This window comes from Bradyrhizobium sp. USDA 4473, from assembly GCF_054063335.1.
Genome location: NZ_JBSSGE010000001.1, coordinates 4,168,809 through 4,283,090, shown reverse-complemented (window position 1 = coordinate 4,283,090; position 114,282 = coordinate 4,168,809). Strand labels below are relative to the sequence as shown.

The window sequence follows — 114,282 nt, the reverse complement described above, 5'->3', positions numbered from 1 at the left end:
ACGCTGCGCGCTGATGGACATCGTGGCAGCGGCGCGACAGATCATCGCAACAATCGTGACGAAATCTCGGCGACGTAATTACAAATGAGTAATGCACGCGGTTTCGCGCGACGACCTTCGTCTAACGACGTTAGTCTAAAGCCCCTTGATGATCCCCGCGTCGATCAACAGGCGGTTGAAGCGGCGCGCCTCTGCGCCGTCCTTGCAGGAGTAGAACGCGCCGTTGCAGCGGAGCATGATCGCCTTCTGCTCCTCGAATGACGGATCGAGCGGAATGCCGGCGGCTTCCTGGATCACCAGCGGCAGATAGGCGGCGTCGATCGTGTCCATCACCGCCGGGCTCTTCACCGGTTCGAAGTTGACGGCATCGATCGCGTAATAGGTCGCGTAGTAGCGCGGATCGTAATCCAACAGCTTCTTGCCGATTCCGGCCTCGTCCAGTTCGGGGTCGAGCAGTTGCGGCGAGAATTCCGGCTGATGATCGCCGTAGCGCACGATCAGGAACGGCTGCGCCGGAAACTTCTTCTTCAGCGCCGCGATGAAGCCGGCATAATCGTTGGCACTCATCGTCTGCCGGCGCAGATACTCGTCGATCGCCGGCGTATTGCCCGGCCGTTTCCACGCCGGCAGCAAATCGGGACGGAATTTCGTCTCCCACGGAAAATGGTTGGCGGCGAGATAGACGAAGGTGAACAGCGGCGTGCCCGATGTCTTCTGGTCCGCCATCAGCGTCAGCGCCTTGTCGTAGAAGAAGCTGTCGGGCTCGACATCCTTGGCATGCAGATCATGCGCATCGTAGAAATGCTGGATGCCGGCCGTGGTCTGGAAATTGCGCGCGCTCATGAAGGCGCCGAACGCCGGATAGAGCGACAGCGTATCGTAGCCGCAGCGGCGCAGCGCCAGCGGCAGGCCGCGTTCGACCCGACCGGATGCGATCCGGGTGACGAAATACGAAAATCGACCGAACGAGCGCGAGGACAGTCCCGCCAGCACGTTGTACTCTGTGAACCAGCTCGGCCCGCCATTGCTCTCGGCGAGGAATTTGCGCTCGATCCCGTCATAGGACTTGAACTGACTGCCATAGCCCGGCGGCACCTTGACGCCGGATGCGGCGCGGATGTCGAAGCTTGATTCATCATGGATCATGACGATGTTCGGCCGGCGTCCGGCGGGATGGCAGGCGTCGACCAGCGGCATCTTGAGCTGGTCGCTCGCTCTCGGATCCGACTCCATGAAACCATAGGCGACGAAGTCGGACACCGCGGTCACACCGGAGCGCGCGAATTTCGACAGATAGCCGTCGTCGTAATAGCCGCGCCAGGCTTCGTCAGGCCAGGCGAAGGCATAGCCCGAGAGCGCGGCGGTGCAGGCGAGGCAGGCGGCCGCGGCCGGCAGGCGGCGGATGCGGAACGGATCGAGCCACCACAGCGCGTACATCAGCGGCAGCGTGACGAGGCCGGCGCCGATGATCGACCAGCGCAGGTTCGGGAAGATCGTAAGCAGGAACGCCGCGGTGTCGCGATCGATCACCATCAGGTCGACGAAGTTCGCGGTCATCTGCACCACGTCGTGCTTGAAGCGCGACAGCAGCACCAGCACCACGACCAGCGTCAGCGACAGCGCGCCCGACAGCGCCGGCCGGCGCAGCAGCGCGATGAACAGGCAGTTGAGGATTCCCCAGGTCAGCAGGAAGCAAAGCCGCGAGCCGAAATCGGTCTCGGTCCGCAGCATCAGGATCAGCGCGCCGAGATGCGGTGCGGCGACCGCCATCAACCGCCAGATGCCGATCGCGGCGAGACCGCCGGCGAGCGCGGCAACGGACGAGTTTTGCTGAGGCGCGGGCGCCATGGGCGGGACGCAATACTAGCCGGCGCAATGCCACGGCCTTGACTGGCAACGGCCAGGAGGCACACGGCACAGCCGGTGTCTGCACCATGTCATAAAACCGTAATTGAATCGTCATGAATGCGCAATGAATTTGCCCGCGCGGTGCACGCCAGGCTGGCGCGGCCTGCCTCAGACCTTCACCGCAGGCTTTGCAATGCCCGCAATGAAGAGGTCGACGATGTCAGCGGCCATCCGCTCGACCTCCGCTTCGCGGACACCCCAGCGCGGCAGATGCCCATCGATATGCATCCGCGCAAAGCCGTAGACCAGCGCGCGGCCGGCGACCTGGACTTGCTTCAGGTCGCGCGCCACGAGCTGCCCCGCCGAAAAGGCCTCAGCCAACGTGCGTTCGGTCAGGCCGATCAACTCGGCATTGTCGCTCGACACCCCGGCCGAGCGGTCGTGGTCGAAGAAGCGGCGGCTGGAGATGACCTCGAAATGGGTCGGGTTGTTCATCGCCCAGCGCAGATAGGCGATCCCGAGGCAGCGGAAACGGCCGAGCGGATCCGCCGGCGCATCGGCCAGCGCGATCTCGATCTCGAAGCGGAAGCGGCGCTGCGCCTCCTCGGCTACCGCGTTCATCAGGGCATCGCGGCTCGGGAAATGCCGGAACGGGGCGCCGGGCGACACCCCGGCGCGGCGGGCGGCCTCGCGCACACTCACTGCCTCCGGCCCGCCCTCGCCGACCAGCTGCATGGTGGCGTCGATCAGGACCCGGCGAAGGTCGCCATGATGATAGGGCCTGGCCGCCGCCGCGCGCGCAGCGGCGCGACGCGGCTTGGCCGGACGGACGGACGGCGGTTTGGAGGGGCGGCGCATCGGCCCTCCTCTAGCATCACCCCCTTGTGAATGTAAGCGCCGATTACACGGATTGCCGCGCCGGCGACCGGCATGTAACTGGTGATTACATCTCGAGGGAGGCTGGATATGCGGATGCGTCATACCTGGTTCGAAGGCTGGCGGCTGTTCGCCCTGCTCACGCTGACCCTGATCGGGCTTTCGCTCTGGATCGCGGGGATGCGGCATTTCGAGGTCGAAGGCGTGCGGATGGTGATCCGGTTCACGGCACGGACCTCGCTGCTGTTGTTTTGCCTCGCCTTCTCCGCCGCGGCGCTGGCGCGGCTCTGGCCGAACGCCTGGACGCACTGGCAGCGGCGCAACCGCCGTTACCTCGGCGTCACCTTCGCAGCGTCACATGCCATCCATGCGGTCGCGATCGCCGCATTCGCAATGCTCGATCCGCCGGGTTTCGCGGCCGCGACCTCGATCGTGTCCTACATCTTCGGCGGCATCGGCTATCTCGTGATCGTCGCGCTCACCGCGACCTCGTTCCGGCCCAGCGCAGCGTTGCTCGGCCAGCACGCCTGGCGCAGGCTGCATCTCGTCGGCGGCTATTATCTGCTGGCGCAGTTCATGATCTCGTTCGGCAAGCGGATTCCCGAGATGCCGTCCTATGCGCTGTTCCTGCTGCCGCTCGCTGCCGTGTTCGCGCTCAGGATGATCAGCATGGCCGCGCGGCCCGCGCCACGTCAGGCACAGGCGAGCTAAGGATCAGGCCACCTTAAACGAGGTGAAACTTGCGGCCGAGCCGGCGATGAACCGACAGCACCGCGCGGTCGACATCGCTGATCAGGCTGTCGCCGAGCACCACATTCGGAATCTCCCAGTTGCGCCCGATCTGCGCATCGGGCAGCGCGGCGACCGCCGGCACCCGCGCGGTCTCGCAGCCGGGTTGGGCGCGCAGCGCCTCATCCGCAAGCTGGGTCAGTTCGTCCTGGCTCTTTCCGTCAGACATGACGTGGGTCCTGACTCCGGAAGATGGCTCACTGATGGCCAAGTTATCGGTCTCATGATGGTCTCGCCTTTCATCTTGCCTGTCCTCGACGGCGCCTCGGGGCGACGCAATAGCGCGAACGCGCCGCCTCGATCGATATTTTCGCCGGTGCGCTGCGCGCATCGTCCTAAATAATCTCTTAAATGTATCGGCCACAGCGGCGGCGTCCAAACCGCGAATTGAATCATGTCCGGTCGCGGCTCGTTAAGGATGCGATGCACCCGTATTTGCACCGGGTTCCACCTTAACGCAGGTGTAACACCGCGCCCTGCATGGTGTGCAGGCAGGTGTCATTCAACAAAAACAAGGTTGCCCATCGATGGCGCAACAGGCGTCACAATCGATTATTGCCGAACTCGAGGATGCGGTCCGGGACGGGACGTCGGCCAAGCGCGTGCAGACGCTGCGGCAGGTCACCGATCTGTTCCTGAACGACGGCGACCGCCTCAACGATGAACAGGTCAAGGTGTTCGACGACGTGTTGTGCCTCTTGGTCGCGCGCGTCGAGACGCGTGCGCGCGCCGAGCTCAGCAAGCGGCTCGCGCCGCTCGACTATGCGCCGTTTGAGGTGATTCAGCATCTGGCCTGGGACGACGACATCGGCGTCGCAGGCGAGGTCCTGACCCACTCCAGCCGCCTCTCCAACGCCGCGCTGCGCGAGATCGCCAGCAGCAAGGGCCAGGACCATCTGTACGCGATCTCGGCGCGGGAAAACCTGCCCTCTTCGGTCACCGACGTGATCATCGATCGCGGCGAGGACAAGGTGATCCGCCGCCTCGCCAAGAATGCCGGCGCCGAGTTCTCCGAGAACGGTTACTCCAGCATCGTCGCGCGCGCCGAAGGCGACGACGAGCTGGTCGAGATCCTCGGGCTGCGCATCGACATTCCGGCCAAGCTGCTGCGCGACCTGCTGCAACGTGCCAAGGATACCGTGCGCGCCCGCCTGCTCGCGATCGCCTCGCCCCGGGCGCGCGAGGAGATCAGCCAGGTGCTGAACGACATCGCGCAGGAGGAGGCCGCGGCCCCGCGCCGTAACTACGGCATCGCCGAAGAGCTGGTCAAGCTGATGAAGCAGCTCAACGAGCTCGACGATGCGGCAGTCTACAAATTCGCCGAACAGGGCAAGTTCGACGAGGTCACGGTTTCGCTCGCCGTGCTCAACGACATGCCGATCGCGATGATCGAACGCCTGATGCTCGGGCTGCGCTCCGACCTGCTGCTGATCCCGTGCCGCTCGGCGCGGCTCAACTGGCCGACGGTCGAAACCATCCTGCGCAAGCGGCCGCTGCCGCACACCATCGACCATGCGACGCTGGAGATCGCGCACCGCGATTACCGGCGGCTGTCGCTGGAAACCGCGCAGCGCACGGTGCGGTTCTGGCAGCTGCACAACAGGATCGAGAAGCAGCCGATGGCGGCCGGTTAGCCGCCGCTCGCGTTTCATGACAAAGAAAAAGGGTGGGCAACGCGCCCACCCTTTTTCATTTGATGCGTCCGCGAGATTCCGGGTTCGGTCCTGCGGACCGCCCCGGAATGACAGGCTTCGCCTGTCAGTTCTTGCTCTTGTCGACCAGGGCGCCCTTCTTGATCCAGGGCATCATGTCGCGCAGCTTGGCGCCGACTTCCTCGATCGGATGGGCGGCGAGCTTGGCGCGGGTCGCCTTGAACGAGGTCTGGTTGACCTTGTTCTCCAGCATCCAGTCGCGGGCGAACTTGCCGCCCTGGATGTCGGCCAGCACGCGCTTCATCTCCGCCTTGGTCTCGGCCGTGACGATACGCGGACCGGTGACGTACTCGCCGTATTCGGCGGTGTTGGAGATCGAGTAGTTCATGTTGGCGATGCCGCCTTCATAGATCAGGTCGACGATCAGCTTCACTTCGTGCAGGCACTCGAAATAGGCCATCTCGGGCGCGTAGCCGGCCTCGACCAGCGTCTCGTAGCCGCCCTTGATCAGCTCGACCAGGCCGCCGCAGAGCACCACCTGCTCGCCGAACAGGTCGGTCTCGCACTCCTCCTTGAAGGTGGTCTCGATGATGCCGGCGCGGCCGCCGCCGATCGCCGAGGCGTAGCTGAGGCCGAGGTCATGGGCGTTGCCCGACGAATCCTTGGCGATCGCGATCAGGCAGGGCACGCCGCCGCCGCGCTGATATTCGGAGCGCACGGTGTGGCCCGGGCCCTTCGGCGCGATCATCAGCACGTCGAGGTCGGCGCGCGGATCGAGCAGGTTGAAGTGCACGTTGAGGCCGTGGGCGAACACCAGCGCCGCGCCTTTCTTCATGTTGTCGTGCAGGTGCTCGCGATAGATGTCGCCCTGCAATTCGTCCGGGGTCAGCATCATGACGAGGTCGGCCCACTTGGCGGCTTCGGCGACTTCCATCACCTTGAAGCCGGCGTTCTCGGCCTTCTTGGCCGAGGCCGAACCCTTGCGCAGCGCGATCGCCACGTCCTTGACGCCCGAATCCTTCAGGTTGAGCGCGTGGGCGTGGCCCTGGCTGCCGTAGCCGACGATGGCGACCTTTTTGCCCTTGATCAGGTTCAGGTCGGCATCGCGATCGTAGTAAACTCGCATCGTGGTTTCCTCGTTTGAAGGGGGCCAAAATCGGCCGATGAATCAGGCTTTCGGAAGGTCAGAACCGCCGGACGCCCGCGAATTTCCGGCGTTGTCTAGAGCATTTTCCCCCTCAGGGGAAACCCTCATCTCGCATGGCGCGGTGCGGCATCATGCGTCCATGAAGACCGGGTAGAGCGAGGCCAAGAGCAGGATGGCCATGACGACGTTGAAGGCACGGATCGCCCGGGTCGAGGTCAGGACCGGCCGCAGGGCGGTGCCGAACAGGGCCCAGACGATGCAGGAGACCGTTCCCAGGATCAGGCTCAGGCCGACCTGGATCGCGATGTTCCAGGGAAAGGCGGCAATCGCGGCATAGGCCGTGATGGTGCCGATCACCATCACCCAGCCCTTGGCATTGATCCACTGGAACATGGCCGCGCCCCAGAAAGTCATCGGGCCGCGGCCGGACTCGTCATCGCCGTCCGCCGAGGGCGGCGCGGCCATGGCGATGACGGCGGCGAGATAGACCAGATAGGCCACGCCGCCATATTTGAGGATCGTCTGCAGCACCGGATAGGCGATGAAGACCGCGCCGAGCCCGACGCCCACCGCGCCGACCATGAAGGCGAAACCCACCGTGATGCCGGCAATGTGCGGCACCGTGCGGCGGAAGCCGTAAGTCAGCCCCGACGACAGCAGCATGATGTTGTTGGGGCCCGGCGTGAAGAACATCACGACGGCGAACACGATAAAGGCGAGCAGCAGCGAATTCGACATGGTGCCCTCACGCGACCTTCGGCAGCGCTTTTGGCCGCTTCGACAGCAGCATCACGGCAATGCCGGCGATCACCGTGACCATGCCGGCGAGCCGCAGCGGCCCGAACCTCTCACCGAACACGATGCTGGAGGCGGCGGAGCCGACGAACGGCACCAATAGCGCGAACGGCACCACCTGCGCCGCCGGATAATCCCGCAGCAAGCGGCCCCACAGCCAATAGGCGATGCTGGTCGAGATGCCGCCGAGGCAGAGCACGCAGGTCAGCCCGGTCAGCGACATGTGGCTCAGCGCCTGCCAGGTCGGCTGCGGGCCGTTGCTGATCAGGGTCAGCACCGCGAGCGGCACGGCGGCCGACAGGCACAGCCAGGCAAACAGGTCGAACATCGGCGCGGCGTGCGCCTGCCGCAGCAACAGATTTCCGATCGCGAAGCTGATCGGACAGACCATCAGAATGACAAAGGCCGAGACGCTGAAATCGTAACCGACCGTGCCGCAGATCATCAGCAAGCCGAACGCGGCGATCGCCACCCCGATCGCCTGCGTCCGCGTCGGCATCTCGCCGAACGCGATCGCAGCGAACGCAATGGTGAACAGCGCCTGGCTCTGCACGACCACGCTGGAGAGGCCAACCGGCACGCCATGCGCGATCGCGAAGGCCTGCGCGAGGAACTGGCCGAGGAACAGCGTGAAGCTGATTGCGATCAGCAGCGGCCAGGACACGCCGGGTTTGCGCAGGAACAGGCACGGCAGCGCGGCGACGGCGAAGCGCAGCGTCGTCATCAGCTCCGGCGAGAACTCGTCGAGCGCGATCCGGCTCGCGACGAACGCAAGTCCCCAGATCACCGCGACCATGACGGCGATGCCAACATCGGCCGGCTTCATTGTTGTTCTTCTTTTGCTTCCGTTTCGCTACGTCGGTCGGGATCAGATCTGTTCATCCGGCTTCGGCTTGCGCAGCAGATAGGTGCCGTGCAGCGGCGCGTGATAGTCGGCGGCGACCAGCGTGAAGCCGGTCTCGGTCAGCATGCGCTCCATCACCCAGCCGAAGGTCGAGTACTCGTCGCGCATGTGGGTCATCACGCTTTCGCGCTCGAAATCGTGGTTCTTGATCGAGAAATCGGCCCAGCCCTCGACGTCGCGATCGACGCCGTCGGGCATGCTGACGAACACCATGTCGCGCAGATAGAAGTTCGCGCCGGGCTTCAGCGCGTTGAATATCCGCGACAGCGCCACGGCCTTCCAGAAATCCGGCAGATGATGCAGCGTGAACTCGCTGACGATCAGATCGTAGGAGTTCGGCTGATAGGCAAAGGACAACAAGCCGGCCGGCTGGGTCCGGATCTTCGCCTTGCGGTCGCGCGCGTAGATTTCGGCCAGCCCGATCATCGCCGGCGAGATGTCGATGGCGTCGACCTCGGCGCCCATCAGCGCCGCCTCGGTCGCCAGCACGCCGTTGCCGCAGCCGATATCGGCGATCCGCCAGCCCGGCTTGACGCCGAGCATAATCAGCGCCTGACGGGCGCGGACGTCGCTGTCCTCGCTGACGTCATAGATCGAGGCCACCGCGGTATCGAGACCGACCTGCCGCCGTTGCGTGTAGTACCAGTCGCGCGCCAACATTGTTCACATCCCTTCCGGCCCACGCGTGATCGCGGCCACCCCGGTTCGTGACACCTCGACCAGCCCCAGCGGGCGCATCAGGTCGATGAACTGACTGATCTTGGACGAATTGCCCGTGATCTCGAACACGAAGCTCTCGGTCGTGGCGTCGATCACCCGGGCGCGGAACGCATCCGCCAGCCGCAGCGCTTCGACGCGGTGATCGCCGCCGCCCCGCACCTTGACCATCGCGAGCTCGCGCTCGATCGAGCTGCCGGTCAGCGTCATGTCGACGACGCGGTAGACCGGGATCATGCGGTCGAGCTGATGCTTGATCTGCTGGATCACCATCGGCGTGCCGGTCGTGACGATGGTGATCCGCGAGAGATGTTTCTGGCTCTCGGTCTCCGAGACGGTGAGGCTTTCGATGTTGTAGCCGCGGCCGGAGAACAGCCCGATCACGCGCGCGAGCACGCCGGGCTCGTTCTGCACCAGGACGGACAGCGTGTGGGTCTCGTTCGGATCGTGACGCTCTTCGAGGAAGTAGGCGGATGCGGGCTGGTTCATGGTCGTCCCCTTACATTCTGTTCACGCCACCGCCCGCTGGGCGGCCGGCGCAGCATCCGTCCCGATCCAGGTCCGGAACAGATCGAAATCGATATTGCCGCCGCTCAGGATCAGGCCGACCCGCTTGCCGGCGAGCCTGGCCTTTTCCTGCAGCGCGGCTGCAAGCGCCGCGGCACCCGCGCCCTCGGCGAGATTGTGGGTGTCGGTCCAGTAGGCGCGGATCGCCTGGCCGACCTCGTCGTCGGTAACCTGCACGATGCGCGAGGCGCCCTTCTGGATCAGCGCGAACGCTTCCGCGTCCGGAATCCGCGTCGCCATGCCGTCGGCCAACGTGTTGCTGGTCGCGGTGCTCACGATCTTGCCGGCCGCAAACGACAGCGCGTAGGACGGCGCCTCGGTCGACTGCACGCCGACGATCTCGGCCTTCAATCCGAGCAGGTCGCGCGCCATGATGCAGCCTGAGATGCCGGAGCCCTGCCCGATCGGCACGTAGAGAATGTCGAGGTCGGGCGCCGATCGGAACAGTTCGAGCGCGTAGGTCGCAACACCCAGCACCAGGTCGGTGTGGAACGACGGCACCATGTGCAGGCCGGCGAACTGGGCGCGGCGCTCGGCCTCCTCGCGCGCGGCCTGGAAGTCCTCGCCATGCTCGACGAGCTCGGCGCCGAACGCGTGCATGGCACGGTTCTTCTCGACCGAGTTGCCGCGCGGCACGTAGATGGTCGCCGGCACGCCGTGACGGCCCGCGGCAAACGCCAGGCTCTGGCCGTGATTGCCGCGTGTCGCCGAGATGATGCCGGGCACGTCTGGCCGCTCGCGCTTCAGCCGCTCGAGATAGACCAGGCCGCCGCGCACCTTGAAGGCGCCGGTCGGCGTGTGATTCTCATGCTTGACCACGACCTCGGTGCCGAGCCGCTCGGCCAGCAACGGCCACGCATATGCCGGCGTCGCCGGCACCGCGGCGCCGACGATCCTGTGCGCGCGCTCGAGCTCGTTGAGGTCAAACATCTTGGCTTCCGGTCGTTCCGCTCTTTCTATCGTCATCCCCGCGAAAGCGGGGATGCAGTATTCCAGAAACGCCCGAGAGCAATCGAGCTGCCGCGGCGTACTGGATCGCCCGGTCAAGCCGGGCGATGACGCTAGAGTTTGTGTCGTACATCATCACACCAGCGCCTTGCCGCCGGAGAACGCCTTCGCGGTCGCCTCGTCGGTGGCTTCTTCCGGCAGCAGCATCTCGTTGTGCGCCTTGCCCGACGGGATCATCGGGAAGCAGTTCTCGAGCGCCGCGACGCGGCAGTCGAACAGCACCGGACGCTTGATCGAGATCATCTCCTTGATCGCGCCGTCGAGATCGGACGGCTTGGTCGCCTGCAGCCCGACGCAGCCATAGGCGTCGGCGAGCTTGACGAAGTCCGGCAGCGCCTCCGAATACGAGTGCGACAGGCGGTTGCCGTGCAGCAGCTGCTGCCACTGCCGCACCATGCCCATGTACTGGTTGTTCAGGATGAATATCTTGATCGGCAGCTCGAACTGCACCGCCGTCGACATCTCCTGGATCGTCATCTGCACCGAGGCGTCGCCGGCGATGTCGATCACCAGACTGTCCGGATGCGCCACCTGGACGCCGACCGCGGCCGGCAGGCCGTAGCCCATGGTGCCGAGCCCGCCCGAGGTCATCCAGCGGTGCGGCTCCTCGAAGCCGAAGAACTGCGCCGCCCACATCTGGTGCTGGCCGACCTCGGTCGTGATGTAGGTGTCCTTGCCGCGGGTCAGCTCGAACAGGCGCTGGATCGCGTATTGCGGCAGGATGATATCGTTGTTCTTGCGGTACGACAGCGAGTTGCGCGCACGCCATTGCGCGATCTGCTGCCACCACGCCTTGATGTCCGGCTTCCTGGCTTCCGCCTTGAACACCTGCAACAGGTCGCCGAGCACATTGCCGCAGTCACCGATGATCGGCACGTCGACGCGGATGTTCTTGTTGATCGAGGACGGATCGATGTCGATGTGGATCTTCTTGGAACCGGGCGAGAACGCGTCGGTGCGACCGGTGATGCGGTCGTCGAAGCGCGCGCCGACGCACAGCATGACGTCGCAATCATGCATGGTCATGTTGGCCTCGTAGGTGCCGTGCATGCCCAGCATGCCGAGCCAGTTCGGCCCCGATGCCGGATAGGCGCCGAGCCCCATCAGGGTCGAGGTGATCGGAAAGCCGGTCGCCTCCACCAGCTGGCGCAGCAGCTGCGAGGCCTCGGGACCGGAATTGATCACGCCGCCGCCGGAATAGATCACGGGGCGCCTGGCGCTGGCGAGCATCGCCACCGCCTTGCGGATCTGGGTCGCATCGCCCTTGACGCGCGGCGTGTAGGAGATGTGCACGTCGGATTTGCGCGGCGGATGATAGGTGCCGGTGGCGAACTGCACGTCCTTCGGCACGTCGACCACGACCGGGCCGGGCCGGCCGGTGGTGGCGACATAGAAGGCCTCGTGCAGCACCCTGGCGAGGTCGTTGACGTCGCGCACCAGCCAGTTGTGCTTGGTGGCGGGCCGCGTGATGCCGACGGTGTCGCACTCCTGGAAGGCGTCGTTGCCGATCAGATGGGTCGGCACCTGGCCGGTGATGCAGACCAGCGGGATCGAATCCATCAGCGCGTCGGTCAGCGGCGTCACCATGTTGGTGGCGCCGGGCCCCGACGTCACCAGCACCACGCCCGGTTTGCCGGTCGAACGCGCATAGCCTTCGGCGGCGTGGCCGGCGCCCTGCTCGTGGCGGACCAGGATGTGCTCGACCTCGCTCTGCTGGAAGATCTCGTCGTAGATCGGAAGCACCGCACCGCCGGGATAGCCGAAGACATGCTGCACGCCGTGATCGATGAGCGCGCGCACGATCATCGCGGCGCCGGTCATCTGATTGGGATCGTGGCTCTTGTCGGTCATGGTTCGCTCCGGATGCGCTTGTTTTTGCGCGGCTTTTGTCAGTTCTCGTCAGTTCGGCTTCAGGCAATAAAAAGGGGCCCCAGAGGCCCCATGCACACCGCCCGAATTTGGATGGCCGCTAGCCATCCCCGGCGGTGTGCCTGGGTACGACGGCGATAAGCAGTTTGGTAATAATGTTGCGCACGAGACGACCCAGTCTTCCCAAAGGTTGCGCGAACATAGCGGCCAAAGCCCGAATGTCAAGGCAAGGCAAGCACTTTCGCGATTTTTGAAGTGTAACGGGGTTCCGGCCCTTCGGCGAGTGTTTTTGCGCTGGCGAACGCGCATGGCTGACGGGCGTGTGGCGGCGTGAGGCCTCTTGTAGCCCGGATGGAGCGCAGCGAAATCCGGGGCGAGCGCTTCCTGGGGTAAGATTCCCCGGATTGCGCTTCGCTCCATCCGGGCTACCGGATCCGTCCTTGCAGCCACGCCGTCGCCGCCTCCGGCGCCACCCATTCGAATTCCGGCAGCTGGTGGCGAAACCAGGTGAACTGGCGCTTGGCGTAATGGCGGGTATCGGCCCGTCCGATCTCGGCGGCCTCCTCCCGGCTGATCTCCCCCCTGAGGTGCCGGATCAGCGCCGGCACGCCATGGGCCTTCATCGCCGGCAGCAGCGGATCGAGCCCGCGCTCGGCCAGCGCCGCGACCTCGTTAAGCGCCCCCGCATCGAGCATCGTGCCGAACCGGGCGTCGATCCGGGCATAGAGCTGCGCGCGGTCCGGCGCGAGGAACAGCGCATGGAATTCACCAGGCGGCAGCAGCGGCGGCAGACCCTCACGATGCCAGTCCGGCAAAGGCCGGCCGGTGGCCTCGACGACCTCGAGCGCCCGGGCGATGCGGGTGCGGTCGCGCGGCTTCAGCCGTTCGGCCGACACCGGATCGCGCGCGGCGAGCTCGGCATGCAGCGCCTCGACGCCGTGCTGCTCCAGCCTTGCGCGGACATCGTCGCGCACAGTGGAGGGAATCGGCGGCACCGCCGACAGGCCGCGCGTCAGCGCCTTGAAATACAGGCCGGAGCCGCCGATGAATATCGGCAGGCGCTTGTCCGCACGCGCCTCGCCGAGCGCCTTGGTCGCATCCGCCACCCAGGCGCCGGCGGAGAAATTCACGCCGGCGTCGACTTGGCCGTAGAGCCGGTGCGGAACCAGCGCCTCTTCGCTCACGGTCGGCCGCGCCGTGATGATGCGGAGGTCGCGATAGACCTGCATCGAGTCGGTGTTGATCACAACCCCGCCGGTCCGCTGCGCGAGCGCTAGCGCCAGCGCCGACTTGCCGCTGGCGGTCGGCCCTGCGATAAGCACTGCCTTGTCCAACAATCCCGAATCCGCCTGCATGTCCCTCGTTGCCACGCTGATCTGCAATCCTGCAAGCCCCGCGCTCGACTCCACCATCGTCGACGGCGCGCGGGCCGCGCTGCCCTCACCCGGCCCGGCGCAGTGGCTGTTCAACGAGGTCGCCGTCGACATCCCGTTCGAGAGCCCGAATTCCGACGGCGAGGCCAGCCGGGACGACATCAAGGCCGTCGAAGCGCGGCTGCGCCAGGCCCGTGGCGACCTGCCGATCGACATTGTCGTGCAGCCTCGGATCGGCCGGCGCAAGAAGCTTTTTCTGGCCGACATGGATTCCACCATGATCGGCCAGGAGTGCATCGACGAACTCGCCGACTTCGCCGGGCTGAAGGCCCATGTCGCCGCCATCACCGAGCGGGCGATGCGCGGCGAGATCGAGTTCGAGCCGGCGCTGCGCGAGCGCGTGGCGCTGCTCAAGGGCTTGCCGGTCAGCGTCGTCGACGAGGTGCTCGACAAACGCATCACGCTGACGCCGGGCGGCCGCGAGCTGGCCATGACCATGCGCGCGCACGGCGCCTATACCTGCCTCATCTCGGGCGGCTTCACCCTGTTCACCCAGGTGGTCGCGGCCAAGGTCGGCTTCCAGGAAAACCGCGCCAACCGGTTGCAGGTCGAGAACGGCGAGCTGACCGGCGAAGTGGTCGAGCCGATCCTCGGCCGCGCCACCAAGCTCGCCACCCTGATCGAGCTCACCGAATCCTTCGACCTCGACGATATCGACACGCTGGTGGTGGGCGACGGCGCCAACGATCTCGGCATGATCCAGGCCGCGGGCCTCGGCGTCGCCTATCACGCCAAGCCGGCAGTCGCGGCCGCCGCCGCAGTCCGGATCGACCACGGCGATCTCACCGCGCTGCTGTATGCGCAGGGCTATCGGCGGGATGAGTTCGTGGCGTGATAAGGCTCATGCAGCCTGTCGTCCCCCGCGAAAGCGGGGGACCGAGCATTCCAGAGACGTCGATGGAAGATGGCGAGGCCGCGGCGTACTGGATCCCCCGCTTTCGCGGGGGATGACACTCTATGACTGAGGCGCCGCTCTGCCTTACTGCACACCCAACGCGACGAAGCGCAGTTCGCCGTCGCCGTTGGAGACCAGCAGCAGCACGGACTTCTTGCCGTCCTTTTTTAGCTGGTCGACGCGCTTCTTGATGTCGGCGGCACTGGCCACCGCCTCCTGCGCCACCTCGACGATGACGTCGCCGGCCGACAGCCGCTTCTCGGCAGCATCGGAGGCATTGTCGACGCCGGTGACGACAACGCCCTTCACGCTGTCCTTGATCTTGTATTTGGTGCGCAGGTCCTTGCTCAGCGCCGCCAGGTCGAGACCGAGCGCCTTCTGGGTCACCGGCTTCTCGGCAGTGTCGTCCTTCGGCTTGGCGTTGGCCTGCTGGACCTTGTCGGTGTCCTCGAGCCGGCCGAGCGTGACTTTGCGGGTCTCCTCATTGCCCTTGCGGATGATGACGACGTCGACTTCCTTGCCGACCGCGGTGTCGGCGACGATGCGCGACAGATCCTTCGGGTCCTTGACGTCCTTGCCGTCGAACTTGACGACGACGTCGCCGGGCTCGATGCCGGCCGGCTTGGCCGGGCCCTTGTCGTCGATGCCGGCCACCAGCGCGCCGCGCGCCGGCTTGATGTTGAGGCTGTCGGCGATCTCGTCGGTGACCTGCTGGATGCGCACACCGAGCCAGCCGCGGCGCAGCTCGCCGAACTTCTGCAACTGGTCGACGACGCCGGCCACCGTCTTCGACGGCACCGCAAAGCCGAGGCCGATCGAGCCGCCGGTCGGAGAGATGATCAGCGTGTTGACGCCGATCACCTCGCCGTCGAGGTTGAACAGCGGACCGCCGGAATTGCCGCGATTGATCGCGGCGTCGGTCTGGATGTAGCTGTCATACGGGCCCTGGCTGATGTCGCGGTTCTTGGCCGAGACGATGCCCGCGGTCACCGTGCCGCCGAGGCTGAACGGGTTGCCGATCGCGACCACCCAGTCGCCGAGGCGGATCTTGTCGCTGTCACCGAACTTGACCGCAGTCAGCGGCTTCGGCGGCTTGAACTTCAGCACCGCAAGGTCGGTCTTCTTGTCGACGCCGACCAGCTCGGCCTTGATCTTGGTGCCGTCGTTGAGGATGACGTTGATCTCGTCGGCGTCGGCGATGACGTGATTGTTGGTGACGACGATCCCCGCGGTGTCGACGATGAAGCCGGAGCCGAGCGAGTTGGTCTTGCGCGGCTGGAACTCGCCGCCCTTCTCGCCGCCCTTGCCGGGCGGCCCGCGGCGGTTCTTGAAGAAATCGTCGAAGAATTCCTCGAACGGCGAGCCCGGCGGCAGCTGCGGCATCGCGCCGCCGCTCTTGGCCTCGATGGTCTGCGAGGTCGAGATATTGACGACGGCGTCGATCACCTTCTCGGCGATGTCGGCGATACCCTCGGGTCCGCGCGCGAACGCCGGCACGGAGCTCAGCATGCTCGCAGCACCGATCGAGATCGCGGCCCCCATCATGCGGAGGCGGCGGCTCAGGGCTGGTCTGGCAGCGATCATGTCGGAGTTTCTCCAGGCAAACGGGTTCAAACTAGCTCGTTAGAGAGTGCGCCCGAACGGGCATATGGCGCAAGCATCTCAGCCGGGCATTTCGGCGAAAAACCGGCGGCGCGAGGCTCACGATTATGTTGATTCCGGCGCGATCTGCCCGGCGGAACAGGCAATGTTCAGCGCCGCACCACCCAGATCAGGATTAGCCCGGCGACCGCCGAGCCGATGCCGACGATCCGCAGGACGTTGTCGGGCGTGGCGAGCGCGCTCTTCATCGCCCGGCGCATCCAGGCAGGGCTTGCCGCGAACAGGATGCCTTCGAGCACGAACAGGATTCCCAACCCGATGAGGAAGTCGCCGAACGCTATTGACCTCATCGGATGGCAACCTCCCCGCACGATGTTGTTATTCTTGAAACGGCAGCGACGCGTTGTCCGCGTCGCTGCCAAGCCGTGATGTTCAAGGCGCTACGTTCAAGTCGTGACGTTACTGTTTCGCCGCGGCGGCCGCCTCAGGCGGCTTGCCGCTGGCACTGCCGAAGTATTTGAAGAATTCCGAGTCCGGCCGCAACAGGAAACGCGTGTCGTTGGGCTTGAGGCCGTTCTCATAGGCCGTCATCGAGCGGTAGAACGCGAAGAAGTCCTTGTCCTTGCCGTAGGCTTCGGCGAACAGGCGGTTGCGCTCGGCATCGCCCGCACCGCGGGTCTGATCCGCCGCCGAGTTCGCCTCGGCGACGATCACGGTCGCTTCGCGGTCGGCCTTGGAACGGATTTCCTGCGCCTTCTGGTCGCCCTGGGCACGGAACTCGGCCGCCTCGCGCTGACGCTCGGTCTTCATCCGGTCATAGACCGCCTGGCTGTTCTGCTCCGGCAGGTCGGCGCGGCGGATCCGGACGTCGACAACCTCGATGCCGTAGCCGTCGGCTTCCTTGTCGAGCTGCTCGCGGATCCGCGACATCAGCTTCTCGCGTTCGTCACGCACCACCGTGATGAAGTTGACCTCGCCGAGCACGCGGCGCAGCGCCGCGTTCAAGAGCGTGGTCAACTGCAAATTGGCGGCCTGGATCGACCCGACGCTGGTGTAGTAGCGCAGCGCATTCTTGATGCGATAGCGCGCAAAGGCGTCGACCACGAGTCGCTTCTGGTCGGAGGCGATCACTTCCTGCGACGGATTTTCGAGATCGAGGATGCGCTTGTCGACATTGATCACCGAATTCCACGGCGCCTTGAAGTGCAGGCCGGGATCGGTGACGACCTCAACCGGCTCGCCGAACCGCAGCACGATGGTCTGCTCGGTCTGCTGCACGGTGAACACCGAGCTGTAGCCGACGGCAAGAACGATGAAGAGAACGATCAGGGACAGGATGCCGGTGACGGGGGACCTCATCGGGTGGCTCCCTGCTGGCCGGTCGTGGTCGGCGGTGCCGGCGGACGCTTCGTCGTCAGCTCGCCGAGCGGAAGATAGGGCACGATGTTCTGGCCCTGGCCGCCGTCGTAAACCAGCTTCTCGGAGCCGCCGAGCACTTTTTCCATGGTCTCCAGATAGATGCGCTCGCGCGTCACGTCGGGTGCCTTCTTGTACTCGTCATAGACCTTGAGGAAGCGCGCGCTCTGGCCCTTGGCCTCGGCGACCGCCTGCTCCTTGTAGCCTTCGGCGGCCTGCTGGATCTGCGCGGCACGGCCGCGCGCTTCCGGCACGATCCGGTTGGCGTAGGTCTGCGCCTCGTTCTGCTTGCGCTCGAGGTCGGCGCGTGCCGCCTGCACGTCGCGGAACGCGTCGATCACCTGCGCCGGCGGATCGACCTTCTGCATCTGCACCTGCGTGATCTGGATGCCCGCATTGTAGGTATCGAGCGTCTTCTGCATCAGCTCCTGGACGTTCTGCTCGGTGACGTTGCGCGCCCCGGTCAGGATCGGCTGGATCTGCGAACGACCGATCACCTCGCGCATCGCGCTTTCGGCAACCGCCTTCACGGTGCCTTCCGGATTCTGGATGTTGAACAGATACGCGCCGGCCCCGCCCGGCTTGATGCGCCAGAGCACGGTGAAGTCGACGTCGACGATGTTTTCGTCGCCGGTCAGCATCAGGCTCTCTTCCGGCACGTCGCGCATGGTGCGGCCGCGCCGTGCGGGATCGTCGATCAGGGTCATGCCGATCGAGATCGTGTTGACGCGCAGCGCCTTCGGCAGCAGCACCGTCTCGATCGGATATGGCAGGTGATAGCGCAGGCCCGGCTGCGCATCGCGGTCATACTTGCCGAAGCGCATGACGACGCCGAGCTCCTCGGACTGGACGCGGAAGATGCCGGTCGCAAACCAGATCGCGAGCGCAGCAACCAGCACCAGCGCGATGCCCATGCCGCTGAAATGGCCGCCGGGCAGCCACTGCTGGAGGCGGTCCTGGCCGCGCCGCAGCAGATCCTCAAGATCCGGCGGCCTCGGCCCGGCTGACTGCGGACCCGTGCCCCACGGCCCTTTCGGACCCGAGCCCCATGGCCCCCCGCCTTGATTTTTCCACGGCATCAAACATCTCCTCGGCAAGCCCGGACGGGACGCCCCGGCTCGAATGTCCGGCCCGGTTATAGGGGACCGTCAGGGCCCTTACAACGCAAGCTTCCTGGCCGGACGAGCTATGCGCCGGGGCATAATTGTCAATGCAAACATTGGTTAACGTTGGCCGCGCCGACGATATGTCACATAGGAGAAGTCGACGCTGTCGTCCGGGCCTGCCGGATTCCGCACGCGCGCGACCTCCTCCCACACCTTGGTGTCGATCTTGTCGAACCGTGTATCGCCGTCAGGCCGGGCGTGGACCTCGGTGATCTCCAGGCGATCGGCCGTGCCCATCCATTGCGCATAGATCTCCGCGCCCCCGATGATCGCGATTTCAGTGGCGAAACGCCGCAGCGCGTCACCAAGCGCAATTGCACGCGCGTTCTCGAACGAGTTCGTGACGAGGGCGCCGCGGCGCGCGATAATTCGGATCGCGCGTCACCACGATGTTGGTGCGCCCCGGCAGCGGCCTGGGCAGGGATTCGAACGTCTTGCGTCCCATCACGATCGGCTTGTTCAGCGTGATCGCCTTCAAGCGCCGCAGGTCCGATTTCAGCCGCCACGGAATTGCGTTATTGTTTCCGATCACGCCGTTCTCGGCGACCGCGACGACGAGCACGACTTCCATCAGCGCGGCCCTTCCGCAAGCGCCGACAGCGCCGCGCCGGAGACGCGGCAAATCGTCCACTCGTCCATCATCTCGGCACCGAGCGACTTGTAGAACGCGATCGACGGCGCGTTCCAGTCGAGCACCGCCCATTGCAGGCGCGACCAGCCATTGGCGAGACATTGCTTGGCCAGATGCACCAGCAGCGCCTTGCCGATGCCCTTGCCGCGCAGTGCCGGACGCACGAACAGGTCTTCGAGATAGATGCCGTGGCGGCCGGCGAAGGTCGAGAAATTGACGAACCAGACGGCGAAGCCGGCCGGCTCGCCGTTCCATTCCGCGATGTCGCAATAAAGCCGCGGGCTGGCGCCGAACAGCGCCTCGGCGATATCGGCCTCGCTGGCATGGACCTCGTGCAGAAGCTTTTCGTAGTCGGCGAGCTCGCGGACCAGCGAGAGCACCAGTCCGGCCTCATCGGGGCGCGCGCGGCGGATGGTCAGCGACATCAGACCGCGACTTCGGCCTTGATGTGCGGATGCGGGTCGTAGCCTTCGAGTTTGAAGTCCTCGTAGCGGAACGCGAAGATATCCTTCACGTCAGGGTTGATCGCCATCGTCGGCAGCGGCCGCGTCGGCCGCGTCAATTGCAGGCGCGCCTGCTCGAGATGGTTCGAGTAGAGATGCGCATCACCGAGCGAGTGAACGAAATCGCCGGGCTTCAGTCCGGTCACCTGCGCGACCATCATGGTCAGGAGCGCATAGGAGGCGATGTTGAAGGGCACGCCGAGGAAGACGTCGGCCGAGCGCTGATAGAGCTGGCAGGAGAGCTTGCCGTTGGCCACATAGAACTGGAACAGGCAGTGGCACGGCGGCAGCGCCATCTTGTCCACCTCGGCCGGATTCCAGGCGCTGACGATCAGCCGCCGCGAATCCGGGTTGCGCTTGATCATCTCGATCACGTTCGAAATCTGGTCGATGCTGCGGCCATCGGGCGCGGGCCAGGAGCGCCATTGCGACCCGTAGACCGGGCCGAGATCGCCATTGGCGTCGGCCCATTCGTCCCAGATCGTGACGCCGTTGTCGTTGAGATATTTGATGTTGGTGTCGCCGGCGAGGAACCAGAGCAGCTCGTGCACGATCGCCTTCAGCGGCAGCCGCTTGGTGGTCAGCATCGGGAAGCCGGCCGACAGGTTGAAGCGCATCTGGTGGCCGAAGATCGACAGCGTGCCGGTGCCGGTGCGGTCGTGCTTCTCCGCACCATCGGCGAGGATGCGTTCGAGCAGGTCGTGATACTGGTTCATGACAGGTTCTTGGCGGTCTTTTCGGAGCTTCGAGAGAACGGCGAATGTAGCGGCGAGGGCCGCCGGTCGACACGCTGATTCGGCTGAACGCACCGATTATACCCTGAAAAATGAACACTCCCCCGGCAAACGACAAGGGGCGGAACTCGCGTTCCGCCCCTCGCCTATCCACTTGTTTGCGCTGGATTAAGTTGCCGGTTTCAGCACCGGGGTCCACTTCGCGATCTCGTCCTTGACCAGGGCAGCGAGCGCCTCCGGCGTGCGGCTGGTGGGCGCCGGGATCACGCTGCCGAGCTCGAGCAGGCGCTTGCGGACATTGTCGTCGTCGAGCGCCTTGATGGCCGCGCCATTCAGCGTGGCGATGATGGCGGGCGAAGTTCCCTTCGGCGCGAAAATCGCGTTCCAGGCCTGGGCCTGGAACGTCGGCAGGCCGGCTTCCCTCGTGGTCGGCACGTCAGGCAGCGACGGATTGCGCTCGGGGGTCGCAACCGCATAAGCCTTGATGGTGCCGGCGTTGATCTGCGGGACCGCATTGACGATCTGGTCGCACATGTAATCGACCTGGCCGGCGACCAGCGCGTTCATCGCAGGTCCCGTTCCGTTGAAGGGCACGCCGACCGGCTTGATGTCGAGGATCGAGTTCAACAGCTCGCAGGAGGCGTGCGACACCGAGCCGATGCCGGCATGCGCGGCGTTGACCTTCTCGGCATTGGCCTTCACGTAGGCGACGAACTCCTTGAGATCCTTCGGCGGGAAATCCTTGCGGGCAAGGATCAGGATCGGCGTGCCGGCGAGCAGCGCGACCGGCTCGAAATCCTTTTCCGGGTGATAGGCAAGCTTCGGATAGAGCGGCACGGACGCGGCGTGCGTGCCCATATGTCCGGTGACCAGCGTGTAGCCGTCATTGCCGGCGCGTGCGGCGCGCGTCGTCGCCGTGGTGCCGCCGGCGCCGACCACATTCTCGATGACGATGCTCTGGCCGAGCGTCTGCGCCATATGCGCGGTGACGATGCGCGAGATGACGTCGGTCGGACCGCCGGCTGCGAACGGCACGATCATGGTGATGGTGCGGGTCGGATAATTCTGCGCGGATGCCGGCACGGCGAATGCACCGAGCGCGGCAAATGCCGACAGGCATGCGCCCGCAAGCGAGCGAATGGACATCATCTCGATTCCTCCCGGGAACGTTTGACCAATAAAAATGCCGGCCAAATCGGCCGGCATTTTCATTTCATGAGACGACATCGAGTGTCGATTCGACTTCCGCCTGCGGCGCGCCGACGCAGGGCCGGAGCTTCCTGTTTGAGCATGATCTATCCGGAAAACCGCTTTACACTTTTCCGGATCATGCTCTAGCCCTCGGACTCCACGAACACTTCGTCGCGCTTCGCACGCAAGGTCGGCAACACGGCAAGCACCAGGAGACCTGCCGCGATCGCCAGCAGCACCGCCGACAGCGGCCGCGAGACGAACACGCTCCAGTCGCCGCGCGAGATCAGTAGCGCGCGACGCAGATTCTCCTCCATCAGCGGGCCCAGCACCATGCCGAGCAGCAGCGGCGCCGGCTCGAAATCGTGCTTGATCAGCCAGTAGCCGATGAGACCGAACGCGCCGGCGAGAACGACGTCGACCGGCGCGTTGTTCACCGAGTAGATGCCGATCGCGCAGAACACCACGATCGAAGGGAACATCAGCCGGTACGGCACGCGCAGCAGGCGGACCCAGATGCCGACCAGCGGCAGGTTGATGATGATCAGCATCAAATTGCCGATCCACATCGAGGCGATCATGCCCCAGACCAGGTCGGGCTGCTTCTGCATCACCTGCGGGCCCGGCACGATGCCATGAATGGTCATCGCGCCGACCATCAGCGCCATCACCGCGTTCGGCGGGATGCCCAGCGTGAGCAGCGGGATGAACGAGGTCTGCGCCGCGGCATTGTTGGCGCTTTCCGGCGCCGCCACGCCCTCGATCGCGCCGCGGCCGAACCGCGATGGATTCTTCGCCAGCTTCTTCTCCAGCGTGTAGGCCGCGAACGACGCGATCACGGCGCCGCCGCCCGGCAGGATGCCGAGGATCGAGCCGAGCACGGTGCCGCGCAGGATCGCTGGCGTGGAGTCCGCCAGATCCTTCCTGGTCGGCATCAGGCCGGTGATCTTCTGCTGCACCAGATTGCGGTCCATCTCCGCGCCATGGTCGAGGTTGCGGATGATCTCCGCGAAGCCGAACACACCCATCGCCACGGTGGCGAAGCCGAGGCCGTCGGCAAGTTCCGGGATGTTGAAGGCCATGCGCGAGGCGCCGGTCTCGATGTCGGAGCCGACCATCGACAGCAGCAGGCCGAACACGATCATCGCGATCGCCTTCAGCACCGAGCCCTTGGCGAGCACCACGGCAAAGATCAGGCCGAGCACCATCAGCGAGAAATATTCGGCCGGACCGAACGCCAGCGCGAGCTTGGTCAGCGGCGCGCCGAGCACGGCGATCAGCACGGTCGCGACGCAGCCGGCGAAGAACGAGCCGATCGCTGCGATCGCGAGTGCCGGACCGGCGCGGCCCTGCCTGGCCATCTGGTGGCCGTCGAGCGCGGTCACCACCGAGGTCGCCTCGCCGGGAATATTGACCAGGATCGAGGTGGTCGACCCGCCATATTGCGCACCGTAATAGATGCCGGCGAGCATGATCAGCGCGCCAACCGGCGGCAGGCCGAAGGTGATCGGCAGCAGCATGGCGACGGTGGCGATGGTGCCGATGCCCGGCAGCACGCCGACCAGCGTGCCGACCAGCGCACCGATCAGACACATCAGAAGGTTGATCGGCGAGAAGGCGACCGCGAAACCATGGGCGAGATTGGCAAACAGTTCCATCACGCCCTCACTGGATCAGGAAACGCGGGAACATCGGCATCGGAAGTCCCAGTACATAAGGAAACAGCAGCGCGCAGCCGATCGTCAGGCAGGCACCGACAATGATGGCTTCGATCCATTTGGTCTCGTGCGAGCCGAGCGCCGCGATCAGGAAGGCGGCAAAGGCGGAGACCACGAGCCCGAGCGGCCGGATCGCGACTGCGAAGAACACGATGGCTGCGGACACGAACAACGGGCCGCGCCAGGAATAGGCCGCGATGTCAGGGCCGTCCTTGAGAATGCCCATCAGCGCGACGGCGCCGCCGAGCAGCAGCAGCAGCACGGCAAACATCCGCGGCGCAGTCCCGGCACCGAACGAAAATCCGTGCATGCCCTGCAGATCGCTCGAGGCCCACAACGCAAACAGCGCAACCGCGACCATGGCGAGCCCGCCGATGAAGTCCTGCGGGCCGCGTATCCATTCCGGCAAGATCGATTTGACCGGCGCCTCGCTCGGCGTATCGCTCATGACTTCGCTTCCCCCGTCAGGGCTGTCCCGCCCGTTTTGATTGAATGGCTTGGCTTGTGATGCGTTGACCGCAAGCCTTGCTAGCGATTTTCATCAGACAACGCCAGCGAAACCCAGGAGACCTCCGGCAAGCAACATCCACAAAGGATTGATCCGCGTGGCAAATGCAAGCGCGGCTGCGACAATGGTGATCAGGACCGCGATCCAACTTTGGTCTGATGTCCGCGCCACGATCAGGCCGGAGGCAGCCATCAGGCCGATCGACAGCGAAGACCGCTGATGGAATGACGAGGCCTGCGACATCACGCCGCTTCAGCAGCGGCTTCATCATCTTGAGGACGACGGCAAACAGCAGCCCGACCGCGGCACAGGCGACGCCTGCAAGCGTTCGGCGCAACATGACGCCATCGCCGTAGCGGGCGTAGAGCGCGGCCAGCATGGGTCGCGATCACCATCGATGGCCCGACCAGCCCGTCGAAACACGACCGACAGGTTGACGATGTTCGGACCCGGCAGGAAATGGCACAGCGCGAGGGTCTCGTTGAACTCCTCCGCCGTCATCCAGCGGCGCTGCTCGACGATCGACCGCCGGGCCCAGACCAGCACCCCGCCGAAGCCGGCCAGCGACATCTTGGCGAACGCCAGGAACAACTCGAACAGGCCGGGCTGGTTGGGCGGCGATGGGTCGGAAGGCATCCGGCGCCGGGGCGGCAACCGGCGGGAATTCCGGAGGCATGGACGGATGCTAGAACGCCACCCGGAGGCGGACCACCCCAATTTGGTGTGTTTTCACAGCCGAAAGGGCCTGAATCGGCTCTGTTTTTCTACGACTTTGCCGCTATATTGGGGGTGCCGGTTCGCCGGCTATGGAAATAAATGGCCGTCGCAATAAACCATTCGGACCCGGGGGCGGTACCCGGCGCCTCCACCAAAACCCATCCCAAACCCTTGTTTCGGTGGCTTTTGGCGGGGGCGAAATAGGATCGACGAGGGCGTAAAGGGCGTGTTTTTTCTCGGTATGGTTCCGCCGTTATCGGGCTAATGCAATAGTTGCCAACGACAACTTTGCTCCGGTTGCTCAGGCTGCGTAACGCAGTTTGAAAGACCATCTTAAAGTCCTAGCGGGTTAAGCTCCGCTAGGCGGGGTTCGGAGGCACCTGGCAACAGAAGCCTCCACTTTATTTCCAATCGGGCGTCCGCCCGCATTTCAGCCACCAGCCCTGCTGATTTCCGGCTCCCGGCGGGGTAGCATATCGCCAAAAGGGCGAGTCGGATCGACCGGCGCGGCCTTGCCGACCATTTTTCGAAGCGACAGGATCACCATGGCGACCGATCACATCCGATATGACGTGCTGGCGCGCGATGCGCTGCGCGGGGTGCTGCGCCGGGTGCTGTCCGACGCCGCCGAGCATGGCCTGCCGGGTGAGCACCATTTCTACATCACCTTCCTGTCGCATGGCGACGGCGTGAAGCTGTCGCCCCGGCTGCTCGCCCAATATCCGGAAGAGATGACCATCATCCTCCAGCACCAGTTCTGGGATCTGGTGGTGACCGAGGATCGCTTCGAGGTCGGCCTGTCGTTCGGCGGGATTCCGGAGCGGCTGACCGTGCCGTTCGCCGCGGTGACCCGCTTCCTCGATCCGTCCGCGCCGTTCGATCTGCGCTTCGACGTCTCGGACGCGCTGTCCGAGGAGGCCGCTCCCGCTGCGGCGCCGGCCGCTCCCCTGCCCGCACCTGCTGCCCGCGTCGAGGCCGAGACGGCCGAGACCGAGCAGGAGCCCGACAAGCCCAGCGAAGGCGCCGAGGTGGTGCGGCTCGACCGTTTCCGCAAGAAGTAATCTAAGCGCAGTTCACTCCGCGACCTTGTAGGATGTTGGTGAGGACCGGGATGACAGATCGTCATCGCGGACTATCTCTGCATGAATGAACGTGCCTTCGCGCGGCCGCCGTCGCGTTGCCGGGCCGGAAAACCCGGCGGCCTGCCGGGCCACGTTCTGATGACGCAACGGAGAGCATCCATGGCTCAATCGACCACAGCATCCAACGCCGCCACCCGCAGCGAGACCGACAGCTTCGGCCCGATCGACGTTCCCGCCGACCGCTACTGGGGCGCGCAGACCGAACGCTCGCGGCAGAATTTCAAGATCGGCCACGATCGGATGCCGATCGCGATCGTCCACGCGCTTGCCATGGTGAAGCTCGCGGCCGCCGAGACCAATCGCGAACTCGGCCAGCTCGATGCGCGCCGCGCCGACGCCATTGCCGGCGCAGCGAAGGAAGTGATCGACGGCAAGCTCGACGATCATTTTCCGCTGGTCGTCTGGCAGACCGGCTCCGGCACGCAGACCAACATGAACGTCAACGAGGTGATCGCCAACCGCGCCAACCAGATGCTCGGCGGCGAGCTCGGCGCCAAGCAGCCGATCCATCCGAACGATCATGTCAACATGAGCCAGTCCTCGAACGACTCGTTCCCGACCGCGATGCATATCGCGGCCGCAAGCCGCATCATCGCCGACCTGATCCCCGCGCTCACCGAGCTGCATCAGGCGCTGCACCGGAAGCAGGAGGCGTTCGCCAAGATCGTGAAGATCGGACGCACGCATACCCAGGACGCGACACCGCTGACGCTCGGCCAGGAATTCTCCGGCTACGCCGCGCAGGTCGAGAGCGGCATCGCGCGCTTGCACACCGCCGTGAAGGAGCTGTTTCCGCTGGCGCAGGGCGGCACCGCCGTCGGCACCGGCCTCAACTCGAAGCCGGAATTCGCCAACGCCTTCGCGAAGCATGTCGCCGAGATCACCAGGCTGCCGTTCACCAGCGCGGCGAACAAGTTCGAGGCGCTGGCCTCCAACGACGCCTATGTGCTGGTGCACGGCGCGATCAACTCGGTGGCGACCGGGCTGTTCAAGATCGCCAACGACATCCGCTTCCTCGGCTCCGGCCCGCGCTCCGGTCTCGGCGAGCTGATCCTGCCGGAGAACGAGCCGGGCTCGTCGATCATGCCGGGCAAGGTCAACCCGACCCAGTGCGAAGCCATGACGATGGTCTGCTGCCAGGTGTTCGGCAATCAGACCACGATCACCGTTGCCGGCAGCCAGGGCCATTTCGAGCTCAACGTGTACAAGCCAGTTTTGGCATATTGTATGATAAATTCCATTCAGTTGCTGTCTGACGTTGTCCGCTCATTTACTGAGCATTGCGTTGACGGCATACGCGCCGACGAAAAGCGCATCAACGAACTGATGCAGCGCTCGCTGATGCTGGTGACCGCGCTCGCACCGAAGATCGGTTACGACAACGCAGCCAAGGTCGCCAAGTCGGCGCATACGCACGGAACGACGCTGAAGGAAGAGGCTTTGCGGCTTGGATTTGTGTCTGCCGATGAATTTGATCGCCTCGTGCAGCCGGACAAAATGACACACCCCGGCTGAACGGGCGACGCGCAATGTCCGGATAATTACGGTCAGCGCGCGTGATATAATTATGGACCATAACGCCTAAAGACTAAGGCCCGTTACCTATCAGCTCTGCGCTGGCGCGTGGTACAGACGTCTAGTTTTCGCAGAGCGAAACGGATTCTTTGATGCTATCAGAAGCATCAAATGGGGATTCGGGATGAATATCGAGCCGGGCGCGCAGTGCAGTCGCTCTTGCTTTCGTCACGATGCATCACCAATTCCGCTTTGGGGACGATTGAGGACGACGAGCATGGGCGACGTGGTCAACCTGAAACGATTCAAGAAGCGCAGTGAGCGCGAACAAGCAGCCAAGCAGGCCGAAGCCAATCGTGCGCTATTCGGTCGCACCAAATCCGAGCGCGCGCGTGACGAATTTCTCGACGAGCGCAATGCGCGTGTGCTCGATCAGCACCTTCTCAATCAGCACCTTCTCAATCAGCAGCGTATCGAAAGTGGAGACGCATCATGAAGTCTCCCGTCGTTAAGCGTTCGATCGTGGTTGCCGGCCACAAGACCAGCGTCAGCCTCGAAGAGGCCTTCTGGAACGGCATGAAGGAGATTTCCGGACTGCGGAACATGACGCTGTCGGAATTGGTCGGCGAGATCGACAGCAACCGTCAGCAGGGCAATCTGTCCTCCGCGATCCGGCTTTTCGTGCTCGACTACTTCCGCTCGCGCGCCACGCCGGCCGTGCCGACGGATGTCAGGCCGCAGCAGGTCGATACGCGCCAGCAGGCCTGACCGCCTCTCCGACCGTCGCCATCGCGCAGACGGTCGCTCCACCGCGCAGACTTCCGCATGAAGGTCAATCGCATCGTCGCGAGCGTTGCCACAGCAGACATTGCGGCAGCGACGTCGTTCTATCGCGACATCCTCGGCCTCGCGTCGCTGATGGATTTCGGTTGGGTTGCGACTTACGGCTCATCCGAAACGATGCAGGTTCAAATCAGCTTCGCATCCGAAGGTGGCTCCGGCACGCCGGTGCCCGATCTCTCGATCGAAGTCGACGATCTCGACGAGGCCCTGCGCCGGATGACAGCTGCCCGCATCGCGATCGAATATGGACCGGCGGACGAGCCGTGGGGCGTGCGGCGGTTCTACGTCCGCGATCCCTTCGGCCGACTGATCAATATTCTCCAGCACCAGTCGTGAACCGCCTCGGCTCGACGCGGTTTCTTCACGCGAACCGGTAGCCGCGATGCCTTGAGGCGCGCTTCAGTTTTGCATGGCCGGCCGCGGCGGCGGATTGGCGACCTGCGGCGTCAGCGACAGCGGCGGGCGCAACGGCCGCAGCCTGGCCGCACCGGGTGCCGGCTTGACTTCGATCGGCGGCGGCAACGGCGCCACCTGGGGCTGGCCAGCAATCGGCGCGGGCGGCACGACGGCAGGTGCGGTGGCAACCGGCGGGACGATCGGCGGCCGCGGTGCCACGATCTTCGGCTTCGCAGGGACGCGGCGCGGATCGGGGCCGGGCGCCGGCAGATTGGCCGAAGGCACTGCCGCCGAATTTGGGTTGGACGCATCAGGCGCCGGACCGATGGTAGGCGAAAGCGCCGCAGGGGCCGGCGGCGGCGCCGGTTCGCCGCGCTCGATCGCGTCAAGCCGCCTGGTCTCGCGGTCGATCGCGCGCACCGCAAGCCACGACGACAACGCGCCAATGTCGATGCTGCGCGACAGCCCGTCGGGCGTGCCCACGGCAAGCAGCTGGATTTCCGGGCGACTGTTGGCGTTGCCAACCTGCGTCGATGCCAGTGCGGCGCGGATGTCGGCCTGATCGGCCGGAATGTCGTAGCCGCCGGACACGATGGCGTTGGCGCCGTTGGCCGCAAGCGTGGTGGCCGCGACACGGATGCGGCCGTCGCGGATGTTGAAGGGAATTTGCGCCGAGGCGATCGACAGCCCGCCGGCGGCGAGCGCCGGTTCGACGATCTGCCTCAGCTTGACATCGTCGGTCGCCTGCCCGGAATCGCTGGCGCGGATCGCGACGTCGAACGCACGCGGATCGAGACCCGGAAGGTTCAGCCCCTCCAGCGTCACGATGCCGCTGCCGGACATCGCACCGGTCAACGCCGCGGCACTACGGCCCTGCGTCAATAACGTCATCTGCATCGAAGCACGTGCCTTGGGCATCGCGAGACTGCGATAGCGCAGCGCCGACGCGTCGACGCCCGACAGCTGCACATTGGCGTTCAATGCAAGTCCGTTGACGCCCTGTCGCGCATCGATCGAGGCGGTCGCCTCGCCGCCGCCGATCTTGCCCTTGATGCCGTCGAAGGTCAGCGCCTGCCCGTCCGACCTGATCGTGCCGCTGACCGGCTGCAGCTCGGCGCCGCCCGGCAGCAGGCCGTGCAGCGCCTCGAACGTGACCTTGCCGCGCCAGGCGCTGGTGAGCCCGGTGCCGAGCGGCTCCGCCGCATCGTGGCCGGCCGCACCGATCGCGGCTGCGAAAATCGGCGCCAGCGTGATCTGATCGAGGCCGATTTCGCCGTCGATGCTCTTCTGATCGGCGAGCGTCAGCGCCAGACGGCCGCGCATCCGCGAACCGGCGACGATGCTGTCGAGATCGTCGAAGGTCAGCCGGTCGCCCGCGAGCGTCAGCTTCGACGACAGACGGATGTTCGCTGCCGGATCCGATGATTTCAGATTGAGCAGCGGACTGATGTCGGCGCTGCGGACGCGGAGGCTGACGCTCGATTTGCTCTCGCTCGCCCCATCCCTTGCCCCATCCTTGCTTCGGTCTTTGGACCACGGCTCCGCGCTGCCTTCCGCATCCGCGTCGAGCCCGGCACCCCAGAGCCGTGCCTTCAGTCGCAACGGCGCCTGCCATGCGCCGCTCACAGTGCCCTCGAATTGGGTCGCGCCCGCACCGGCGGCAACCACGCGGTCAAGCCCGAGCAGCGCCAGCAAGGCACGGCCTTCGCTGGCCGAGACCCTCGCTTCCGCCGTCACCTCGTTGCGCCGAAGCACATCGACATCCAGCGCACGGATCGCAGCCACCTGCGGCGTTGCCGAGATCACCGTACTGCCCTTCAGCTGCGGCGTGTCGAGATCGAGCGTCGCGCGCGCGCTGACCCGATCGGCGGCCTTGCCCTTGCCAAGGTCAAGCGCGAGCCTGGCACGGACCGGGCCGGCATCGGCGCGGAGCACGCCAAGCCGCGCGGCCAGCGCCGGCGCGAACGGCTGAACGACCGCGACCAGCCGGCCAAGCGAGGCGGCGCTCGCGTCGACTGCGAGCTTGCCGGTCGAATTGGCGCGGTCGAAATTGCCGCTCCCGTCAAGGGTGACATTGTCGGGCTGACCGATCTTCACGCGCTCGAGCACGATGCTCTTTTGGCTATAGGCGATCTTCGCCAGCAGCGGCCGCAATTCCTGCCCCGAGGAGATGGCACGCCCGACGTCGAGCGAGAGCTGCGCCTCGTCGGGCCATTCGGCCTGCGGACCGGCCAGCGAATGGATCAAGGCAGCGGTCGCATCGAGATCGAGCCGCTCCGCCTTCAACTGGGCTTCGACCCTGGAGCCGTTCGCGGCATCGCGATGAGCGACCGCGACGCGGCCCTCGAGCGTGCCGCTCTCGATCTCCGCCTTCATCGCATCGATCGAAAAGCCTGACGGCGACACCGTGACATCGCCGCGCAGCCGCAGCGGCTTCTGGCTGCGATAGGTGACATCGCTCCGCCCCTGCAGCCAGCCCATCAACGCATCGGGATCGGACGATTCGACATTGAGCGCGGTCTTGAAGCTGTTCGAGACCCCGGCTTGCGCGCTGGCGCCGCTCATCGAGACCCGCGTCGATCCCGGCGCGCGAAACTCCAGCCGGCGCACGGTCCACGATTTGGCATCCGATTGCAGCTCGGCCGAGATGTCCTGCAACGGACGCCCGCCGAGCATGATCTGCTCGAATGTCAGCTCCATCTGTGCCGGAATCGGACTTTGCGGCAGGCCCGACAACACCGCGCGTAATGCCGGCAGCACGCGCACCGGCTCGACATTGCCGTTGTTGCCGTCCTTGGCGCCATCTTTGGCCGCGAACTTGTCGCCGTCGAGCTGCCGCGCCGTGAGCGAGGCGCGCAGTAGCGGCGACGCGCCGAACCGGAGATCGCCGTTGCCCGTGAGCTTCAGTGCGCCGTCCTCGGCGCCATAGCTCACCTCGATCTGGTCGAGACGTGCCGCCGAATAATCCGATTTCACCTTGGTCGCGATCCGCCAGGGCGGCAGGTCGCTGCCGCCGCGCTGGCCCGGTGTCCCCGCCAGCGTCATCGTCCCCTCGAAGCGCGGCGTGCGGGCCTCGAAGGTCAGGATGCCGTCGAGATCGGCCGACACCGGCCGCTGCCCGGGATCGATGTTGAAATGCAGGCGGGTACCGCTGCCATCGGCGCTTTGCCCCGTCGAGATCCGAAACGGATAGCGGTTGCCGTCGAACATGAAGTTGCCGTCGCCACGGATCGCGCCGGCCAGCGAGCGGACGTCGCCGCTGAAGGCGATGTCATTCAGCTCCAGCGTGCTGTGGCTCGCGGCGTCATGCAGCGCAACGCGGCCGGTCAGGTTGAGCCGGTCGATCGCCAGCGAGGCCAGATTGAAGCTGCCGCTCGACGGCGACCAGTCGATCCGCCCCTTCGGATCGAGCCCGAGATCGAGCGACACGCCGTTGACGGTGAGCTCGTTGGCGCGCACCTCGCCGCGCATCAGCGAGCTCAGGCTGAACTCGACATCGAGACTGGCGGCCCGGACCTTGCCGAGGTCGTTGGTGCCGCCGACGCTGACGGTTTTCAACCGCAGCGAGGGCGCCGGGAGCAAACGCGCGTCGAGATTGCCGGCGACGCGCACCGGCGCGCCGATGATCTTGGACGCTTCCTCCTCGAACTGCGGCCTGAACTGGTTCCAGTCAACGAAATACGGACCGACCAGCGCGGCCACCAATGCAAGAATGAACGCGATTGCCAGGCCGAGCAGCGTCGTCTGCACGGTGTCTCCCTTTGAGCCCGCTCCGCGGCAGCCTCCTTATGCTGAACCTTTGCCAACCCTTGGCCGGAGCAACCCAAATATAGAGACAAGTATGGCGAAGTCACAGCGGCTTTACCGCTACAACGTTAATCGGACGGTGGTTTTCCGCTCAAGCGTGCGTGCGCCAGCTTCACGGCAGGGCCGCCCCCTTCCGGGAACGTCACCAGCTCGCCGGCAGCCGCTTCAGCCCGCGCAGCACGAAGGTCGGCCGCCACTCCGGATTTTCCGCGTCATCGAGCCGCAGGCCGGGGATCCGGCGCAGCAGGGTCGAGATCGCGATTTCGGCCTCGATCCGCGCCAGCTGGGCACCGAGGCAGAAATGGATGCCGCCGCCAAACGACAGCGGCTTCACGTTCGGCCGCTGGATATCGAGCTTCTCGGGATGGTCGGGATAAACCGCCGGATCGTGATTGGCGGAGCCGAGCAGGCACAGCACGCTCTCGCCCTTCGGGATGCGCTTGCCGCCGAGATCCTCAATGTCTTCCAGCGCGACGCGGCCAGTCATCTGCACCGAGGAATCGTAGCGCAGGAACTCTTCGATCGCATTGGTGATCAGGCCGGGATTGGCTTTGAGCAGCGCGAGCTGGTCCGGGTTGCGGAACAGCGCGAGGAGCCCGTTGCCGATCAGGTTCACGGTGGTCTCGTGGCCGGCGCCGAACAGCAGGATGATGTTGCCGGTGAGCTCCTCGTTGGTGAGCTTCTGGCCGTCCTCCTCCGCCTGCACCAGCTGCGTGGTGAGGTCGTCGCCGGGCTGCTTGCGCCGCAGCTCGAACAGCTGATGGAAGTACATCGCCGCCATCGCATTGCCGGCGTTGCCCTGCTTGATCTCCTCGGGTGTCAGCGGCACCGGCTCCAGCAGCCGGCCGCCGTCACGCGAGCCGTTATAGAAGGCCTCGCGATGCTCCTCCGGGATGCCGAGCATGTCGCAGATGATCGTGACCGGGAGGCGGAACGCGAAATCCTCGATCAGGTCCATCCTTCCTTGCGGAATGATGCGGTCGAGCGTCTCGTCGACGACGTGCTGGATGCGCGGGCGCATGTCCTCGACGCGGCGCGCGGTGAACGCCTTGACGACAAGGCCGCGCAGCCGCGTGTGATCGGGCGGATCCTGCTGCAGCATCCAGTGGCTCATGCTGCGAATGACCGGCTCGTCCATGATCTTGGGGCCGTAGCGGCGGATCGTACGCTCGACATAGTCCTTGCCGAACCGCTTGTCGCGCAGCACGAGGCTCGCCTCGGCATGGCGGCTGGCGACGAAGGCGCCATGCGCGTTGACGTGCATCGGATCGAGACGGCGCAGCCGCTCGTAATACGGATAGGGATTGCGAATGAATTCGGGGGCCAGTGGATTGAAAAGCGGATCGCCGCTCGCCGGCTGAACTTGCTCGTTCATGGTGACCTCGTTCGCTCGTGCACCGGTGCCTAAAACCCTGGCGCGCCTTGGTGTCATCCTCAAGACCGCACCATCACGGATGCGGCCATTTTCGTTTCATCGAATGCAACTCGATACACTATTGTATTGAGTTGCATTGTGCCCTAAACTGCGCCGATGTCAAGGGTTCGAACCAGACCGACACGAGACGACACCTGCGAGAAGCTGTTCGAGGCGGCGGCGCGGGTGTTCGAGGAACAGGGCATCGGCGGCGCCAGCATCGAGGCGATCGCAGCCGCCGCGGGCTTCAGCCGCGGCGCCTTCTATTCGAACTTCAAGAGCAAGGACGAGTTGATCTTCGCGATGCTCGAGGATCACGTCGAGCAGTCGATCCGGCGCAATCTCGACCTGCTCGCCAAGCACAGCAACCTGCCTGACTTCCTGGAGGCGCTGCGCACTGTTGATCGCAGCCAGCAGGACCCGCTCGGCCGCTCGCCTCTCCTGCACATGGAGATGATCCTGTTCGTGGCGCGCGCCGAGAAGCGGCGGCCCGAGCTCGCCAAGCGGCTGCGTGCCCGGCGCAAGCTGATCGCCGACATCGTCGCGACCGCGCAGAAAAGCAGCGGCAGGAGTCCCAGGCTCAATCCGGATTGGACCGGCGCGATCGTGCTGGCACTGGAAGACGGCTTCCGCCTGCATCGCCTGATCGATCCGGACACCACGCCCGCCGACAGCTGCCTGCGTGCGATCACCGACCTGCAGCGCGCGATCGGCGTTTCATCCGCCTGATCTTCAGGCGGCGATCTTGTGCACCTGTCCGGCGACGGCGCGGACCTTGCGGGGCGAAGCCTGCCAGATCGCGAATGCCGACAGCAGGCTGACGGCGATCCCGACCAGGAACGCGCTGGTATAGCTGCCCGAGACATCATAGAGCTGGCCGGTGATCCAGGGGCCGGCCGCACCGCCGGCGAGCGCAGCCAGCATCACGGTGCCGAAAATGCTGCCGTAGTGCCTGCCCTGGAAGATCTCCAGCACCACCGGGCCCATCACGGATGTCAGGCCATAGCCGAGCGCGCCCTGGGTGAAGACCATCAGATAGATCAGCGCCATGCTCGGCCAGTATTTCAGCGCAGCCAGCGCGGCAAAGCAGATCACGAAGCCGAAGCAGGAGATCGCCCACACCCATTCGCGGCCGATGCGATCGGAAAGATGCCCGAGCCAGATCTGGCCGGGAATGCCGAGCAGGCTGACGACGCCAAGCGCCCAGACGCCGACATTGGAGCTGAAGCCGATGTCGAGCAGGAACTTGGTCTGATGCACCTGCACCGCATACCAGATGTACAGGCCGCAGAAATAGCCGATCGCGATCCACCAGAACCGTGCCGTGCGCAGTGCACGCGGCAGCGTCCAGTCGGTGCCGGCCCAGGCCGGATCGACGATGTTCGATGCCGGCTTGGCCGACGTCGCCGTCGGCGCGGCATCGCCGTCCGGTTGCAGGCCGATGTCCTCCGGCCGCTTGCGCAGCAACAGGTTGATCGGCGCGAGCACGACCAGCACCACGATCCCCATCGCGGTGCAGGCGGTGCGCCAGCCGGTGTGCTCGATCATGTGCTGGACCCATGGCAGCAGCGTCACCGAACCGATGCCGACGCCGGCGAATGCGAGCCCGATCGCAAGGCCACGGCGGCGGATGAACCAGTTCGGCACGAACAGCGACTGGCCGGAATAGCCGAGGCAGACGCTGCCGGAGCCGACCAGCACGCCGATGGTGAGATAGAGGTGCCAGGGTTGCGTGGTCAGCGGCGCCAGCAGCAGGCCCGAACCCATCAGCAGCACGCCGAGCTCCATCACCGCGCGCGGCCCGCGACGATCCATCAGCCGGCCGATCAGCGGGCTTGCGATTCCCGAGGCGATAAAGCCGAACGAGAAGGCCCCCGCCGTGACGCCGCGCTCCCAACCGAACTCGGAGATGATCGGGGGATAGAACAGCGAGAACGCCGTGCGCGCGTTGACGCCGATCGCCATGGTGACAAAGGTCACCGCGACGATGATCCAGCCGTAGAAGAAGGGGAGTCGCATGGAGGCACTGTCGAATGGGATGAACAAGAAGCCGACCGGACGGGACGGCTCACGAAGAGCGCAGGCTTTGCATCATGCACGGCCAACTCTGTGAAGCAATTCATAGACAGCCGCGCAAACCAGTGATTGTAAACCGTGAGCCATCCGCTCTCGTCTAGCCGGAAGCCGGGAAGCGGGTTATCATGGCCTTTTCAGGAGGAATACAATGGGTGGTTTGGTTGCCGACAGTTACGTCCCCAACGTTTTGCAGCAGATGAATTCCCGACTTATCGGCGAAGCGCTGAGCGAAATGGTTCAATTTCAGAAAGAGTTCAAGGTCTTCTCGCCGGACCGTTCGCTGGAGACGTCCTTCAAGCTGCTCAATATTGCGCCGGTCGGCGAAGCGGATCGCAGGGGGTTCTACAGATTTCTGGGCCTCTTGAAGAAGACGAGCGCCTCGGTCGACGGCAAGGCAACGAAGCTGACTGGACACGATCAGATCATCGCATCGCTGAAGGCCAATCTCGAGAGCAGCAAGCCGCTGGCGGTGCAGTTTACCTCGCACCCCGGGGAGTCTCCGAAGGGCGTCGTGAGGGTGACGGCCGGCGATCGCGCCTTGAACTATTCCGCTCTGGTTTTTCTCACGATCTCGATGCCGATGATCAGGGCCGACCGTCCCAAGGCCGCCGTCCGCAACAAGAAGTAACCTGACACCACGGCGATGCTCGACCCGCACGCCAAGGTCCGCGATTACTATTCCGGAACGCTGGAGCGCCATGGTCCGACCCCGCTCGGGGTCGATTGGCCGAACGTGCTCTCGCAAAACCTGCGCTTCGTGCAGCTCCTGAAGCTGTGCGATTTCAGGCGGCCGTTCAGCCTGAACGATTTCGGCTGCGGCTACGGCGCGCTGCTGGAATTCCTGGCGACGCGGCATGGCGATGCCGAAGTGACCTATCGCGGCATCGACATTTCGCCGGCGATGATCGCGGCCGCCCGCGCCCGCTGGGCCGGCAGCACGCAGGCCAGCTTTGCCGAGGGTTCGCAGTGCGGCGCGCTCGCCGACTATTCGCTGGCAAGCGGGATCTTCAACGTCCGGCTCGGTCATCCGGTCGCGGATTGGGAAGCCTATGTCGGGGCAATCCTTGCCGATCTCCGGGACAGCAGCCGGATCGGATTCGCCGTCAACTTCATGCTGCCGCGTGACGACGCCCGCACCGAGGCGGGGCTTTATCGGACTGCACCGGAGCGCTGGATCGGGTTTTGCAATCGATTGGGCCGCGTCGAGGTGGTCACCGACTACGGCATGCGTGAATTCACGCTTCTTGTCCGCAGGACGACGACTGCACGACCGGAAACAGGCGCTCATAGGGTGAGGCGCCGGTCTCCTTGATGAGATTCCGCGCGTGAGCGAGCAGCTCGTTCAACCGATACTGCGGGTAACGCAGGCGGTCCGCATTGACCACATGCGCCAGCACCAGCGTCAAGCGGCATTCGGCGAGCCGCGCCCGCCGCTCCCGCGCAACCACGATCCCCTGTTCGGCCGCGCTGAAGGCCGCGCCGTGGCTGCCGCTCTTCAGATGAATTTCGGCGAGCAGCGCCAGCATGTCGCTTTCATATTCGAGGCCGGCGAAAGCCTCGCGCGCGAGCCGGATCGCCGATTCTAGCTTCTGGATCGCCGCAGCGTGGTCTCCCGCCAGCGACAGCGCCAGTCCGCGGCAGACGCTCGCATACACCGCGACATAGGGCGTGTCGTTTCTCCTGGCGATCTCGTCGATCCGCAAGCTGTGAAAATCGGCAAGCTTTTCGTCCTGCGTCAGCCAGGCCATTTCGACGCCGGCATGATGCGGGATGAACAGGACCGCCGGATCAGGATGGCCGCTCTCGCTGGCGACCAGTCGGGCAATGCTCTCCCGCGCAACATCGAAGTTCCCCGTCCGCACCAGCAGCCGCGCGTGCAGGCCCTCAACCCATCGTTCCACATTGAAGCCAAGCGGCGCTTCGTGCGCCTTCTCGATCTTCGCGATGTGCTGGAGTGCGGTCTCGCCGGCCGCGAGCGCTTCGCGCATCTTGCCGGCATAGCCGTAGGCCTGGCACAGGAACACCTGCATCATGGTCCTGATGCTCGGGTCCTCGGAGACCTCGATCGCTTGCAGCAGTTGCCGCACATATTCGTCGGCCGAGCCCGTCCCGGCCGAGACCCGGCCAAAGGCGGCAAGCAGCAGGACCTCCCAGAGCGAGTCCTTGAGGTCCCGTGCAGCAGCCATGGCCTCGCGGAAGAACGGCGCAGCCTCCTCGGCGCTGATGCCTTCGCGCCAGCCAAGGATCAACACTTGACCGGACGCGTGCATCCGCAGCCGATCGGTTTCCGGCGAGCGCGGCAGCGACTGCAGCAGCAGCCGGACCTTGAGCCACGACTTCATCCCGAGCCGCGAATTGGTCGTACCGACCCAGCTCGCCGAGCGGGCCAGATAGTTGGCGGCTGATCCGAAATCCTTGGCCGATTCGAAATGATACGCGATCAGATTGGCATATTCGCCGAGCCGGTTTTGGTAGAATCGCTCCAGGGCACCCGCGACCGCCTGGTGCAGTTCGACGCGGCGGCCGCGCAGCTGCATCGCATAGGCGACCTCCTGGATCAGCGGATGGCGGAATGCGTATCGGTCGGGCTCGATCTCGCTCGCAACCGCCTGGATCAACTCGAGATGCGACAATCGGCCGAGAATGCCGGCGAGTTCGTCGTCGCTTGCGCGTGCCACTTCGGCCAGCACCGAAAACGGGAATTCCCGTCCGATCGTGGCGCCGACCTGAAGCACTTCCTTGTCCATCGGCGCGAGACGGTCGATGCGCGCGCCGATCACAGTCTGCACGGTCGTCGGCAGCGTCTCGGCGGACTCCTGCCCGGACATCTCGTAGTGGCCGGGGCGGCCGGCGAGATCGCCACTGTCGATTAGCGAACGGACCAGCTCCTCCGCGAAGAACGGATTCCCGCCGCTTCGTTCGACGATACGGCCGGAAATTGCGGCCGTGGACGGATGCTCGCCAATCAAGTCCGCGATCAGGGCGGAGATATCCTCGTTGCGGAGTTCGTCAAGCCGCAACTCCTGGAATTGCGGCCCCTCCTGCCACGGCGCCTGATAGGTCGGACGGTAGGTGAGGATGATCAGGGCGCGGCTGACATGCGCGACATTGACCAGCGCCGAGACGAACTCCATGCTCGCCTCGTCGAGCCAGTGGATGTCCTCGATGATGATCACCGACGGCGTGCGCGTGCCGTCGCGCACGAGGCTCGCGACGAGATTGACCAGCCGCGTGTGCCGCGTCTTCGGATCGAGCGCAGGCACCGGCGATTGCGGGTCGCGGATGCCGAGAAAGTCGGCGAGCAGCGCCACGTCTTCCATCAAATGCGGGACCGAGGACTCGATCCGTGCCGCGACCTTGGCACGCGCCGTCTCGGCGTCGTCGCTCGAGGCGATCCGGAAGAAGTTGCGGAAGAATTCCAGCAGCGGTTGCAGCGGACCGGAATGGTCGTAGGGCGACGCGCTTGCCTCCTGCACCGGCACCAGACGCTCCTTGGCGCCGCGCGCGAATTCGAAGCACAGGCGGCTCTTGCCGATGCCGGGCGGCGCCGAAATTCCGATCACCTTCCCGGCGCCCTGCTCGGCGCCCGCGAACGCTTGATGGAGGATGGCGAGCTCGGCATCGCGCCCTCGATAGGTGCCGACCACGGCATCCCGGAACGGCGCGCGCGACGGCTTCATTCCGACCAGCCGGTAGACGCCGATCTGCCGCGGGAATCCCTTGACGTCCTGATGGCCGAGGGCACGCGCATCGCAAGATGCCTGCACCAGCTTGAACGTCGATTCCGTGACGCAGATGTCGCCCGGCTGGGCCATATGCTCGAGCCGGCTCGCCAGATGCACGGCGGCGCCATAGACGCCCTGCTCCTTGGTGAACCTGTCCGGCACGCCCGCGACGATCTCGCCGGAATGGATGCCGACGCGCAGCACGATACCGTTGTCCCGAGACGACTGAACCATGGTGAGCGCCGCCTGGCAGGCACGGAGGGCGTGGTCCTCCTGGGCGTGCGGAACGCCGAAGATCACCATCAACCCGTCGCCCATGCTGCGCATGATGGTGCCGTCGAACTGCCGGACGGCATTACCCATCCGCGCCAAGGCGGGCGGCAGGCGATCCAGCGCAAGCTCGGGATCATTGTCCCCGATCAATTCGGTCGAGCCGACGATGTCGGCAAACATCACGGTGACGACCTTGCGTTCGCCCACCGGCTGGGGCTGGTCCAGGCGCTCGCCGCAGGCCCCGCAGAACCGTGCGCTCTCGAGATTTGGATGCTCGCAACTCAGACAGACGGAAGTAAAGCTGAGGCGGCACGACCGGCAGACGCCATCTTCTTCCAGGGTGTCTGTCTGACAGGCCGGGCACAGCATTCACACCACCTTCCCGATACCCCGTCCGTTGGCTGGCTCCGGCGCATCCTAGCACAATCGGCAGGCCTGCCGCATGAGGCCCCATGAAGCCAGAATCGGCGCCGAGCGCCAAGCCTTACCTTTAACCAAGCCTGACCTTTAAGCGGGGCGGGGATATGGCGGCCTCAGGCGCCCAGGGCGTGGCTCTCGTGGCCGAAATAGGCGCGTTCGAGCCGGTGCGGCAGGTCGTTTTCGCCGGTCGGCGCCTCCAGCGCGATCACCCCCTGCACCAGCGCGTAGACACGATCGGCCGATGCCAGCGCCTTTTCCAGCAATTGCTCAACCAGCAGTACGGACGTGCCCTGCTGGCGCAACCGACCGATCACATTAAGGACGCGATCGACCAGCACCGGGGAAAGCCCCGCCGAGGGCTCGTCGAGCATCAGGAGCCGCGGACGGCGGACTAGGCCCTGGGCCACCGTCAGCATCTGCTGCTGCCCGCCCGACAGCGCGCCGCCGCGCTCATGCCGCTTCTCGGCGATCTCGGGAAAGAACGACAACGCCTCCTCGATGCGCACGGCGCGTTCCGCGCGCGGCAGGTCGTAGCCGGCGAGCAGCAGATTGTCGGTGACCGAGATCTGCGTGAACACGCGATGTCCCTCGATCACGTGCACGAGCCCGGCGCGCGCGGCATCGCGCGGCGTGGCGTTGGTCATGTCGCGGCCGCCGAACCGGACCTGCCCGGCAGTGACCGGCAACAGGCCCGACATCGCACGGAGCAGCGTGGTCTTGCCGGCGCCGTTGGGACCGAGCAGCGCAACCACCTCGCCGGCGCCAATCGTCAGGTCGATGCCGTGCAGCACCCGGATCTTGCCGTAGCCGGATTCCAGCGCGGTCACTTTAAGGAGGGGGTCAGCCGCCGAGGTAAGCACTGACGACCTCCTTGTGAACGCGGATTTCCGCCGGCGTGCCCGCCGCCAGCGTGCGGCCGAGATTGAGCACGGTGACCTGGTGGCAGATGTCGAAGATCAAATCGGCATGGTGCTCGACCAGCAGCACGCCGGTGCCGCGGCCGCTGACCGCCTTGATCAAGGTGGCGAGCCGCTCGATCTCGTCATTGGAGAGGCCGGCCGCAGGCTCGTCGAGCAGCAGGAAATCCGGATCGAGCATCAGGGCGCGCGCGATCTCGATGAAGCGCAGCTCGCTGTGCTGCAGCCGGTCGGCGCGCACATCGGCGAGCGCCTCGAGGCCGACGACGCCGAGCAGCGCGCGGGCCTTGGCGGCGAGCATCCGCTCGTCGACGCCGTTGCGCGGCAGCGCGAGCATCGCCTCGACGAAATTGGCCCTGCCCTCGATCGAGCCGCCGATCATGACGTTCTCCAGCACCGAGGCTTCGCCGATCACCCGCGGCGTCTGGAAGGTGCGCGCGATGCCGCATGCGGCGCGCTTGACCGGCTGGCCCGCGGGCAACGTCGCGTCGCCAAGCGTCATGGTGCCGGCCTTCGCGGCGTAATAGCCCGAGATCACGTTCAGCGTCGTGGTCTTGCCGCTGCCGTTCGGGCCGATCAGGCCGTGGATCTGGCCGGGCGCGACGTCGAGATCGAGGCCGTCGATCGCCTTCACATTGCCGAAGCTGAGCGCGATGCCGCGCAGCTGCAACGCCTTGCCGCCGTCGCGGCGGCGCACGATGTCGGCGAGTGCGGCCGGGCGCGGCACGATGGCGCGGTTGCTGGCGAGCGGACGGCGGTTACGGAAATCGAGCAGCGCTGCGATCCCGCCGGGCATCACCAGCACGATCAGGAGCAACAGCACCGCGTAGAGGAAGGTCGACCAGGACGCTAGCGGCGCCGCGATCTCCGGCAGGATGGTCAGGATGATGGTGCCGAGCATCGGCCCGAGGATCGAGCCGCGGCCGCCAATCAGGATCGCGATGAAGAACAGCACCGAGAGATCGAAGGTGAAGGCGTCGGGCGTGATGTAGGTTTGCAGCGTCGCGAACAATCCGCCGGCGATTGCCGCCAGCGCGCCGGCGAACAGGAAGATCGCGATCAGCATGTTCGGCTTGGAGATGCCGCTGGCCTCGGCCGCGACCTCGGCGTCGCGCACCGCGATCAGGGCGCGGCCGAAGCGGCTGCGCGCGATATTGGCGCTCATCCAGGTCGTGAACGCGGCGAAGCCGATGCAGAGGCCGTAAAATCCCCACGGCGTATTGAACGGCGCCGGAAATTCGGGACCCGTGATGCCGATGCCGCCGCCGGTCACGCTCTGCCACGCCAGCGCGATCTGGGTCACGATGGTCGCAAAGCCCAGGGTCGACATCGCGAAATAGAAGGTGCGCAGGCGCAAGGCCGGCAGGCCGACGATCACGCCGAAGATCGCCCCGATCAGGCCTGCGATCGGCAGGGCGGCAAACACCGGAATGGCCGGCATCACATTGCCGGCGACCAGCACGCTGGTCGCATAAGCGCCGAGCGTCAGCAGCGCGACATAGCCGATCGCAAGATGGCCGGCGAAGCCGACCACCAGATTGAGGCCGGACACCAGCACCCAGTAGATCGCGGCGCGGGTGCCGATCAGCACCCAGTAATCATTGCTGACGAACGGCAGCAGCACCGCCGCCGCCAGAATGCCGAGGAACGGCAGGATATGCGGCAGCGCGGCGCGCCATGCGCCGATGTCGGTTCGAGGCGGCGTTGCAGCGACCGAGCTCATCACACCCTCCGCGCGGTCGAACTGCCGAACAGTCCCTGGGGAGCTGCGAGCAGCACCACGATGAACAGCGTGAACACCGCGACCGAGGAGAAGATGCCGCCGACCAGGAAGTTCGCCGCCTGCTGGAACAGGCCGAGCGCGAGCCCGCCGATGATCGCGCCGCGGTTGTTGCCGAGCCCGCCCAGCGCCACCGGCACGAAGCCGTAGAAGTTGAGCAGCGCGCCGTTGGCAAAGAAGGCGAGCAGCAACTGCCCGCCGGAAAATCCGGCGATGCCGCCGACCACGCCGGCGAGCGCGTAGCTCGCCACGCGCAGATTGCGCTCCGGCAGACCGAGCGCCCGCGCCGCGAAATTGTCCTCCGCGATGGCCAGGAACGCGCGGCCGACCAGGGTGCGGCGGTAGAGATATTCGAGGCCGATGATGGTGACGGCGCAGGCAACGACCGGCAGCCAGAATTTCTCGTCCAGCACGCCCTCGCCTAGCCCTACGACGCGCGGAAACGGCTGCGGTTCGGTGCCCCATTTGATCGCGGTGACCTGCTGGATCATCAGCGCGACCGCCAAGGTCGAGAGCACGTAAAGATGCTGGTCGAGGCTCTTGAGCACCGGCCGCACCGCGACGAATTCGGTGACGATACCGATTATCGCGCAACAGACCAGCGTCAGCACGAAGCCGACAGCGATCGGCAGGCCGAGCTTCAGCGTGAACATCGAACCGAACACGCCGCCCAGCATCGCCAGCTGGCCGGCGGTGAAGCTCATCACCCGCGAGGTCGAGAACATCGTGTTATAGGTGACGCCGACCAGCGCGTAGATCGCGCCCGCCGCGAGACCGGATGCAAGGATCGAGGCCAGCATCGGCTGCGTCCTCGCCCTTCTATATATACCCCGGCGCCAGCGCGAAGGTGCCGTTCTTCGCCGTGCTCGATTCCGACATCACGATCTCTTCGGTCAGGTAACCGTTATGCTCGGTTGGCGAGAACCGGTAGTTGCCGAAATAGCCCGGATAGGTCGACAGCGAATTCCAGTATTTGATGATCCCTGCGCTATCGGTCGAGCCGCTTTCCGCGACGGCCTTGGCGATCAATTCGATGCAGTCGATGCCGCCGGCGACCCACCACAACAGCGTATCGTTCAGCGCGATATTGGCCTTGGTCAGCCGCGCGACCAGGTCCTCGCTCTTCGGCGGCAGCTTACCGGCGCTGTCATAGCTGCAGCTCTTGTAGCCGATCGCATAGACCTTCTTCCAGTTCTCCGGTTTTGCAACCAGGCTCGCGAGCTCGCCCGACGCCATCGAGGGGTGGCCGACGAAGGGCACGTCCCAGTTCATCGCGGCGCGGGTGTTGAACATGCGCGCCTCCATGCCGGTCGAGACGCTCCACACCACGATCGCCTCGGCGCCGGTGTTCTTGGCGCGCAGCATGTCCGGCGTCATGTCGGGCTGGGTGGAATCGATGTTGGCCTGATACACGACTTCAGCGCCGTCCTTCTTGAACGCCGCGACCGAGGCACCGACCGCTGTGACGCCGTAGCCGGTGGTGTCGCCGATCACGGCGACCTTCTTCACCTTGAGGATCTTCAGGCAATAATTGCGCACCGCATCGTCCCATTGGCTGTTCGACGGCGCGATGCGGAACGCATTGGGGAACTTGACCGGATCGATCAGGGTCTCGACGACACAAGGATGCAAATCGGGCATCTTGGCGCGCGCCATGATCGGCGTCGTCGCCAGCGCCTCGCCCGAATTAAGCGGCCCCCAGATCGCGTGAACCTTGGCCTGGCTGATCAGCTCCTGCGTGGCGTTCACCGCCTTGGTCGGATCGCCCTGGGTGTCGCGCATCACGAGCTCGATCTTGCGGCCCTTCACGCCGCCGGCGCCATTGATAGCGTCGACCGCGAAGTTGACGCCGCGGTTGAAGCCGACCGTCGGCGCCGAGCTCGGCCCGGTGATCGCCGCGAGACAACCGATCTTGATCGGTTCCGATTGCGCGATGGCAGGAGCCGGGAAGGAGAATGATGCGGCACCGAGAGCACCGGCGCTGCCCAATAAAACGTCACGGCGTGAGATGGCCATGTGATGCACTCCCTGTTTCCCTCTCGGCGCCCGTCGTTTGCTGCGGGACGTCCGTTCATTGATTATCCGCGCGCTCTTGGGCCGCGGTTACGGGTTCAAGTTTGAGCTGGGTGCAAAGGTCTTGTCCAGCCCTTCCGATAGCATTAGGCATTGCCGAACTTTCATGGCCGCGGCCGCCGCGTCCAGTGCGCGGCATTGACCGCGCCGACGGGGATCTCACCGGCGACGATCTTCGCGACCTGGCGCACGGTCTCCGACGACTGATGCTCGATGGCTTGCGGCGTCAGGCCGCCGACATGCGGCGTTGCGATCACATTGCCGAGCTTGGCGAGCTCAGGCGTCGGCATCTGGTCGGGCGCGCGGCCGACATCCAATGCGGCACCGGCAATGCGACCGTCGCGCAGCGCGGCCGCAAGGGCCGCCTCGTCGATGAGGTTGCCGCGCGACAGATTGATGAAGAACGCGTGCGTCTGCATCTGCGCCAGTTCCGCCTGCCCGATCAGGTTCTCGGTCTCCGCATTGGCGATCGCCAGGCAGACGACAAAGTCCGCGCGCGCCAGCAGATCATCGAGCGGCAGGTGTGCGATCGCCGTATCTTCAACGGTCGCGAAGGGATCGGCGACCAGCACGTTCATGCCGAGGACTTTGGCGATTTCGGCCAGATGGCGCCCGATGCTGCCATAGCCGATGATGCCGATCGTGCTTCCCGCAAGCTGGCGCCCCATCACGACCTCGGGCGCCCTGCCCGCGTGATAATCCGCGGTCGCCCGCGAAACGCCGCGCGACAGATCGACCATGAAGCCGAGCGCGAGCTCGGCAACGGACTGAACGAAGCCGGCGCTCGCTTGCGTCACCAGCACGCCGGCAGCGGACGCGGCAGCCACATCGATATTGCGGATATCGACCGCGCAGCGCACGAAGGCGCGCAGCCTTGGCAGAAGCGGGAATATCTCGCCGGAGCCCTGCGTCGTGCGATCGGCGACGATGATGTCGACATCGGCGGCGGCTTCAATCAGCGCCGCCGCGTCGAGCGCCTCGTCACCTTCGTGCAGCCTGACATCGGCGATCGCGCGCAGGCCGTTCAGGCTGCGCTCGCCGTAATAGTCGCGGCGCATCTGCGGGGTGTGGGCGAGGAGTACCTTCACGGTTCTATTCCCTAATAGCCGAGCGCATGCGGCAACGCCGTGCTGATCGCGGGCACGAACGCGATCACCAGCAGGCACAGCAGCAGCAGCCCGAGATAGCCTGCGATCGGCTTGATGGTCTGCTCGATCGGCACATTGCCGATCAGGCACGCGCCGTAAAGCCCAAGGCCAAGCGGCGGCGCAAACAGCCCGAGCCCCATCGCGATCACAAGCACGACGCCGAAATGCAGAGGATCGATGCCGAGCTTGACCGCGACCGGCAGCAGCAGCGGGCCGAAGATGATCAGCGCCGCGGCGCCCTCGAGCACCGAGCCCATCACCACCAGCACCAGGATCGACAGCAGCATGAACAGCCAGACGCCGTGGCTGCCCGAGATCGCCAGCATGAGATCGCCGACCGCATGCGGCACCTGCTGCAAGGTCAGGATGAAGGCGAGCGACTGCGCCGCGGCGACGATGAACAGCACCAGCCCCGAACGAACCGCCGATTGCACGAAGCAGTGCGCGAGGCTCCTCGCGCCGAGCTCGCGGAACAGCAGGCTACCGACCGCGATGGCATAGACCGCCGCAAAGGCCGAGATCTCGGTCGCGGTGGCAAAGCCGCTCTTGAAGCCGAAGAAGATCATGAAGATCAGTCCGAACGAGGCGATCGCGCCGGTCCACAATCCAGACACCGCGGCGCGCGGCTCCGCTTCCGCGTTCGCGGCGGGACGCTTGCCGAAGATGATGGACACCGCGATCAGCGCCAGCGCCATCAGCGCGGCCGGCAGCATGCCGGCGACGAACAGCCCGCCGATCGAGAGGTTGGCGACGAAGCCGAGGATGATCAAATTAATGCAGGGCGGAATGGTCTCCGCCATCACGGCGGACGCCGCGAGCAGCGCCACCGCGCCGCCCGGGTTCTGCCGCGAGCGGCGCGCCGCCGGGATCAGCACCGAACCGACAGCGGCGACGTCGGCCATCTTCGAGCCTGAGATGCCCGAGAACAGCACCATCGACATCACCATCACGACGTTGAGGCCGCCGCGCATCCGACCGACCGCGCGCTGCAACAGCTCGATCAGCCGGACCGACATGCCGTTGGCTTCCATCAGATAGCCGACCAGGATGAAGAACGGGATCGCCAGCAGCACGAAATTGTCGATGCCGCGCGCCATCTGCTGGGCGAAGATCACGCCGGGCAGCGTGCCCTCGACCCAGATGAAGATCAGCGCGGCCAGCGCCAGCGCAAAGCCGATCGGCAATCCGCCGAACAGCGTGAGGAAGAAGCCGATCAGCATCAACGTCTGCGACGACGGCACCGACGACGGCGCGAATGCATCCCACGCGAGATAAAGACCGACAATGACGGCGGTCGCGACCATGCCTGCCGCCATGTCGCGCAGCGGCCGGCCGCAGAACGTCTCGAACGCGAACACCGTCATGAACGCCGCACCGATACCCATCGGATAAAACGTCCACTCCAGCGGCAGGCCGGAGCCGGAGGTCTGGCCGGTGGTCAGCCAGCCCATCTTGATGGCGTTGAACGCGACGGTGGCCGCAATGATGGTGACGAGCAGTGCGCCGACCGCGTCGACCACCCGCCGCACGCCCGGGGGCAACATGTCGATGAAGAAGGCGACGCCGAGATTCTCGCTGCGCGCCAGCGCGCTCGCAGCCCCGAAGAAGCTCGACCCGACCATCAGCCCGCGGGCGACGTCGTCCGACCACTCGACCGGCGCGTTGAACAGGAAGCGGGCCAGCACCGAGACACAGACCACCGCGAGATCGGCGGCGAGCAGGATCGCGGCGATCGCATCACTGAGCGCGAGCAGCGGCGCCGTGATCCGATCGGTGCTATTTCTCGTCGCGACTGCGGCGACTGACATGCGCCAACCTCAGGCCTGGGTGGAACGGATCAGATCGACGACGGCCTTCGTCTCGGGCCGCGCCTTGATGAAATTGTCGGTCTGCGGCAGCACGCGCTTGCGGAACGCCTCCTTGTCGCATTCGACCACCGTGACACCCTTCTCAGCCAACGACGCCAGCGCCTCCTTCTCCACCGCGAGGCCGTGGGTGCGGGTGTCGGCGGCGGCCTTCTTCGCCGCGTCGAGGAAACCCTCGCGCAGTTTGGGATCCATGCGGTTGAAGGTGGTGTCGCTGAAATAGACCGCGAGCGGCGAGAAGATGTGCTGGGTCAGGGCGTAGCTCTTCGAGGTCTCGTAGAACTTGCTGGCGAGGATGGTCGGCGGATCGTGCTCGAGACCGTCGAGCACGCCGGCCTGCAGCGCGGTATAGATCTCGCCGAACGCCAGCGGCGTCGCCGCCGCCCCCATCAGCCGCAGGCATTCGGTGATGATCGGATTGGGCAGCGTGCGGATCTTCAAGCCGGCGAGATCGTCCGGCGTCTTCACCGGCTTCTTCGACAGCACGCTGCGCGCGCCGAAATTATAGGCCCAGGCGATGATACGGATATTGCCGCCTTTGAGCAGCGCATCCTCGATCGGCTTGGCGGCGCCGGCGTCGAACGCCTTGGTCTGCTGCTGGAAGCTGGTGAAGAGGTAGCCGAGGTCGAAGGTGCCGACCAGCGGCACGAGGTTCGCCGAGATCGACGAGCCCGACACCATCAGGTCGATCACCCCGAGCTTCACCGAATTGATGACGTCGATTTCCTGGCCGAGCTGGTTGTCGGGGAAGAACGTGACCTCGATCTGCTCGCCGAGCCCGTTAGCCTTCAGGCTCTTGACCAGATTGTCGTAGTAGACGCGGCCATTGGCGTATTTGGGATCGTTGGGGAGCGACGACGAGCACCGCAGCTTCATGACCGCGGCCTCGGCACGGCCGATGATGGCGGGCGCGGCGGCAAGCCACGCTGCGGCAGTGACCGACGACCGCAACAGAATACGGCGACTTACCCGCGTCGATGTCATGGTGGTGCTCCTCCCCAGGAACGGACCTTGTTGGTCACGGATCTTGTTGGTCTTGGCGTTCTCTTGGCCGTCCGCCGGTCGGTGCCAGCTTGGCAGCGCTTTTGTCATAATGTATGACAAAAGCGCTGCGGTTGCGCAAGAGCACAGCGCGGCAGCGGCGCAGGCTTCAACCGCAGCGAGGCTTCCGATGTTCCAGACAACCAACGCGTTGCGCCGGAGTGTGCACAGCCAGGTCACCGACCGGGTCGGCAGCAGCATCGTGCGCGGCGAGATCGGGGTCGGCGAGACGCTGCCGCCGGAAATGCAGATCTGCGAGATGATGGACGTCAGCCGCACCGTGGTGCGCGAGGCCATGCGCACTTTGACCGGCAAGGGCCTGATCGAGTCGCGGCCGAAGAGCGGCACCAGGGTGCGGCCGCCCGAGCAGTGGAATCAACTCGACCCCGACGTGCTGCGCTGGCACCTCGAGAGCGCCGAGATCGATCGCTATCTGGCCAAGCTGTTCCAGCTGCGCTCCGCGGTCGAGCCCGCGGCAGCAGCGCTGGCCGCGACCCATGCCGGGGACGACGACATCGCCCGCATCCGCGCCGGATGCGACGGCATGGACGCGGCGAAGACCAACGAGGCCTTCGTCGCTGCCGATATCAAATTCCACCAGGCGATCTATTTCGCGACCCGCAACGAATTCTTCTGGCCGATCGCCCAGATGTTCGAGATCACGCTGCGCCAGAGTTTTACGATCGCAGCAACCGGCTCGCACCGTCCACGGGCGCTGATCGAGCACCGCGCGGTGCTGGACGCGATCGTGGCCGGCGATGCCGAGGCCGCGCGCGCGGCCACGGTGGTGCTGCTGGCGCATTCCGCCGACGATCTGGTGCGGATTCGCGGCCGCGAGTTCGAGACGCCGCCGCCACGGGACGCGCGCAAGCGGTAACGAGTGAGCAACTCTCTCCCGTGGTCGTCCCGGCGAAGCGGGGACGACGGCGAATGTGTGGTGCCCTTTGGGTCAAAAATCCGCATCGATGATTGGCGCATAAGCAAGCACCGGTTCCCTTCCCCTTGCGGGCCGCCGGGGGAGGGAGCCTCAGCGGCGTCCTCACCTCACCGTCGTTCCTCGCAACGCGTGAGCGCGCCCCCGCACACGACCCTGTGACCATAGTTGAATGCCTGGCGGCCGAAACTTCTGGATTGTTGGCGGCGTAGACGCCAAGACAGACCCGTTATTCCGCGAAGGTTTCATTGATGCACGACGTCTCGATTCCGGCAGCCTTGATTGCCGGCCTGGTCAGCTTCCTGTCGCCCTGCGTGCTGCCGCTGGTGCCGCCCTATCTGATCTATCTGACCGGGGCGACCATCGAGCAGGTCAACCAGGACGGCGCCACCGCCGCCTCCAAGCGCGCGGTGATGACGGCGGCGCTGATGTTCGTGCTCGGCTTCTCCACCGTGTTCGTCGCGCTCGGCGCCAGCGCGTCCATCGTCGGCGGGCTGGTGCGCGCCTGGTCGGCCGAGCTCTCGATCCTGGCCGGCATCGTCATCATCATCATGGGCCTGCACTTCCTCGGCATCACCCGGATCGGCCTCCTGATGCGCGAGGGGCGGCTGACCGCGCCCAAGCCGGTGGGGCTGTGGGGCGCCTATGTCATGGGCCTGGCATTCGCCTTCGGCTGGACCCCGTGCATCGGACCGATCCTGGCCGCGATCCTCTCGATTGCGGCGGCGGAGGCCACGGTGACCAAGGGCGCCGGCCTGCTTGCGATCTATTCCGCCGGGCTCGGCATCCCGTTCCTGCTCGCGGCCTTCATGGTCAAGCAGTTCTCCTCACTATTCGCGCGGATGAAACGTCATCTCGACACCGTCGAACGCGTGATGGGCGTGCTGATGGTGGTCACGGGCATCGGTTTCCTGACCGGCGCGGTCTCCAGCGTCAGCGTCTGGCTGCTGGAGACCTTCCCGGCGCTGCAAAACATCGGCTAGGCCCGTAACAAGCCGGCCATCGCCAGCGAAACTCCTGCCAGGACCCGGCCGTAACTTGGCTCGCGCCGTTCGTCCTGATCGCCGGCGCAACCGGCGCGTCGCGATATTCGGGAGGGTTTCGCATGAATTTCATCGTCAACCTGCTGATACTGCTGCCGGCGCGGATCGCTTCGTATTTTGCCTGGGCCGGTCCGCTGCTGATGCGGATCATCGTCGGCTACACCTTCATGATGGCCGGCTGGGGCAAGCTCAACAACCTCGCCCAGGTCACCGAGAACTTCGCCGGCTGGGGCATTCCGTTCCCGAACCTCCTCACCCCCTTCGTGTCCGGCGTCGAATATTTTGGCGGCCTGATGCTGATCTTCGGCCTGTTCACCCGCATCCCGGCCGCGATGCTCGCGGTGGTCATGATCGTCGCGATCAAGTCGGCGAAGTGGGGCGACGTCGATTCGCTGGAGACGCTGCTCGGGTTCGAGGAAGCGACCTATTTCGCGGCCTTCATGTGGCTTGCGATTGCGGGTCCCGGCGCCGCCTCGCTCGATCGCCTGCTGGTCAACCTGACGGCGGGCCAGAAGGAGCCGATCTGAGAGGCGCCCTCACAATCCCGTGACGTGGCGAGCCAGGGTGCTGCCCGATGCGTAGCTGGCACAAGCACACGCTGACCGAGGGCTCGCCATGTCGTTCGTTCGCCTTGCCGCCATTCTCACCCTGCTGATCGCATCGCCTGCGTCGGCGGCCGACGGCCCGGCATGGAGCGACTGGAGCGACGATCTGTTCGCGCGCGCGACGACCGAGAAGCGCTTCGTCATTCTCGATCTCGAAGCGGTGTGGTGTCACTGGTGCCACGTGATGGAGAAAACGACCTACGCCGATCGCAAGGTGCAGGACCTGCTGTCGGCAAAATATCTCCCCGTCCGCGTCGACCAGGACGCCAATCCGGGTCTTTCGAGCCGCTACGGCGATTGGGGCTGGCCCGCCACCATCGTGTTCGCACCCGATGGCACCGAGATCGCCAAGATCAGGGGCTACATCGAGCCCGAACGGATGCAGGCGCTGCTCAAGGCGATCATCGACGATCCCTCGCCGGGCCCATCGGTGGGGGAGGCCTTCGAGATCAAGCCCGGCGCGTCGGCCTTTCTCAGCAAGGCGCAACGCGCCAAACTGACCAAGACGTTCGACGACTCCTACGACGACGAGCTCGGCGGTTGGGGCGAGAACCAGAAATACATCGACGCCGACAGCCTCGACCTTGCGATCAGCCGCGCCGAGGCGGGCGACACCACGGCGACAAAGCGCGCCAGGCAGACGCTCAATGCCGCGATCGCGCTGATCGATCCGGTGTGGGGCGGCGTGTTCCAGTATTCCGAGGCCGGCTCCTGGAGCCATCCGCACTTCGAGAAGATCATCTCGTTCCAGTCGCAATATCTGCGGCAATACAGCCAGGCCTATGCGCAATGGAAGGATCCGAAATATCTCGCGTCCGCGCGCAATATCGCGCGTTACCTCACGGATTTCCTGCTGAGCCCGGATGGCGCCTTCTATGTCAGCCAGGACGCCGATCTCAATCATGATGTCGACGGCCACACATACTATGCTCTCGCGGATGCCGCGCGCCGCAAGCTTGGTCAGCCGCGCATCGACCAGAATCTCTACGCACGCGAGAACGGGTGGGCGATCTCCGGGTTCGCCGCTTACTACGACGCGAGCAACGATCCGAAGGCCCTGGAGATTGCCGAGCGCGCGGCACGATGGGTGCTCGCCAATCGCGCGCTGCCGGTTGGCGGCTTCCGCCATGGCGACAAGGATCGCGGCGGCCCCTTCCTCGGCGACACCATCGCGATGGGACAGGCCCTGCTCGATCTCTACACCGCGACCGGCAATCGCGACTGGCTGGCGTCGGCGGCAAAGGCCGGCGACTTTGTCGCGACCTTCCGCGACGAGGCCGGCGGCTTCTTCACCTCGAAGACGTCGGAGGGACAGACGGGCGTATTCGCCAAGCCCGCCAAGTTGATCGACGACCAGATCCAGGTCGCGCGCTTCATGAACATGCTCAATCGCTACACCGGCGACGAGCGCAGCCGCGAACAGGCCGCACATGCGATGCGCTATCTCGCTGCCGCGTCCGCCGAGATGCCGCGTCCATTGCCCGGCGTGCTGCTCGCCGATGACGAACTGGCAGTCGAGCCGACGCATGTGACGATCGTCGGACACAAGGACGACAGCCGTGCACAGGCCCTGCACGTCGTCGCGCGCGCCCTGCCCGCACGGTACAAGCGGCTCGAATGGCTCGACCTGCGTGAGGGCAGGCTGCCCAACGCAGACGTCGACTATCCCGACCTCGGTGAGCCCGCAGCCTTCGCCTGCAGCAACCGAATCTGTTCGTTTCCGGCCTTCAATGCCGCCGAACTGGAGGTCAATGTGCGGCAGATGGCCAAGCTGAAGCCGGCGCGGGCCGCCCAGAACTGACGACCACCCCGTTGTGCAACGCAACGAAATCGCCAGAGATCGCCGCCGCGCGACATGAATGCATCGCCCGGCTGGACGGTTCGAAAATTTTCTTCCGAAACCGTGTAACCAAATCGCCGGAGGCCCGTAGCTGTTTCCGGACGAGCATTCGGACCGCGGCAGCAAAGCCAAGCACCTCCTGCGATCCGACTGCTTTCCGAACACTCGTTGTGCGGTCTGGGGATCGATCGATCATCGGATGCTCACGGCGCCACGCTGACTGCATTCAAAACAACCACCGAGGAGATCGTCATGAAGTTGAATTCGAAGTCCGGCGCAACGCTCGCCGTCGCTGCGGCCACCATGTTCCTCGCCGGCTCCGTCGTTTCGACCACCTCGACGCCCGCGAACGCCGCCATGGGCAAGTGCATGGCCGGCAATGCCTGCAAGGGCCAGAGCGCCTGCAAGGGCGGAGCCAACGCCTGCAAGGGCCAGAATGCCTGCAAGGGCACCGGCTTCTCGATGAGCACCGAGAAGCAGTGCGCCAAGCTCGGCGGCTCCTACGTCAAGGGTTGATCGCCCGAGGCAAGCTCGCGTGATCGGCGGGGCACGGTGTAGGCCGGGCCCCGCTTTCGTGATAATTTCAGACGTCGGCGCCGCGATAGCGGGGCCAGTGATGTGGAGGCGCCATGAACGTCGCGAGCCGATTGCCCGACCGGCCGATCGCGTCGGCGGAGTGCCCGACGACTTCCGCCAGACCGCCCTTCCTCGGCTTCGGTCTCGGCCTGCGTGCGCGGCATTACGACGAGATCCTCAACAGCAATCCGCCGATCGACTGGTTCGAGGTGATCAGCGAAAATTACATGCTGCCCGGCGGCCAACCGCTGCGCATCCTCGACCGGATCTGCGAGCGCTATCCCGTGGTGATGCACGGCGTCTCGCTGTCGATCGCGTCCACCGCGCCACCGAACTTCGACTATTTGCAGGGCCTCAAGGACCTCGCAAAGCGGGTGCAGCCGAAATGGGTGTCCGACCATCTGTGCTGGACCGGCGTGCACGGCAAGAATCTGCACGATCTGCTCCCGATCCCCTACACGCAGGAGGCGCTCGACCATGTCGTCAGCCGCGTGCAACTGGTGCAGGACTTCCTCGGCCGTGCTATCGTGCTCGAGAACGTCTCCACTTACGTGCAGTTCAACAATTCCGAGATGACGGAGTGGGAATTCCTCTCCGAGCTGTCGCGCCGCTCCGGCTGCTGGCTGCTGTTCGACATCAACAATGTCTATGTCAGCGCCTTCAACCACGGCTATGATCCGATGGCCTTCCTCAACGGCATTCCGGCCGATCGCGTGGTGCAATTCCACATGGCCGGCCACAGCCATATGGGGACGCACATCATCGATACGCACGACCATCCGGTGTGCGAGGATGTCTGGGACCTCTACGTTGCGGCATTGCGACGGTTCGGACGCGTCTCGACCATGATCGAACGCGACGACAACATCCCGCCGCTCGACGAATTGCTGATCGAGGTCAGGCGGACCCGCGAGATCGCGGAGCAAAACCTGCCCGCGAGAGCGCCGACGCAATGAGCGACCTCGCGCGCCAGCAGAGCGAGTTTCAGCGCGCCATCCTCACCAGCGACGAGAGCATCCTGTCGGAAATCCTCGACAGCCCGCGGGAGACGCGCGAGACGCTGCTCGGGGTTTACCGCTACGCCTACGACTCGCGGCTGATCGAGGCGATGCGCAATGACCACGAGCTGCTGCACCGCTTTCTCGGCGACGAGATGTTCGACGACATGGGCCATGCCTACGTCAAGGCACGGCCGTCCGAGCATCCGAACCTGCGCTGGTTCTCGCAAGGCTTGCCGGACTTCCTGAAGTCCACCGAACCCTACTGCAGCCACCCCGTGCTCACCGAGCTTGCCGCGCTGGAGAAGGCGTTGAACGACGCTTTCGATGCTGGCGACGACGCCGTGCTCGCGCTGGAGAGCATGGCCTGTTTCGCGCCCGAGATCTGGAACGACCTCGTGTTCCGGCCGCATCCGAGCGCTACACGGATCGACCTGTCAACCAATGCGGCGGCGATCTGGATGGCACTGAAGAACGACGAGACGCCGCCCGAGGCGGAGACGCTCGCCGAGCCCGCCCGCCTCCTGATCTGGCGCCAGGATACCACGCCGATGTTCCGCGAGCTGCCGGCCGAGGAAGCGATGATGTGGGACGAAGCCTCCGGCGGCATTCCGTTCGGCGTGCTCTGCGAGATGCTTGCGACCTACGACGATCCCGACAATGCGGCGGCGCGTGGCGCCGGCTATCTGCATGGCTGGATCACCGCGGGACTGCTGACGGCGGCATCCATTCGCGAATAGGGACGCGGCAGGTCGCGATGAAAGGCATCTCGACATATCGCGTGATCGCCGCGGCGATGCTCGTCGCCGCCACCATCCTCGGCATCGCGTCCTGTCATGTCGAGGCGCAGTCGGAGTTCATGCGCGGCAATGGCATGCCCTACGAAGCCTTCGACCGGTTGCCGAAGACCGATCTCGACGTGCCCGGCGGCACCATCCATGTCGCCTTTGCCGCCGGCGAGATGACATTGCGCAAGGACAGGATATTCGACTGGATCAAGGCCTCCGCCCGCGCGGTCTCGATCTATTATGGCCGGTTTCCCATCAGTTCGCTGCGGCTGCTGCTGGTCGGCCGCGACGCCGGCGCCGACGATCTGAAGCGCGACTGGGTGATCGTCCACGAGATGGTGCACACCGCCCTGCCCGACCTCGACGACCGCTATGCCTGGCTGTCGGAGGGGCTCGCAGTCTATGTCGAGCCGGTCGCGCGGGTGCAGGCCGGCGATCTCATGGCGCAGGACATCTGGCAGGCGATGATGCGCGACATGCCCAAGGGCTTGCCGCAGGCCGGCGACCAGGGTCTCGACAATACCGACACCTGGGGCCGCAAATACTGGGGCGGCGCGATGTTCTGCCTGTTCGCGGATGTCGAGATCCGCAAGCGCACCGGCAACAGATTCGGGTTGCAGGCTGCCATGCGCGGCGTGCTCGCCGCCGGCGGCAACCACGAAAAGGACTGGCCGATCGCACGGGTGCTCGCGACCGCCGACAAGGCCGTCGGCGTCGATGTGCTGGAGCGGCTGCACGACGAATGGGGGTCGATGCCGGTGACACCCGACCTCGCGGCATTGTGGCGCGACCTCGGCATCACGCTGCAAGGCGACGGCGTCGCCTTCGACGACGGCGCGCCGCTGGCGGCGATCCGAAAGGCGATCACGGCAGCGCCTCCGCACTAGCCGAGCCCCTCCGCACCACACTGCCAACTCCGCTGGCTTTTGGCCGCGCGATGTCGGACTATCGGGGAATCGCCGCAGTCCACGTGGGAGACCGATGGCCGACGCTCGTCCGACACGCGCCAACTGGCCGATCTTTCGCTCGCTCAGGGCGTTCAAGCCGAGCGACCTGCCGGGTGACTTGATCGCTGGATTGACGCTGGCGGCGATCGCGATCCCGGAGCAGATGGCGACCGCCCGGCTCGGCGGCTTCTCGCCGCAGATCGGCTTCTTCGCCTTCATGGCCGGCTCGCTCGGCTTTGCGATGTTTGGCGCCAACCGTTTCCTGTCCTGCGGCGCCGACTCCACCATCACGCCGATCTTCGCCGGCGGGCTGGCGCTGATGGCGACGGCCGGCTCGCCCGACTATCAGGCGTTTGCGGTGGCGCTGGCGCTGATGGTCGGCGTCATCATGATCGCCGGCGGCCTGTTCAAGCTCGGCTGGATCGCCAATCTGCTGTCGACGCCGGTGACGGTCGGCTTCCTCGCCGGCATTTCAGTCCACATCCTGGTCTCACAGCTGCCTGGCGTGCTCGGCCTGACCACGCCGGACGGCCCGACGCTCTACAAGCTCGGGGTGCTCACCGAGACAATCGGCCAGACCAATCCCTATACGCTGATGATCGGCCTCGGGGTACTGGCGCTGGTCGCCGGATCGGAGAAGATCAGCGCGCGGATTCCGGGTGCGCTGATCGGCCTTGTCGCGGCCACCATCGCTGTGGTCGCCGGCCATCTCGAGACCAAGGGCGTCAAGGTGGTCGGCACCGTGCCCGGCACGCTGCCGACGCCCTCCTTTCCCGACATCGCGCCGGAGCGATGGATCAAGCTGCTGTCGCTGGCGATCCTGATCGCGGTCGTCGTCATGGTGCAGACCGCGGCGACGACGCGCTCGTTCCTGTCCGATCCAAACAAGCCGGCCGACGTCGATCGCGACTTCCTCGGCGCCGGTGCCGGCAGCGTGTTGTCCGGGCTGTTCGGCGCCTTCCCCGTCAACGCCAGTCCGCCGCGCACCGGCATCGTGTCGGAGACCGGCGGACGCACCCAGGTCGCAGGGCTGTTTGCCGCGGCCATCGTGCTCATGCTGCTGGCATTCGGCGCGACGCTGCTGCGGCACGTACCCGATGCGGCGCTCGGCGGCGTGCTGCTGTTCGTGGCGCTGCGGATCATCCGCGTGAGGCAGATCGTCGCGATCTTCCGCCAGTCGTTCTATGAATTCCTGCTGGTGGTGGCGACCGCGGCCGCGATCATCGTGCTGCCGATCGAGCAAGGCGTCGCAGTCGGCATCGCGCTGTCGCTGCTGCACGGCATCTGGACCACGACACGCGGCCAACTGGTCGAATTCGTCCACGTACCCGGCACCACGATCTGGTGGCCGACGGGCCCGCACGTCACGGGCGAGCGCAAGCCCGGCATTGCCGTGGTCGGCTTGCAGGCGCCGCTGTCGTTCCTCAATGCGGAAGGCTTCCACAGCGGTGTGCTCAAAACCATCGCCGCGACGCCGAAGCTGCGGCTGCTGGTGATCGAGGCCAGCGGCATGGTGGAGATCGATTTCACCGCGGCGCAGGGGCTACGCGATTTGTTTCGCGAATGCCGCGATGACGGCGTGACGGTGGCCGTGGCGCGGCTGGAATCCACCCGCGCGCAGGAGGCATTCGAGCGCTTCGACCTCTACGATGTCTTGCGGCGGGACCACGTCTTCCACAGCGTCGACGAGGCGGTGCGCACGTTGGGTGGGCAGGTATAGATTTGATGAAGCCGTAGCCCGGATGAAGCGCAGCGTAATCCGGGATCTCCCGCGCGGCACGATCTCCCGGATTTCGCTTCCGCTCCATCCGGGCTACAGGCTACTGCTCCTCCTCCAGCATCGGATGCTCCTTCAGCACCTCCGCCTTGATCGAGCCCGCGTGGATGGCGCGGAACAGCGCACGACCGGTCTTGATGTTGTTGGCCTTCATGCACAGACCGATGATCTCGCGCACCGCGGAATCCCGCACCAGCTCGTCGGAGATCTTCATCGCGGTCTCCATCGCGGCCTTGGCGGCACGCTCGTAGCGATCGCGCTCGACCTGCTGCTGCTTCGGCGAACGTTTGCCGGGCGAGCCGATCGCCTCGGCGCAGCCGGCCGCATCGCGGCAAATCGCACGGATCCTGTGCGCAGCCTCGATGTCGCCGAGCGGCTGCGCGACCGGATCGTCCCAGATGTCCTTGCGCCTGGTCTTGGTGAACAACCACATCGCCGTACCTCGAAGCGCGGCAATCATAGCTGGCCCTGGTGCAACCTGTGAACGACAGAGTCGGCCCGCCGCCGAGCAACCGGCAAACTATGGCGCTGAGGTTACACCGGGCCGGCCGCTCCGTGCGCAATGCGCGCCTGGAGCGGGAAGCCGTGATCACACTGCGTCACACATAGCAGGCAAGAACGTTCCGCGCTCGCCCGCTGACGACTCCTCCGTGACGTGACGACGCCTCAGGCGGCTGGAACAATCTTTCCGGGATTGAAAATGTTGTGCGGATCGAGCGCGAGCTTGAGCGCCCGCATCGCGTCGAGCGCCTCGGGGCCGAGCTCGGCCTTCAGATATTTCTGCTTGCCCTGGCCGATGCCGTGCTCGCCGGTGCAGGTGCCATCCATCGATTGCGCGCGCTCGACCAGCCGGTGCATGAACTCCTCGCCCCGCGCCATCTCGTCCTTGTCGTTGACGTCGCAGAGCAGCGAGCAGTGGAAATTGCCGTCGCCGACATGGCCGACGATCGGCGACAGCAGGTTGAGCCGCTTCAGATCGTCCTCGGTCTCGGTCACGCAGTCGGCAAGCCGCGAGATCGGCACGCAGACGTCGGTTGCGACGACGCCGATGCTGTCGCCGGGACGCAGCGCCTTGACGGACCAGTAGGCGTCATGCCGGGCCTGCCACAGCTTGGTGCGATCTTCCGGCTTGGTGGTCCAGGTGAAGTCGCCGCCGCCGCATTCGGCAGCGATGTCGCGGAAATTCTTCGACTGCTCGGCGACCTCGACCTCGCTGCCGTGGAATTCCAGCAGCAGCAACGGCGTCTCCGGCAGCGACAGCTTCGAATAATTGTTGCAGGCCTTCACCTGCGCCGCATTGAGCAGCTCGATACGGGCGACCGGAATGCCGGTCTGGATCGCGAGGATCGTGGCCTGGCAGGCGTCGGCCACCGTCTCGAACGAACATGCGGCAGCCGCGATCGTGTCGGGAATGCCGCGCAGGCGAATGGTCAGCTCGGAGATGATGCCGAGCGTGCCCTCGGCGCCGACGAACAGATGCGTCAGGTCGTAACCGGCCGACGACTTCTTGGCGCGGGTGCCGGTCGTGATTATTTCGCCGTCGCCGCGCACCACCTTCAGCGCCAGCACGTTCTCGCGCATGGTGCCGTAGCGCACCGCGTTGGTGCCGGATGCGCGGGTCGAGGTCATGCCGCCGAGCGAGGCGTCGGCGCCGGGATCGATCGGGAAGAACAGGCCCTGGTCGCGCAGATGCTCGTTGAGCGCCTTCCGCGTCACGCCGGGCTGGATCACGCAGTCGAGGTCCTCGGCATGCACCGCGAGCACCTTGTTCATGTCGCGCAGATCGATGCAGACGCCGCCCGCGGGCGCGTTGACCTGCCCTTCCAAGGACGTTCCGGTGCCGAAGGCGATGACGGGCACGCGGTTGGCCGCGCAGATCCGCACCACGTCCTGGATGTCGGCGGTTTCCTGCGCCGTGACGACCGCGTCCGGCGGCTGGTTCGGCAGCCACGTGGTGGTATGGGCGTGCTGTTCGCGCACCGCCTGCGACGTCACGAGCCGGTTGCCGAACCGCGCCGCCAGCGCGTCGATCGCGCGCTTCAGGGCCGCCGGCTCAGGTCGCGTCAAATTGCTCGAAATCGTTGTCGCCACGTCAAAATTCCTCCCGGCTTTAGCCGACCGTGGCAAAGCTTGTATAAGGGGTCAAGAGAGCCTGACTTGAAAAAGTTCATGCTCGAACGCCAGCGAACCGGGAATGGGAGATGACCATAGTGACTGCCGCCAGCGAGATGCCGCTTCCATCAGCCCCGTTCAAATCGTCCGTGATGCAGATCGACCCGCAATGGATCGATTACAACGGCCATCTCAACATGGCCTATTACAACGTGATGTTCGACCGCGCCATCGACGAGATGTGGCTGCAACTCGGCATCGGGCCGGCCTACATGAAGGCGCGGCATTGCTCGACCTTCACCGCCGAATGCCACGTCCGGTACCTGCGGGAAATCCATCTCGGCGATCCCGTGCAGGTCTCGGTCTTCCTGCTCGGCGCCGACGAGAAGCGGCTGCACACGTTCGAGGAGCTGCGCCACGCCACCGAGGGCTGGCTGTCGGCGACCTCGGAAAACCTCACGCTGCATATCGACATGGAGGCGCGCAAGGTGGCACCGTTTCCCCCGGATATCCGCGCCCGGGCGCAAGCGATTGTGGATAGCTATGCGGGCGTGCCGCGCCCCGAGGGCATCGGCCGCAACGTGGCGATGCCTGCGAAGAAGTGAGTTCGTGTCTTGCTACACCCTTGTACGGCCACGCACCAATCCAAGCACAGCCGTTACCAGGAACAGGATAACGGCGATGAAGAAGATCGCCTTGGCGATTTCGATCGAGGCGCCGGCGATGCCGCCGAAGCCCAAAATGCCCGCGATCAACGCGATGACCAGGAATGTGACGACCCAGCTCAACATGATCAAACCTCTGCTTTGTTGCCTCGCGCCGGCTCGTGCTGGCGACATGACTGAAGAAACAATCCGGCGGAGACATGCTGGTTCCTGATCGCGAAACCGCGAAATTTCGGCCGCGTTTTGGAACCTGGTCGAGTGTGGACTGCTGCCAAAACCGTTCCTGTCGGCCGCGATAAAACCTGTCAAAACGGCCGAACAGGCCCTATATGCCCCTCAATCCCCTGTTAAGAAGGCTCCCCTTCACCGTCCCGCGGTGCCATCGTGGGGCCGAGACGATTCGCCAATGACCGAGCCGAGCAAATTGCCCCATCACGGCGTTCCCGAGCACCAGCCGGTGGCTGGCGGCATCGCCGCGCGTGCGCGGGCGGCGGCGGGTCCGCAATATCTACAGGGCCTCAATCCGGAGCAGCGCGACGCAGTCGAGACGCTCGACGGTCCTGTGTTGGTGCTGGCCGGTGCCGGCACCGGCAAGACGCGGGTCTTGACCACGCGCATCGCGCATATCCTGAGCCAGGGCCGCGCCCGGCCGCAGGAAATCCTGTCGGTGACCTTCACCAACAAGGCGGCGCGCGAGATGAAGCTGCGGCTCGGCCAGATGCTGGGCCAGGCGGTCGAGGGCATGCCGTGGCTCGGCACCTTCCACTCGATCGGCGGCCGCATCCTGCGCATCCACGCCGAGCTGGTGCAGCTCAAATCCAACTTCACGGTGCTCGATGTCGACGACCAGGTGCGGCTGTTGAAGCAGTTGCTGCAGGCCGAGAACATCGACGACAAGCGCTGGCCGGCGCGGATGCTGGCCGGCCTGATCGACAGCTGGAAGAATCGCGGGCTGTCGCCGTCGCAGGTGCCCGCGGGCGAAGCCGCCTCGTTCGGCAACGGCAAGGGCGGCAAGATCTACGCGACCTATCAGGAGCGGCTGAAGATCCTCAATGCCGCCGATTTCGGCGACCTGCTGCTTGAGAACATCCGGCTGTTCCGCGAGAACCCCGATGTGCTGCGGCAGTACCAGAACCGCTTCAAGTTCATCCTGGTCGACGAATATCAGGACACCAACGTCGCGCAGTATCTGTGGCTGCGCCTGCTGTCGCAGGCGCCGTCGCGACCGGGGCGATCGCTCTCCGATATTATTCCGGGAGCAACCAACTCTCCCGTCATTCCGGGGCGCATCGAAGATGCGAACCCGGAATCTAGAGGTGAAGAGGACTCATCTCGAGATTCCGGGTCTGCGCCTGCGGCGCATCCCGGAATGACGGAGAATGCCCCCCTCAAGAACATCTGCTGCGTCGGCGACGACGACCAGTCGATCTACGGCTGGCGCGGCGCCGAGGTCGACAACATCCTGCGCTTCGAGCACGACTTCCCCGGCGCGAAAGTCATCCGCCTCGAGCGCAATTACCGCTCCACCGGCCACATCCTGGCCGCAGCTTCGCATCTGATCGCGCACAATGAAGGCCGGCTTGGCAAGACGCTGCGCACCGAGGATGTCGACGGCGAAAAGGTCACCGTCACCGGCTCCTGGGATTCGGAAGAGGAAGCGCGCGCGATCGGCGAGGAGCTCGAGGAGCTGCAGCGGTCCGGCGAGAATCTCAACGACGTCGCCATCCTGGTCCGCGCCTCGTTCCAGATGCGCGAGTTCGAAGACCGCTTCGTCACACTCGGCCTGCCCTACCGCGTGATCGGCGGTCCCCGCTTCTACGAGCGCGCCGAAATCCGCGACGCGCTGGCCTATTTGCGCACCATCAATTCACCGGCCGACGATCTCGCCTTCGAGCGCATCGTCAACGTGCCGAAGCGTGGCCTTGGCGATGCCACCGTGCAGCTGCTGCACGACCATGCCCGCAAGCGCCGCATTCCGCTGTTCGAGGCGGCGCGCGCCGTGGTCGAGACCGACGAATTGAAGCCGAAGGCGCGCGGCTCCCTGCGCGACCTCGTGATGCAGTTCGACCGCTGGCGCGCCCAGCGCGAGGTGACCTCGCACACCGAGCTAGCCGAGATCGTGCTCGACGAGAGCGGCTACACCGAGATGTGGCAGAAGGACCGCTCGGCCGATGCCGCGGGCCGGCTCGACAACCTCAAGGAACTGGTCCGTTCGATGGAGGAATTCGAGAACCTGCAAGGGTTTCTCGAACATATCTCGCTGGTGATGGACCGCGACGGCGAGGCCGGCGACGAGGCGGTGTCGCTGATGACGCTGCATTCGGCCAAGGGGCTGGAATTCGACAACGTGTTCCTGCCGGGCTGGGAGGAAGGCCTGTTCCCGAGCCAGCGCACGCTGGACGAACAGGGCCGCGCCGGGCTCGAGGAGGAGCGCCGCCTCGCCCATGTCGGGCTCACGCGGGCACGCCGCCGCGCGAAAATCTATTTCGCCACCAACCGCCGCATCCATGGCACCTGGTCGACCACGATCCCGTCGCGCTTCCTTGACGAGCTGCCGGCGCACAATGTCGAGATCACCGAATCCAAGGGCGGATCGGGCTGGGGCGGCAGCGGCGGCTACGGCGCCTCGCGCTTCGACAACCTCGAATCATTCGGCTCGAGCTACTCGACGCCGGGCTGGCAGCGTGCCCAGGCCAACCGCACCCGTGGCGGCGGCGGCCGTAGCGGCGGCTTCGAGGAGCGGCAGTCGTCGTTTTCATCGGACAGCTTCAGCCGCACCAAGCGCGGCCCCATGGTGATCGAGGGCGAGCTGGTGGCGAAGTCCACCGGCACGACGTCGGAATTTTCGCTGGACGATCGGGTGTTTCACCAGAAATTCGGCTACGGCCATGTGGTGAAGATCGACGGCAACAAGCTGACCATCGCCTTCGAAAAAGCCGGCGAGAAGAAGGTGGTCGACAGCTTTGTGGAACGGGTGTGACAGAGACGGCTTCGCTGTTCGTAGCTCTTGACCCCAGTTGAATTCACGGGTTGAGATGGCCGCATGGTCCGGGGTGGGTTTTTCCTTTTCGTCATCGCGCTCACCGCGCCGTCGCTGGCGGTCGCGGAGACGATGAGCTTTGGCGATTCCGCAGCGCAGCTGGCCAAGGCCTGCGGCGCCGATATCACCGCGAACTGCCGCGGCGTCAATCTCGACTCCACCCGCCTCAAGGAATGCCTGTCGCGCAACCGCGACGTGATCTCGCCGCAGTGCAAGGAGAGCTACTTCTCAACCCTCGATGCGATCCAGAAGCGGATTGCGGCGCGCGTCACCGTTGCCAACGCCTGCACCCGCGAGATCGTCAAGGTCTGCGGCGGCTCGACCAAGGAGACCAGCAAGTCGGTCCCCTGCCTGGTCGGCGCCAAGGGCCTCAGCCGCAATTGCACCCAGGCGATCAATGACGCGGGGTATCAATGATGCGGCTGCCGACGCAAGGCCTGCGCAGCGCTGGCCTTTCGGGCCTGTTGAGTGCGCTCGTCTTGCTGGCGATGGCGCCCGCGCAGGCGCAGACCGCCATCACGCGCGACGACGTCATCGCCAAGCTGAATCATTACGAGAGCGACGCCGAGATCGATGTCCCCGCGCTGCGCCAGCAGGCGGCCGAACGATCGAAGTCGCGCTCCAAGAACGAGCCGCCGCCCTCGAAGCGCCCGCCGATCGCGCCTGATCTGACCAAGCTGCCGACGTTCAATGCCGACATCGCGTTCGACGTCGACACGCCGATCGTGCTGCCGGATTCCTACCAGACCGTCGGACGCATCGCCGATGCGCTGACGCAGTCCTCGCTGCTGCCCTACACCTTCCTGATCGTCGGCCACATCGAGTCGACCGGACGGCGCGAGAACAACGTGGTGCTGAGCCAGCGGCGCGCCGACGCGATCCGCGACATCCTGGTCAATACCTTCAAGATCACACCGAAGCGCCTGCAGTCGGTCGGGCTCGGCGAAGAGCAATTGCTCGATCCCGCACGCCCCAACGCGCCCGTCAACAACCAGGTGCAGATCATGCTGGTCGGCAAGCTCGCCGACACCGCACCGCCCGCACATCCCACTCCCGCGGCGGCCGCCAAGAAGCCGGCGAAACCCGCGAAGAGGCATTAGAGCGGCTTATCCGCCACACCGCAGAATGATTTTTCTGCCCTGCCGGGTGATTGCAGAACGGATTATGCGTCCCTATCTGCGGTTGACCCCGCATCGCGCGCCGCCCGGACTCCAATCCGCGCGCATCGCTCCTCTCTCACGCTTCCGATCCTCCATGTCGCCGATCATTTCCGTATCCAATCTTTCGAAGACCTATGGCTCCGGCTTCAAGGCGCTGAAGGGCATCAATCTGGACATCAATCGCGGCGAGATCTTCGCGCTGCTCGGGCCGAACGGCGCCGGCAAGACCACGCTGATCAGCATCATCTGCGGCATCGCCAATCCGAGCGAGGGCCGCATAGCGATCGGTGGCCACGACATCATCAGGGACTATCGCGCGGCGCGGTCGATGATCGGGCTGGTTCCACAGGAGTTGCACACCGACGCCTTCGAATCGGTGTGGGCGACCGTCAGCTTCAGCCGCGGCCTGTTCGGCAAGCCGAAGAACCCCGCCCACATCGAGAAGGTGCTGAAGGATCTTTCGCTGTGGGACAAGAAGGACAACAAGATCATCACGCTGTCCGGCGGCATGAAACGCCGCGTGATGATCGCCAAGGCGCTGTCGCACGAGCCGCAGATCCTGTTCCTCGACGAGCCCACCGCCGGCGTCGACGTCGAACTGCGCAAGGGCATGTGGGAAGTGGTCCGCACGCTGCAAGCGGCCGGCGTCACCATCATCCTGACCACGCACTACATCGAGGAAGCCGAGGAGATGGCCGACCGCATCGGCGTCATCAACAAGGGCGAAATCATCCTGATCGAGGACAAGGCGACCTTGATGCAGAAGCTCGGCAAGAAGCAGCTGACGCTGCAACTGCAGGGCAAGCTTGACGCCGTTCCGCCCGCACTCGCCGCCTACAATCTCGAACTCTCCGACGACGGCCACGCGGTGACCTACGATTACGACACCAAGGGCGACCGCACCGGCATCACTAGCCTGCTCAACGATCTGCGCAACGCCGGCATCCGCATTTCCGATCTCGACACGAAGCAGAGCTCCCTCGAAGACATCTTCGTCAGCCTCGTGAGGGCGCCATGAACTACCGCGCAATCCGGGCCATCTATCTGTTCGAAATGGCGCGCACCTGGCGCACGCTGCTGCAGAGCATCGTCTCGCCGGTGGTCTCGACCTCGCTCTATTTCGTGGTGTTCGGCGCCGCGATCGGCTCGCGCATCACCCAGGTCGAGGGCGTCAGCTACGGCACGTTCATCGTGCCGGGGCTGGTGATGCTGTCGGTGCTGACCCAGAGCATTACGAACGCCTCGTTCGGCATCTACTTCCCGAAATTCGTCGGCACGATCTACGAGATCCTGTCGGCGCCGATCTCCTATTTCGAGATCGTGATCGGCTATGTGGGCGCCGCCGCCACCAAGTCGATCATCCTCGGCCTGATCATCCTGGCGACGGCGGGACTTTTCGTGCCTTTGCACATCGCCCACCCGGTGTGGATGCTGACCTTCCTGGTGCTGACCGCCGTCACCTTCAGCCTGTTCGGCTTCATCATCGGCATCTGGGCCGACGGCTTCGAGAAGCTGCAGATGATCCCGATGCTGGTGGTGACGCCGTTGACCTTCCTCGGCGGCAGCTTCTACTCGGTGAACATGCTGCCGTCGGGCTGGCGCACCATCACGCTGTTCAACCCGGTGGTCTACCTGATATCGGGCTTCCGCTGGAGCTTTTACGAGATCGCCGATGTCAGCGTCGGGCTCAGCCTCGGCATGACCGCGGGATTTCTGGTGGCCTGCATGGCGATCGTGGCCTGGATCTTCAGGACCGGCTACCGGCTGAAGAATTGACGCTTTGTAGCCCAGCCTGTAGCCCGGATGAAGCGCAGCGTAATCCGGGACAATTTGAGCGACTGGCAAGACCGGTCCCGGATTTCGCTGCGCTCCATCCGGGCTACGGGTTCTTTGCCACTCAATAGCAATGGAAATGACCGTGGCGGTAATAGCCGCGGCAGCGGTGGCCGCGGCGATAGCCGCGATCCGGGATGCCGAACACGCCCTTGACCGCGCCCATGGCGCCGCCGACACTGGCGCCGACGGCACCGCCAACCACGCCGCCCACCGGCCCGCCGATCCGATTGCCCTCATAGGCGCCCTCGTGCGCTCCGCGGACGATGCCCTGGGCATGGCCGGCATGAGGAGCTGCCGCCAGCGCCAAAGCGAAGGCAGCGGCCGCAAGCAACAGCCGCGCGGAGAGGCCGGCTGGGATAGCGGCCGCGGTCTTAACCTTGGTGGTGTTCATCTGGGTTCCTTGATGCGCGACGCGATTGCGCCGCCGGGCGGGAATATGAAACGCCCATGCGGCCAAATGGTTGCGCGGCGGCGGCCAAATCGGCGGGCGACGTCGCGGTCTGCTCGCGAAAATGTCAGCCCGCTGCGGCCGGCCGGCCCGGCTTCGGCCTTGTTTGCGCCGCGCGCCGGATTAACGATGGCGCGGGTCCGCCACTGGAACCAAGTTCGGATTCCATGCATATTGGTTGCCGGGGACGGAGAGCCGCGGCTTTGCGATCAGGCCTGGAGGCCAAAGGTAAATGCGTTCGTTCCTCATTGCGTTCACGTCCGTGATGCTTCTTGCGGCCGGCGCCGCGCAGGCCAAGGTCGATATCACCATCGACAAGGACAATCAGCAGATGACCGTCGCGGTCGACGGCGTGGCGCGTTATCACTGGCCGGTGTCGACCGGCATCCCGTCGCGCGAAACGCCGAACGGCAGCTTCCGCGCCTTCCGCATGGAAGAGGATCACTACTCCAAGGAATTCGACGACGCGCCGATGCCGCATTCGATCTTCTTCACCAAGATCGGGCACGCGATCCACGGCACCGACTCGGTGAACCGCTTGGGTACTCCGGCCTCGCATGGCTGCGTGCGGCTGTCGCGCGACAACGCATCGACGCTTTACGCGCTGGTCCAGAAGGAAGGCGTGCTCAACACCACGGTGACGCTGACCGGTTCGTCCCAGGTCGCGCTGGCGCGCAATCCGCGCGGGCGTAATGGCACCGCCGTCGCTCGCTCCGCGCCGCAGCAAGTTGACGGACAGTACGGCACCGCCGCCGCCGGCGACCCTGTCGTCCTGACACCGCAGCCGCGCGAATATCCGGCGCAGGCCCGTGTCGACGACGGCTACATCTATCCAGCCGACGGCAGCTCGACTGACCGGCGCTATCCGGCGCCGCCGTCGAGCCGCCGCGTCTACGGCGCGCAGGCCTATGGTCAGCAGCAATACTACGGCAATCAGGGCTATGCGCCGGCGCCGCAGGGCTATTACCAGCCGCGGCCGTATTACGAGCGCGGCCCCTACGGCAACAACTATCAGGACTGAGACACTGGCCCGCTGGCGGCGCCAGGCCGTGCGCCGTCAGTTCACACGCCCCTCACCCGCTTGTGACCGTTGCAAAGCGCCCGCGCCCGCGCGCGCCGTGGCTGGTCGTCGCGCCGTCATCTGATTGTAAAATTGGCCCGATATTCGGCGGCAAAAGCGCCCGCCTGGCCTCTGAAGGCCGATTCACGCGGAATGCCCGGACGAGATGGCCGGAAGCGCGGGTCAGTTAGGGCAAGATCAGAGGTCGAGATGAAACGGGGCATCATTGTCCTTTGCCTGTGCATCATGGCGATGGCCGGCTACTTCACCACGGACAGATGGGCCATCAGTCACACCACGCTGACGTTCCACGACGTGCTGCGCGACGACCGCAACGTCACGGTCGAGGTCGCGGTCCGGCGCGACCGGCAAATGCAGGCGATGGCCGAGATGATCGAGCTGCCGGTCGCGATCCTGAGCCACGGCAACACCGTGAAGAACACCGAGTACTCCTTCCTCACCAATGTGTTCGCATCGCGCGGCTACCTCGTGGTGAGCATTCAGCACGATCTCGATACCGATGCGCCGATGGTCACCAAGGTCGGCGAGGAATATGTCGGCCGCCGCATGCAGTACAATCGCGGCGTCTTCAACATCATGTATGCGATCGACGAGCTCAGGAAGCTCTACCCGAATGCCAACTATCGCCAGCTGACCTTGATCGGCCACTCCAACGGCGGCGACATCTCGATGTTCTTCGCCAAGCAGCATCCCGACCTCGTCAAGAAAGTCGTGACGCTGGACAATCTGCGCGTCCCCTTCATCACCGACGGCAGGATCAAGATCCTCTCGTTCCGCTCCCGCGATCCGGTGTTCAAGGCCGATCCCGGCGTCGTGCCCGACGACGAAACCTGCGCACGGCTCGGCATCAAGGTGGTCCGGACCGAATTCCATCACAACGACCTCAGCGATCGCGGCCCCGACAGCGCGAAGTCGTCGATCCAGGCCGGGGTCGGGCAATTCCTCGACGAGGATGCCGGCGAGACCACGCCGACGATGCCGCTCATTGCAGCGGCGGCGCCCACCTCAGCGAATGCAGCGCCGCCGGAGAAGAAATAGCTATCGCACAATTATGCACGCGCGCTGCGACGAGCCGTGGCGACGAGCCAGATTGCCGACACCAGGAAATAGAACGCGCCGAATCCGGCATAGGGAGCGACGTCGAGGATCGTCGGCGCCACCGTGCCGACCGATCGGCTGATCATGTAGCCGCCGGCCAGGGCCGACTGCGCACCGCTCAGGACCATCGCCCATTGCGCGCCGAACTCGCGCCAGCGCCTGACGCCGGTGGCCAATTGCAGCACACCCGCCAGGATCGCCCAAACCCCGAACACCGCCAACACGGCATAGCTATCGCGACCGATCGCCGCGATCACGGCGAGCGCCGTGATTGCACTGACCACGACATTCAACGCTTGAGATGGATTGGCGATCAAGCCGCCATTGACCCGCGCATCAGCCAGATTGGCTGTTGCGTCCCATGCCGGATAGATCACCAGCAGGAACGCGGCCGGGCCCGCTTGCCCGCTGAACAGAACGGCGGCGGCAACCCAGGCGATCGAGAAGATCGCGCGCCCGAAATAGTAGGATTGCAGCCAGCTGGATTGGGCCGAAAGTCGGTTTTGCATCGATTGACTCCATGTTTACCTACCTACTAGTAGGTAAGTGCGTGCTTTGGGTCAATCGCATGCCGGGACACCTTTTTGTGTCGAATGGGCGTTTGGTCCTGCCTTGACAACTTACCTACCGGAAGGTAGGCGCCGGCATGAACTCAATGATCTCGACCTCAGAGCGGATCCTCGATGTCGCGCAGTCCCTCATCGTCGCGGGGGGCTATAACGGGTTCAGCTATGCCGACATCGCCGATGCGATCGGCATCCGGAAGGCGAGCATCCACCACCACTTCCCGACCAAGGCCGAACTGGTTTCGGCGCTGATCGACCGTTACCGGCAGCAGACGGAGCTGGGCCTGCGGTCGCTTCAGGAGCAGTCCGGCGACCCTGTCGAGCAGTTGCAGTCCTATGTGAACTTCTGGCAGGGGTGCATTCAGGACGCCTCTCTGTCGTTCTGCGTCTGCGCGATGCTTGCCGGCGAGATGCCGATATTGCCGGACGAGGTCGCCACGCGCGTGCACGGCCACTTCCATCACCTTGCGGGCTGGCTGACATCGGTGCTGCAGGCCGGTGCAGAGCAACGCGTGTTCCGGCTGGGCAAACGGCCGCAAGACGAGGCTCACATGCTGATGGCATCGGTCCACGGCGCCATGCTCTCTGCACGCGCATTCGACGATCCCGGCCTGTTTGCCGCAATCATCAAACCCCAGATCGCCCGGTTGCTGGCAGCGGACCGCTAGGGCAAGGTCGCTCGCGCCTACTGCTCGCCGTCGCGCAAGCGCCGGTAGACCGCGCCCAGCACGTTCGAGTAGTCGTCGGTCCAGACCCGCTGCTTCTCGTCGGCTTCGGTCTCGGTCCACAAATCTGACGAGGCGAGTTTGCCGACATCGGCCTCCTCGCGCGCGGAGACCACGACCGAGGTCGAGAAGATATACTCGTTGTCGCGGCCGGAATCCTCGCTGTAGACCCAGCTCTTCATGTCGTTGGCGTCGGCAATGCCGACCACGACGCTGGCGAGTTCGAGATGTCGGTTGGAGACGTGCATCACCACCGCGCCCTGCGGGGCCAGCTTCTGCTTGTAGATCGCCATCGCCTCCTCGGTCGCAAGATGGATCGGGATCGCGTCCGACGAATAGGCGTCGACGATGATGAGATCGTAGACGCCGTCCGGCTCCTTGGCGAAGGTCAGCCGCGCGTCGCCGATCACCGGCTTCAGGTTCGGCTCGCAGTTCTGGATGTAGGTGAAGTATTTCGGGTCCCGCGCGGTATCGACCATCGACTGGTCGATCTCGAAGAAGCGCCAGTCCTCGCCGGGCTGCGACGCACAGGTCAGCGTGCCCGAGCCGAGCCCGATCACCGCGACCTTCAGCGGCGCGCCCTTGCGCTCGCGGATCGCTGATATCGCCCGTCCGATGCCGCCGTCCTTGTGGTAGTAGCTGATCGGTTCGGGCCTGCCGGTGACCGGCGTGCCGTCGTCGTTCTTGAACTTCTCGGCGCCGTGGATCGTGGTGCCGTGCATCAGCACGTGATACTGCCCGTTCGGCGTCACCACGATCTTGTGCACGCCGAAGAAGCTGCGCACGGTGTCGACGCGGCCGTCGTCGGACGGATAGGCACGCAGCACTAGGAGCGCGACGACGACGGTGGCGAAGATCTTCCAGCGATTGGCGTTGAGCGCGAGCGCGAGCAGCGCCGAGAGCACGCCGACCGCAGAGATCACCCAGACCCGGTGGTCGTCGAACCAGTTGAAGATGTCGCCGGCCGAATAGCTCGGCGCGATCAGCCCAACCGCCAGCACCGCAAGGAACGGCCAGTACCAGGCGGCCCAGCGCGGCAGCCGCTCGGCGCTGCCGGGACGGCACAGCGCCGCGAGCGCCAGCAGGATCGGATATTCGGCGACCCATGAGAAGGTAAAGGGCGCAATCAGCCCGGCGAACAGGCCGCCGACCATGCCGCCGAACGACAGCGCGACATAGAAGCCGGTGAGATATTTCGCGGCCGGACGGGTGCGCGCGAGTTCGCCGTGACAGGCCATCGCGATGATGAAGAAGCAGAGCTGATGACCGCCGAGCGTCAGCAGCAGGTTCTGCTCGCCGCCGACCGCGAGCAGGATCACGACGCCGGCAATCGCCAGCGGCTGCGCCAGCAACATCCCTTTGTGCGGCAGCAGCGGCCGCGACTGGAACACCAGCACCCAGGTCAACAAATACTGCGACAGCGGCAACACCCACAGCAGCGGCGCCGCCGCGACGTCGGTCGAGATATGCGCCGTCACCGCGATCAAGAGGCCGGACGGCACCGCGGCCAGGAAGATCCAACGCGCGCGCGAACCCCAGGACGGCGCCGGCGCATCGGCATCATCAAGGGGCATGTTGAGCGCGGCGGCATTGGCCGGCGACCGCAACAGCAGCACGCCGCAACCTGCGATCAGGAGGATCAGCAGGCCATAGCCGCCGGTCCAGATCAGGTTCTGGGTGCGCAGCGTGAACATCGGCTCGAGCAGCACCGGATAGGACAACAGCGCGAGGAAGCTGCCGATGTTGGAAGACGCGTAGAGGAAATACGGGTCGGGGCCGTTGGGATGACCGGTGCGCACGAACCAGGCCTGCAGCAGCGGATTGTTGGCGGCGAGCGCGAAGAACGGCAGCCCAATCGAGACCGCGAACAGGCCGAGCAGCCAGAGCGCGTAGCCCGAACTCGGCGGCTCGCCCCAGCCGCTCCTGATCGACAGCGGCAAGGTCAGCAAGGCGATGACGAGCAGCACCAGATGCACTGCGATCGGCACGATGCGGCTGTTCAGCTTCATCAGGAGATGCGCATAGGCATAGCCGCCGAGCAGCAGCGACTGGAAGAACACCATCGCCACCGACCACACCGCCGGCGAGCCGCCGAGCCGCGGCAGCACCATCTTGGTGAACAGCGGCTGCACCGAGAACAGCAGCAGGGCTGAGACGAAGATCGCGGTGGTGTAGACAACCAGCACCAGCCGGTTTCGCGAGGCGGACGGCTCAGACGTCATGAAGGCTCCGGCATGGACCCGGCGGGCGCCGGAGGCGGACGGTCCGGCGGCACCGCACCGGAGGACTTGAATTGAGCATATGGCAGTATCACGGACAAGAAACCGCGGTCACGTGGACTTGACGACGCGGCGCTGCGGCGCCACAGCACGCTGGATCTCTTCTTGAGCATGATCCTTTCGGAAAACCGGTTTCCACTTTTCCGGATCATGCTCTAATCACTCCTTCTTGAAGCGGACATGAACGAGACAGACGTCGTCATCATCGGTGCGGGGCATAACGGCCTCACCTGCGCGGCCTATCTTGCGATGGCCGGGCTGCGGGTGAAGGTCGTGGAACGCCGCAAGGTGGTCGGCGGCGCCGCCGTAACTGAAGAGTTCTATCCAGGCTTCCGCAATTCGGTCGCCGCCTACACGGTGAGCCTGCTCAATCCGCAAATCATTTCTGACCTGAAACTTGCCGATCACGGCCTCAGGATCGTCGAGCGCCGCGCCCAGAACTTCCTTCCCGCACCCGATGGCAGCTATTTGCTGACCGGCGAAGGCCGCACCCAGCAATCGGTCGCGAAACTCAGCGCGCGTGACGCGGCCGCCATCGGCGTGTTCTCGGGGGAACTCGAAGCCATCGCCGATGTGCTGCGCCAATTCGTGCTGCGCGCGCCGCCGAACCTCGTCGAGGGTTTTGGCTTGGGCGCGCTGAGCGAGGCCTTCAACGCGCTTGGCACCGCCAACATCCTGCGGCGGCTGACGCTGGAGCAGCAGCGCAATCTGCTCGACCTGTTCACGCGCTCGGCCGGCGACATGCTCGACGAGCGTTTCGAGCACGACCTCGTCAAGGCGCTGTTCGGCTTCGACGCCATCGTCGGCAACTACGCCAGCCCCTACGCGGCCGGCTCGGCCTATGTGATGCTGCACCACGCGTTCGGCGAGGTGAACGGCAAGAAAGGCGTCTGGGGCCACGCGCTCGGCGGCATGGGCGCGATCACCCAGGCGATGGCGCGCGCCGCGCGCAGCCATGGCGTCGAGATCGCAACCGATGCCGGTGTCCGCGAGGTGATCGTCGAGAAGGATCGCGCGCTGGGGGTTATCCTCGACAATGGCGAGGCGATCCGCGCCAAATACGTCGTCTCCAACGTCAATCCGAAGCTACTATACACCCGCCTGGTGCCCGAAGCTGCGCTGGCGGACGAGTTCCGCGGCCGCATCTCGCGATGGCAGAACGGCTCCGGCACGTTCCGGATGAACGTGGCGCTTGATGCCCTGCCCTCGTTCACCGCGCTGCCCGGTCCCGGCGATCACCTCACCGCCGGAATCATCATCGCGCCGAGTCTCGGCTACATGGATCGCGCCTGGCGCGACGCGCGCGAATTCGGCTGGAGCCGTGCACCCGTGGTCGAGATGCTGATCCCCTCGACGCTCGACGACAGCCTGAGCCCGCAGGGCCGGCACGTCGCGAGCCTGTTCTGCCAGCATGTGGCGCCGCAACTGCCCGACGGCAAATCATGGGACGATTATCGCGACGAGGTGGCCGACCTGATGATCGCAACCGTCGACGGCTACGCGCCGGGCTTCGCCGGCAGCGTGATCGGCCGCCAGATCCTGTCGCCGCTCGATCTCGAGCGGCAGTTCGGCCTGCTCGGCGGCGACATCTTCCATGGCGCGCTGACGCTGAACCAGCTGTTCTCGGCGCGGCCGATGCTCGGCCATGCCGATTACCGCGGCCCGCTCCGCGGTCTCTACCATTGCGGGTCCGGCGCCCATCCCGGCGGCGGCGTCACGGGCGCCCCCGGCCACAACGCCGCGCGCGCGGTCCTGGCCGACCATCGCGCGCTGTTCGCATAACGACGCGCCGCGCTCCCGGCGCGGCAAGCTGTGGACAGGCCTGTTGCGAAGCTGTGGGTTCGCAATGGACAGATATGCTGTGCCCCGACGGGAGAACCAGAGGACACCGTGGTGGACCGGCTGTGCAGAAGTGGCCAACAACCTCGCGGATAACGTGCGTGATGCCCTGTTGACGAGCTGCGCAAGGCTCGGTGGACAACCGGCAAAAAGAAAAACACCGGGCGTCGTTGCCCGGTGCTTGCCTTGAGAACGCCGTCGACGAAACTTACTTCAGCGAACCGCTGATCGAATTGAAGGTCCCGCTCAGCGACGAGCCGACGCCGTTCACCGCAGCGATGATGGCGATCGCGATGCCTGTTGCGATCAGTCCATATTCGATGGCGGTCGCGCCGGATTCATCCTGCAAAAACCTAACGAAAAAAGCCCTCATAGCAGCCCTGCCCTTGAGTTGTGATGCTTGGAACAGGAGGTTCCTGTTCCGGGGCCAGTACTACTACGGTGAAATCTAAAGTTGTCTAAACCGGGAACCTCTCAATTCTTGCGATATTCGACTGAATCGTGCTTGAAATTTTAACAAAATCCGCGCTACGGGCCTGCGATGACCCCAGCCACGCATCGCGCCAGCATCACCCTTCCTGACGAAGCGACCGCAAAGCGCGTGGTGGACGCACTTTCCGAGCTGTTCTTCGAGGATCAGGCGGCTTTTGCGGCCTTCGAGCGGCCGGACGGTCGCTGGGACGTCACGGTCCATTTTGCCGAGCCGCCGGACCAAACCTTGCTGCGCGAGCTGGTCGGCCAGGTGACGCGGCAGGATGTCGCATCGACTTTGGTATTTGATACCGTGGAGGCCAAGGACTGGGTCAAGGCCAGCCTGGAGGACCTTGTCCCGGTCGCCGCCGGCCGCTTCGTCGTCCACGGCCAGCACGACCGTCACAGAATACCGCCCAACAAGCTCGGGATCGAGATCGAGGCGGCGCTCGCCTTCGGCACCGGCCATCACGGCACCACCCGCGGCTGCCTGCTGCTGCTCGACCACGTGCTGAAAGCGTATCAGCCTCGCCGGGTGCTCGATCTCGGCACCGGGACCGGCGTGCTGGGGATCGCCGCGGCCAAGGCGCTGCACGGCAAGGTGCTGGCCAGCGACATCGACCCGCCCTCGGTGCGGGTGGCGGAGGAGAATGCCCGGCTGAACGGCGCCGGCCATCTGGTCGACGCGATCCGCGCCACCGGCTTTGCGTCGCCGCGGTTTGCCGAGGACGGACCGTTCGATCTCGTGCTCGCCAACATCCTCGCCAATCCGCTGCGGCAGCTGGCCGGGCCGATGGCGCGGCAGCTTGCATCATCGGCGCAGGTCATCCTCTCCGGCCTCTTGACCCACCAGGCACCGGCTGTGATCGCCGCCTATCGCGCCCGCGGGCTGGTGCCGCTGCGGCATCTCAAGATCGAGGGCTGGAGCAGCCTGCTGCTGCGCTCGGTGAGGTGAATGGCCGCCGCCGGCAGACAGTGCGGCGACTGCACGCTCTGCTGCAAGGTGATGGCGATCGACGAACTGGCGAAGCCCGCCAACGCTTGGTGCCCACATTGCAAGCCGGGGCGCGGCTGCCGGGTCTATCTGGACCGGCCGGCGGAATGCCGCGCGTTCGGCTGCGTCTGGCTGGTCAACGAGTTGCTCGAGGAGCACTGGAAGCCCTCCAGATCGAAGCTCGTGCTGACCACATCCGACGACGGCCTCGAGGTCCGGTGCGACCCGGGCTTCCCCGACGCCTGGCGTCGGGAGCCGTTTCGCAACCAGCTCATGCAATGGGCGATCTCCGGCGAGCCCCGCGACATGACCGTCGTCGTCATCGTCGGTCACCGCATGACGCTGCTGACGCCTGAGCGCGAATTCGATCTCGGGACCGTCGGGCCCGACGAGCGGATCGTGCGCGAACTCGACGGCACAAGGGTCGTCAATGCGACCGTGGTGAAGGCGTCGGTCCTCAAGCGGTAGACGCGATCTGCGGGCTGGTTATTTGGGTGCGGTGGACTCGCGGCCGGCCGTCTCGACCTTGTCCTGACTGGCGGCACGCCGGGCACGCGCCTCGACAAAGCGGTCCAGCATCTGGACGATGACGCCACGCGGCTTCTGTTCGACCGGCGCGATCGGGCCGCGCGGGATCGGCGGCGAGATCTTCTCAAACGTGAATGCAGGCATCGTGCATCTCCTCACCGTTGAGTTGAGACACTCCTGGACACTCCCCGTACGCTTGACCCGGGAGATGCAGTGGACATCGTCCGGTCAGTTCTACTATGCCATGTTTCAAGCAGAAGTTATGCCAAAAATGTGGTCAGCTTGGCCGCGTCTGCGCGAAGCTCATGCTCGACCCGAAAAGAGTGCGACAGCGATGTTCGAAGCCCATTTCCAGACGTTCGAAGAGCCCGAAGGCGGCGTGGCGCTGGCCGCACGCTTGAGCGCGCTGCGCGAGGAACTGGCACGGCGCAAGCTGACGGGATTTGTGGTTCCGCGCGCCGACCAGCAGCAGAATGAATATGTTGCGGCGTCCGAGGAGCGGCTCGCCTGGCTGACCGGCTTCACCGGATCGGCCGGGATCGCGATCGTGCTCGCCAAGGACGCGGCCCTGTTCGTCGACGGCCGCTATACGCTGCAGGCCGGCAAGCAGGTCGACCGGAAGGCCTGGCAGGTCGAGCCGCTGGTCGAGCCGCCGCCGGAGCACTGGTTGACCCGGCACCTGGCGGCGGGCGACCGCCTAGGATTTGACCCGTGGCTGCACACTTCTGCGGCAGCCGAACGGCTGGCGGCGGCCTGCACCAAGGCCGGCGCCGAGCTGGTTGCCGTCGACGGCAACCCGGTCGATACGATCTGGCACGAGCGGCCGGCACCGCCGCTCGGCCCGGTTTCGATCCACGGCACGCAGTTCTCCGGCGAAATCGAGGCCGAGAAGCTCAAGCGCATCCGGCTCGAAATCACCAAGCTCGGCGTCGATGCGCTGGTGCTGTCCGACAGCCATGCGGTGGCCTGGACCTTCAACATCCGCGGCGCCGACGTCTCGCATACGCCGCTGCCGCTGTCCTACGCGCTGGTGCCGAAGGACGGCCGGCCGCTGGTGTTCATCGATCACCGCAAGCTGTCCAACGCGACCCGCGACCATCTCGAACAATCCGCCGATGTCGAGGAGCCGGCGGCGCTGGCGCCAAAGCTCACCGAGCTTGCCAAGCGCGGCGCCTCGATCGCGCTCGACAGCGCGACCGCGGCCGACGCTCTCAGCCGCCTGATCGCGGGCGCCGGCGGCAAGCCGGTGCGCGGCAATGATCCGGTCAGTCTGCTCAAGGCAGTCAAGAACATCACCGAGATCGAGGGCACGCGCACCGCACATCAGCGCGACGCGGTGGCGCTGACCCGCTTCCTCGCCTGGATCGATCGCGAGGCGCCCTCCGGCCACCTCACCGAGATCGACACCGTCGAGGCGCTGGAGACCTTCCGCCGCCAGACCGGCGCGCTGAAGGATGTCTCGTTCCCGACCATCGCCGGCACCGGGCCGAACGGCGCCATCGTGCATTACCGCGTGACGCGCAAGAGCAACCGCCGCATCGCGCCCGGCGATCTCTTGCTGATCGATTCCGGTGCGCAATATCAGGACGGCACCACCGACGTCACCCGCACCATCGCGATCGGCCAGCCGACCGACGAGATGCGCGATCGCTTCACCCGGGTGCTGCGCGGCCATATCGCGATCGCCCGCGCGGTCTTCCCCGACGGCACCACCGGCGCCCAGCTCGACACGCTGGCGCGGCAATATCTCTGGCAGGCCGGGATCGATTTCGAGCACGGCACCGGCCACGGCGTCGGCAGCTATCTCAGCGTCCATGAAGGGCCGGCGCGGATCTCCAAGCTCGGTACCACGCCGCTGAAGCGGGGCATGATCCTGTCGAACGAGCCCGGCTACTACAAGACCGACGCCTACGGCATCCGGATCGAGAACCTCGAGCTCGTGATCGGCACCGACATCGCCGGCGCCGAGAAGCCGGTCAACGCCTTCGAGACGCTGACCCTCGCGCCGATCGATCGCCGCCTGATCGAGGTCGGCATGCTGAGCCCAAGCGAGCTGGCCTGGCTCAACGACTACCACGCCCGGGTCGCCCGCACGGTGCGCCCGCATCTCGACGACAACGCCACGAAGCTGTGGCTCGACGAGGCGACGGCGGCGCTGACGTAGCGGCGTCGCGTTTACGTTCACCCTCTCCTCACGTTCGGTGTCATTCCCGCGACCCGTCTTCGCCAAGGCTTCGCCGGGGTGAAGGAGCTGCGCCCGCCGAAGCTTTAGCGAAGGCGGCAAGCGGGGGATCCAGTACGCCGCGGCCCGTCGGCTCAAGAACACCTGCCTCTGGAATACTGGGTCCCCCGCTTGCGCGGAGGACGACAGCGGAGTTTGCGGGCACAGCGGCCTAATTGCGCGAGACGAAACATCGCCGCCGCGTGTCCCGAAATCGCATGGGCGTATGCCGAAACTCCCGTATTCCGCGCAAACGGGCACGCTAAAGTGGTTCCACAATGCGGAAACGGACCTGAATGCACGGCGTGATGGGCAAGCCGCCCGGCGCGGCCAAAGGCAACACTCAAGACAACATCGCGACATCGAAGGTCATGCTGCTGATGCTCGTCGTGATGACGGGCATCGCGCCGATCTCGCTCTACATGCTGGTCCCGGCACTGCCGGTGCTCGCGACCACGTTCGGCCGTGACATCTCGATCGCGCAGATGACGGTGTCGCTCTACATGGTCGGCATCGCGCTGTCGCAGCTGATCATGGGACCGCTGTCCGACAAGTTCGGCCGCCGGCCGGTGCTGCTTGCGGGCCTCGGCCTGATGGTGGTGGCCGGCATCGGTTCCGTGTTCGCCGAGACCCTGCCGCAGCTGATCGCGGCGCGGTTCTTCCAGGCGCTCGGCGGCGCCAGCGGCATGGTGATCAGCCGCGCCATCATCCGCGATCTCTATCCGCGCGAGCGGGTCGGCGCCATGATCAGCCTCGTCGTCGCCGCGCTGATGATCGCGCAGATGGTGAGCCCGCTGACCGGCGGCCTGCTGGAGACCACGTTCGGCTGGCGCGCGATCCTCTATTTCATCACCGCGGCGTCGCTGGCCGTCGCGGTCTTCATCGCGCTGGCGCTGCCCGAGACCCGCCGCGACCGCGCCGACAGTTCGAGCTTTCGCGGCGACCTCGGCAAGCTGCTGCACAGCCGCGCCTTCGTCGGCTATCTCCTGTGCCAGGTGCTGGCGTCGCAGATCATCTTCGCCTTCGCCGGCGGCGGCCCCTACATCGTGGTCACCCAGATGGGCCGCAGCAGCGCCGAGTATGGCGCGTGGTTCGCGATGACCGGGTTCGGCTACTTCGTCGGCAATTTGCTGTGCGTGCGGTTCGCGCCGCGGCACTCGCTGGAGCGACTGATCTGGTTCGGCCTCGCGTTGCAGCTCGGCGGCAGCCTGCTGAACCTGCTCTGGAGCTTCACTGGAGCAAACCAGGCCCCGCTCTGGCTGTTCGGCACCCAGATGATCGTGATGATCGCCAATGCCTTCGTGATGGCCAATTCCGCGGCCGGCGCCATCAGCATCCGTCCCTAGGCCGCCGGCACTGCCTCCGGCGCCATGGGCTTCCTGCAGCAGGGCATCGGCTCGCTGATCTCGCAGTTCGGCGCCTATCTCGGCGGCCACTCCACCACCACGCTGCCGCTGACATCGGCGATCACAGCGATCTCGATCGCCTGCGTCTGCACCATGATCTTCATCGTGCCGCGGCGGAACGTGGTGGTGAGCGAGGAACTGATCGCGCAGGCCGAGGAGGATGAGCAGGGGATGATGTGAGGCGTGCACCGCCCCCGAATCGACCAATCCAGCCAATTTTGACGTGTCAGCTATGTCTCCGAACACCTGTCAGTGATCTGTCCGGTCTAAACAGCAGGCGGGGGATCCGGTACGCCGCGACCTATCGACCAAAAATGACTGTCTCTGGAATACTGGGTCCCCCGCTTTCGCGGAGGACGACAGTGGAGAATGTGGCGCGATGCTGCGCCCCTCACTCCCCGATCAGCTTCAGCCACTCGTCTTCGGTCAGCACCTGGACGCCGTGCTTCTGGGCTTCGGCGAGCTTCGAGCCGGCGCCCGGCCCCGCGACGACATAGTCGGTCTTCTTCGAGACCGAACCGGCCGCCTTGGCGCCCAGCCGCTCGGCGGTTGCCTTGGCCTCGTCCCGCGTCATCTTTTCCAACGAGCCGGTGAACACCACGGTCTTGCCGGCGACCGCCGAATTGCTCTTCGGCTTCTCGGCATCGATGATCTCGTCGAGCTCCCCGGTCAGCCGCTCGACGATGCCGCGATTGTGGCTCTCGCCGAAATAATCCGCGATGCTCTTGATCACGGTGTCGCCGATCTGGTCGAGCGCATCCATCTCGGCGATGGCGTCCTCGTCGCCCTTGGCGACCTTGAGGCAGGCCTCGTGGAACGCCTCCCACGAGCCGTAGCCGCGCGCCAGCGCCAGCGCGGTGGTCTCGCCGACATGGCGCATGCCGAGCGCATAGATGAAGCGCTCCAGCCCGATCCGGCGCCGGCTGTCGATCGCGGCGAACAGATTGCGCACCGAGGTCTCGCCGTAGCCCTCGATCCCCTCGAGCTTCAGCTTCGCGTTGCGTTTCGGCAGCGTGAAGATGTCGGCGGGTTCCTTGACCCAGCCTTCGTCGAAGAAATATTGCAGCTGCTTCACGCCGAGGCCGTCGATGTCGAAGGCGCGGCGCGACACGAACAGGATGAGATGCTCGACCTTCTGGAACGGACAGGCGAACTCGCCGCTGCAACGCAGCCGCGAGCCCTCCTCGCCGGTCGCGGTCTCCTCGCGCACCACGTCGGTGTGCAGCGGGCATGGGCACTTCTTCGGAAAATGGAATTCCTTGGCGCTCTTCGGCCGCTTGTCGAGCACGACGTCGACGACCTGCGGGATCACGTCGCCGGCGCGCTGGATCACCACGGTGTCGCCGATCCTGATGTCGCGCCCCTCGCGCAGCACCTCGCCCTTGTTGCCGATGCCCTTGATGTAGTCCTCATTGTGCAGCGTGACGTTCTGCACGATCACGCCGCCGACGCCGACCGGCTCGAGCTTGCCGACCGGCGTGAACGAGCCGGTGCGTCCGACCTGGATCTCGATGTCGCGCAGCACGGTCATGGCGCGCTCGGCCGGGAATTTGTGCGCGATCGCCCAGCGCGGCGTGCGCGACACGAAGCCGAGCCGCTCCTGCCAGTCGATGCGATCGACCTTGTAGACGACGCCGTCGATGTCGTAGTCGAGCTCGGCGCGCTGCTCCTCGATCTCGCGATGGAAGGCGATCAACTCCTCGACCGAGTGACACAGTCTGGTCAGCGGATTGGTCTTGAAGCCGCAGCGCTCGAACCAGTGGATCATGCCGGTCTGGGTCTCCTCCGGCATCGCGCTCATCTCGCCCCAGGCATAGGCGAAGAAGCCGAGCGGTCGCGAAGCGGTGATGCCCGGATCCTTCTGCCGCAGCGAACCGGCCGCCGAGTTGCGCGGATTGGCGAAGACGGTGTCGCCGGCGGCTTTCTGCCGCTCGTTGAGCGCGAGGAACGCCTTCTTGGTCATGTAGACCTCGCCGCGCACCTCGCAGATCTCGGGCACGTTGCGGCCCTTGAGCCTCTCGGGCACATCCTCCAGCGTGCGGATGTTGGCGGTGACGTCCTCACCCTCGGCGCCGTCGCCGCGGGTCGCCGCGGTGACGAGCTCGCCGCCCTCGTAGCGCAGCGACATTGACAGCCCGTCGATCTTCGGCTCGGCCGAAAAATCGATCTTGTCGTCCGGCAGCTTCAGGAAACGCGCAATGCGTCCGACGAAGTCGACCACGTCGGCTTCGGCAAACGCGTTGTCGAGCGACAGCATCGGCAGTGAATGGCGGACCTTCTTGAAGCGTCCCGACGGCGCGGCGCCGACCTTCCGCGACGGCGATTCCGCGGTGACGAATTCGGGGAAACGCTTCTCGATCGCATTGTAACGCTGCCGCAGCGCGTCGTATTCGGCGTCGGTGACGCTGGGCGCGTCGTCCTGATAGTAGCGCTTGTCGTGGCCTTCGAGCTCGAGCGCAAGCCGCATCAACTCGACCTTGGCCTGGGCCTTGGTGAGTTTGTCGACGTCGACCGGTGCCTTCTTCGCTTTGGCGGCCATCGGCGACTAACTCGCCGCCCTGAGCAGTCGTTCCGCGGCGGCCCTCGCCTCCGCGGTGATCTCGGCGCCGGCCAGCATGCGCGCGATCTCTTCGCGGCGATGGTCGGCGGCGAGCGCGTTGACGCGGGTGGCGACGCGCTTGCCCTTGTCGAGCGCATCCTTGGAGATCAAAAGATGCTGGCTGGCGCGAGCCGCGACCTGCGGCGCATGCGTCACCGCCATCACCTGCACCTTGCCGGCAAGGCGTGCCAGCCGCGATCCGATCGCGTCTGCTACCGCGCCGCCGACGCCGGTATCGATTTCGTCGAACACCAAAGTCGGCGCCGAGCCGCGATCGGCGAGCACCACCTTCAGCGCCAGCAGGAAGCGCGACAGCTCGCCGCCGGAGGCGACCTTCATCATCGGTCCCGGCTTGGTGCCCGGATTGGTCTGCACCCAGAACTCGACGCGGTCGATGCCTTGCGGCCCCGGCGCCGCCGCATTGCTCTCGACCTGGGTCATGAACTTGGCGCGTTCGAGCTTGAGCGGCGCGAGCTCGGCATTGACGGCCTTGTTGAGTGTCTCGGCCGCCTTGCTCCGCGACGCCGACAGTTTCGCGGCCGCAGCCGCGTAGCGCTTGTCGGCCTCCGCGGCGGCCGCTTCCAGCCTCTTGAGCTGGTCGGCTCCGGCATCGATCAGCGCGACGTCACCAGCGTATTGCGCAGCCAGCGCCGCCAGCAAATCGACCGGCGTCGAATATTTGCGCGAGGCGGCGCGCAGCGCGAACAGCCGCTCCTCGATGCGCTCGAGTTCGGCCGGATCGAAATCGGTCGCCGCCAGCGCGGCGTGGAGATGCTGGTCGGCCTCCTCCAGCGCGTTGATCGCGATATCGATCGCCTTCACCGCCGGCTCGATCAGCGCCGGCGCATTGGCGGCACGACGCTCCAGCCGCCGCACTGCGGCCGACAGCGCCGACACCGGCGAATGCGGGCCGCCGATCGCTTCCTGCGCCTCGCGCAGATCGGTCGCGACCTTCTCGCCCTGCATCATGGTGGTGCGGCGGTTGGCGAGCTCGGTCTCCTCGCCCTCCTTCGGCGCCAGCGTCTTCAGCTCCTGCGAGGCGTGGCGCAGATAGTCGGCCTCGCGCGCCGCGCGCTCCATGCCGGCGCGATGCTCGTCAAGCGCGGTAGCGGCGGTCCGCCTGACATCCCAGAGCGCTTCCAGCGCCGTGACGTCCTTCTCATGGCCGGCGAAGGCGTCGAGCAGCTGGCGATGGGTGGAGGCGTCGACCAGCGCGCGCTCGTCGTGCTGGCCGTGGATCTCGACCAGAACCGCGCCGACCGCCTTCAGGGTCTGCACGCTGATCGCCTGATCGTTGATGAAGGCGCGGGTGCGGCCGTCGCCGAGCTGCACGCGGCGCAGGATCATCTCACCGGTGTCGTCGAGGCCGTTCTCGGCCAGGATTTTCGCCGCCGGGTGGCCCTTCGGGACGTCAAACGTGGCGGTGACCTGCCCCTGCTCGGCGCCATGCCGAACCAGGCCGGCATCGCCGCGGCCGCCGAGCGCCAGCGCAAAGGCATCGAGCAGGATGGATTTGCCGGCGCCGGTTTCGCCGGTCAGCACCGCCAGACCACGGGAAAATTCGATATCAAGCCGTTCGATCAGGACGATGTCACGGATCGACAGACGGGCCAGCATGCGAGGACAATTCCTAGCCGAGACCTATCTTCTTGAAGGTCCTGCTGATCCAGGATCCCTGATTCTCGCTCGGCTCGAGACCGCCGGACTTTACTAGATTATAGGCGTCCTTGTACCAGCGGCTGTCCGGAAAATTGTGGCCGAGCACGGCGGCTGCGGTCTGCGCCTCGCCGACGATGCCGATCGCCATATAGGCCTCGGTGAGCCGGTACAGCGCCTCTTCGACATGGCGCGTGGTCTGGTACTGCGTGACCACGGTCTTGAAGCGGTTGATCGCGGCGGTGAAGTCGCGCTTCTCGATATAGTAGCGCCCGACCGCCATCTCCTTGCCGGCGAGCTGGTCGCGCGCGGCCTGGATCTTGTTCTTGGCCTGGGTGGCGTATTCCGAGGTCGGATATTTGCGCACCACTTCTTCGAGCGCGGCGATCGCCTTCTCGGTGCGGCTCTGGTCGCGCGAGATGTCCGGGATCTGGTCGAAATGCGACGCCGCGATCAGATACTGGGCGTAGGACGCGTCCGGGCTGCCGGGATGCAGCGTGACGTAGCGGGTCGCGGAGCCGATGCAGCTGTCATAGTCGCCGGCCTGGTAATACGAATAGGCCGACATCAACAGCGACTTGCGCGCCCAGTCCGAATAGGGGTGCTGACGGTCGACTTCCTCGAACTTCTTTGAGGCGGCCTTCAGGTCCTTCTTCTCGTTCATCATGTACAAGCCCTCATTGTAGAGCTTGTCCGCGGGCTCATCGACGAACGTGTCGTCCTTGGCCATGAACTTGTCCCACAGCGCGCCGGTGCCGCAGCCTGAGAGCGGCAGTGCCAGCACGATCAGGCCCGCCGCGAAACGCAGCGCGCGCGCGGCCTTGGTCAGGCCGGAGACGTCAGAAGAGGAGCGTGGTTCGAGCGCCATACGCATTGCCGACATGAATTGTAAAACCTGACGCCTGTGATGCGGTTAACGGCGACCCCACTCCACCCATGAACCGCGGTCATGGATGCAATATCTCTCGCGCCGTTGGTGCCGCATCAGGCAACCGCAGGCCTGTTTAACCGAAAAATGACCGTGGACCAACCGAATAGGGAGCCAATCCGCCGGGAATAAGGCGGCCTGACAAAGCACACAGCCTGCTGGGGTTATTACGGAAATTGGGCTCGACCGGCTGGGCGATCAGGATCTGGGCGATCAGGACACGTCCGGGCCGTAGGCCGGGGCAACGAGGCCACCCACGGTGCCTGCACCGGCCTCGACATGGCCGCGGACCGGCCGCCGCGCAGTCTCCGATTCGACCACCCGCCAGGCGCTGCGGTCGGCGAGCAGCGCCTTCAGCACCGCGTTGTTCAGCTTGTGGCCGCCCCGGACCGAACGGTAGCTGCCGAGCAGCGGCAAGCCGGCCAGCGCCAGATCGCCGATCACGTCGAGCACCTTGTGGCGGGCGCACTCGTCGGCGTAGCGCAGGCCCTCGGCATTGAGCAGGCGGGCCTCGTCGAACACCACGGTGTTGTCGAAGGAGGCGCCGAGCGCGAAGCCCGCGCCCCACAGCCGTGCCACGTCGCTCATGCAGCCGAAGGTGCGGGCACGCGCGACCTCGCGGCGGAAGCTTTCCGGCGACAGATCGAAGGAATAGGTCTGGCGGCCGATCACCTTGTTGGTAAAATCGATCTCGACTTCGGCGCGGAAGCCGCCGGCGAACGGACGCAGTTCGCCCATCGCATCGCCGATCTTGACCTGCACCGGTTTGAGCACCTGGATGAAGCGGCGGACCGCCGGCTGGGTCACGATGCCGGCCTGATCGATGGCTGCGACAAACGCGGCAGCACTGCCGTCCATGATCGGAACTTCCGACCCGTCGATTTCGATGGTGGCGTTGTCGACGCCCATGCCGCGCAGCGCCGCAAGCACATGCTCAGCGGTCGAGACCAGCGGCCCTTCGCGGTCACCGAGCACCGTCGCAAACTCGGTTGCGATCACAGCGTCGGCGGTGGCGGTCACTTCGCGGTCGGTACCGTCAAGACCGGTGCGGACAAAAATAAAACCTGCATCAACAGGTGCAGGGCCCAGCGTGAGACTAACAGGAAGACCGGAATGAACGCCCACGCCAGTCACGGTGGCTTGCGACCGAAGCGTTGTTTGACGGCTGAACTTCATTCGAAAATGCCCACTACCCGACTTCACTCAATACAAGTGGCCAAACTTCCCCAAGGCCGACTCGCTTGAGCTCCCCAAGTCCCGGCAGACCATAGTGATTGCCCTAAACCGCGCCAACTCACGCTTGTTTACCGATTGTTACCCCATCTCTGCCGCATTCGTGCCCGAGCTTAACCAAATTGCCGCAGCGGAAACGGCCGGCGGAGAGCCGCCATCCAATCATCCAAAGAATAATTAATCATTTAAAATCAGTTGCTTGTTTATCGAGCCGAACCGCCTGCCCGCCACAAGGAGAAGGCCCCGGCAGTTCCCCGCCGAGGCCTTCTTTGTCGCCAAGATTGTAACAAACTTCAGTTGGCCTGCCGGCGCAGGAAGGCCGGGATATCAAGATGGTCGTCACCCTGTGGCGCCGGGGCAACAGGCGCCTGGCGGCCATGTGCGTCCAACCCCTGCGGCGCGGGCCGCTTTGCATATTCCGATACCGGCGATTCGTTCGCCGAGATCTGCTGGGCGACGCTGCGGGCCGGCTTGCGCTCGGGCAGCGCCGGCATCGCAGGCATCGCCGGACCGGAGGCACGGGCCGCGATCGGCGGTTCGGTTTCTTCGTCGCGGCGGCCGAGGCCGACATTGGCCAGCCGCTGCAGCAGCGACAGCCGGGTCTTCTGCGGGTGTTCCGCCTCGCCGTCACCGCTGGCCTGGCGGATTTCCGCCTGCGCCGGCATCGGCAGGTCCTCGAATTTCGGCATTCGCGGGGCCCGCACCGGCGACCGCTCGGCTGCCTGCGGGATGAAGGTCTCGGGCGGCATCTGCTCGTGCTGCTCGGCCTTGGCCGCCTCGTGGTCCGGGAACAACGAGGGCTTCTGGGCAATCGGCCGCACCGTGACATCACCGTAGGACGCCGGCTGCATCGGAGCCTGGGGTGCGCTATCCGGGGCAACCGCCGCGGCGATCGCCGCCAGCGCGGCGCGCTCGACGGCCGGGCGCTGCTGGGCTGCGGAAGGAGCTGCGATCGGTGCAACGGTCACGCCGGTCGGCGGCTCCAGCTTCTGGGCCCGCTCGGCCATGCGCTGATTGTCGGCGCGCAGGCGGGCGGTCAGGTCGGCCAGCCGGCTCTCGGGCGAACCGCCCGACTGCTGCGCGGGAGCCTGGGCACGCGAGGCGATCGCGGCCTGCTCGATACCGGTTGCGACCACCGAGACGCGAATGATGCCGTCGAGCGATTCGTCGAAGGTGGCGCCGACGATGATGTTGGCGTCGGCATCGACCTCCTCGCGGATGCGGGTCGCGGCTTCGTCGACCTCGAACAGGGTCAGGTCCTTGCCGCCGGTGATCGAGATCAGGAGGCCGCGGGCGCCCTTCATCGACGAGTCGTCGATCAGCGGGTTGGCGATCGCAGCTTCGGCTGCGGTCAGCGCGCGCTTCTCCCCGGTGGCCTCGCCGGTGCCCATCATCGCCTTGCCCATCTCGCGCATCACGGCGCGGACGTCGGCGAAGTCGAGGTTGATCAAGCCTTCCTTGACCATCAGGTCGGTGATGCAGGCGACGCCCGAGTACAGCACCTGGTCGGCCATCGCGAACGCGTCGGCAAAGGTGGTCTTCTCGTTGGCGACCCGGAACAGGTTCTGGTTTGGGATGATCAGCAGCGTGTCGACCACCTTGTGGAGCTCGGAAATGCCGTGCTCGGCGGTGCGCATGCGGCGCTGGCCTTCGAAGTGGAACGGCTTCGTCACCACGCCGACGGTGAGGATCCCCATCTCGCGGGCGGCCTTGGCGATCACGGGCGCGGCGCCGGTGCCGGTGCCGCCGCCCATGCCGGCGGTGACGAACACCATGTTGGCGCCGGTGAGGTGATCGCGCAGCTCGTCCATGACTTCCTGCGCGGCCGCAGCGCCGACATCGGGCTGCGAGCCGGCGCCGAGACCCTGGGTGACCTGGGTGCCCATCTGGATGATGCGCTGCGCCTTCGACATCGTCAGCGCCTGCGCGTCGGTGTTGGCGACGACGAAGTCGACGCCCTGCAACCCGGCGGTGATCATGTTGTTGACGGCATTACCACCCGCGCCGCCGACGCCGAAGACGGTGATCCGCGGTTTCAGCTCGCTGATGTCAGGGGGTGTCAGATTGAGTGCCATGGTTGCCTCTCTCGATTATGCGCGCGTTGGTTCGCCCCGGCCGCTGGCCGCAGGAGCTGGTGAAAATGCAATGAGCCGGGGTGCGGTCATCAGAAGCCCTCGCGAAGCCATCGTCCGACCTTTCCGAAGTAACCGTCTGTCCCTGTCCGGAGCTGCCGCGTGCGCCGCGGTTCGACATGTTCAAGATGAGCGTATTGCGGGTAGACCAGCAGGCCCGTCGGCACCGAGAACGAGGCGCCCTTCGCCTCGTTCGGCAGCCGGCCGAAGCCGAGCGGGCGGCCGATGCGGACCTGACGGTTCAGAATGCGGGTGGCGAGCTCGACCGTGCCGGTGAGCTGCGACGCACCGCCGCTCAGCACGACGCGCGCCCTCGGCTCAGCCGCAAAGGGAGAATCCGCGAGCCGGTCACGGATCATTTCAAAAATCTCCTCGGCGCGATGCCGGACAATGTTCGCAATCGTGGCGCGGGACACGATTTGCGGTGTCTCCCGATCGTCGCCTGCAGTAGGGACGGACATCAGCTCACGCGAGTCCGATCCGCCGGTCAGCACTGTGCCGTATAAAGTCTTGATTCGCTCGGCGTCCGCAATGCACGCGCCGATGCCGCGCGCAAGATCCATCGTGATGTGTTGCCCGCCGAGCGCAAATCCGGATGCATGTACGAGGCGGCCGCCGGAATAGGTTGCGATCGTGGTCGAGCCCGCGCCCATCTCGACAACGGCTGCGCCGAGATCGGCTTCGTCGTCGGTCAGCACCGAGAGGCCTGCGACATAGGGGCTCGAGGCCATGGCCTCGACGTTGAGATGGCAGCGCTCGACCACCAGCATCAGGTTCTTGGCGACCGTGGCATCCGACGTCACCACGTTCATGTCGACGCCGAACTGGCGCGCCACCATGCCCCGGGGATCGCGGATGCCCTTGACGCCGTCGAGCGCGTAGCCGACCGGCAGCGCGTGCAGCACGGTGCGGCCGGCGCCGGCGGCATGCCGCATGCCGGCCGAGGTGACGCGGCTGATATCGTCCGAGGTCACCGAGCCGCCGCGGATATCGGCCGCGGCCTCAACCAGCTGGCCATGCTGCCGGCCGCCTGAGACCGACAGCAGGACGGATTCGACACGGACCTTGGCCATGCGCTCGGCCAGCGCCACGGCATGGCGCACCGCCTTCTCGCATTCGGCGAGGTCGACCACGGCGCCGGCCTTGACGCCGCGCGACTGGATTTGGCTGTAGCCGATCAATTCGACCGCATGGGTGCGGCCGCGCAGCGCCTCGTTCGGCGGCGACGGCTTGAGCCGCGCGATCATGCAGGCGATCTTGCTGGAGCCGACGTCGAGCGAAGCCACCATCGCGGTGCGCTTCTGCATCGGACGGGTCTTCGGGGTCAAATTGCGGTCGAGGCCGGTCATGCGCTGTCACCGGCCTTCTTCTTGGACTTCTTGTCCTTGAACAGTTCGTCGCGCGCCTTGCCGGCTTCCTCGGACAATTGCACGATCAGCCGATCGGGCAGCCGCATGTCGACGGCGACAATGTCGCGCGAGAACAGCTTCTCGTCCTTGTCGAGCTTGGAGAGTGCGGCGAGCGCATTGCCGACATCGTTCTCGGGCAGGCGGATGTCGAGGCCGTCCTTCAGACGCAGGCTCCAGCGCCGCTCACCGACGAAGATCGCGGCCTTGGTCACCGAACGCACCTGCGGATAACGGTCGAGCAGCGCCAGGAAGTCCTGCGCGCGGGTGTCGGCGCCCTTGCCCACGACCAGCGGCAGATTGAGGAAGCGGCGCGTGACGTAAGGCTCCAGCACCGCGCCGTCGGAGGCGATCACCGACAGGCGGCCGTTCTGCTGCCACAGCGCGAAGGCGGTGCGCTCGACGATGTCGATCTGCAGCCGGCCCGGATAGAGCTTGAGGATCGTGGCGTCCGCGATCCAGGGATTGGCCTTCAGCTTGGCGCGCACGGTATCGGCGTCGAGGAACAGCAGCGAGGAACGGCCGTTGACGCCGCCGATCGCAAGCACCTCGTCCTGGCTCAGCTGCTTGCGGCCGTTGATGCCGACGGTCGTGATGCGGAAGCCCGCGGAATTGGCCAGCGCGTTGCGGGTGTCGCTGAGCGCGGTGGTGAACTCCTCGACATGGCCGCCCTTGACGATGCCGAAGCCGAGGCTGCCGAACAGAAGCGCAAGCGTCGCGACCAGGCCGATGCGGCGCGGCAGATAGCGTTCGACCATCAGGATGTAGCGATTCGGCGGCTCGCGATCGATCAGCTGCGGCTGCTTGGCGGGACGGCGGCGGCGACGCGCCAGATGGGCGCCGACATACTCGCGCAGCAGCACCGCCGCTCCAATAGCGGCTGCTCTCAGGTCAGCTTGGGGCCCCAGCGATCGCAGCGATCGGGTGAGGCGTCCTGCACCATCCATTGCACGAACTCGTCACGTGTTGTGCCCGCAAACCCCGCGGGTCCCGGCACACATCACGTCTCGGCTAGACCGGTGGGATTAGAGTGGCCCCCTGTTCCCTGGTTGCGATCCTCGAAGCGGTAATCCGCGACAGCTCACGCCCCGGCAGCCAAGCGCTACATGCGCCGCCAGCGTTAACCTTCGGGCTTCCTGGTAAACAAACGGTAAATGAGTTCAGCCTGGAGTGTATTTTGATCAACGCTCTGAGTACTTTGCCGCGAACCCGTTAGCATTTTAGCAACAGGCCCCGGGTTCCATCCGGCCGAGTCGAGCGCCTTCCCGCCCGATCGGCCTTAACCTCCGGCGCGGCGGCGGGCGAGCGCGATCTGGTCGTTGAGGAAGTCGGCAAACGCGATGCCCTGTGCTTTCAAGGCTTTAGGGTACAGTGATGCCGCGGTCAGCCCGGGCAGCGTATTGGTCTCGAGGTAGACCGGGCCATTGGCCGACACGATGAAATCGCTGCGTGAGTAGCCGGTGCAGGACAAGGCACGGTGCGCCCGCAGCGCGTGGTCCATGATCGCGGTGGTCACCTCCGGCGCGAAGCGGCCGGGACAGATCTCCTGGGTCGACTTCAGAAGGTATTTGGCTGTGTAGTCGAACGCGCCCTCCCCCGGCACGATCTCGATCGGCGGCAGCGCGAATACCCTGCCGTCGGACTGCTCGAGCACGCCGCAGGTCGCCTCGACGCCCGAGACGAACGGCTCGATCAGATAGTCTTCGTGCTTCGCGGCGTTGCGGACCGCGACGAGATCCTGCTTGGCGTTGACGAAGATCAGCCCGTAGCTCGAACCGTCCTTCGCCGGCTTTGCGATCAGCCTGCCGTATTTCCCGAAGGCGTCGTCGATCTCGTCGACGGCAATGCCCTGCGGCGCGTTGAGGCCCGCGATCGCGGCGAAGCGCTTCGCCGACGGCTTGTCGAACGCCAGATGCGACGACGCCGAACCGGAGCCGGTGAACGCGACGCCGCGCATCTCGCACATCGCCTGCAATTCGCCGTTCTCGGCGCGGCCGCCGTGCAGGCCGAACACCAGCACACGCCGCTCGGCGCGCGCTTTGTCGAGCGCCTGGTCGAGCGCGATGCCGCGACCGTCGGGCTTGAAGTCGACTTCGAAGGGCCGCGTGTGGCCGAGCAGCTTCTCGGACGTCACCGCATGCACGGTGTCGTCGACATCCCAGAACCAGAGCTCCGCATCGGGCAGCGCGCGGTGCAGCGCCTGCGTGCTCGCCACCGAGACCAGCCGCTCCTTGTTAGTGCCGCCGAACAGAATGGTCACCTGCATGTTCTTTGCCTGTCGTTCGCTACGCCCGTCATTCCGGGGCGCGTGGAGCGCGAGCCCGGAATCCATTTCACCCCTTGTCTTGCGGCGCGATGGATTCCGGGTTCTCGCTTCGCGAGCCCCGGAATGACGACTCCGTTGAATTCCCGATCCGCTTGATTTCCCAGTGCAGCTCAATTCCGCTGGTTTGCCTGACCCGCTCGCGCACCGTCTCGCCGAGCGTCTCGATGTCGTGCCCGGTCGCGCTACCGGTGTTGATCAGGAAATTGCAGTGCATCTCCGACACCTGCGCGCCGCCGACCTTGAGGCCGCGGCAGCCGGCGGCGTCGATCAACTTCCAGGCGCTGTTGCCGGGCGGGTTCTTGAAGGTCGAGCCGCCGGTCTTCTCGCGGATCGGCTGCGCGGTCTCGCGATGGGTCTGCACCTCGTTCATGCGGGCGCGGATCGTCTCCGCATCGGTGATCGTGCCGCGAAAGCGCGCCGAGGTGAACACGATCGACGGATCGACACCGCTGTTGCGATAGACGAACTTCATGTCGGCATTGCCGAACACATGCTTGGTGCCGTCGCGACCGACGCCGGTGGCCTCGATCAGCACGTCCTTGGTCTCGCCGCCATTGGCGCCGGCGTTCATGCGCAGCGCACCGCCGACCGTGCCGGGAATGCCGAACAAGAATTCCATGCCGCCGATATCAGCCGCCGCCGCCGTTTCGGCGACGCGCTTGTCGAGCGCGGCGGCGCCGGCGGTGACGACATCGCCGGCCGCACTGGTTTCGCCGAACGCACGCGGCGCGAGCCGGATCACGACACCAGGCATGCCGGCGTCGCGCACGATCAGATTGGAGCCGACGCCGACGACATAGACCGGCAATTCCTGCGGCAGGCGCTTCAGGAAGTAGGCGAGATCGTCTTCATCCGCCGGCGTGAACAGCACCTGCGCCGGACCGCCGACGCGAAACCAGGTCAGCTCCGCCAGCGACTGGTTCGCCAGCAGCCGCCCGCGCAGCTCCGGCATCGCGGCTTTGAGGCCGGGCGTGATGTCGGGGAAGGTCATGCGTACCCCCTCCATCCGTCATGGCCGGGCTTGTCCCGGCCATCCACGTCTTGCAATATCTCCGCATGGCAGGGGGATACATCTATTTTCTGACCAACCGTCCGAACGGCGTGCTCTACGTCGGCGTAACGAGCGATCTCGTCCGCCGGACATTTGAGCATCGTTCTGGATTCGTCGATGGATTCACCAAGCGTTACGACTTGAAGCGGCTGGTCTATTTCGAGCAATTCGACGATATCCGCACAGCTATCCAGCGTGAACATACCATCAAGCATTGGCCTCGCGCCTGGAAGGTCCGCAAAATCATTGCAGCGAATCCAAACTGGGACGATCTGTACGACACGATCGTCCAGTGAAGACGTGGATGGCCGGGACAAGCCCGGCCATGACGGGGATGGATACGAGACCATCATCACCCCAGCGCCTTCAATTCGCCGGGCAGTGCGTAGGCCCATTGCGTGATGTTGCCGGCGCCGAGGCAGACGACGAGGTCACCGGACTTGGCGAGGCCGTGCACGATGCTGGCGAGTTCGCCGGCGTTCGGCAGCGGCACCACGTTGCGATGGCCGTGGGCGCGCAGGCCGGCGGCGAAATGGTCACGGTCGATACCTGCGATCGGCGCCTCGCCGGCCGGATAGACCTCGGCGACCACGACCGCATCGGCGTCGTTGAAGCAGGTGCAGAATTCCTCGAACAGCGATTGCAGGCGGGTGTAGCGATGCGGCTGCACCACAGCGACGATCTTGCCGTTGGTGGATTCCCGCGCCGCCTTCAGCACCGCCGCGATCTCGACCGGATGATGACCGTAGTCGTCGATCACGGTGATGCCGTTGGTCTCGCCGGTCTTGGTGAAGCGTCGCTTCACGCCGCCGAAGCCGGCCATCGCCTGGCGGATCACGTCGTCGGACACGCCGAGCTGGTGCGCGACCGCGATCGCCGCCGTCGCGTTGGACGCGTTGTGGCGTCCCGGCATCGGCAGCGTGATGTCCTTGATCTCGTGCGTCGTGCCTGACTTGCGATCGCGGATCGCGACGGTGAACTTCGAGCCGCCGCCCATCGGCGTGAGCTCCAGCAGCTGCGCATCGGCCTGCGGATTCTGGCCGTAGGTGATGATGCGGCGATCCTCGATCTTGCCGACCAGGCTCTGCACCACCGGATGATCGGTGCACATCACGGCAAAGCCGTAGAACGGAACGTTCTCGATGAAATTGCGGAACGCATCCTGGATCGCCTCGAAGGTCTTGAAATGATCGAGATGCTCGGGATCGATATTGGTGACGACGACGACGTCGGACGGCAGCTTCAGGAAGGTGCCGTCGCTCTCGTCGGCCTCGACCACCATCCAGTCGCCGGCCCCGAGCCGCGCGTTGGAGCCGTAGGCATTGATGATGCCGCCATTGATCACGGTCGGATCGAGCCCGCCGGCGTCGAGCAAGGTCGCGACCATCGTGGTCGTGGTGGTCTTGCCGTGGGTGCCGGCGATCGCGACGCAGCTCTTCAGCCGCATCAACTCCGCCAGCATCTCGGCGCGCCGCACCACGGGAATGCGCCGCGCGCGCGCCGCCATCAGCTCGGGATTGTCGCGCTTGATCGCGGTCGAGACCACGACGACATCGGCGCCATCGACATTCTCGGCGGCGTGGCCGACCGAGATCTTGGCGCCCTTCTTGCGCAGCCGGTCGAGGTTGTAATTGTCCGACGCGTCGGAGCCCTGCACGGTGTAGCCAAGATTGATCAGCACCTCGGCGATGCCGCTCATGCCGATGCCGCCGATCCCGACGAAGTGAATGGGTCCGATCTCGCGCGGCAGTCTCATGATCCGGTTCCTGACATCATCATCCGACCGGTGCGGGCTTCGCTGCGGAACGGACGATTGGGCCTCTTTGTGCGCCCCATATCGGTGGTGGCGCAGACTACTGGATGCCCCGCTTTTCCCGTGCGTGACAAGGGCTTTTTCCACTCCGCGGCCGCGGAAATGCCGCTGTTGTCGGCCAACGGCCAGTGCTTGATATCTGGCAACACGGACGTCTCCATGGCGGCCCGGGCGCTACGCCGCTCCCGGCCGCGCAGCGCGCGCGGCGAACTCGTCCTGCATCTCGATGACGCGAAGATAATTGCGCAGCCGGTTGGCCTCGAGCACGCGCAGCAGCTTGTTCTGGTGATAGGGCAGCACGAGCTCGGCCAGCTGTGCGCTCCAGGCGGCGTTCATGTCGAACAGCACGCCAAGGCCGAACACCGCGGGGATCTCGGCGAAGCCGAACTCCCTGCCCTGCGCCAGCTCCTCGCTCAGGAAATCGTCGATCGCGGTCATCACGCCGTTGCGCGCGCCGCCGGACGCGTTTGCGAATGCGGCAAGGCCCGCGCCGCGAAATCCGCGGCCCTCGACCAGCGCCGGACGATCCAGCGTGGCGCCGGCATTGAAACTGTGCGGATGACGATACGCTGCGGGAATCTGCTCGGGCGCGTAATACATGTCGCGCCGGCCGCAAGGCCAGCCGACATCGTGCAGGAAGACCAGGACCGGCTTGCCGGCGCGGCGGCTGATCGCCTCGATCAGCCGGAGCTCGTGATAGACGGTGTACCAGTTGTGATCGCCATCGACGATCCAGGCGTCGGCGGCATCCAGATCACCGAACGCGTCGAGGCTCGGCTTTGCGACGTGTCGCACGTCCGGATTGGCAGCCACCCAATCGAGGAATGCGCGCTTCGGCGCGGGATCGATGCTGGTGAGCCGGCCGCCGCGGGCCCGGCAGTGATCGGCAAGCAGCGCCGACATGCCGCCATACTCGGCGCCGATCTCGACCACATCGCGCGCCTCCGCCAGACGCAGCGCTTCGAGGATCAGGTCCGAGAACTCCGAGACGGAGTGGATCAGCAGATCCGTCATGATCTAACCCTCCCCCGGCGTCCTGCCGGATTGGCGCATCAAATGCCGGCCACCTTGGCAACCAGATCGGCGAGCCGCTCGGCGGCATCGAGCCGGCCGACGCCGCGCGCGGCCTGCGCCATCGCGGTCAGCCTCGAAGGCTCCGCGGCGAAGGCCGAGATCTCGGCGGCGAGACGCTCCGGCGTAAAATCGCTCTGCGCGATGCGCAGCGCGCCGTTGGCCTGCGACAGCACGCCGGCGTTGGCGAACTGGTCCTGATCGATCGCGCCGGGCAGCGGCACCAGGATCGAGGGCCGGCCGATCGCGGCGAGCTCGGCAATGGTGCCGGCGCCGGACCGCGAGATCACCAGCTGGCTCGAGGCGAGGCGCGCCGGCAGGTCGGCGAAGAACGGCGCCAGCTCGGCATTGATCTTGAGCCGGTCGTACACCGCGCGGACCCGCGCCATGTCCTCCTCGCGCACCTGCTGGGTGACGATCAGGCGGCTCCACAGTTCGGGCGCTAGCTTCTCGAGCGCCGGCGGCACGATGTCGCTCATCACCCGCGCGCCCTGGCTGCCGCCGACGACGAGCAGGCGCAACGGCCCGTCCACCTCGGGCGACGTGTATTTCACTGCAGCCGCGGCAAGGATCGCGGGCCGCATCGGCGTGCCGACCGTGGTCGCCTTGCCGGCCAGCGCGGGATCGCGATCGAGCACGCCGGGCAGCGAGGTCGCGATCGCGTTGACGCGGCCGGAGAGAAAACGATTGGCGCGGCCGAGCACCGCATTGGCGTCGTGGATGATGCCGGGAACACCGAGCATCCGCGCCGCCACCAACGGCGGCAAGGTCGGGTAGCCGCCGAAGCCGACCACGGCCGCGGGCTTCAGCCGGCGCACCAGATTGGCGGCAATGAGGGTGCCGTAGCCGAGCATCAGCACGGTCTGCGCCAGCGAGATCGGGTTGCGGCTGCGCACGGTGGCGCTCGGCACCAGGTCGATGCTTTCGCGGCCGAACAGGCCGGAGTAGCGCAGCGCACGGCCGTCGGTGGCAAGCCGCACCCGCAGGCCACGCCGGATCAGTTCCACGGCGAGCGCTTCGGCCGGGAACAGATGGCCGCCGGTGCCACCGGCCGCCAGCAGAATCAAGGGCGCGTTGTCCATGGCCGCCTTTTACATCGTCATTGCGAGCGAAGCGAAGCAATCCATAGCCCCGCAAAGCGGAGAGATGGATTGCTTCCGCCTTCGCCAAGGCTTCGGCGGACAGGTCGTCGCTTCGCTCCTCGCAATGACAACAAGGGTCACCTACGCGTAGGCGCGCTGGGCGCTGGCGCCTTCCATCGATTCGATTTCGGTGCGCGGCCGCTGCCGCGTCAGCGCCAGCATCATGCCGACGCCATAGGCGAGCGACACGAAGGACGAGCCGCCATAGGAGATGAACGGCAGCGTCATGCCCTTGGCCGGGATCAGTTGCAGATTGACCGCCATGTTGATGGTCGCCTGCACGCCGAACAGGATCGCAAGTCCCGACGCCGCGAAGCGCGAGAACATGTCCTCGGTGGCATAGGCCCGGGTCAGCGTGCGGATCACGATGAAGCCGAACAGCGCGACCAGCATCAGGCAGAGGATGATGCCGAATTCCTCCGCCGCGACCGCGAACACGAAGTCGGTGTGGCTGTCCGGGAGGCTGCGTTTTGCAATTCCCTCGCCCGGGCCGAGACCGAACCAGCCGCCGTTCCAGAACGCCTCCATCGCGGTGTCGACCTGGAAGGTGTCGCCCGAGGCGGGGTTCATGAAGCGCTTGATGCGGCCGGCGACGTGCGGCACCAGCAGATAGGCGCCGAACAGGCCGGCGCCGGCGGCGCCGGCGAGCCCGAACACCCAGATCATCCGCATGCCCGCGATGAAGAACAACGCGCCCCACACCGTGAGGATCAGCATGGTCTGGCCGAAGTCGGGCTCCATCACCAGCAGCGTGACCAGCGTCATCAGCAGCACCAGCGCCATCGAGGTCGCCGGCATCTCCGGCCGCTTTGTCGATTCCGCAAACAGCCAGGCCGCGACGATCACGAAGGCGGGTTTGGCGGCCTCGGAGGCCTGGATATTGACGCCGAGCAGGGTGATCCAGCGCCGCGAGCCCTTGACCTCGGGCCCGACAAGGAGCGTGAGTACGATCAGCGCGATCGACACTGCGAATACGATCAGCGCGGTGCGCCGGATCTGCCGCGGCGTCATGAACGAGACGCCGATCAGCACGATCAGCGACGGCACCAGGAACATGACGTGGCGGTTGAAGAAGTGGAACGGATCGAGCCCGATCCGGGTCGCCACCGGCGGGCTCGCCGCCAGCGACAGGATGACGCCGGCCAGCATCAACGCGGCGATCGCCACAAGCAGCAGCTTGTCGACAGTCCACCACCAGTCCGAGAACGGGGTGCGTTGGTCACGGGCGAGCATGGGCGTCCCCAGATGGCAGAGATAACGTCCATTGGTGGCGCAGGATGGTTTCCAAGGGGTTAACGGGTTGGGTAACTTTTGAGGGAGGTGGATTGGGGCCCGCGGCCTCGAGCTGGCACCGTCATCCCCGCGCAAAGGCTTCGCCTTTGTCGCTGGAGGTGCGAGCAGAGCGAGCCTCGAAGGATGAACGGCCCGGCTGGTGGCCGTCGATCCTTCGAGACGCCGCTTCGCGGCTCCTCAGGACGACGGAACACAAGTTCGCATTCTCGCGACACATCTGTCCGAGCTTTGCTTGTCGTTTCGCCCTCTCCTTGAAGAGGGCGCAGGGAAAGCCGGGTGCCGATCGCACCCATGGGCCCCGTGCAATGGGTAGAAAGCACGGGGGTAGGACCACAGGTGTAACCGGAAACAACCCGGCTTTCCCTGCGCGATGGCTTACGGCTTATACGTGCTCTCCCCGGCGAGACTGGGCTTTTTTGTCACCGCCTTCACAACGCGCATTTGCGCAATCGGAAGAGACACCTACCGCTAGGGCGTCAGGCCTGCACGATTTCGCCGTCCGCTTCATGCGCATTCGTCGACTGCGCAATCGGCGTCCACCGCATCTCACGCCGCGTTCGTGACGATCGCGAAGCGCCCCTCGATCGGGTGAGACGGGTGGACTTATACACTGAGTTGCTCTTCGGATAAAGCGAAATATTTTCGTCGCGGGGGCTTGCGCCGTCGGGCAACTCAGATGTAAGGGCGCCCCTCTCTCCTTCGTCATTCCGGGGCTCGCGAAGCGAGAGCCCGGAATCCATTTCACCACACGTGATGCGGCCAGATGGATTCCGGCCTCGCGCCAAGTGGCGCGCCCTCAGATGCGCAATTGCGCATCGGGGAATGACGAGGGAATTGTGGTCACACCACCGGCTTCACGCCCGGCAGGGCCTGGACGATGTCGCGGAACGCCGTGCCGCGGATTTCGAAATTGCGGTACTGGTCGAACGACGCGCAGGCCGGCGACAGCAGCACGACGGCTTCCGCGAGTCCCGACGCCTCGGCATCGCGCGCGGCGCTGGCGATCGCGACGTCGAGCGTGCCGGACATATCATGCGGGACGCGATCGCCGAGCGTGCCGGAGAATTCCGCCGCCGCCTCACCGATCAGATAGGCCTTGCGGATGCGCGGGAAATATTCCGTCAGGCTGGTGATGCCGCCGGCCTTCGGCTTGCCGCCGGCGATCCAGTAGATGTCGGCGAACGACGACAGCGCATGCGCGGCGGCATCCGCATTGGTGCCCTTGGAGTCGTTGACGAACAGCACGTTGCCGCGGCGGCCGACCTGCTCCATGCGGTGCGCGAGGCCCGGAAAGCTGCGCAAGCCATTCTGCAACACGTCGGTGGCGATGCCCATCGCCAGCGCGCAGGCCGCGGCGCAGGCTGCGTTCTGCGCGTTGTGCAGGCCGCGCAGCGAGCCGATGCCGCCCAGCCGCGCGACCTCGCTGCGCGCCGCGCCCGATGCGCGCACGATGGTCTCGTGCTCGACATAGAGGCCGTCGGGCAGCGGGTTCTTCACCGAGATGCGCACCACGCGCTTGCCGGCGCGATCGAGCCGGTCGGCGATGTTGCGGCACCAGATGTCGTCAACACCAACAATCGCAGTGCCGCCCTGCTGCACGCCGGCGACCAGCCGCTCCTTCACCGCGGCGTAGTGTTCCAGCGTGCCGTGGCGATCGATGTGATCCTCGCTGATGTTGATCAGGATGCCGACCGAAGGATCGAGCGACGGCGCGAGGTCGATCTGGAAGGACGACATCTCGATGACATGGACGCGGCCCATCCGCGGCGGCTCCAGCGACAGGATCGCGGTGCCGATATTGCCGCCCATCTGGGTGTCGTAGCCGGCGACCTTCATGAGATGCGCGATCAGCGCCGTGGTGGTCGACTTTCCGTTGGTGCCGGTGATGGCGACGAACGGCGCGTTCGGCGCATGACGGCGCCGCTCGCGGCAGAACAGTTCGACGTCACCGATCACCTCGACACCGGCCTCGCGCGCCTTCAGCACGCTCCAATGCGGCGCCGGATGGGTCAGCGGCGCGCCGGGGGTCAGGATCAGCGCGGCGAAATTCGTCCACGACAGGTTACGCAGATCCGCGGTGGTGAAGCCGGCCTGCGCCGCCCTGGCGACGTTGTCGGCATTGTCGTCGGCCGCGATCACCTCCGCGCCCCCAGCCTTCAGCGCGTGGCAGCTCGCAAGCCCGGAGCCGCCGAGCCCGAACACCGCGACCGTCTTGCCGGAGAAGGAGGTGACCGGGATCATGGTTATCTCCCCGTCATTCCGGAAACCGCGCAGCGGTTATCCGGAATCTCGAGATTCCGGGTTCTCGCTACGCGAGCCCCGGAATGACAGTGAATGGGATGCCAAGCCATCAGCGCAACTTCAGTGTTGAGAGGCCGGCGAGTGCCAGCATCACCGAGATGATCCAGAACCGGATCACGATCTGCGGCTCGGTCCAGCCCTTCTGCTCGAAATGATGGTGCAGCGGCGCCATCCGGAACACGCGCTTGCCGGTCAGCTTGAACGAGGTGACCTGGACGATGACGGAAACCGCCTCCAGCACGAACAGGCCGCCGATCACGGCGAGCACGATCTCGTGCTTCACCGCAACCGCGGTTGCGCCCAGCATGCCGCCGAGCGCGAGCGAGCCGGTGTCGCCCATGAAGATCGAAGCCGGCGGCGCGTTGAACCAGAGGAAGCCGAGGCCTGCGCCGAGCACCGCGCCGCACAGCACCGCCAGTTCGCCGGTGCCGGCGACGTAGTTGATCTGCAGATAGTCCGAGAACACCGCGTTGCCGGTGAGATAGGAGATCATGCCGAAGCTCGCGGCGGCGATCATGACCGGCACGATCGCAAGCCCGTCGAGGCCGTCGGTGAGATTCACCGCATTGCCGGCGCCGACCATCACGAAGGCGCCGAAGATCACGAAGAACCAGCCGAAATTGATCACCAGGTCCTTGAAGAACGGAATCACAAGCGAGGTCGACGAGACGTCGCGGCCGAGCCGGACCAGCGCGTAGCAGGCGGCGAGCCCGATCACCGCCTCGATCAAGAGCCGCAGCTTGCCGGCGAAGCCGGAGTGTGACTGCTTGGTGACCTTCAAATAATCGTCATAGAAGCCGACGAAGCCGAAGCCGAGCGTCACCGCCAGCACGATCCAGACATAGGGATTGAGCGGATTGGCCCAGAGCAGCGTCGACACCACGAGCCCGGACAGGATCATCAGCCCGCCCATGGTGGGCGTGCCCTTCTTGGAGATCAGATGCGACTGCGGACCGTCGGTGCGGATCGGCTGGCCCTTACCCTGCCGCAGCCGCAAATGATCGATGATCCAGGGTCCGAACAGGAACACGAACAGTGCGCCGGTCACCATCGCACCGCCGGTGCGGAAGGTGATGTAGCGGAACACGTTCAGTGCGCTGCGGAATGCCCCAAACCCCGGAACGGTGTTGGACAGTTCGATCAACCAGTAGAACATTCAAGGAGTCCTATACCGCTTCTTCGTGCGCGGCCTTGTCGGGGAAGCGTTTTTCCAGCGCGCTGACAATGAGCTTCATCTTCGATCCGAGCGAGCCCTTCACCATGATCACGTCACCGGCACGGACCGCGGCGACCGCCTGCGCTTCGAGCGCCGCCGAGCTCTCGGCATAGCCTCCCCGCTTGCCGGTGGAAAGGGCATCCCACAGATTCCGCATCAGCGGACCACAACAATATACGAGATCGATGCGGTTGGCGGTCACGGCCTCATTGAGGCCGCGGTGCAATTCGGGCCCGGTCGGCCCGAGCTCGAGCATGTCGCCGAGCACGGCGATGCGGCGGCCGTGCGGCCCGGTCTTGGCCTGGCCGAGCACGTTGAGCGCTGCGCCCATCGAGGCCGGGTTGGCGTTGTAGCTCTCGTCGATCAGCGTCGCCTCGCCATGGCCGACCTCGAGCGTGCGGCGGAGGCCGCGGCCGGTCGGCGCCTCGAGCTGCGACAGCGACAGCGCCGCGCGCGCGACATCGGCGCCGAGCAGCGCGGCCCCGGCGAGCACCGCGAGCGAGTTCATCGCCATGTGGCGGCCGGGCATCCCGATCTTGTAGGTGATGTCGTGGTCGAGAATATCGGCATGCACCGCCGAGCAGGTCGCGTGCAGCGAGAGGTCGAGCAGCCGCGCCTCGGCGCGCTTGTCGGTGCCGAACGAGACGATCCGCGCGATGCCGGCGTTCTCGGCCTGCTGCTGCAACCGCGCGAACTGGCCGTTGTCGCGGTTGAGCACGACGGCGCCATTGGGCTCGACGCCGGAGAAGATCTCCGCCTTGGCGTCGGCGATCGCCTCGATGCCGGCGAAGAACTCCAGATGCACCGGCTCGACCGTGGTGATCACGGCGACATGCGGCCGCACCATCTTGACCAGCGGCGTGATCTCGCCGGCATGATTCATGCCGATCTCGAACACCGCAAAGCGCGCACTCGCCGGACAGCGCGCCAGCGACAGCGGCACGCCCCAATGATTGTTGAAGGATGCGACCGAGGCATGGGTCTCGCCCTGCGCCGACAGCACGCGGCGCAGCGCCTCCTTGGTCGAGGTCTTGCCGACCGAACCGGTCACCGCGATGATCTGCGCGTTGAGCCGCGTGCGCGAGGCATGGGCGAGGTCGACGAGGCCGGCGAGCACGTCGTCGACCACCAAGAGCGGCGCATCAGCGGGAAATTTTTCGCGCTGCGCGGCCTCGACCACGGCGAGCCCGGCGCCGGCCTTCAGCGCCGCCTCGACGAAGGCATGGCCATCATGGACTTCGCCCTTGATCGCGAAATACGCATCGCCCTTTGCAATGGTGCGGCTGTCGATCGAGAGGCCGGTGACGCCCTCCGGCAGTGCGCCCTGCGTCGCCGCACGCATCGCCGCCGCCATCGCATCCGAGGTCCACAACATCGTGCTCATTTTCTCTCCGCTGCTAACGCGGCGGCAACCGCCTCATGATCGCTGAACGGCAGCGTCGTGTTGCCGACGATCTGCCCGACCTCGTGGCCCTTGCCGGCGACCACCAGCGCATCGCCCGGCTCGAGGCCGGCAATGCCGGCGCGGATCGCCGCAGCGCGATCGCCGATCTCGCGCGCGCCCTTCGCGGTCGCCATGATCGCGGCGCGGATCGCCTCGGGCTTCTCGCTGCGCGGGTTGTCGTCGGTGACGATGATGTGATCGGCATTCTCGGCGGCGATCGCGCCCATGATCGGACGCTTGCCGGCGTCACGGTCGCCACCGGCGCCGAAGACCACGACCAGCTTGCGGCGAGCGTAAGGCCGCAGCGCCTGCAGCGCCTTGGCCAGCGCATCGGGCTTGTGGGCGTAATCGACGAAGATCGGCGCGCCATTATGCTCGCCGACGAATTCGAGCCGGCCCTTTGCGCCCTCGAGATGTTCGAGGCTGCCGAACACGTCTTCCGCCGCGCTGCCGGTGCCGATCGCAAGACCGGCGGCGACCAGCGCGTTCTCGATCTGGAATTCGCCGACCAGCGGCAGCCGGATCGCGTAGGTGCGGCCGCGATGCGCGATCGCGAGCTTCTGCGCAAAACCCTCGATCGCGGCCTCGGTGAGCTTGATGCCATCCGTGGCATCGGCGTTGCGGCCGACCGCGATGATGCGCAAGCCGCGCCCGCGCGCTGCGCCGATCACCTCCGGCGAGCAATCATGATCGGCCGAGATCACAGCCGCGCCGCCATCGGCGACGAGGTCGCGGAACAGCCGGAGTTTTGCGTTCAGGTAGTGCGCGACATCGGGATGATAGTCCATGTGGTCGCGCGACAGATTGGTGAAGCCGCCGGCGGCGATGCGCACGCCGTCGAGGCGATACTGGTCCAGGCCGTGCGAGGAGGCCTCGAACGCCAGATGCGTGACGCCGTCGCCGGCGATCTCGTCGAGCTGGCGATGCAGCGCGATCGGATCCGGCGTGGTCAGCGAGCCGTAGACGGTGCGCTTGTCGGAGACGAGACCGATGGTGCCGATGCTCGCGGAGGAATGACCGAGCCGCTGCCAGATCTGGCGCGTGAACGCGGCGACCGAGGTCTTGCCGCTGGTGCCGGTCACCGCCGCGATCGTCGCGGGCTGGCGCGGATAGAATGTCGCGGCGGCGAGCGCCAGCGCGCGGCGCGGATTGGGCGTCGTCACAAACGGCACGCGGAGCGCCGCCTGCGGCGGATGCTCGCCGGCAATAGCGACCGCGCCGGCGGCGATCGCCGCATCGACGAAGCGCGCGCCGTCGGTCTTGCTGCCGGCCAGCGCAAAGAACAGGTCGCCCGGCTTCACCGCGCGGCTATCGACCGCAAGCCCGCCGACGACAACGGCATCGGCACTTCGATCGCCCTTTGGATCGATCCTGGCATCGGCGCTGAAGAGGTCGCGAAGTCTCATGATCTTCCAGTCTGGCCGGCGCCGTTCTGGCGCCGTTATCTGAGCATGATCGATCCGGAACACCGCTTCGCAATTTGCGCTAACGCGGCCGTTCCGGTCCGGATCATGCTGTCACACTACGCCTTACTGGGTTGCTCTCGATGCCGCAAGAATAAGGCGGTCGGACGGCGGCAGGTCGAATCGCGGTTCGACGCCCAAAAGCGGCGCAATTCGGGCGATCACGTTGCCGCCGGTCGGCACCGCATTCCAGCCCGAGGTGATGAAACCATAGGTCTCCTTCAGGGGCTGCGGCTCGTCGAGCATGATCAGGAGCTGGTATTTCGGATTGTCGGCGGGCAGGATCGCGGTGAAGGCGTTGAGCACGCGCTTCTTGGCGTAGCGGCCGTTGATGACCTTCTCGGCGGTGCCGGTCTTGCCGCCGATATAGTAGCCCTTGACGTCGGCCTTCTTGGCGGTGCCGACCTCGGCGTTGAGCCGCATCAGATAGCGCATCTTGTCCGAGGTCTCCGGCTTGATGACGCGCTTGGCCAGCGCCATCGCCTCCTGCTCGGTGCGCTTCAGGAAGGTCGGCGGGATCAGATAGCCGCCATTGACCAGCGCGTCGATGCCCATCACCGCCTGCAGCGGCGCCACCGCGATGCCGTGGCCGAACGAGATGGTGACGGTGTTCAATTCGCCCCACTTCTTCGGCACGATCGGCGAGGCGCTCTCCGGCAGTTCGGTGCGCAGCCGCTCGAGCTGTCCCATCTTGCGCAGGAACGCCTTGTGCGCGTCGACGCCCATCGCGAGCGCAATGCGGCCGGCGCCGATGTTGGAGGAATAGTAGAACACCTCCTTCATGTTGATCATGCGGCCCATGTTGTGATCGTCATGGATCGCGAACTTGCCGTAGTGCAGCGGGCCGCGCGCATCCCACATCGAGTTGAGGTCGAACCGGCCGCTATCCAGCGCCATCGCCAGCGTGAACGCCTTGAAGGTCGAGCCCATCTCGTAGACGCCCGTGGTCAGGCGGTTGATGCGGTCGGGATCGTGCGCTTCCTTCGGATTGTTCGGATCGAAATCCGGCAGCGACACCATCGCCACGATCTCGCCGGTGCGCACGTTGGAGACGAGGCCGGAGGCGGCCTTGGCCTTGAACTTCTCCTTGGCCTTGATCAGTTCGTCGCGCAGCGCGTGCTCGACGCGCAGATCGACCGACAGCTCGACCGGCTTCTGCAGCCGGTCGGTGGCGAAGCCGGCGCGATGCAGATCGGCCAGACCGTTGTTGTCCAGCCACTTCTCCATGCCGGCGATGCCCTGGTTGTCGATGTTGACCAGGCCGATCAGGTGGGCGACCTCGTTGCCGGTCGGATAGACGCGCTTGTTCTCGCGCAGGAAGCCGACGCCGGGAAGGCCGAGGCGATGGATGTCGAGCTGCTGCTTCGGCGTGATCTCGCGCTTCAGCCAGACGAAACCCTTGCGCGACGACAGGCGGTCGCGCACCTCGCCGGTGTCGAGATCGGGCAGCGCCCCGGTCAGAAGCTCGATCGCCTCGTCCTTGTCGATCAGGCGGCGCGGCTCGGCGAACAGGCTCGGCGCCTTGACGTCGGTCGCGAGAATGGCGCCGTTGCGGTCGGTGATGTCGGGCCGTGCGGTAGCAATCGCGTCCTGCGAGGCGGCGCGCCGCGCGCCATGGCTGTCGGCGCCAACGGCGAACAGCACGAGACGTCCGGCCAGCACGCAATACACCGCCGCAAAGGCGATGATCGCAAGGCCGACGCGCGCGCGCGCTTTCGCGGCACGGTCGACATTGCTGCCGTACAGCAGCGTGCGGATCAGCCGCTGGCTCCAGGGCTCGGCGGATTTCGCGGCCGATTTGCTGGCGGGTGCCGGATCGGTCATGGCTGGTCCCGTCATTGCTGGTCTCCCCCGCCCTGCTCGGTGTCCTCGGTGGGGGCGGGCTGGTCGGCGGCCGGCTGGTCGGTCGCCGGCTTGTCGATCGATCCGGTGGTGCTATCGGGCGCGGCGGCGGCCTCGATGGTGTCGATCATGGCGCCGATCGGATCGCGCGAACCGGGCCGCGTGAAGCTCGGCGGCCGTTCCGGCAGGTTCTTCAGGGAATCATACTGGTTGGCGTTGATCGGCTTCAGCGGAAGATGGCGCTCGGCAAGCCCCTGCAGCCTGAGCGGCGCATCGAGCTTGGCCCATTCGGCGCGCAAGGTGGCGATCGCATTGCGCTGCTCGCGGATCTCCGCATTGAGCTGCAGCACGCGTTCGACGCGCGCGGTCGATTCCATCTTGATGCGATAGACATACGACGCCGCGAAGATCAGCATGCCGATGACGAGGAGATGGAGAAGGCGCATCGTCAGCCTCCCCGCTTCAGGTCGGCGAGACGCGGCCAGGACGGCAGTTCGTCGTCCGCATGCGGCGGCGCCGCGGTGCGCTCGGCCGCGCGCAGTTTTGCGGAACGCGCGCGCGGATTCGCCGCGATCTCCGCATCGGATGGCACAACCGGGCGCTTGGTGAGGATCTGAAAGCTCGGCGCGGCCTGCGCGATCTCGGGCAGATGCCGCGAGCCGGCCGCGGCCTTGCCGCGCTCGGCGAGGAAGTTCTTGACGATGCGGTCTTCCAGCGAATGGAACGAGACCACCGCGAGCCGGCCGCCCGGCTTCAGCACGCGCTCGGCGGCCGCGAGCGCCAGATAGAGCTCATCGAGCTCCTCATTGACGAAGATGCGCAGCGCCTGAAAGGTCCGCGTCGCCGGATGGATCTCGTTCGGCTTGGCGCGCACGACCTTCGCGACGATGTCGGCGAGCGCGCCGGTCGTCGTGATCGGCGCCTCCTTGCGCGCGGCGACGATGGCGCGCGCAACGCTGCGCGAATGGCGCTCCTCGCCGAAGATATAGATGATGTCGGCGAGCTGCTTCTCGGAGGCGGTGGCGACGACGTCGGCCGCGGTCACCCCGCTCTGGGCCATCCGCATGTCGAGCGGGCCGCCGAGACGAAACGAAAAGCCGCGCTCGGCCTGGTCGAGCTGCATCGAGGAGACGCCGACATCCATCACGACGCCGTCGACCTTGTCGACGCCCTGCGACGCGCAGACCTCGGCGAGGTCTGAGAAGCGGTCCTCGACCAGCGTCAGGCGGCCGCCGGCGCCGTCGACCAGATCGAAGCCGCCGGTGATCGCGGTGCGGTCGCGGTCGATGCCGATGACGCGCGTGTCGGCGACGTCGAGGATCATGCGGCTGTAGCCGCCGGCGCCGAAGGTCGCGTCGACATAGATGCCGCCGGCGCGCGGCGCGAGATAAGCGACCGCCTCGCGGCCCAGCACCGAAATGTGACGCGGCGCACGCTCGCTCATGCGCAGTCCCCGGGCAGGGCCGCGTAACTGGCATGCAAGCTGGCTGCGCGCCGACTCATTGCGTCTCGAATCCTCGCGCCCGGAGCCCTTTCCGTTCCGATTGGATCGGAACGGGGCTCCGGATTCCTGCCTTGACGCGTTTTCTTCACGCGAACCGGTATCCACTTCGCTCGAAAACGCTCCAGACCGATCGTTCCGGTGAAGAAGCCGCCGCGCAATTCCAGCGCCAACTCCCGTGCTCGGCCGCAAGTCCTGATATCCGACCGGAATTGGGAGGGTTTCCATGGGATTTCGCGCAACAGCGAGGCTCAGCGTCCGTGGGCCGTCCCCCGAAACCGGTTCGGCACTTCACCTCTCAGTAACGGCACTTAACGTTAAGAAAACGTTGATGAAGGGTTAGCGGAATCGCGCGACTTTGACCCGCATTCGAGTGATAGCCTCCGCCTTCACTTCGGGCATCATCGCAGCCCGTGGAACCGGCGGGGGCGATTGCGCGGCCCGCACGGTAAAGGAATAGTAAACGCCTATTTGTTTATCCATATGTCAAAATGCGTTCTCCTGGTTCGGGTTTGAGTGATTCGTATGGCTTCTGGTTCGTCTTCATCCGGCAACGCTGATTCGAAGCGTCAGCGCGTCCTTCCCGTTCCGAAGGGCGTGGCCGACGTGAAGACGTTCACGCCCGATTCCTCCGTTGCCTCCGATGTGATCCCGTCGGTGAATTTCGGCGATCGCGCGAACGGCCGGCAGCCAGACATGATCGTGCTGCACTACACCGGGATGCCCGATGTCGAGGGCGCGATCGCGCAGCTCTGCACCGCCGGCACCGAGGTCTCGGCGCACTACATCGTGCTCGAGGACGGCCGCATCGTGCAATGCGTGCCGGAGAGCAAGCGCGCCTGGCACGCCGGCGTCTCGGCCTGGGCGGGCGAAGACGACATCAACTCCTGCTCGATCGGCGTCGAGATCGTCAATCGCGGTCACGATTGGGGCTATCCGGATTTTCCGCTGCGCCAGATCGCGGCCGTGATCGCGCTGTGCCGCGGCATCATGCTCCGCCGCAAGGTGGTCGCGCATCGCGTGCTCGACGGCCATTCCGACGTGGCGCCGGGCCGCAAGAAGGATCCCGGCGAGAAATTCCCCTGGCACTCGCTGGCCAATTCCGGCGTCGGGCACTGGGTGCAGCCGGCACCGATCGTGCGCGGCGACGCGCTGCAGCTCGGCGCGATCAGCGATGCCGTCTCCAACATGCAGGCCGCGTTCCGCCGCTACGGCTACAACATCCCGACCAACGGCAAGTTCGACGGCCCGACCATGGAGGTCGTCACCGCGTTCCAGCGTCACTTCCGCCCCGAGCGCGTCGACGGGATCGCCGACCGTTCCACCATGGCGACGTTGTACGCGCTGCTCGAGAGCCTGCCGCCGGATGCGGCGAGGTAGGCTCTCTCTTCCGTCATTGCGAGCCAACGGGTCGCGCGAACGCGCGCCCGATGACAGGCTCCGCGAAGCAATCCATCCCTCCACTTGCGCGGACAGATGGATTGCTTCGTCGCTTCGCTCCTCGCAATGACGGATGAGATCAGGATACCCCTGTTCCCCTTTTTCCCGCCGATCGCGCATGCACTGATGGAACCTTTCGCGACGCGCTGTCTTCTTATTTTTGGGGCGGTCCGAGTGGAGATTCGTCCATGTTCAAAGCACTGATCGCGGGAGCTGTCGCCGTTGGCCTGATCGCCGCTCCGGCAGCCGCTATGACGACACAAGGCAAGTCCACGTCGACCATGCACAAGACCCACAAGATCCATCATGCGCAGAAGAAGATGGCACCCGGCACCACGACCGGCATGTCGAGTGGAACGACGACCGGGCAAGCGTCCGGCGGCGCCAAGGCAAAGACCGGGTACTGAGCACGTTCAAGGCCGCGCAGCACGCTGACGATCTCTGATCCGAGCTGCGTGCCCTCACGACCTCGCGCGGGCTGAGGTGATCTCACCCCAGCTCCGCGATCCTGCGGGCATAGAGCCGCCGCAACGGCTCGAGCTGGGTCGCGGCGGTGGCCGCGAGATACGCCTGCCGCGCGTCGTCCTTGCGGCCGAGGCGGCGCAGCAGATCGGCGCGCACCGCGGGCAGCTGGTCGTATCCCTTCAACGTGCCGCGCGCGGCCAGCGCGTCGATCAGATCGAGCGCGCGCGCCGGGCCGTCGACCATCGACACCGCGGCCGCGTGGTTGAGCTCGATCACCGGCGACGGGCTGATGCGCAGCAGCACCTCGTAAAGACCGGCGATCTGCGGCCAGTCGGTGTCCTTGTAGCTCGGCGCCCGCGCATGCAGCGCGGCGATCGCGGCCTGCACCGCGTAGGATTGCGGCCGGCCCGGCATGCGCAGCGCCTCCTCGACCAGTTGCACGCCTTCGGCGATCTGCCCGACATCCCACAGCGAACGGTCCTGCTCCTCGAGCAGCACGATGTCGCCATCGGCGGTCTGGCGGCCGGCGCGGCGCGCATCATGCAGCAGCATGAGCGCCAGCAGGCCCTTGATCTCGCCGCGCGCCGGGATCAGCGCATCGAGCAGCCGCGCCAGCCGGATCGCCTCGCGCGCGAGATCCGGCCGCATCAGATCGTCGCCCGCGGTCGCGGCATAGCCTTCGGTGAAGACGAGGTAGATCACCGCGAGCACGCCCGACAGCCGCGGCTCCAGCGCTTCGCGCTCCGGCACCTGATAGGGAATGCCGGCGAGCCTGATCTTCTGCTTGGCGCGCAGCAGCCGCTGCGCCATAGCGTCCTCGCTGACCAGGAATGCGCGCGCGACCTCGACGGTCGTCAGGCCGCACACCGTGCGCAAGGTCAGCGCGACCTGCACCTCGGGCGCAAAGGACGGATGACAGCAGGTGAAGATCAGCCTCAGCATGTCGTCGTCGAGCGTCGCATCCGCCGGCTCGGGCGAGGCCTCCGCATCCAGCAGCAGTTGATGCGTCAGCTCCTGCTGCTTGCCGCGGAAGCTGACGGCGCGGCGGACCCGGTCGATCGCCTTGTTGCGGCCGACATTGACCAGCCAGGCCCGCGGATTGGACGGGAATTCGCCGATCGGCCAGCGCTGCAGCGCCACCGCGAAGGCATCCTGCAGCGCATCCTCGGCCAGATCGAAATCGCCGACGAGACGGATCAGCGTCGCGAGCGCCCGGCCCGCCTCGTCGCGAAACACCTTTTCGATTTGGCTCGGGGTCATGCCGAAGCTTTCGGAGAAACCGTCGTTCCGGGGCGCGCGCGCCGTCGCGCGAGCGAGCCCGGAACCTCGAGATTCCGGGTTCGTCCTTCGGACGCCCCGGAATGACAGCAATAAGGTTACTTGTCGTAGATCATCACAGGCCGGACTTCGATCGAGCCGGTCTTGGCGCCGGGAATCCGGGCTGCCAGGCCGAGCGCGGTGTCGAGATCCTTGGCCTCGACCAGATAATAGCCGCCGAGCTGCTCGCGGGTTTCGGCGAACGGGCCGTCTGTGGTCAGCGTCTTGCCGTCGCGAACCCGCACGGTGGTCGCGGTCGACACCGGCTGCAGCCCGTCGCCGGCCTTGAAGTGGCCGCTCTGGATGATCGACTGGGTGTAGGCCCCGTACTCCGCCGTCACGGCCTTGCGCTCGTCGGCGCTCATACGGCCATATTCCGCGTCGCTCCGGTAGATCAGCAGCAAATATTGCATCTCATCTCTCCTCTTGATCGGCTGGATCGCCGACACCCAGTCGAACGGGCGACAGGCCAAACGACATCTTCAGGATAATTTATTTCGGCCGTTTTGGCCGGTGTTATCCGCTTGACGGATCGGGCGGAAACGCCCATGCCGTTGGTGTCAGTCGGCCGGACGGCCGCTCCCGCAAGCGCCGAAAGGCCGCGGGGGAGGAAAGTCCGGGCTCCATCGACATGCGGTGCCGGATAACATCCGGCGGGGGTGACCCCAGGGAAAGTGCCACAGAGAACGAACCGCTCCCTCTCCGGAGGAAGTAAGGGTGAAAAGGTGCGGTAAGAGCGCACCGCGTTTCCGGCAACGGAAACGGCATGGCAAACCACACCGGGAGCAAAACCGAATAGGGACGGCAACGCGGTTAGTTCGCGCACGCGCGATAACACCGCAGGGCGATGTCAGGCCCGCTGTCCGGGTAGGTTGCCCGAGGCAAGGTGCAAGCCTTGTCCCAGAGGAATGGCCGTCGCGTACCATTCGCGAGAATGGTGCCCTACAGAACCCGGCTTACAGGCCGGCTGATACTTTGGAGTCTGAGGGGCTCGGCGCAACACGCCGGGCCCCTCGCCATATCGGACACCACGATCGCGTCCCGTTTGCTAGAATGCCCCTCGCGGAGGATCGCAGATGGACCTTCAGAAGATCATGGCGAAGGCACGAGATATCGCCAAGAGCAGCGGCACGATCACGACCGAGCAACTCAACGGAATGTGCCCCAACAACATGGAGCCCGAAGATATCGCGGCGCTCTTTGCGGCTCTGCGGACTGAGGGGATTCGCCTCAAGGACGACGACGGAGAAAAGTGAGTGCGCCGGCGCGGCTCGGACGCTACGCTGCAATTTCCTGCATCAACGCCATCAGCGCCTCCGGCGCGGTGACGTTCGGCGAGTGGCTGGCGTCGATCTCGAGATAGCGCCAGCCGGCTTCGTTCTTGGTGCGCCTCGCGAACTGCCCGAACGTGTCCGCCGGCGTGATGCGGGTGGCGTAGATGTAGCTGCGCGGCAGGATGGTCTCGCCGTGCTCCAATCGCAACTTCTGCTCGAAGCATTTGATCGGCATGTCGACGCGCCGCGCAGTCAGCCATTCGACGTCGGC

Annotated in this window: 100 protein-coding genes, 2 other RNA genes and 4 pseudogenes (1 of these 106 cut by a window edge); 40 read left to right on the top strand and 66 right to left on the bottom strand. The window is 65.6% G+C overall.

Going from position 1 to position 114,282, the window contains the following annotated elements; genetic code table 11:
- Nucleotides 1-135: 135 nt before the first annotated feature.
- A complete protein-coding gene (locus ACVW17_RS19850; protein ID WP_456797806.1) occupies nt 136-1,848 on the bottom strand; it encodes a sulfatase-like hydrolase/transferase in 1,713 nt (570 codons plus the stop codon).
- A 168-nt stretch (nt 1,849-2,016) separates the two neighbouring features.
- On the bottom strand, nt 2,017-2,706 hold the full coding sequence (locus tag ACVW17_RS19845; RefSeq protein ID WP_456753440.1) for a TetR/AcrR family transcriptional regulator: 690 nt from the start codon (nt 2,704-2,706) through the stop codon (nt 2,017-2,019).
- Between the two features lie 108 nt (nt 2,707-2,814).
- Between ACVW17_RS19845 and ACVW17_RS19840 the strand changes: the two genes are divergently transcribed.
- Nucleotides 2,815-3,435: a hypothetical protein gene (locus tag ACVW17_RS19840; RefSeq protein WP_456753439.1), complete on the top strand. Its 621-nt coding sequence runs from the start codon at nt 2,815-2,817 to the stop codon at nt 3,433-3,435.
- Between the two features lie 13 nt (nt 3,436-3,448).
- Here the strand turns inward: ACVW17_RS19840 and ACVW17_RS19835 are convergent, their stop codons facing one another.
- Nucleotides 3,449-3,682 (bottom strand): hypothetical protein, encoded by a 234-nt coding sequence (locus ACVW17_RS19835; protein ID WP_456753438.1) that lies wholly within the window; start codon nt 3,680-3,682, stop codon nt 3,449-3,451.
- Between the two features lie 358 nt (nt 3,683-4,040).
- On the opposite strand from ACVW17_RS19835, the gene ACVW17_RS19830 reads away from it, so the two are divergent.
- Nucleotides 4,041-5,147 (top strand): DUF2336 domain-containing protein, encoded by a 1,107-nt coding sequence (locus ACVW17_RS19830; RefSeq protein WP_456753437.1) that lies wholly within the window; start codon nt 4,041-4,043, stop codon nt 5,145-5,147.
- Nucleotides 5,148-5,271: 124 nt separating this feature from the next.
- Here ACVW17_RS19830 and ilvC read toward each other — a convergent pair whose 3' ends face one another.
- From ilvC to miaA, 8 genes are all read right to left on the bottom strand, one after another.
- Nucleotides 5,272-6,291 carry a ketol-acid reductoisomerase gene (gene ilvC / locus ACVW17_RS19825; RefSeq protein ID WP_050401884.1) on the bottom strand — a complete coding sequence of 340 codons (1,020 nt, stop codon included), beginning with the start codon at nt 6,289-6,291 and terminating at the stop codon, nt 5,272-5,274.
- 150 nt (nt 6,292-6,441) lie between these two features.
- Complete coding sequence (locus ACVW17_RS19820) at nt 6,442-7,050, bottom strand: LysE family translocator (RefSeq protein WP_456753436.1); 609 nt, start codon at nt 7,048-7,050, stop codon at nt 6,442-6,444.
- A gap of 7 nt (nt 7,051-7,057) precedes the next feature.
- Nucleotides 7,058-7,933, bottom strand: a complete 876-nt coding sequence (locus ACVW17_RS19815; RefSeq protein ID WP_456753435.1) for an EamA family transporter — start codon at nt 7,931-7,933, stop codon at nt 7,058-7,060.
- 42 nt (nt 7,934-7,975) lie between these two features.
- Nucleotides 7,976-8,671: a class I SAM-dependent methyltransferase gene (locus ACVW17_RS19810; RefSeq protein WP_456753434.1), complete on the bottom strand. Its 696-nt coding sequence runs from the start codon at nt 8,669-8,671 to the stop codon at nt 7,976-7,978.
- 3 nt (nt 8,672-8,674) lie between these two features.
- Nucleotides 8,675-9,217 (bottom strand): acetolactate synthase small subunit, encoded by a 543-nt coding sequence (ilvN, locus tag ACVW17_RS19805; protein ID WP_016841057.1) that lies wholly within the window; start codon nt 9,215-9,217, stop codon nt 8,675-8,677.
- Nucleotides 9,218-9,238: 21 nt separating this feature from the next.
- Complete coding sequence (locus ACVW17_RS19800; RefSeq protein WP_456753433.1) at nt 9,239-10,225, bottom strand: threonine dehydratase; 987 nt, start codon at nt 10,223-10,225, stop codon at nt 9,239-9,241.
- 153 nt (nt 10,226-10,378) lie between these two features.
- Complete coding sequence (locus ACVW17_RS19795; RefSeq protein ID WP_456753432.1) at nt 10,379-12,154, bottom strand: acetolactate synthase 3 large subunit; 1,776 nt, start codon at nt 12,152-12,154, stop codon at nt 10,379-10,381.
- A 443-nt stretch (nt 12,155-12,597) separates the two neighbouring features.
- Entirely contained in the window at nt 12,598-13,527 is a 930-nt protein-coding gene (gene miaA, locus ACVW17_RS19790) for a tRNA (adenosine(37)-N6)-dimethylallyltransferase MiaA (protein ID WP_456753431.1), read from the bottom strand.
- Between miaA and serB the strand changes: the two genes are divergently transcribed.
- Nucleotides 13,526-14,440 (top strand): phosphoserine phosphatase SerB, encoded by a 915-nt coding sequence (gene serB / locus ACVW17_RS19785; RefSeq protein ID WP_456753430.1) that lies wholly within the window; start codon nt 13,526-13,528, stop codon nt 14,438-14,440. The genes miaA and serB overlap by 2 nt on opposite strands.
- A 144-nt stretch (nt 14,441-14,584) precedes the next feature.
- On the opposite strand, the gene ACVW17_RS19780 is transcribed toward serB, so the two are convergent.
- From ACVW17_RS19780 to ACVW17_RS19725, 12 genes and pseudogenes are all read right to left on the bottom strand, one after another.
- Complete coding sequence (locus ACVW17_RS19780) at nt 14,585-16,084, bottom strand: Do family serine endopeptidase (protein ID WP_456753429.1); 1,500 nt, start codon at nt 16,082-16,084, stop codon at nt 14,585-14,587.
- Between the two features lie 167 nt (nt 16,085-16,251).
- Nucleotides 16,252-16,452 (bottom strand): DUF2065 domain-containing protein, encoded by a 201-nt coding sequence (locus ACVW17_RS19775; RefSeq protein ID WP_456753428.1) that lies wholly within the window; start codon nt 16,450-16,452, stop codon nt 16,252-16,254.
- A gap of 109 nt (nt 16,453-16,561) precedes the next feature.
- Nucleotides 16,562-17,461, bottom strand: coding sequence for a protease modulator HflC (gene hflC / locus ACVW17_RS19770; protein ID WP_456753427.1), 900 nt, complete (start codon nt 17,459-17,461; stop codon nt 16,562-16,564).
- Complete coding sequence (hflK, locus tag ACVW17_RS19765; protein ID WP_456753426.1) at nt 17,458-18,597, bottom strand: FtsH protease activity modulator HflK; 1,140 nt, start codon at nt 18,595-18,597, stop codon at nt 17,458-17,460. Before hflK ends, hflC begins: the two co-directional genes overlap by 4 nt.
- A gap of 144 nt (nt 18,598-18,741) precedes the next feature.
- Nucleotides 18,742-19,255: pseudogene (locus ACVW17_RS19760) on the bottom strand (dihydrofolate reductase).
- Entirely contained in the window at nt 19,255-19,740 is a 486-nt protein-coding gene (locus ACVW17_RS19755; RefSeq protein WP_456753424.1) for an N-acetyltransferase family protein, read from the bottom strand. The pseudogene ACVW17_RS19760 and the gene ACVW17_RS19755 overlap by 1 nt, the downstream one beginning before the upstream one ends.
- Nucleotides 19,740-20,534, bottom strand: a complete 795-nt coding sequence (locus tag ACVW17_RS19750) for a thymidylate synthase (RefSeq protein WP_456753423.1) — start codon at nt 20,532-20,534, stop codon at nt 19,740-19,742. Before ACVW17_RS19750 ends, ACVW17_RS19755 begins: the two co-directional genes overlap by 1 nt.
- 186 nt (nt 20,535-20,720) lie before the next feature.
- Nucleotides 20,721-21,701, bottom strand: coding sequence for a tripartite tricarboxylate transporter substrate-binding protein (locus tag ACVW17_RS19745; RefSeq protein WP_456753422.1), 981 nt, complete (start codon nt 21,699-21,701; stop codon nt 20,721-20,723).
- Between the two features lie 185 nt (nt 21,702-21,886).
- Nucleotides 21,887-23,401 (bottom strand): tripartite tricarboxylate transporter permease, encoded by a 1,515-nt coding sequence (locus ACVW17_RS19740; RefSeq protein ID WP_456753421.1) that lies wholly within the window; start codon nt 23,399-23,401, stop codon nt 21,887-21,889.
- Nucleotides 23,402-23,408: 7 nt separating this feature from the next.
- Nucleotides 23,409-23,909, bottom strand: coding sequence for a tripartite tricarboxylate transporter TctB family protein (locus ACVW17_RS19735; protein WP_456753420.1), 501 nt, complete (start codon nt 23,907-23,909; stop codon nt 23,409-23,411).
- Nucleotides 23,910-24,002: 93 nt separating this feature from the next.
- Nucleotides 24,003-24,176, bottom strand: a pseudogene (locus tag ACVW17_RS19730) (chromate transporter); the annotation flags it as partial.
- A gap of 60 nt (nt 24,177-24,236) precedes the next feature.
- A complete protein-coding gene (locus ACVW17_RS19725) occupies nt 24,237-24,605 on the bottom strand; it encodes a chromate transporter (RefSeq protein WP_456797805.1) in 369 nt (122 codons plus the stop codon).
- Nucleotides 24,606-24,722: 117 nt separating this feature from the next.
- Between ACVW17_RS19725 and ssrA the strand changes: the two genes are divergently transcribed.
- The 6 genes from ssrA to ACVW17_RS19695 all read left to right on the top strand — a co-directional run bounded on the left by ssrA (nt 24,723) and on the right by ACVW17_RS19695 (nt 28,522).
- Nucleotides 24,723-25,087, top strand: a transfer-messenger RNA (tmRNA) gene (gene ssrA, locus ACVW17_RS19720).
- A 144-nt stretch (nt 25,088-25,231) separates the two neighbouring features.
- Nucleotides 25,232-25,747, top strand: a complete 516-nt coding sequence (locus ACVW17_RS19715; RefSeq protein WP_456753418.1) for an SspB family protein — start codon at nt 25,232-25,234, stop codon at nt 25,745-25,747.
- A 180-nt stretch (nt 25,748-25,927) separates the two neighbouring features.
- Complete coding sequence (fumC, locus tag ACVW17_RS19710) at nt 25,928-27,343, top strand: class II fumarate hydratase (protein WP_456753417.1); 1,416 nt, start codon at nt 25,928-25,930, stop codon at nt 27,341-27,343.
- Between the two features lie 277 nt (nt 27,344-27,620).
- Nucleotides 27,621-27,839 carry a DUF4169 family protein gene (locus tag ACVW17_RS19705; protein ID WP_456753416.1) on the top strand — a complete coding sequence of 73 codons (219 nt, stop codon included), beginning with the start codon at nt 27,621-27,623 and terminating at the stop codon, nt 27,837-27,839.
- Nucleotides 27,836-28,111, top strand: a complete 276-nt coding sequence (locus ACVW17_RS19700) for a ribbon-helix-helix domain-containing protein (protein ID WP_021077181.1) — start codon at nt 27,836-27,838, stop codon at nt 28,109-28,111. Before ACVW17_RS19705 ends, ACVW17_RS19700 begins: the two co-directional genes overlap by 4 nt.
- 57 nt (nt 28,112-28,168) lie before the next feature.
- Entirely contained in the window at nt 28,169-28,522 is a 354-nt protein-coding gene (locus ACVW17_RS19695) for a VOC family protein (RefSeq protein WP_456753415.1), read from the top strand.
- A gap of 63 nt (nt 28,523-28,585) precedes the next feature.
- Here the strand turns inward: ACVW17_RS19695 and ACVW17_RS19690 are convergent, their stop codons facing one another.
- Entirely contained in the window at nt 28,586-32,332 is a 3,747-nt protein-coding gene (locus ACVW17_RS19690; RefSeq protein WP_456753414.1) for an AsmA family protein, read from the bottom strand.
- A 199-nt stretch (nt 32,333-32,531) separates the two neighbouring features.
- Complete coding sequence (locus ACVW17_RS19685; RefSeq protein WP_456753413.1) at nt 32,532-33,764, bottom strand: cytochrome P450; 1,233 nt, start codon at nt 33,762-33,764, stop codon at nt 32,532-32,534.
- A gap of 156 nt (nt 33,765-33,920) precedes the next feature.
- On the opposite strand from ACVW17_RS19685, the gene ACVW17_RS19680 reads away from it, so the two are divergent.
- Nucleotides 33,921-34,532: a TetR/AcrR family transcriptional regulator gene (locus tag ACVW17_RS19680; protein WP_456753412.1), complete on the top strand. Its 612-nt coding sequence runs from the start codon at nt 33,921-33,923 to the stop codon at nt 34,530-34,532.
- A gap of 3 nt (nt 34,533-34,535) precedes the next feature.
- Here the strand turns inward: ACVW17_RS19680 and ACVW17_RS19675 are convergent, their stop codons facing one another.
- Nucleotides 34,536-35,822 carry an MFS transporter gene (locus ACVW17_RS19675; RefSeq protein WP_456753411.1) on the bottom strand — a complete coding sequence of 429 codons (1,287 nt, stop codon included), beginning with the start codon at nt 35,820-35,822 and terminating at the stop codon, nt 34,536-34,538.
- 205 nt (nt 35,823-36,027) lie between these two features.
- On the opposite strand from ACVW17_RS19675, the gene ACVW17_RS19670 reads away from it, so the two are divergent.
- On the top strand, nt 36,028-36,507 hold the full coding sequence (locus tag ACVW17_RS19670) for a hypothetical protein (RefSeq protein WP_456753410.1): 480 nt from the start codon (nt 36,028-36,030) through the stop codon (nt 36,505-36,507).
- A gap of 15 nt (nt 36,508-36,522) precedes the next feature.
- Nucleotides 36,523-37,191, top strand: coding sequence for a class I SAM-dependent methyltransferase (locus ACVW17_RS19665; protein WP_456753409.1), 669 nt, complete (start codon nt 36,523-36,525; stop codon nt 37,189-37,191).
- Here ACVW17_RS19665 and ACVW17_RS19660 read toward each other — a convergent pair.
- The 8 genes from ACVW17_RS19660 to ACVW17_RS19625 form a co-directional block, all read right to left on the bottom strand.
- The gene (locus tag ACVW17_RS19660) at nt 37,115-40,084 is read right to left on the bottom strand and encodes an ATP-binding protein (RefSeq protein WP_456753408.1); all 2,970 of its coding nucleotides are present in this window, start codon (nt 40,082-40,084) and stop codon (nt 37,115-37,117) included. The two genes, ACVW17_RS19665 and ACVW17_RS19660, sit on opposite strands and share 77 nt — an antisense overlap.
- Before the next feature lie 326 nt (nt 40,085-40,410).
- A complete protein-coding gene (locus ACVW17_RS19655) occupies nt 40,411-41,157 on the bottom strand; it encodes an ABC transporter ATP-binding protein (protein WP_456753407.1) in 747 nt (248 codons plus the stop codon).
- The gene (locus ACVW17_RS19650) at nt 41,138-42,937 is read right to left on the bottom strand and encodes a branched-chain amino acid ABC transporter ATP-binding protein/permease (RefSeq protein WP_456753406.1); all 1,800 of its coding nucleotides are present in this window, start codon (nt 42,935-42,937) and stop codon (nt 41,138-41,140) included. The genes ACVW17_RS19655 and ACVW17_RS19650 overlap by 20 nt, the downstream gene beginning before the upstream one ends.
- On the bottom strand, nt 42,937-43,794 hold the full coding sequence (locus tag ACVW17_RS19645; RefSeq protein ID WP_456753405.1) for a branched-chain amino acid ABC transporter permease: 858 nt from the start codon (nt 43,792-43,794) through the stop codon (nt 42,937-42,939). Before ACVW17_RS19645 ends, ACVW17_RS19650 begins: the two co-directional genes overlap by 1 nt.
- 19 nt (nt 43,795-43,813) lie before the next feature.
- Entirely contained in the window at nt 43,814-45,010 is a 1,197-nt protein-coding gene (locus ACVW17_RS19640) for an ABC transporter substrate-binding protein (RefSeq protein WP_456753404.1), read from the bottom strand.
- A 161-nt stretch (nt 45,011-45,171) separates the two neighbouring features.
- Complete coding sequence (locus tag ACVW17_RS19635) at nt 45,172-46,155, bottom strand: NAD(P)-dependent oxidoreductase (protein ID WP_456753403.1); 984 nt, start codon at nt 46,153-46,155, stop codon at nt 45,172-45,174.
- An 11-nt stretch (nt 46,156-46,166) separates the two neighbouring features.
- Nucleotides 46,167-48,023 (bottom strand): TRAP transporter large permease, encoded by a 1,857-nt coding sequence (locus tag ACVW17_RS19630; protein ID WP_456753402.1) that lies wholly within the window; start codon nt 48,021-48,023, stop codon nt 46,167-46,169.
- A 9-nt stretch (nt 48,024-48,032) separates the two neighbouring features.
- Nucleotides 48,033-49,064 carry a TRAP transporter substrate-binding protein gene (locus ACVW17_RS19625; RefSeq protein WP_456753401.1) on the bottom strand — a complete coding sequence of 344 codons (1,032 nt, stop codon included), beginning with the start codon at nt 49,062-49,064 and terminating at the stop codon, nt 48,033-48,035.
- 187 nt (nt 49,065-49,251) lie between these two features.
- On the opposite strand from ACVW17_RS19625, the gene ACVW17_RS19620 reads away from it, so the two are divergent.
- From ACVW17_RS19620 to ACVW17_RS19580, 9 genes are all read left to right on the top strand, one after another.
- The gene (locus tag ACVW17_RS19620) at nt 49,252-49,998 is read left to right on the top strand and encodes a FadR/GntR family transcriptional regulator (protein ID WP_456753400.1); all 747 of its coding nucleotides are present in this window, start codon (nt 49,252-49,254) and stop codon (nt 49,996-49,998) included.
- A gap of 308 nt (nt 49,999-50,306) precedes the next feature.
- Nucleotides 50,307-51,038: a cytochrome c biogenesis CcdA family protein gene (locus ACVW17_RS19615; protein ID WP_456753399.1), complete on the top strand. Its 732-nt coding sequence runs from the start codon at nt 50,307-50,309 to the stop codon at nt 51,036-51,038.
- Nucleotides 51,039-51,160: 122 nt separating this feature from the next.
- Nucleotides 51,161-51,625 carry a DoxX family protein gene (locus ACVW17_RS19610; RefSeq protein ID WP_456753398.1) on the top strand — a complete coding sequence of 155 codons (465 nt, stop codon included), beginning with the start codon at nt 51,161-51,163 and terminating at the stop codon, nt 51,623-51,625.
- An 88-nt stretch (nt 51,626-51,713) separates the two neighbouring features.
- Nucleotides 51,714-53,504 carry a thioredoxin domain-containing protein gene (locus tag ACVW17_RS19605; protein ID WP_456753397.1) on the top strand — a complete coding sequence of 597 codons (1,791 nt, stop codon included), beginning with the start codon at nt 51,714-51,716 and terminating at the stop codon, nt 53,502-53,504.
- Nucleotides 53,505-53,795: 291 nt separating this feature from the next.
- Nucleotides 53,796-54,059 carry a BufA2 family periplasmic bufferin-type metallophore gene (bufA2, locus tag ACVW17_RS19600; protein WP_456753396.1) on the top strand — a complete coding sequence of 88 codons (264 nt, stop codon included), beginning with the start codon at nt 53,796-53,798 and terminating at the stop codon, nt 54,057-54,059.
- Between the two features lie 113 nt (nt 54,060-54,172).
- A complete protein-coding gene (bufB, locus tag ACVW17_RS19595) occupies nt 54,173-55,075 on the top strand; it encodes an MNIO family bufferin maturase (protein WP_456753395.1) in 903 nt (300 codons plus the stop codon).
- Nucleotides 55,072-55,857: an HvfC/BufC family peptide modification chaperone gene (locus ACVW17_RS19590; RefSeq protein WP_456753394.1), complete on the top strand. Its 786-nt coding sequence runs from the start codon at nt 55,072-55,074 to the stop codon at nt 55,855-55,857. The genes bufB and ACVW17_RS19590 overlap by 4 nt, the downstream gene beginning before the upstream one ends.
- A 17-nt stretch (nt 55,858-55,874) precedes the next feature.
- Entirely contained in the window at nt 55,875-56,792 is a 918-nt protein-coding gene (locus tag ACVW17_RS19585; protein WP_456797804.1) for a hypothetical protein, read from the top strand.
- Between the two features lie 94 nt (nt 56,793-56,886).
- Nucleotides 56,887-58,572, top strand: coding sequence for a SulP family inorganic anion transporter (locus tag ACVW17_RS19580; RefSeq protein WP_456753391.1), 1,686 nt, complete (start codon nt 56,887-56,889; stop codon nt 58,570-58,572).
- A 100-nt stretch (nt 58,573-58,672) separates the two neighbouring features.
- Here the strand turns inward: ACVW17_RS19580 and ACVW17_RS19575 are convergent, their stop codons facing one another.
- Both ACVW17_RS19575 and ACVW17_RS19570 read right to left on the bottom strand, forming a co-directional pair.
- Nucleotides 58,673-59,062: a hypothetical protein gene (locus ACVW17_RS19575; protein ID WP_456753390.1), complete on the bottom strand. Its 390-nt coding sequence runs from the start codon at nt 59,060-59,062 to the stop codon at nt 58,673-58,675.
- A gap of 233 nt (nt 59,063-59,295) precedes the next feature.
- Nucleotides 59,296-60,720: an FAD-binding oxidoreductase gene (locus ACVW17_RS19570; RefSeq protein WP_456753389.1), complete on the bottom strand. Its 1,425-nt coding sequence runs from the start codon at nt 60,718-60,720 to the stop codon at nt 59,296-59,298.
- A 137-nt stretch (nt 60,721-60,857) separates the two neighbouring features.
- Here ACVW17_RS19570 and ACVW17_RS19565 point away from each other — a divergent pair, with 137 nt between their 5' ends.
- Nucleotides 60,858-61,346 carry a thioesterase family protein gene (locus ACVW17_RS19565; RefSeq protein ID WP_456756476.1) on the top strand — a complete coding sequence of 163 codons (489 nt, stop codon included), beginning with the start codon at nt 60,858-60,860 and terminating at the stop codon, nt 61,344-61,346.
- Nucleotides 61,347-61,358: 12 nt separating this feature from the next.
- Here ACVW17_RS19565 and ACVW17_RS19560 read toward each other — a convergent pair whose 3' ends face one another.
- Nucleotides 61,359-61,532, bottom strand: a complete 174-nt coding sequence (locus ACVW17_RS19560) for a DUF1328 domain-containing protein (RefSeq protein ID WP_074128779.1) — start codon at nt 61,530-61,532, stop codon at nt 61,359-61,361.
- A gap of 280 nt (nt 61,533-61,812) precedes the next feature.
- Between ACVW17_RS19560 and ACVW17_RS19555 the strand changes: the two genes are divergently transcribed.
- The 5 genes from ACVW17_RS19555 to ACVW17_RS19535 all read left to right on the top strand — a co-directional run bounded on the left by ACVW17_RS19555 (nt 61,813) and on the right by ACVW17_RS19535 (nt 67,382).
- Entirely contained in the window at nt 61,813-64,386 is a 2,574-nt protein-coding gene (locus ACVW17_RS19555; RefSeq protein WP_456753388.1) for an ATP-dependent helicase, read from the top strand.
- 63 nt (nt 64,387-64,449) lie between these two features.
- Nucleotides 64,450-64,863, top strand: a complete 414-nt coding sequence (locus ACVW17_RS19550; protein WP_456753387.1) for a hypothetical protein — start codon at nt 64,450-64,452, stop codon at nt 64,861-64,863.
- The gene (locus ACVW17_RS19545; protein ID WP_456753386.1) at nt 64,860-65,546 is read left to right on the top strand and encodes an OmpA family protein; all 687 of its coding nucleotides are present in this window, start codon (nt 64,860-64,862) and stop codon (nt 65,544-65,546) included. Before ACVW17_RS19550 ends, ACVW17_RS19545 begins: the two co-directional genes overlap by 4 nt.
- A gap of 154 nt (nt 65,547-65,700) precedes the next feature.
- Nucleotides 65,701-66,624: an ABC transporter ATP-binding protein gene (locus ACVW17_RS19540; RefSeq protein ID WP_456753385.1), complete on the top strand. Its 924-nt coding sequence runs from the start codon at nt 65,701-65,703 to the stop codon at nt 66,622-66,624.
- Entirely contained in the window at nt 66,621-67,382 is a 762-nt protein-coding gene (locus tag ACVW17_RS19535; protein WP_456753384.1) for an ABC transporter permease, read from the top strand. The genes ACVW17_RS19540 and ACVW17_RS19535 overlap by 4 nt, the downstream gene beginning before the upstream one ends.
- Before the next feature lie 121 nt (nt 67,383-67,503).
- Here ACVW17_RS19535 and ACVW17_RS19530 read toward each other — a convergent pair whose 3' ends face one another.
- Entirely contained in the window at nt 67,504-67,833 is a 330-nt protein-coding gene (locus ACVW17_RS19530; RefSeq protein ID WP_456753383.1) for a hypothetical protein, read from the bottom strand.
- A 289-nt stretch (nt 67,834-68,122) separates the two neighbouring features.
- Here ACVW17_RS19530 and ACVW17_RS19525 point away from each other — a divergent pair, with 289 nt between their 5' ends.
- On the top strand, nt 68,123-68,911 hold the full coding sequence (locus tag ACVW17_RS19525; RefSeq protein WP_456753382.1) for a L,D-transpeptidase: 789 nt from the start codon (nt 68,123-68,125) through the stop codon (nt 68,909-68,911).
- A 249-nt stretch (nt 68,912-69,160) separates the two neighbouring features.
- The gene (locus ACVW17_RS19520) at nt 69,161-70,009 is read left to right on the top strand and encodes an alpha/beta fold hydrolase (RefSeq protein WP_456753381.1); all 849 of its coding nucleotides are present in this window, start codon (nt 69,161-69,163) and stop codon (nt 70,007-70,009) included.
- Between the two features lie 11 nt (nt 70,010-70,020).
- Here the strand turns inward: ACVW17_RS19520 and ACVW17_RS19515 are convergent, their stop codons facing one another.
- A complete protein-coding gene (locus tag ACVW17_RS19515; protein ID WP_456753380.1) occupies nt 70,021-70,578 on the bottom strand; it encodes a DUF308 domain-containing protein in 558 nt (185 codons plus the stop codon).
- Nucleotides 70,579-70,715: 137 nt separating this feature from the next.
- Between ACVW17_RS19515 and ACVW17_RS19510 the strand changes: the two genes are divergently transcribed.
- Nucleotides 70,716-71,303 (top strand): TetR/AcrR family transcriptional regulator, encoded by a 588-nt coding sequence (locus tag ACVW17_RS19510; RefSeq protein WP_456753379.1) that lies wholly within the window; start codon nt 70,716-70,718, stop codon nt 71,301-71,303.
- A gap of 17 nt (nt 71,304-71,320) precedes the next feature.
- Here the strand turns inward: ACVW17_RS19510 and ACVW17_RS19505 are convergent, their stop codons facing one another.
- Entirely contained in the window at nt 71,321-73,582 is a 2,262-nt protein-coding gene (locus ACVW17_RS19505; protein ID WP_456753378.1) for a fused MFS/spermidine synthase, read from the bottom strand.
- A 237-nt stretch (nt 73,583-73,819) separates the two neighbouring features.
- Between ACVW17_RS19505 and ACVW17_RS19500 the strand changes: the two genes are divergently transcribed.
- Nucleotides 73,820-75,421, top strand: coding sequence for a phytoene desaturase family protein (locus ACVW17_RS19500; protein ID WP_456753377.1), 1,602 nt, complete (start codon nt 73,820-73,822; stop codon nt 75,419-75,421).
- Between the two features lie 265 nt (nt 75,422-75,686).
- On the opposite strand, the gene ACVW17_RS19495 is transcribed toward ACVW17_RS19500, so the two are convergent.
- A complete protein-coding gene (locus ACVW17_RS19495) occupies nt 75,687-75,851 on the bottom strand; it encodes a Flp family type IVb pilin (protein WP_456753376.1) in 165 nt (54 codons plus the stop codon).
- 168 nt (nt 75,852-76,019) lie between these two features.
- On the opposite strand from ACVW17_RS19495, the gene ACVW17_RS19490 reads away from it, so the two are divergent.
- Nucleotides 76,020-76,904, top strand: a complete 885-nt coding sequence (locus ACVW17_RS19490; protein WP_456753375.1) for a 50S ribosomal protein L11 methyltransferase — start codon at nt 76,020-76,022, stop codon at nt 76,902-76,904.
- Entirely contained in the window at nt 76,905-77,411 is a 507-nt protein-coding gene (locus ACVW17_RS19485; RefSeq protein ID WP_456753374.1) for a hypothetical protein, read from the top strand.
- 18 nt (nt 77,412-77,429) lie between these two features.
- On the opposite strand, the gene ACVW17_RS19480 is transcribed toward ACVW17_RS19485, so the two are convergent.
- Nucleotides 77,430-77,615 (bottom strand): hypothetical protein, encoded by a 186-nt coding sequence (locus ACVW17_RS19480; RefSeq protein WP_456753373.1) that lies wholly within the window; start codon nt 77,613-77,615, stop codon nt 77,430-77,432.
- Between the two features lie 190 nt (nt 77,616-77,805).
- Between ACVW17_RS19480 and ACVW17_RS19475 the strand changes: the two genes are divergently transcribed.
- Together ACVW17_RS19475 and ACVW17_RS19470 are read left to right on the top strand one after the other, a co-directional pair.
- Nucleotides 77,806-79,635, top strand: coding sequence for an aminopeptidase P family protein (locus ACVW17_RS19475; protein WP_456753372.1), 1,830 nt, complete (start codon nt 77,806-77,808; stop codon nt 79,633-79,635).
- 353 nt (nt 79,636-79,988) lie between these two features.
- A pseudogene (locus tag ACVW17_RS19470) lies at nt 79,989-81,278 on the top strand (multidrug effflux MFS transporter).
- Between the two features lie 211 nt (nt 81,279-81,489).
- Here the strand turns inward: ACVW17_RS19470 and ligA are convergent.
- The 10 genes and pseudogenes from ligA to murB all read right to left on the bottom strand — a co-directional run bounded on the left by ligA (nt 81,490) and on the right by murB (nt 94,369).
- A complete protein-coding gene (ligA, locus tag ACVW17_RS19465; protein WP_456753370.1) occupies nt 81,490-83,637 on the bottom strand; it encodes an NAD-dependent DNA ligase LigA in 2,148 nt (715 codons plus the stop codon).
- A gap of 6 nt (nt 83,638-83,643) precedes the next feature.
- Nucleotides 83,644-85,314 (bottom strand): DNA repair protein RecN, encoded by a 1,671-nt coding sequence (recN, locus tag ACVW17_RS19460; RefSeq protein ID WP_456753369.1) that lies wholly within the window; start codon nt 85,312-85,314, stop codon nt 83,644-83,646.
- Nucleotides 85,315-85,327: 13 nt separating this feature from the next.
- Complete coding sequence (locus ACVW17_RS19455) at nt 85,328-86,236, bottom strand: outer membrane protein assembly factor BamD (protein WP_456753368.1); 909 nt, start codon at nt 86,234-86,236, stop codon at nt 85,328-85,330.
- Between the two features lie 258 nt (nt 86,237-86,494).
- Entirely contained in the window at nt 86,495-87,457 is a 963-nt protein-coding gene (lpxC, locus tag ACVW17_RS19450; RefSeq protein WP_456753367.1) for a UDP-3-O-acyl-N-acetylglucosamine deacetylase, read from the bottom strand.
- 350 nt (nt 87,458-87,807) lie between these two features.
- Entirely contained in the window at nt 87,808-89,589 is a 1,782-nt protein-coding gene (gene ftsZ / locus ACVW17_RS19445; RefSeq protein ID WP_456753366.1) for a cell division protein FtsZ, read from the bottom strand.
- Nucleotides 89,590-89,678: 89 nt separating this feature from the next.
- Complete coding sequence (ftsA, locus tag ACVW17_RS19440; RefSeq protein WP_456753365.1) at nt 89,679-90,995, bottom strand: cell division protein FtsA; 1,317 nt, start codon at nt 90,993-90,995, stop codon at nt 89,679-89,681.
- Nucleotides 90,992-91,999: a cell division protein FtsQ/DivIB gene (locus ACVW17_RS19435; RefSeq protein WP_456753364.1), complete on the bottom strand. Its 1,008-nt coding sequence runs from the start codon at nt 91,997-91,999 to the stop codon at nt 90,992-90,994. Before ACVW17_RS19435 ends, ftsA begins: the two co-directional genes overlap by 4 nt.
- Nucleotides 91,939-92,206: pseudogene (locus ACVW17_RS19430) on the bottom strand (hypothetical protein); the annotation flags it as partial. The gene ACVW17_RS19435 and the pseudogene ACVW17_RS19430, both read right to left, overlap by 61 nt.
- A 125-nt stretch (nt 92,207-92,331) precedes the next feature.
- Nucleotides 92,332-93,318: a D-alanine--D-alanine ligase family protein gene (locus ACVW17_RS19425; protein ID WP_456753363.1), complete on the bottom strand. Its 987-nt coding sequence runs from the start codon at nt 93,316-93,318 to the stop codon at nt 92,332-92,334.
- 67 nt (nt 93,319-93,385) lie between these two features.
- Nucleotides 93,386-94,369 (bottom strand): UDP-N-acetylmuramate dehydrogenase, encoded by a 984-nt coding sequence (gene murB / locus ACVW17_RS19420; protein WP_456753362.1) that lies wholly within the window; start codon nt 94,367-94,369, stop codon nt 93,386-93,388.
- A gap of 20 nt (nt 94,370-94,389) precedes the next feature.
- Here murB and ACVW17_RS19415 point away from each other — a divergent pair, with 20 nt between their 5' ends.
- On the top strand, nt 94,390-94,725 hold the full coding sequence (locus ACVW17_RS19415) for a GIY-YIG nuclease family protein (protein WP_456753361.1): 336 nt from the start codon (nt 94,390-94,392) through the stop codon (nt 94,723-94,725).
- A gap of 56 nt (nt 94,726-94,781) precedes the next feature.
- Here the strand turns inward: ACVW17_RS19415 and murC are convergent, their stop codons facing one another.
- The 11 genes from murC to rsmH form a co-directional block, all read right to left on the bottom strand.
- The gene (gene murC, locus ACVW17_RS19410) at nt 94,782-96,185 is read right to left on the bottom strand and encodes a UDP-N-acetylmuramate--L-alanine ligase (RefSeq protein ID WP_456753360.1); all 1,404 of its coding nucleotides are present in this window, start codon (nt 96,183-96,185) and stop codon (nt 94,782-94,784) included.
- A 231-nt stretch (nt 96,186-96,416) separates the two neighbouring features.
- On the bottom strand, nt 96,417-97,256 hold the full coding sequence (locus tag ACVW17_RS19405) for a class I SAM-dependent methyltransferase (protein WP_456753359.1): 840 nt from the start codon (nt 97,254-97,256) through the stop codon (nt 96,417-96,419).
- 38 nt (nt 97,257-97,294) lie between these two features.
- Nucleotides 97,295-98,395, bottom strand: a complete 1,101-nt coding sequence (murG, locus tag ACVW17_RS19400) for an undecaprenyldiphospho-muramoylpentapeptide beta-N-acetylglucosaminyltransferase (RefSeq protein WP_456753358.1) — start codon at nt 98,393-98,395, stop codon at nt 97,295-97,297.
- 141 nt (nt 98,396-98,536) lie between these two features.
- Complete coding sequence (gene ftsW, locus ACVW17_RS19395) at nt 98,537-99,688, bottom strand: putative lipid II flippase FtsW (RefSeq protein ID WP_456753357.1); 1,152 nt, start codon at nt 99,686-99,688, stop codon at nt 98,537-98,539.
- A gap of 900 nt (nt 99,689-100,588) precedes the next feature.
- Entirely contained in the window at nt 100,589-101,989 is a 1,401-nt protein-coding gene (gene murD / locus ACVW17_RS19390; protein WP_456753356.1) for a UDP-N-acetylmuramoyl-L-alanine--D-glutamate ligase, read from the bottom strand.
- Between the two features lie 109 nt (nt 101,990-102,098).
- Complete coding sequence (mraY, locus tag ACVW17_RS19385; protein WP_456753355.1) at nt 102,099-103,205, bottom strand: phospho-N-acetylmuramoyl-pentapeptide-transferase; 1,107 nt, start codon at nt 103,203-103,205, stop codon at nt 102,099-102,101.
- Nucleotides 103,206-103,215: 10 nt separating this feature from the next.
- Nucleotides 103,216-104,649: a UDP-N-acetylmuramoylalanyl-D-glutamyl-2,6-diaminopimelate--D-alanyl-D-alanine ligase gene (locus ACVW17_RS19380; protein WP_456753354.1), complete on the bottom strand. Its 1,434-nt coding sequence runs from the start codon at nt 104,647-104,649 to the stop codon at nt 103,216-103,218.
- The gene (locus ACVW17_RS19375; RefSeq protein ID WP_456753353.1) at nt 104,646-106,115 is read right to left on the bottom strand and encodes a UDP-N-acetylmuramoyl-L-alanyl-D-glutamate--2,6-diaminopimelate ligase; all 1,470 of its coding nucleotides are present in this window, start codon (nt 106,113-106,115) and stop codon (nt 104,646-104,648) included. The genes ACVW17_RS19380 and ACVW17_RS19375 overlap by 4 nt, the downstream gene beginning before the upstream one ends.
- Nucleotides 106,116-106,238: 123 nt before the next feature.
- The gene (locus ACVW17_RS19370) at nt 106,239-107,996 is read right to left on the bottom strand and encodes a peptidoglycan D,D-transpeptidase FtsI family protein (RefSeq protein ID WP_456798986.1); all 1,758 of its coding nucleotides are present in this window, start codon (nt 107,994-107,996) and stop codon (nt 106,239-106,241) included.
- Between the two features lie 11 nt (nt 107,997-108,007).
- On the bottom strand, nt 108,008-108,460 hold the full coding sequence (gene ftsL / locus ACVW17_RS19365) for a cell division protein FtsL (RefSeq protein WP_456753352.1): 453 nt from the start codon (nt 108,458-108,460) through the stop codon (nt 108,008-108,010).
- Nucleotides 108,461-108,462: 2 nt separating this feature from the next.
- The gene (gene rsmH / locus ACVW17_RS19360; RefSeq protein WP_456753351.1) at nt 108,463-109,458 is read right to left on the bottom strand and encodes a 16S rRNA (cytosine(1402)-N(4))-methyltransferase RsmH; all 996 of its coding nucleotides are present in this window, start codon (nt 109,456-109,458) and stop codon (nt 108,463-108,465) included.
- Nucleotides 109,459-110,040: 582 nt separating this feature from the next.
- On the opposite strand from rsmH, the gene ACVW17_RS19355 reads away from it, so the two are divergent.
- Nucleotides 110,041-110,895, top strand: coding sequence for an N-acetylmuramoyl-L-alanine amidase (locus tag ACVW17_RS19355; RefSeq protein ID WP_456797803.1), 855 nt, complete (start codon nt 110,041-110,043; stop codon nt 110,893-110,895).
- A 248-nt stretch (nt 110,896-111,143) separates the two neighbouring features.
- Nucleotides 111,144-111,362, top strand: a complete 219-nt coding sequence (locus tag ACVW17_RS19350; protein WP_456753349.1) for a hypothetical protein — start codon at nt 111,144-111,146, stop codon at nt 111,360-111,362.
- Between the two features lie 82 nt (nt 111,363-111,444).
- Here the strand turns inward: ACVW17_RS19350 and ACVW17_RS19345 are convergent, their stop codons facing one another.
- Complete coding sequence (locus ACVW17_RS19345) at nt 111,445-112,680, bottom strand: RNA polymerase sigma factor (RefSeq protein ID WP_456797802.1); 1,236 nt, start codon at nt 112,678-112,680, stop codon at nt 111,445-111,447.
- A gap of 116 nt (nt 112,681-112,796) precedes the next feature.
- A complete protein-coding gene (locus ACVW17_RS19340) occupies nt 112,797-113,150 on the bottom strand; it encodes a YciI family protein (RefSeq protein ID WP_456797801.1) in 354 nt (117 codons plus the stop codon).
- Between the two features lie 147 nt (nt 113,151-113,297).
- Here ACVW17_RS19340 and rnpB point away from each other — a divergent pair.
- Nucleotides 113,298-113,712, top strand: an RNA gene (gene rnpB, locus ACVW17_RS19335) — RNase P RNA component class A.
- Nucleotides 113,713-113,813: 101 nt separating this feature from the next.
- Nucleotides 113,814-113,993: a hypothetical protein gene (locus tag ACVW17_RS19330; protein ID WP_456753346.1), complete on the top strand. Its 180-nt coding sequence runs from the start codon at nt 113,814-113,816 to the stop codon at nt 113,991-113,993.
- Nucleotides 113,994-114,015: 22 nt separating this feature from the next.
- Here ACVW17_RS19330 and ACVW17_RS19325 read toward each other — a convergent pair whose 3' ends face one another.
- Nucleotides 114,016-114,282 carry the 3' end of an alpha/beta fold hydrolase gene (locus tag ACVW17_RS19325; protein WP_456797800.1) on the bottom strand. The gene runs 450 nt beyond the window's last position, so 267 of the gene's 717 nt are visible here — the last part of the coding sequence; its start codon lies beyond the right edge, outside the window — the gene reads right to left on this strand; it ends in the stop codon at nt 114,016-114,018.

Bases quoted from the DNA above. Each gene is read 5' to 3' on its own strand.
- ACVW17_RS19350 (WP_456753349.1), top strand. From the start codon at position 111,144: ATGTTCAAAGCACTGATCGCGGGAGCTGTCGCCGTTGGCCTGATCGCC.
- hflC (WP_456753427.1), bottom strand. From the start codon at position 17,461: ATGAGGTCCCCCGTCACCGGCATCCTGTCCCTGATCGTTCTCTTCATC.
- ACVW17_RS19590 (WP_456753394.1), top strand. From the start codon at position 55,072: ATGAGCGACCTCGCGCGCCAGCAGAGCGAGTTTCAGCGCGCCATCCTC.
- ACVW17_RS19845 (WP_456753440.1), bottom strand. From the start codon at position 2,706: ATGCGCCGCCCCTCCAAACCGCCGTCCGTCCGTCCGGCCAAGCCGCGT.
- ACVW17_RS19580 (WP_456753391.1), top strand. From the start codon at position 56,887: ATGGCCGACGCTCGTCCGACACGCGCCAACTGGCCGATCTTTCGCTCG.
- ACVW17_RS19615 (WP_456753399.1), top strand. From the start codon at position 50,307: ATGCACGACGTCTCGATTCCGGCAGCCTTGATTGCCGGCCTGGTCAGC.
- ACVW17_RS19485 (WP_456753374.1), top strand. From the start codon at position 76,905: ATGGCCGCCGCCGGCAGACAGTGCGGCGACTGCACGCTCTGCTGCAAG.
- lpxC (WP_456753367.1), bottom strand. From the start codon at position 87,457: ATGAAGTTCAGCCGTCAAACAACGCTTCGGTCGCAAGCCACCGTGACT.
- ACVW17_RS19560 (WP_074128779.1), bottom strand. From the start codon at position 61,532: ATGTTGAGCTGGGTCGTCACATTCCTGGTCATCGCGTTGATCGCGGGC.
- murG (WP_456753358.1), bottom strand. From the start codon at position 98,395: ATGGACAACGCGCCCTTGATTCTGCTGGCGGCCGGTGGCACCGGCGGC.
- ilvN (WP_016841057.1), bottom strand. From the start codon at position 9,217: ATGAACCAGCCCGCATCCGCCTACTTCCTCGAAGAGCGTCACGATCCG.
- ACVW17_RS19515 (WP_456753380.1), bottom strand. From the start codon at position 70,578: ATGCAAAACCGACTTTCGGCCCAATCCAGCTGGCTGCAATCCTACTAT.
- ACVW17_RS19490 (WP_456753375.1), top strand. From the start codon at position 76,020: ATGACCCCAGCCACGCATCGCGCCAGCATCACCCTTCCTGACGAAGCG.
- ACVW17_RS19405 (WP_456753359.1), bottom strand. From the start codon at position 97,256: ATGACGGATCTGCTGATCCACTCCGTCTCGGAGTTCTCGGACCTGATC.
- ACVW17_RS19775 (WP_456753428.1), bottom strand. From the start codon at position 16,452: ATGAGGTCAATAGCGTTCGGCGACTTCCTCATCGGGTTGGGAATCCTG.
- ACVW17_RS19810 (WP_456753434.1), bottom strand. From the start codon at position 8,671: ATGTTGGCGCGCGACTGGTACTACACGCAACGGCGGCAGGTCGGTCTC.
- ACVW17_RS19535 (WP_456753384.1), top strand. From the start codon at position 66,621: ATGAACTACCGCGCAATCCGGGCCATCTATCTGTTCGAAATGGCGCGC.
- ACVW17_RS19695 (WP_456753415.1), top strand. From the start codon at position 28,169: ATGAAGGTCAATCGCATCGTCGCGAGCGTTGCCACAGCAGACATTGCG.
- ACVW17_RS19415 (WP_456753361.1), top strand. From the start codon at position 94,390: ATGGCCGGGCTTGTCCCGGCCATCCACGTCTTGCAATATCTCCGCATG.
- ftsW (WP_456753357.1), bottom strand. From the start codon at position 99,688: ATGCTCGCCCGTGACCAACGCACCCCGTTCTCGGACTGGTGGTGGACT.
- ACVW17_RS19520 (WP_456753381.1), top strand. From the start codon at position 69,161: ATGAAACGGGGCATCATTGTCCTTTGCCTGTGCATCATGGCGATGGCC.
- ACVW17_RS19685 (WP_456753413.1), bottom strand. From the start codon at position 33,764: ATGAACGAGCAAGTTCAGCCGGCGAGCGGCGATCCGCTTTTCAATCCA.
- murC (WP_456753360.1), bottom strand. From the start codon at position 96,185: ATGAGACTGCCGCGCGAGATCGGACCCATTCACTTCGTCGGGATCGGC.
- ACVW17_RS19830 (WP_456753437.1), top strand. From the start codon at position 4,041: ATGGCGCAACAGGCGTCACAATCGATTATTGCCGAACTCGAGGATGCG.
- ACVW17_RS19605 (WP_456753397.1), top strand. From the start codon at position 51,714: ATGTCGTTCGTTCGCCTTGCCGCCATTCTCACCCTGCTGATCGCATCG.
- miaA (WP_456753431.1), bottom strand. From the start codon at position 13,527: ATGCAGGCGGATTCGGGATTGTTGGACAAGGCAGTGCTTATCGCAGGG.
- ACVW17_RS19610 (WP_456753398.1), top strand. From the start codon at position 51,161: ATGAATTTCATCGTCAACCTGCTGATACTGCTGCCGGCGCGGATCGCT.
- murD (WP_456753356.1), bottom strand. From the start codon at position 101,989: ATGATCCCGGTCACCTCCTTCTCCGGCAAGACGGTCGCGGTGTTCGGG.
- ACVW17_RS19740 (WP_456753421.1), bottom strand. From the start codon at position 23,401: ATGGAACTGTTTGCCAATCTCGCCCATGGTTTCGCGGTCGCCTTCTCG.
- ACVW17_RS19675 (WP_456753411.1), bottom strand. From the start codon at position 35,822: ATGCGACTCCCCTTCTTCTACGGCTGGATCATCGTCGCGGTGACCTTT.
- ACVW17_RS19550 (WP_456753387.1), top strand. From the start codon at position 64,450: ATGGTCCGGGGTGGGTTTTTCCTTTTCGTCATCGCGCTCACCGCGCCG.
- ACVW17_RS19575 (WP_456753390.1), bottom strand. From the start codon at position 59,062: ATGTGGTTGTTCACCAAGACCAGGCGCAAGGACATCTGGGACGATCCG.
- ACVW17_RS19645 (WP_456753405.1), bottom strand. From the start codon at position 43,794: ATGCTGGCCTCGATCCTTGCATCCGGTCTCGCGGCGGGCGCGATCTAC.
- ACVW17_RS19565 (WP_456756476.1), top strand. From the start codon at position 60,858: ATGCCGCTTCCATCAGCCCCGTTCAAATCGTCCGTGATGCAGATCGAC.
- ACVW17_RS19525 (WP_456753382.1), top strand. From the start codon at position 68,123: ATGCGTTCGTTCCTCATTGCGTTCACGTCCGTGATGCTTCTTGCGGCC.
- ACVW17_RS19700 (WP_021077181.1), top strand. From the start codon at position 27,836: ATGAAGTCTCCCGTCGTTAAGCGTTCGATCGTGGTTGCCGGCCACAAG.
- ACVW17_RS19680 (WP_456753412.1), top strand. From the start codon at position 33,921: ATGTCAAGGGTTCGAACCAGACCGACACGAGACGACACCTGCGAGAAG.
- ACVW17_RS19585 (WP_456797804.1), top strand. From the start codon at position 55,875: ATGAAAGGCATCTCGACATATCGCGTGATCGCCGCGGCGATGCTCGTC.
- ACVW17_RS19505 (WP_456753378.1), bottom strand. From the start codon at position 73,582: ATGACGTCTGAGCCGTCCGCCTCGCGAAACCGGCTGGTGCTGGTTGTC.
- ACVW17_RS19555 (WP_456753388.1), top strand. From the start codon at position 61,813: ATGACCGAGCCGAGCAAATTGCCCCATCACGGCGTTCCCGAGCACCAG.
- bufB (WP_456753395.1), top strand. From the start codon at position 54,173: ATGAACGTCGCGAGCCGATTGCCCGACCGGCCGATCGCGTCGGCGGAG.
- recN (WP_456753369.1), bottom strand. From the start codon at position 85,314: ATGCTGGCCCGTCTGTCGATCCGTGACATCGTCCTGATCGAACGGCTT.
- ACVW17_RS19715 (WP_456753418.1), top strand. From the start codon at position 25,232: ATGGCGACCGATCACATCCGATATGACGTGCTGGCGCGCGATGCGCTG.
- ligA (WP_456753370.1), bottom strand. From the start codon at position 83,637: ATGGCCGCCAAAGCGAAGAAGGCACCGGTCGACGTCGACAAACTCACC.
- ftsL (WP_456753352.1), bottom strand. From the start codon at position 108,460: ATGCGCCTTCTCCATCTCCTCGTCATCGGCATGCTGATCTTCGCGGCG.
- ACVW17_RS19630 (WP_456753402.1), bottom strand. From the start codon at position 48,023: ATGTCAGTCGCCGCAGTCGCGACGAGAAATAGCACCGATCGGATCACG.
- ACVW17_RS19340 (WP_456797801.1), bottom strand. From the start codon at position 113,150: ATGCAATATTTGCTGCTGATCTACCGGAGCGACGCGGAATATGGCCGT.
- serB (WP_456753430.1), top strand. From the start codon at position 13,526: ATGTCCCTCGTTGCCACGCTGATCTGCAATCCTGCAAGCCCCGCGCTC.
- ACVW17_RS19670 (WP_456753410.1), top strand. From the start codon at position 36,028: ATGGGTGGTTTGGTTGCCGACAGTTACGTCCCCAACGTTTTGCAGCAG.
- ACVW17_RS19530 (WP_456753383.1), bottom strand. From the start codon at position 67,833: ATGAACACCACCAAGGTTAAGACCGCGGCCGCTATCCCAGCCGGCCTC.
- hflK (WP_456753426.1), bottom strand. From the start codon at position 18,597: ATGCCGTGGAAAAATCAAGGCGGGGGGCCATGGGGCTCGGGTCCGAAA.
- ACVW17_RS19355 (WP_456797803.1), top strand. From the start codon at position 110,041: ATGGCTTCTGGTTCGTCTTCATCCGGCAACGCTGATTCGAAGCGTCAG.
- ACVW17_RS19540 (WP_456753385.1), top strand. From the start codon at position 65,701: ATGTCGCCGATCATTTCCGTATCCAATCTTTCGAAGACCTATGGCTCC.
- ACVW17_RS19510 (WP_456753379.1), top strand. From the start codon at position 70,716: ATGAACTCAATGATCTCGACCTCAGAGCGGATCCTCGATGTCGCGCAG.
- ACVW17_RS19650 (WP_456753406.1), bottom strand. From the start codon at position 42,937: ATGAGCTCGGTCGCTGCAACGCCGCCTCGAACCGACATCGGCGCATGG.
- ACVW17_RS19820 (WP_456753436.1), bottom strand. From the start codon at position 7,050: ATGTCGAATTCGCTGCTGCTCGCCTTTATCGTGTTCGCCGTCGTGATG.
- ACVW17_RS19795 (WP_456753432.1), bottom strand. From the start codon at position 12,154: ATGACCGACAAGAGCCACGATCCCAATCAGATGACCGGCGCCGCGATG.
- ACVW17_RS19780 (WP_456753429.1), bottom strand. From the start codon at position 16,084: ATGATCGCTGCCAGACCAGCCCTGAGCCGCCGCCTCCGCATGATGGGG.
- ACVW17_RS19620 (WP_456753400.1), top strand. From the start codon at position 49,252: ATGTTCCAGACAACCAACGCGTTGCGCCGGAGTGTGCACAGCCAGGTC.
- bufA2 (WP_456753396.1), top strand. From the start codon at position 53,796: ATGAAGTTGAATTCGAAGTCCGGCGCAACGCTCGCCGTCGCTGCGGCC.
- ACVW17_RS19545 (WP_456753386.1), top strand. From the start codon at position 64,860: ATGATGCGGCTGCCGACGCAAGGCCTGCGCAGCGCTGGCCTTTCGGGC.
- mraY (WP_456753355.1), bottom strand. From the start codon at position 103,205: ATGTTCTACTGGTTGATCGAACTGTCCAACACCGTTCCGGGGTTTGGG.
- ACVW17_RS19480 (WP_456753373.1), bottom strand. From the start codon at position 77,615: ATGCCTGCATTCACGTTTGAGAAGATCTCGCCGCCGATCCCGCGCGGC.
- ACVW17_RS19850 (WP_456797806.1), bottom strand. From the start codon at position 1,848: ATGGCGCCCGCGCCTCAGCAAAACTCGTCCGTTGCCGCGCTCGCCGGC.
- fumC (WP_456753417.1), top strand. From the start codon at position 25,928: ATGGCTCAATCGACCACAGCATCCAACGCCGCCACCCGCAGCGAGACC.
- ACVW17_RS19735 (WP_456753420.1), bottom strand. From the start codon at position 23,909: ATGAGCGATACGCCGAGCGAGGCGCCGGTCAAATCGATCTTGCCGGAA.
- murB (WP_456753362.1), bottom strand. From the start codon at position 94,369: ATGACCTTCCCCGACATCACGCCCGGCCTCAAAGCCGCGATGCCGGAG.
- ACVW17_RS19750 (WP_456753423.1), bottom strand. From the start codon at position 20,534: ATGAACCAGTATCACGACCTGCTCGAACGCATCCTCGCCGATGGTGCG.
- ACVW17_RS19840 (WP_456753439.1), top strand. From the start codon at position 2,815: ATGCGGATGCGTCATACCTGGTTCGAAGGCTGGCGGCTGTTCGCCCTG.
- ACVW17_RS19345 (WP_456797802.1), bottom strand. From the start codon at position 112,680: ATGACCCCGAGCCAAATCGAAAAGGTGTTTCGCGACGAGGCGGGCCGG.
- ACVW17_RS19455 (WP_456753368.1), bottom strand. From the start codon at position 86,236: ATGTCGGCAATGCGTATGGCGCTCGAACCACGCTCCTCTTCTGACGTC.
- ACVW17_RS19425 (WP_456753363.1), bottom strand. From the start codon at position 93,318: ATGCAGGTGACCATTCTGTTCGGCGGCACTAACAAGGAGCGGCTGGTC.
- ACVW17_RS19705 (WP_456753416.1), top strand. From the start codon at position 27,621: ATGGGCGACGTGGTCAACCTGAAACGATTCAAGAAGCGCAGTGAGCGC.
- rsmH (WP_456753351.1), bottom strand. From the start codon at position 109,458: ATGAGCGAGCGTGCGCCGCGTCACATTTCGGTGCTGGGCCGCGAGGCG.
- ACVW17_RS19755 (WP_456753424.1), bottom strand. From the start codon at position 19,740: ATGTCGCTGACCATCCGCCGCGCGCGCCCCGATGAGGCCGGACTGGTG.
- ACVW17_RS19495 (WP_456753376.1), bottom strand. From the start codon at position 75,851: ATGAGGGCTTTTTTCGTTAGGTTTTTGCAGGATGAATCCGGCGCGACC.
- ftsZ (WP_456753366.1), bottom strand. From the start codon at position 89,589: ATGGCACTCAATCTGACACCCCCTGACATCAGCGAGCTGAAACCGCGG.
- ACVW17_RS19745 (WP_456753422.1), bottom strand. From the start codon at position 21,701: ATGATGTCCATTCGCTCGCTTGCGGGCGCATGCCTGTCGGCATTTGCC.
- ilvC (WP_050401884.1), bottom strand. From the start codon at position 6,291: ATGCGAGTTTACTACGATCGCGATGCCGACCTGAACCTGATCAAGGGC.
- ACVW17_RS19475 (WP_456753372.1), top strand. From the start codon at position 77,806: ATGTTCGAAGCCCATTTCCAGACGTTCGAAGAGCCCGAAGGCGGCGTG.
- ACVW17_RS19330 (WP_456753346.1), top strand. From the start codon at position 113,814: ATGGACCTTCAGAAGATCATGGCGAAGGCACGAGATATCGCCAAGAGC.
- ACVW17_RS19815 (WP_456753435.1), bottom strand. From the start codon at position 7,933: ATGAAGCCGGCCGATGTTGGCATCGCCGTCATGGTCGCGGTGATCTGG.
- ACVW17_RS19625 (WP_456753401.1), bottom strand. From the start codon at position 49,064: ATGACATCGACGCGGGTAAGTCGCCGTATTCTGTTGCGGTCGTCGGTC.
- ACVW17_RS19370 (WP_456798986.1), bottom strand. From the start codon at position 107,996: ATGACCGATCCGGCACCCGCCAGCAAATCGGCCGCGAAATCCGCCGAG.
- ACVW17_RS19500 (WP_456753377.1), top strand. From the start codon at position 73,820: ATGAACGAGACAGACGTCGTCATCATCGGTGCGGGGCATAACGGCCTC.
- ACVW17_RS19435 (WP_456753364.1), bottom strand. From the start codon at position 91,999: ATGGATGGTGCAGGACGCCTCACCCGATCGCTGCGATCGCTGGGGCCC.
- ACVW17_RS19640 (WP_456753404.1), bottom strand. From the start codon at position 45,010: ATGGCCATCTCACGCCGTGACGTTTTATTGGGCAGCGCCGGTGCTCTC.
- ftsA (WP_456753365.1), bottom strand. From the start codon at position 90,995: ATGACCGGCCTCGACCGCAATTTGACCCCGAAGACCCGTCCGATGCAG.
- ACVW17_RS19375 (WP_456753353.1), bottom strand. From the start codon at position 106,115: ATGAGACTTCGCGACCTCTTCAGCGCCGATGCCAGGATCGATCCAAAG.
- ACVW17_RS19725 (WP_456797805.1), bottom strand. From the start codon at position 24,605: ATGCCTTCCGACCCATCGCCGCCCAACCAGCCCGGCCTGTTCGAGTTG.
- ACVW17_RS19665 (WP_456753409.1), top strand. From the start codon at position 36,523: ATGCTCGACCCGCACGCCAAGGTCCGCGATTACTATTCCGGAACGCTG.
- ACVW17_RS19380 (WP_456753354.1), bottom strand. From the start codon at position 104,649: ATGAGCACGATGTTGTGGACCTCGGATGCGATGGCGGCGGCGATGCGT.
- ACVW17_RS19800 (WP_456753433.1), bottom strand. From the start codon at position 10,225: ATGTTTGACCTCAACGAGCTCGAGCGCGCGCACAGGATCGTCGGCGCC.
- ACVW17_RS19835 (WP_456753438.1), bottom strand. From the start codon at position 3,682: ATGTCTGACGGAAAGAGCCAGGACGAACTGACCCAGCTTGCGGATGAG.